Raw genomic sequence first — 115,343 nt, 5'->3', positions numbered from 1 at the left:
TCCCTGCTTTTTCACATAATCCGTGAGGATGGATTTCTGTGTCGCAATGCTCGCACTCTCGTTATCCGTACCATCGTCTTTAGATAAGCGGCAATAAATGCCGACTAAATAGATTTTCTTTTCTTCTTTGATTCCTGCCATACTGTAAAACCTCCGTATCTGTCCTATCTGTTTTCATGTCCCATTGCGTACATTCTAAGCGGACAGCCCCTCATTGTCGAAGGTGTCGCCCTCGGCAATCTTCTTCCGAATATCCTCGGAGATAATCGGGACAAACGCTTCTGTAACGGTCTGTGTGCCGACATATTCACGGCTGATTATCATCTGCACTGGTGCTTTTGGCACGATACGCTTTCTCTTTTTATCTGCTTTCTTATCCTCGCCCATACTTAAATCTTCCTTTCCAGACAGGGCAGGGAAGAGTTTGGAAATGTCCCCGCCCTGCCAATCAGATACCATTAATCCTCGCTGTTTAATTCTTTCTGTAATGCTTTAAGGAGTGCCGCCGCTTCATCAGCGTTCAGCGTGATTCCCTTGCCGCACTTTTCACGGTTCGGGGAAAAGCTGCGGATGTCATACTTCGGCTCTTTCCCATTCCATGAAATGAGATTGATTTCCTTTGTGTAGCCACTGTCGCCCGTAGACAATACTGCGATTTCCTTTACGATTTCATACTGGATTTCTCTCATTCTCCATACCTCAACTCTCTGTATTTACTTCCCGAAAAAAGAAGATTAGCGGCTGTCACGGTTGCGTTTCCTCTGCAACTCACGCTCCAAAAGTTTGATGATGGTTTCCTCCATCTGCTTCGGCGTTGTGTTCTTCGGAAAGTATTTTTTCAGCTTGCTTGTGTTGATTTTCAAGGTTTCTTTCTGGTTGCCCTTTTCCTCCGTCATAATCGCAAATATCGTATCCATGTCAAGCCGCCCGCTCTGGCTTAACTGTTTCATCCGCTGTGCCTGTGAGAGTGAGGGCGTTGCTTCTTCGCTCTCCATCGTGGCAAAGAGGTTTTCCTGCTCGTCTTTCTTCAAGAAGGACAGTTCCACCGCAGGCGTGAGGGCGATTTTCCCCTCGTCCACCATCTGCAAAATCGGCGGTATCAGTTCCGTCAGGCGGATAAAACGCTGCACGGTCATCCTGCCCACGCCGAAGCCCTGTGCCACCTTGTCGTCCGTCCGCAACTTCGTCACAACTTGTGACGAGGTTAAGTCTGTGCGGAAACCCTGCCGCTTCATGGCTTCGGATTTCATCTTGTAAGCAAACGCCCGCTCCGATGGCAGGATATTCTCACGCTGCAAATTGCTGTCTACAAGGGTGATGATGGCTCGGTCACGGTCTAAGGGCAGGACAAACGCAGGCACGGTATTTATCCCTGCAAGTTCAGAAGCACGGACACGCCGCTGTCCTGCAATCACTTCATAACCGTCCCCGTCCTCTTTCGGGCGTGTGATTATCGGCGTGACAATGCCAAATTCCTTGATGCTTTCCGCTAACTCTGACAGTGTTTCATCTTCTGCCACATGAAACGGATTGTCGGGGAACGGGTACAAGTCTTTGGTCTTTAACACCTTAAAATCCTGTTTCTTCATTCACATATCTACCTTTCTTTCGCTCTGCTTCTATGATTTTTCTGCAATTCTTCCAACACTTCGGGCGGTATTTTTGACAGCAGCCGCCCCATCTGCTCGTTGGTTCTCTGCAATTCAAATATCTTCTGATTCGCTTTCTGCACCTTTAGTTCCTGCTCGTACTTTTCATCACGCATACGCCCCGCATAGTCTGATTCCTGCCCAATTCTCTCTTTCAAACTGTCGATATACGCCTGCTGTTTCCCGATTTCCTTAGAGAATTTCTCCACGTCTGGCAGCCATGCAGAGAGTAAATCTAACGCTTTATCCCTTTTCTTCCCTGCGTTAAAGGCGTTGATGTCGGATAGGGCAGACACGATTTCTTCATACTGTTTATCAAGCCTGCCGCCTAATTTATAGAGCCATGTGGGGACGTGTTTCCGCTTGGTTTCCATTGAGGACTGCCCCCGTTCAAGCTGATTCCACCGTGAGGACATCCGCTCATGGTAGGCGGTCTGCCACTCGGATAATGATTTCTGGTTGCCTAAGATAGCTTTCGCTGACAGCTTATTGTCTGGCGTAATCGGCACAAAGCAGAGGTGCATATGGGGCGTTCTCTCGTCCATATGGACGACAGCGGAGAGGATATTCTGCTTTCCAACACGCTCCGAAATGAAGTCAAGAGCCGTCTGGAAATACGCTTTTTGTTCTTCGGGCGGTAACTGGTTCATAAATTCTGGTGAAGCTGTGATGAGCGTTTCCACCATCATCACGCTGTCTTTCCTTGTCCTGCACCCCGCTTCGGCTACCATGCGGTTAATCTCTTTCTTGTAGGTGTACTTTGGTGGTGCTATGAGATGGTAATTGTTTTTAGAGCGTTCCATATCTATATCTGGGTTGCTTTTGTAGGCTTCTTTCTTCCGCTCGTTGTGGCGTTCACAAGCCGCAACGCCGCCCGCTTTTCGTTTCTGGAAACGCAGGATTGCATAAGGCATAGGCGGATTCCTCCTTTCTTTCGGCGGGTGACCGTCCTTTGGGGTGACAGCGGTGACGGTGGTGACAGCAGTTTTGGGATACCCCCTGCCGACTGCCGCAACTGTCACCCTCACCCCCTGCATGACGGTCATGTCGATGATGACGGTGTTTTTGGGATACCCCCCTCGCAAGAGCCGTCACCGTCATGCCGCCATTCTTTTATCCGAAGCCGTAAGGCGTAGGATAGCAGGGCACAGCCCTGCCTTAAGGGAGTCCAGAGGGAACGTCTGGCACACGACTTTGCAGGGCAAAGTGTAGTGTGTTACACCCTGTAAACGCAGTCGGAAAAATCGGAATGATTTTTCTGACCGCAGGGGTGGTTTTACACGACCGAAAAGGGCGAGTAAATCTCACGCCTGCATTTTGCGTTTACGGGGTGTTCTCCCGTAGGGATGACAGCGGCAGGGTATCCTAAAATCACTGTCACCACCGTCACTGCTGTCACCCGCAGGGCAGAGCCGCCAGCTTTACATGGCTTTAAGCGTCAATGACAGTAACAGGGGGGTATCCTAATATCGCTGTCACCACCATCACCGCTGTCACCCGCCCTCCTTGCAAGGGCAATCCGCCTGCCGTCTTTCCTGCGGCTGTACTGGTAGCAGATACGGTTCTCGCTTAAAAATGTGGTGCGGTATTCATTCAGCCATTTCGTAATCACCGTGGGTATGGTTTCCGTTTCCCCCATAGCGGCTAACAGTTCCGTTGCCGTGCCTATCCATTCTTCCTTATCCCTCATAAAATCCACCAACCGAAAAAGGACATCTGGTATCGTTTCTTTCGCAAGCTGCTCCTGCGTTTTCCGCTCCACAAGCTCCCAACGGCAATCACGGAAACGCAGCGTGTATTCCTGATAAGGCGTGTCCCTGCCCGTCACATACAGCTTGGCGGTGTCAGACGCACGTTTCTCCTTTTCCAGAACAAAGGTAGCGTCCGCACTCCCCGTTAATCCTGTCGTCCCAGACACCTTGTTGAACACGTCGCTGTCATTCTGCTTTCGGATGTGGTGTACGACAATGACCGCCAGAGAGTGCCTGTCGGCAAAGTCTTTGATGAGGGAGATGTCCCCATAGTCGCTTGCATAGGCATTGTCTTTTGAAGCTGTACGGACTTTCTGCAAGGTATCAATGACAATGAGCCTGCTGTCTGGGTAATCTTTCAGATAATCTTCAAGCTGCACGATAAGACCGTCTGACAGCTTGCAGCTTGCCACGGCAAAGTGGAGCCGCCCGCTTGCTTCGTCCGTCAAACGAAATAACCTGTCCTGTATGCGGCAGAACGTGTCCTCAAGGCAGAGGTAAAGCACATCGCCCTCCATTGTCGGCATATCCCATAAAGGGATTCCCTGCGACACGCATAAGCATAGCTTCAGCATGAGCCAGCTTTTGCCTATCTTCTGTGAGCCGCAGAACAGCGATAAGCCTGTCGGGATAAGGCTGTCCACCACAAAGGATGGTTTCTCAAGCGGTTCATAAAGGAGCGTTTCGGCGTTGACTGTCTGTAACTTCTGCATGGCTTTCCTCCTTTCGGGCGGTGTCTTTGTTTTCGTTGCACATAGGCGTTGACCTCCTTAAAAATAGATTTACTCCCACGGAAAAAAGTGAGAGTATGTAATGCCGCCAATCCCACACAAATAAAAAACAGATTTCTTTTTCGGGCGGTGTCGGTCACGGTTGGAGATATTTCTTCAATTTCCGCCTTTACTTTCTCCTTTGCAATCGCAACAGATTTCTGTATTGCCGAAGCGGTGCAATGCTCCATAGCGGCGATTTGGTAAAAATTGAACTCATACTCGTAGTAGAGCAGGAAACGCCGCCTTTGTATCTCTGGAAGGCTCCCAACCGCCTTATAGAGCGTTTCATTCCGTTCTTCCTCAACCATGCGTTCATCAAGGCTCTTAGGCACACGCAACGCCCGTCTGTAAAGGGTTTCGTCCCATACCTCGTTAAACTCCCTGTGCCGCTCGTCCCATTAGAAAAGATTCCTGTTCCTGCGCTCCATCTGCCGAAACTCCATAAAGAACTGTTCCGACACTTCCAACTCGTGGGATTTGCCCTGCCCGTCCTTAAAGCTGATAAAATACCTTGTGCCGCTTTCCGTGGATTCCTCCCGAAGCGTGTATGCCTTAACCCTGTATGCCATCCTGTTGTCCTCCTGCAAAAAATGAGTGAGGGGATTTCCATCCCTCACCCAGTAGCCCGCAGGATGGCAGGCTGTTTTAGAAGCTATAAAATTTTCCGCAGCTTCTTCCGCAGATGGTCTAACCTCGCATAGATGGCACCAGTCGTCAAATGCACAAGCGGGGCAATCTCCTTTGTGGAATACCCCTGCATTTTCAGCAGGACGATTTTCAAGGTACGCCCGTCCACCGTGACTAATACTTGATAGAGATTTTCGCTCTCAATCTCTTCCAGTAACTCCGCAACCGTACCCACTTCCGCCTGCCGCTCCCTGCCTGCCATGTCCTCAAGATATTCCGCAACGTCATTCGTCCATCGGTAAAACCGCCTGTTGGAATTGAAGTCTGCCCTGTCCGCCATGCGTATCTGCTCAATGGTCGCTTCATCAACGCCGCACTCACGCAGCAGCTTTTCCTCCGCTTCTTTCCAGATACGCCATTTCCTGTCCTCCCGTCCGTGGTTGTATGCCATTCTTACTTCCTCCAATCAGAATTGATTGAGAGGGCAGAGAAAAGCCCCCTCATCTTCCCAAAGGAAAAAACAAGGGGGCTGAACGCCTTAAATTTTAATTTTCTATTATCTTTCTTAGTTTTATTAGGATTCTGGCTTTGCGTTTGTTTACAACGCTCTGGGTTATGCCCAACCTCGCCCCGACTTCACGCTCGGAAAGTCCGTCAAAAAAGATTGCCTGTATCAGCTCCTGTTCACTATCCGACAGCAAAGGCAGGGCGGCTTTCAGCCTGTCCACCATGACCGCATTGACAACGGTTTCTGCAATGTCCACCGCTTCATCAGTGATAAAGTCCAGAGGATTCCCCTCGCTGTCCGTAAATCCGTCGAGAGATAGCAGTCTATTCTTTGTATCTAATTTTTGCAGATAACGCCACCGTTCCTTGTCACGGTAGAAGTCTGTGTATTGCTCCCTCACGACTTCAAGCAGACAGCCTTGAATGGGGATAAACAGCTTGTCCATATAGGTCTGGTCGGATTCCCTGCAACGGCAGAACTCCGTGTAGGATAATTCCACATAGCCGCCACTTTCTCTGATATATACCTTTCTTGGTGCATATTTCACCATAAATACCTCCCATCTGAATTTTTGAAATGTAAAAAATCCAGATGGAGAGGCGGAGAACGACACCGCATATCAGAAACAGCCCTACGGCACTTTCCAACAAAAATCGACAAAAGAAAAACCGCAAAGGCTCTGTGACCTTTACGGTTATAGGAAATAGTAATTCTATTGTATGGAGATTGTACTTCTACTTTCAAGGTGAGAAGTACCGTTGCACTGGCAGAAATTTTTTTAACTGGTTTCCTGCCGTTCTCTGATATGCTATGTATTGATAAATTTTGCTTCGTATGAGCAGATAGATAACTGCCCGAAAAAAGGACATAAAAAAATCCCTCCAAATTTAAAAACAAATTCAGAGGGTAATTTAGGGTATAACAAAATAACCCACCCGAATATCGTTTTTTTTATTTGGTGAGTTTGTTCTTTCAAATACGAAACAAAAAGAGCCGATGATTCGTGAATTGTTCCACAATTTCATCGGCTCTGCGTCTTAAGCGTCTGGCTCTTTGATGACAGTTATCTTCAAGTTGTCAACTTTAATCAATCTTTCTTGTCTGCATTTTGGACAATAAAGGGGATAATTCTCCAAAACAGTGTCCTTCCTAATTTTATTACGGGTTTTGCTCCCACAAACAGGACACAATATCCATTCGCATTTCATCATAATTAGTCTCTAATCCTTTCAAATCTCATTTTATATGACTTTTGCAAGCTGTTAAGCTAACTTGTGGAACATATGCCGAACCTTATCTATACGGCTATTCGGGCGGCGGGGTTGGCAAATAAATTTACCAATAGCTGGCTGGTATCCTTTTAACTCTGTCAAGCAGACTCCCTGCCCATTTGTGAAATAAGTTAAATCGTTCCTGTATTCTTGAATACATCTAGCAGGGATTTCTCCTTTCAGAATGACCTCGTCATTCTTTATCTGAGTACTTACAATATCTGCACAATACCTTGGAGCATCATGATACGCCCGTGAGAGATATTCCTGCGGTGCATAAATTTCAAAGTGGAGATATGGCTCTAATAGTTCTGTCCCTGCTTTTTTTAAAGCCTGCTCCAATACGATAGGGGAAAGCAGCCGAAAGTCTGCGGGGGTACTTACAGGACTATAATACAATCCATATTCAAAACAGATTTTACAGTCTGTCACTTTCCATCCATACAGCCCCTGCTCGCAGCCATAAAGAACCCCCTCCATAACCGCATTTTGGAACGATTGATTTAAATATCCAAGTGAAACTCTGCTTTCATACTGCACTCCGCTTCCAATAGGGAGCGGCTCTATGGACAACCCGACAGAAGCCCAGAAAGGATTTGGCGGGACTTCTATGTGGATGGTATATTCTGCTTTTCTAAGCGGTCTTTCCATATATATAACAGTAGGCTCTTTTATTTCTGCCTCCACATGATATTTTTCCTCAAGGATGGCACAAATGACTTCCATCTGCACATTCCCCAAAAAAGAAAGTATAATCTCATGCGTTGTAGTATCCACATAATATTTTAAAAGAGGGTCGCCATCTGAAATTTCTGTAAGTGCCCCAAGCAATATTTCCCGCTGTTCAGATTTCTTTACTGCAATCGTTGTTTGGAGCATAGGGAGAGGATTTTCAATAAATTTTCTCTGCGGCAACAGTATTTCGTTCCCCAAAATACTGTTTAGCTGCAAAACATCATTTGGTAAAATTACAATATCACCAGAGCAGGCTGTATCGGATGAATATAATTCACCGTTTGTCGGAACACACATCTCTGTGATTTTTATTTTCTCTTTTTCAGATATTCTAATAACATCCCTCAAATGCAATGTTCCGCTATATATACGCACATAAACAAAACGCCGCCTTTTCTCTGAATATTCAATCTTAAAAACCTGCCCGCATAGTTCAGATTGACCTTCAGGCGTTGATGAATAAAATTTACTGGCAATTACTTCTATAAGCTGCCGAATCCCCAGATTGTTTTTAGCGCTTCCGTGATAAACTGGAAATAACGTTCCGTTTTGGAATCTCCTGTTTTCTTCCTGTTCCAGTTCTGACATTTTAAACGGTTTCCCTGACATATATTTCTCTAATAGTTCATCGTTTCCCATAATTACCGCATCCCACTGTTCCATATCGTCATTGTCCGTTACATTTATATGGGGATGCTGCCCAACCTTTTGCTTCACTATAATTTCCGAAGAAAGCTTTGCTTTCATTTCCCGATATACCATTGGCAAATCAATCCCCTCTTGGTCAATTTTATTGATGAAAAAAATTGTCGGAATCTTCATTATCTGTAGTGCATGAAACAGTATACGGGTCTGTGCCTGTATGCCATCCTTTGCAGAAACTAATAATACTGCTCCGTCTAATACGGATAAAGAACGGTATACTTCCGCCAAAAAATCCATATGGCCTGGCGTATCTATAATGTTGACTTTTACATCCTCCCACTGAAAAGATGTCACTGCTGTCTGGATAGTGATTCCCCTTTGACGCTCCAAATTCATTGTATCTGTCCTTGTTGTGCCTTCATCTACGCTCCCTAGTTCTGCAATTGCACCACTGGTATACAATAAACTTTCCGTTAATGTTGTCTTTCCTGCGTCAACGTGAGCCAGAATGCCTAAGTTAATTATTTTCATGTGATTTTCCTCCTATCAACACCCAAAAAAGGGCATAAAAATACCCAGTGATAAATACTCCTATCACTGGGTAAATAACTCCAATAGCCCCAAAACACTTATATGTTTTCGGGCATATAAAATTACATGATAAAAGTATTCTTAAACTGGGTACAAAAAACTAAGCCCCATATTAAAAGTGAAACGGGACTGCTACTTTTTGTTCCCACTATCAAATTGACAGTTTATTTAAGAATACCTTGCCGCATATTTATTAACTCCTTGTATAATACTGAATCTAATTATATTCCTTAACCCTTTATTTGTCAAGCTGACAAACTAAAGCAGAAAAAGCGGCAGGATTTCCCCCTGCCACTAATCATCTGTTTATGCAAAAATAATTTCCTTTTCCACAATCTCCCTCGCACAAGCCCTTATGTTATTGAGGCATCCTGTCCATTCTAAGGCGTTTTCTGCCTTTAGCTGTTCCGTTATGCCCTGTGCCTGTTTCATACCCTCTATGAGCCTTTCAAAGCGTTCCTGTGCCTGTCTGTTGATGTCGGCAAGGTAGGCGTTTAGCCTGCCGCTTGTAAGAAGATTGGTGTATGTAACTTTACGGTACTGTTTTAGATAATCTAAATGCCGTTGCCCCCAGATGCCTATTGCCTGTTCTTCTTCGGCGGGTACAGTTAAGCACGGTATCAAATAATCCCCTTGCCTTTCGTATTTGCCGCCCAGTTCCTCAAATAATGATTTTGCCATTGTCTGTTACCTCCACATTCTTTTTTATTTTGAATGTCCGCAAAATCCGTCCTACATCGGATGGACGCCACGGTACATCAAGATGGTGCAACGCAATCAAACGATCCTGCACGTTTGTTCCAGCACCCATTTTAGAAGTAGATCCGATCAGAAAACGAACCTGTCCGCTACGGACTTTAGCAAATAATTCAGCTTTTTTCTGATCTGTATTGGCGTCATGAATAAATGCAATCTCATCTTCCGGCACACCCTTTTTCATAAGGAGAGACTTTAACTCATCATATACGCTAAAAGATTCATCCCTATTTTTCCTTGGCGTAGATAAATCACAAAAAATAAGCTGTGTAGATCTTTCTGAAGTGGTTTCTTCCCAGATATGATAAGATTTTTCGGCACACACTGCAACTTTTGAATTTTCATTCGCAGGTAGCATTTCGTTTATCAGACGCTGATCGAGAGCAAGTTTCCGGCCGTCGTTTGTTATCCTCAACATGTTGTCTTGATAAGGTGACACAAGCTGGTTTCTGACTGCTTCAGCGCGATTAGCAAGCGATGCAACCATTTCTTTCTGGTATTCGCTTGGTTTCAGAACTACATTTTCGTATTGAGCCTCCGGAACAGGAAGATTCAGCATATCTGCAGTTTTAATGTCGGCCGCTTCTTTGAATACTGAAATTAGCTCAGGAAGATTGAAAAAGCGAGAAAACCTTCTTTTTGTACGGTAACCAACCCCCTCTGGAGCTAACTCAATCGCTGTTTGTGTTTCACCAAATGATGCTGCCCAGGAATCAAATTGTGTCATTCCCAATCTTTTCAGTGTGCCGTACTGCAGATAACGCATATTTGTATACAGCTCTGTCATACTGTTGGAAATCGGCGTTCCGGTAGCAAAGGTGATACCTTTGCCGCCGGTTAGTTCATCCATATATTGGCATTTTGCAAACATGTCTGAGGACTTCTGGGCTTCTGTCTGCGGGATACCTGCCACATTGCGCATTTTAGTATACAAAAACAGATTCTTATAGTTATGGCTTTCGTCCACAAACAGCCTGTCTATACCGAGTTCTTCAAAATTTACAACTTGATCTTTCCTGGTTTGGTCATAAAGCTTGGCAAGACGCGTTTCCAGACTCTTTTTGGTCTTTTCCATCTGTTTAATGGTAAATCGTTCGCCACTCTCTGCTTTTATTTCCTTGAGTCCTTTTTCGATCTCATCAATCTGTTGTATAATTGTATTTTTCTGTCGCTCGTCGGAAAGCGGTATTTTTTCAAATTGGCTATGCCCGATAATAACTGCATCATAATCTCCGGTAGCAATCCTGGAACAGAATTTTTGCCGGTTTGCCGGTTCAAAATCTTTTTTCCGGGCCGCAAGGATGTTTGCCCCCGGATATAACCGCAGGAAATCAGAAGCCCATTGTTCTACGAGGTGATTTGGAACAACAAATAATGATTTCTGGCATAAACCGAGTCTTTTGCTCTCCATCGCTGCAGCAATCATTTCAAATGTCTTTCCAGCACCAACACACTGGGCAAGTAATGTATTGTTGCCGTATAAAATATGGGCTATTGCATTTTTCTGGTGCGGCTTTAATTCAATATCTGGCGTCATGCCAGGAAATGTCAAATGAGAGCCTTCATATTCCCGTGGACGAACAGAATTGAATAATTCGTTATACGTTTCTACAATCTTCTGTCTTCGTTCCGGATCACGGAATATCCAGTCTTTAAACGCTTCTTTTATGTTTTCCTGCTTTTGACTTGCAATAGTCGTTTCTTCCTTATTCAGTACCCTCCTTTCATCAAAGGTATCATAAATTTTTATGTCTTTCAAATTTAAGGTATCTTCCAGCAACTTATACGCAGTTACTCTTGTGGTTCCAAATGTGGTATTTGCAAAAGAGCGGGAAGTTTCAGCATTTTTTCCGGCAATGTTCCATGTACTTGTTATATTCGAAAAACTTGTTTTTACAGCACCAGGATCTAATAGATAATGTGGTGTTTGAAAGACTTCCCCCATGAAGTCATCTATATACTTCGGATCAATCCATGTGGCACCAATCCTGATCTCTATCTCTGAGGCATCGAGATTTTGGGGCTGTATCTGTTTAAGTGCCTGCACATTAATGCTAAACTCAGGTTTTGTTTCTGCGTAAGATGTTGCAATTTTGAGTTTTTCCCGGACATTACCGCTTAAATATTCATCTGCAGTCTCCCATTTTCCGGTGATTGGGTCTTCAAATATGACACCGCGAAGTTCTTCCACAATTTCTTTGGTATCTTTTCCGGAAAGTTCACTCATATACGGAAGATCAACAACAGCCTTTTCTGAAAGAGATACGGTCAATGCTTCACTGGCTGTGTCAACGCTTGTAACAACTTTCTCCTGCTTAATTGTACGCTTTTGGAATATAGCAGCCTTTTCCTTGAAATTTCCTTCTTCATCAAGGTTTTCTAATGAGCAAATCAGAGAATAACTGGAATCCTGATCAAATGCGATTCTGTTTGCACGCGAATTCAGTATACCGAATTTTGCTGTATATCCATCATACAACGCACTCAGTTCTTCCTGCTTTTGTTTAATGTCTGCATCGGAATACTCATTCAGCTGCAAATTAATTAACGCACGAGTACAATCCCGAATGCCGATCATTCCCTTGATCCGCTCTTTTGCTGTGGCCGAAACGTCAACAGGACGCATAACGGAATTTTCCCGGTAATAAATTTCCTTTCCAACAACCGTAAAGCTATAATTTTTGACGTTTGGATCTGCAGAAAGTAGCTCTTCTAAGTCCTCCGTAAGAATCTCTTCCGGATCAATCGTATCAAATTCTCCATTGATATTTTGCAGAGACTCCTGTAATTGTTCTTCAAACGGTTGCGAATCATCTGCTGTGCAGGTACTTTCCATTCCATAAGGACCGGACACCATTTCCATTTTTCCAACAATTTGTTCTGGATGTTCAACAAAATAATTGTTCATGGTAATGTCTGATCCATCTTTTCCAAGATAGACCCAATCCGGATCAGAAACGATCATATGATCCCGTTTTTTCAAAAACAAAATATCGGATGTTACTTCTGTTCCTGCATTCGCTTTAAAGGCTGTATTTGGAAGCCTGACAGCACCAAGTAACTCGGCCCGTTGTGCCAGATATTTCCGCACTTCCGGATTGGATTTGTCCAGTGTTCCTTTGCTTGTGATAAAGGCAACAATACCACCGGGACGTACTTTATCCAGTGTTTTTGCAAAGAAGTAATCATGGATCAGGAAATTGTTCCGATCGTATTTCTTATCTACCACCTTGTATTGTCCAAACGGAACATTTCCAATGGCAAGATCAAAAAAGTTATCTGGATATGTAGTTTTTTCAAAACCACATATCTGTATGTTAGCATGTGGATACAGCTGTTTGGCAATCCGTCCGGAAATACTGTCCAGTTCAACTCCATATAAGTTGCTTTCTTTCATGGAGTCCGGCATCATGCCCAAAAAGTTTCCAACTCCCATTGCCGGTTCCAGAACGTTTCCTTTGGAAAAACCCATTCGTTCCAAAGCACTGTAAATTTGCCGGATAATCACTGGACTGGTATAATGTGCGTTTAAAGTGCTTTCCCTGGCCATACGGTATTCATCCGGCGATAATGCAGCCTTTAATTGCTGATATTCTTCAGACCAGTTTGGTTTGCTTTCGTCAAAGGCATCCGCCAGTCCACCCCATCCAATATATTGACTGAGAACCTGCTGTTCTTCTGCTGTAGCGTATCTGTTTTCCGATTCGATCCGGTTAAGCAGCACAATGGCAGCAAGATTCCTTCTGAATTTCTCTTTTGGAGATCCTTCCCCCAAATGGTCATCACTGATCTGAAAATTGGAAGCTGCACTTTTATCCGGTGCAGCTTTACTTTCTTCTTGTTTTTCTTCGGTATCTGGCGTCGTTTCGTCTGGAATAGAATTTTCAATGTCTCTTCCATCTGCAGCAAGTTCATCGGCCCATGCCATGGCATCTTCCAAATATTCAAAAGTTTCCAATGGCGGATAACCTTCTGCATCATAAATGGAATATACGGCATTTCCTTTGTTGATCCACAAAAAGACATCCGAAAAAAGCCTTGCGCTCCATTTTGTTGGATTTCCAAACGCATCATCTGCCTCATGTACCACCTGCCAGGATAACCGTTGCAGTTCTTCCCCATCAAGTTTGGCACCAACTTCCGCTTCATGTCGATCAATGTCTTCTTCAGCAAGAATGTCGATATAATAGTCCTCTACTTCAACTTTATCTGGCTTATGGTCAAATTCAAAGACTCGATTTTTACACTGAACATAATAAAAGTCCGGATCATCAACACAATTTCCGATCAGATATTTAACGTTTCCAGATTCCCACTGGTCAATCAGAATGCAGAGATGGCCATCCAGTGTAAGCTGTTCCTGTACTACCTGTTCTTTTTCATGCTGCAGGTTTCTGACTTGGTTTGTAAATCCATCCAAAATAGTTGGATGGGTGTTTAAGATCAGTGTATTGCTCCATTCTCCTTCTGTAAGGATGGAACTCGCCCATTCTTTGTTTCTTAGAGAAAACCGACCTTCCTTCCATGCCTGCACAATGGTATTGGCCAAAACAAATTGTACACAGTCTATGCCGTATTTTTCTACAATTTCAGATACCGTATTTTGTGGAACGGAAAATCCATTGTATTTTTCGGCAATCTGTTTTTCGATCTCCTGTTTGCACTCTAACCGGATTCCGTTATTCAGCCGGGTAATTTCGGCTTCTTTTGCCTTTTTTTCCTGTTCTTTTTTATAATTCTTATACTCTTCTTTTTCCTGTGGTGAAAAGTATTTGTCTGCATAAATCAGCTCGCAGATTCTTTCTTCTACGACATTCCAATTTAAAAGGACTTTTGTATATGGATTTAAAAGGCTTCCTTTCTCCAGGAGAATACCTTTCGCATCATGTTCACTGTTGGAACTACTATTGCCAGGTAACGCACCGGATTGGCCACCAATCCCATATTCTTTTTTCAGAAAGTCTGCATTTTCTTTCTGGTTATGCAGGTCCATGAAATATTCGTAGATTCGAAATTTTCCATCTGCAAAACCACTTCCAATGCAAAGGGCATAGTCGATTTCGTCCTGTGTGATGAAATCTTCCTGTCTGACATCTACCGTATCATGAAGTGGAAAATGAATTCTCTCCCTGTCAAGATCCGCGATTTCGGATAATAGATATCCTGGAGATTTCACAGTTTTCGGCTTTAATTCTCCATAGGAAATCCGTGCATCGACATCTTCCAAAAAGCTTTCCAGCTGTTCTCTTCCTTCATGCGTAGAAAGAAGAGTTTCTATTTTTTCTATACTGTTAAGTTCTTCCGGTACATCATCTATCCAATCACGGAGAAAATAGCCGATCTGATAAGATACCCTCTCCATCTCTGTTTTGTCTACGAGTGCTGCCTCGTTCGCATCCATATACAAGCCATACGTAATCATGGCGTGAATGTACTTTTCGATTTGATCCCAGCTTAATGTTGTAACTACAGATTCCGCTGCCTGCATACCATAACCAGCAGTCATTCCGTTTTCATCAAACCATACAGATATTGGATGACCGTGTAATTCAAAACCTTTGCCGACCTGACTATATTCTTTTTTCAGGAAAGCAATTATTTCATCGGTACTTTTTCCTTCGGTATATTTGGCGTAAATCCGTTTCCGGCTATCTTTTTGCCCGCCACCACTTCGGATGATTACTTCAAGATCGGTTTCCGGCAAATAGAAAGCAGCGGGCATAGTATATTTTTTACTTGCTTCCGCTGCTGTAATTGATCCTCTCTGTTCCTCTGCTGATGGAAACAGACTTAATTGTGTGTATGATTCCTCTGGTTTTACAAAATTGGTCGGCTGTAAATCAGTTCTTTCAGTACGACTTCCTCCGCCCGGCTCTGGATGCTGTTCATCTTCTTCACCCAAAGCATCTGATCCTGTGCTTTGAGCTGTTCGTTTACTCCTTCTTTCTCCGCCATCTGGGATGTCAGGACTTCCATCCTCTCTCTTGCCTGTTCCTGAATCTCGAGAAGATGTGCTTTCAGCGTTCCTTCCAGAAACATTGCTGTTCTCGCCCCATCGTATCTCTCCCTCAGAAATTTGTCCCTCAGAAGTCCGTATTTCGTTACCATTCCCTCCGGTTCCGGATTTGCTTTCAGTTTCGGAATCAGATAATCTCCCATCTGTTCGTATTCCAGGTCCATTTTGTTTTCCTCCTTCAATATTATCTTTATCTTTGGAATTACCCTCTTGCAAACTTTCACGCTTTAAAGCATTATATCGCGGTTGTGGTGCATTTGCAAGTTCTTTTTTGGAGATTTCTTTTTCCTGTTCTTTCTCGCGAATTTTATCATAAATGCGTACTGTTTTTCCGATTTCTGCAAGAACACCTCTGGCAGAATCATTAATTTTTGTTCCTAATACTGACAATGTTTTAATAGAAACAAACTGATTGATATAATCAAATGAAAATTCATGATCGGAAATTTCTATTTCACAGGCCGATAAAATTGTAAAAGAAACACTTTCCGATATAAGTTTTTTTAAGCAAAGAGCAAAGTCCTGTTCGCTCAGTTTATCAAATCCTATCCTATCCTGTAAATCCGGATAATCAATTTGAAGTTCTGTATAGGCATCCGCCGCGAGCTGATCTGAAATTTCAATAATTCTTTCTTCAAAGGGTTTTGTGCTGTCTGTACTGCCATATATTTGTTCGAGCCTATGCAGTACATCACTTTTATGTTCTTCCCGCAGTTTCCACGCCTTCGGATAACGTCCATTTGGCTTTACAGCATGAACATTCGAAACATCAAATACATATTTAAGCTTATGACCGTATGTTGCAGTATCATCCGGAAGTGCAATTCCTGAAGATCCTTTATTTACCCAGCAGTTCATACGTTTATTCCATATCTCGATGGAAGCACACGCTGTTGCATCCGGATTCTGTGCATAAATCAGAAGCTGTTCTTTAAACGGATATTTATAAATCCGTGCAGCGGAGGTCAGGAACTTCATCCAGGATTCCCGGTTCTTTGAAACCCTTTTAGCTGTTTTTTCTGCAAGATTCACTATGTATTCATATTTATCCATCTTATCTTCCTTCTACTATTGTGGCCGACAATATAATTGCGGCGAAAGATTTGATTGTGACATTGCCTGTTTACATACCCCTCTGGATTCATCTGCAGCATGAACCATTTCACCATTTCCAAGATATATGGCAACATGGGATATATTCCTGTATTTTCCGTTGGCCGAATAAGAATAAAAGATCAAGTCTCCCGGCTGCAGTTCACTATAGCTGACAGTCATTCCTTTGTTTACCAGGCATTCTGCTTCGCTTGCTGCATCCATTCCATTCAGATAAGTAATACCAGCTGCAGCATAACTCCGGTAAACCAGGGAAGAACAATCATACCATCCCGGATCATCTCTTCTGCTTTGGGAATAACCACTTCCTACAGCATTCAGAGCTGCCTGCACGGCAGCATTTCCGGACTCTCCGGCACCTATGCTTTTTTTCCAGGACCAGTCAATCCCACCGGCACCATTTTCGGATGGTGCATAAATGTCAAGCGTCCCATCAAGCTGCGCCAGGCAATCCGCTTTCTCATAGCTCCACCTGGATACGTTCGGTCTGCGGGCGATCATGGCATCATATGCCCTTTCAATAATTTCCCGGTCCGTTGATGCAGATGTTGTTCCATCAAAATATCTTTTCAGGCTTACAACATATTTTCCATCTCTGTTGCCAAAAGAAAGAACGCAGCCTTTCAAAGCATCAGACGCGTTTGTAAAATCAAAACCATAATATTCTGTCAGTGATGTAAGAAGTGGCTGCAGTGTTTGTGTATAGACGTATTCGCACTGGGCTGCCTCAAATGCAATCTTATGTTCTATGCAGATCGAATGCCATGCCCCGTAAAATCCGGCGTTATTTTTTAGTTCTGTGGTCATGCCAAGATATGGTTCAAACGGACCATATGTAGTTGGATCTTTTTCATAGCACCACCGAACAAACGGCCCAAGCTCATAACGATTGTCGAACTGAAATTCACCACATGCATTTCCGCCATCGCCACCAACCTGATCCGGGTTTCCGCCGGATTCATATTTTGCCGCCAGATAACAGGCTCCATCATAAGCGGAAGAAGCACTTTGACGTTCAGCCTTTACCCCAAGAAACAGAAGACTCAAAAGAAGAAAAAGCGAAATAATAGGAAGCAGCAATAAAACATTGGATGCTATAATTTTAATGATGCCTGCGGATATTTTCGCCGTATTAATGACTCCATGCCGAAGTAGCATCCGCTGTTGATAATCAGCCCTTTTTTTTATCTCTTCTTCGTTCCCGGATAACCGGAGGGATTGAACGGTTGTATGGAAGTTCTTTGTTCTCCGAAACCATTTTAAGGATGCTCTAATTTTTCCCTCTTTACGAGAACTTTTTTCATCCTTTTTTCTTTTGCGGTCATTAGAATCTTTTTCATTCTTTCCTGACTTTTCTGTATCACTTTCTTTCCGATTTTTCTTTTTGGCTTTCCGTTTTTTACTTCCGGAATCATCCTCTGAGTCCTCTTCCTCAGCATGATCCATTTCTTTATTCCATTCCTCTACCGCCTGGGACGGTTTTATTTCCTGCCTATCTTTATCTTCTGCCGGATTTTTTTCAGATGTTTTTTCTGTATGTTCCTTATTTTTTATTTCCTTCTTCTGATTGGACGTTTTCTCCTCATCTTCACCAAGAGTTTCCTTTTTCTCTTCTGTTGAAGATTCTTCTGAAATTTCACTATCTTCCGAAGTATTTTTACTCGTGATTTTTTCTTTTTTTCGATTCTTTTTTAATTTTGTCAGATATATAAGTGTTTTTGATTTTTTTAAATCATTCTGGGAATCCGGCTCATCATCTTCAACCTCTTTTTCTACATTCGCTGCTGTCATACCATGCAGCATGGATGCAGTATTCAAACTTTGATGCTGCTGTCTGAAAGTTTTACTCTGGTTGGATGATAATTCTTCCCCTTTAGAATCTTGTACTGTGGATGATTGTATCCTGCCAATCGTATATTTCCGGCTGAAATCCTTCTTTTTTTCTCTCTCATCCGTATTACTTTCTTCCTCTTCTTGTTGAAAAAGTGTCGGTTTTCCAGACAACGGATTTCCGTTTCGCTTCTCCTCTATTCCAATGCCCTGTGTGTTTTCTGTATCTTGCCGCCGCAGATATTTCCACATGGCCAGACGCATACTTTGTCGTTTTTCTTCTTTTATGTCATTATTTTCCGACATTTCCAGCTGTTCAGTATTCGGGATGGAAGCTCTCATCTTGGCTGCAGCATATTTTTTACCGTGATTTTCCTGAATCCGATTCTCTGATGCAGCCTCAATATTATCTTCCCGTTCTGAACCTGTACTTTTTAAAATAAAATGGGTTGTTTGTTGCTTCTCTTCTGCATGGGAACGTCCCGCTTCTGTTTGCACATATTTCTGTGTTGCCAGTCGTATACTTTTCAACTGCTGTTCCCGGGCAACTTGTCTGTCCGGTTTTTCTGGTATTTTATACGTCTCTGAAACAGGTGCATGGAACTGTGCAGCTTTCGCCTCATATTTTTCACTGGAGCCATTATATACAGGCTGTTCCGGTACATAATTTGATTCATTCTTATACCACAGGATTTCCGGTTGTACAGCAGCCTGTTCCGTATGTCCAGTGTTTTCCGGCAAGATACTTTGTGTATTTACTTGATTTTCCGGCTGCAAATATTTCTGCGTCGCCAGACGCATATTTTGCAGCTGTTGTTCCCGCGTAATATGGTTTCCTGTTATTTCCTGCGTTTCAGAGTGGCTCATAACAGATCGTATCTCTGACGCAGTATAGATTGCAGAAGTAGCACTGTGTACCGTCTTTTCCACAGATCCTGTTTTAACTTCCCGCTGTTTTGCCTGCCATGCAACTTCCGTGTGCTTGTCTTTTGGTGTCATGCGTTATCCTTCCTTTAGTTTTCCGGCATACGGTAACAACCTTGGATCTTTTCGATATATCCTTTTTTCACAAGAGATTCCAGTATCTCTTCTGCCTGTTTATTGGAAACACCGCATAAAATTCCGGCACCATAGCAATCCAGCCATTCATCACATTCGTCAGCTTCTTGTACTTTATGGTACATGAACAGCTCTTCTTCACTGATTGGCTCTTCTACTTCGCCATTTAAAAGCTCAACAGACTCTTTGTCTGGATCAGTGTCAAATGTTGACACCGAGTCTCTGTTTTCATCCGTGTCAATCTTTGACACGGATTCCAGATCATCTTCATGTTCATCTTGATCCGCTTCCTGGCTGTAAAATACGTTCCGATTTTCGGCAGCGGCTTCATGGAAGTTTGTACTGTAGAAATGATACAGCGGATTGTCCCGGCTAATCGTCGAATCACACTGCAAAATATGCCCGCCCCAGACAATCAAACTCTGGCCCGGTGTCGGATCAGAAAGCGCTTCAAACTCTTTCTGTGATAACTCCATAATCTGCAGCAATTCGTTCCGATCATCACCGGCTTGGTCAAGCAGCACCTTGAAATCGGAGTTTGATACAATTTCCATAATTTTCCGGTTGGCCGTTGCTGCTGAAACGTTCTGCAGACAGATCGTACAGATACCACCAAGTTTACGGTACGTCAGATACGCCTTTTCCAGCTCATTACAACTTGTCTCATGGCGGCAGACATATTGAGCCTCGTCAACGATAAAATGCGTTGCCCTTTGCTGTTCAACGTTGTAGGAAAAACGCTGCGTTAAAACATGCATGATTGTTATCATCAGCGGTTCCCACATCAATTCAGGGATATTTTTCATTCCAAATGCAACAAACCGGCTGCTGGTAGACAGTGTACTTTGTCCTTCCAATGTCAAAAAGCTATGCTTTGTATAAGCCTCCAGTGATCCATACAAATCACGCGCTTCCGGTTCCCGCTGTTTCTGGAAAATTGCTTCCAAATCAGAAAGCACCGGGGATATCGGTTTCTTTTTTGAAAACGTATTCTGATATAATTCCTCAACGCACCGGTAAATCAACGATTTATGGATACCGTTTGGACGTATACCGGTCATGATACTGTACAGAAATGCTTCCATATACTGCAGCTGGGAAAGGATATATTCTTCACGGCCCTTTGCATTCTTTTGCAGCAAAGATTCCGGAATCTCAAGAGGGTTCAGGCGCAGATCCGGATCAGAAAGATCAAAATACTGACCGCGGAATCTCTGGGTGATTCCCTTCATCTCATTCTGCGGATCAATCAGGAAAATATCATCTGTACTGTTAATCAATGTTTGTCCGATTTCCGTAATTTTCAGCAGCATGGACTTTCCAGAACCAGTGTGGCCAAAAATAACACCATTACTGTTTTTCAATGTCTTTCGGTTTCCAATGATCGGATTTCTGGTTTTTTTATTTATACCATACCATGTTCCGCCAGGCTGGATCAGATCCCAGGAATAGAATGGCTGGAATGCCAGATAAGAACTTGTCAGGACGGAACGCATATTATTTACACGCCTCGCTCCGATCGGAAGCAACGTATTCAGTGCCTGAATTTGCTGATCGTAGTAAGGAACAATCTGTATAGAATGTTTCCGGCAGCGGCGTCTGACTTCTGCCGTGTTTGCATCCAGTTCCTCTTTATTTGCTCCACGCACTGCCAACAGGATTCCTACATAGAAGCCATTTTCATCATCTTCCTCGATCTGATCCATATATTTTTTCAGATTGGCCTGCTTCTTTTTCTTTGCATAGGACGGCTCACTATAGAAGTTACCCATACTTGCATTGGCCTGTACTTCCTGCCCGATCGCATTTTCATTGTAGAAATTCGTGTTGCTGATTTTTCCACGTAACACTTCCCGTGGGATATATGCCGTATCTATGGTAAGGCAGGTATAAAACGGAAAATCTGTCAGTTCAAAAATCAACTTTTCTTCATTCAATCTGGTTGGCAGAACCGCAGCAAAAAGAATCCGCATACACTCTTCATCAAATTCCATGTAGCTTTTGTGATTCCGCACAGAATGTGGAAGGATTGAATTGCGAAAATCTCTTCCGGCCTGTACCATATCCTGAAACGGGAGAATAAAACTTTCCTCTCCATCATCTGTGAAAAAGTAATTTCTGATTTTCTGAAACCGCTGCACAGCGTTTAAAGGAACCAATTCCGAACCCATTGCATAAAAGATTGGAAGTGCTGTATGCTCGAATGTATCAAACCATCCTTCCGCTTCTTCTATTGACCGGCAATTTGCACTCACAGTCAAATAACGCTGTTTTCGAACGTTTTCCTGTCCCTTTTCAAGAGATTTTTTAATCATTTCGTTATTGTAGCGGGCCAGCTCTGGATACTCACTTTTATTTTCATCCTGCAACAGAGATTTCTGGAAATTTGTTACGTCCCGTGGTTCACACTGTATTGTGATCTTGAAATCTGTGTCCATGGAATTTAGAAATTTCCGTAGCTGAAACAGGATGCCGTCTTTTTGCTGCTTGTCCTGATCCACATAGTTTAAGTCTGAAAAAGAATACACACGATCAAATTTTCTCCGCTTTTTCCCTGCCCCGTTATTCGGTTCTATTTCAAATATTCCATTTTCGTGTACACCTGCAATATCCAGCATTTGTTGAATACTGGCCGGTGTCTGGTAAACTGGCTGTGTACATTTTTTATATCGGATAAATTCCTCATTCGAAAAAAATCCCATTCTGTTCCATCCTTTCCAAGTATATAAAAAAGTCGGGATTTTTCCCGATCATTATTTTTCTTTTTTCAAATAATTTTTTCTTGCCTGGTTATATTCGTCACTTTTCCAAACAAGTTTGGCTGTGGACTTTCTGTATTTTCTTGCCCGGTAAAACTCTATTGCAGAAAGCCCGCTACGTGACTTCCATACCTGACTGAAAATGATAGCCGCAGCAACAGCAATTCCAATCAAAAATGATATATATAAGTTCCATTCAAGTATAAAATACAACAAGATACTGATAATACCACAGGAGACAACAGAAACGGCCATCACACCTAACTCTCTTGCTGTAAGTCCTTTCCAGATGCTATCCTTATATGCACCAAAATCTTCATTCATGTTTACCATAAGCTATGTCCTTCCTACTATTAAAATCCAAATGCTCTTCGAACCATCGCATCCGTACCAGATACTGATCCCGTTATAATAAGGATACCAAGAATAGCTTGAAGTCCTTCCCATCCTTGTGATCCCAACATTCCGCCCAATATATCTTCTGATGCAGTAGGGAACAGCCCACCGGCATTTATTAAAATTGTTCCAAGTCGCATCATTAGCATGATTCCTGTCATTTCAAACAATGCACAAAGAAATGTACGGACCCAGCTTGATCCGGTATGTCCAATTTCATGTGGGCCTGCATAAGTGGAAAGTGCAAGTGGTGCAACAGCCATATAAAAAAACAATTTAAGGAAAACCCTATAAACCGTCCATAATGTAATAACTGCGCCACCCAGGCAGATAAACAAAAACACAAGGCCAAACAGATTTCCAAAAATAAGTCCGGATCCACTCATTTCCCAGTCATCCCCTACTCTTATAACCAGTGAAGCGGCATCTTCCGGAACAATAATACCAAAAAATGCTTGTTCAATTTCAATCAAAAAAACGAGTATATTCGTGAGATTTAAAAAAACAGCATCCACAAGTGCCAGCTTGATAAAAAACTGGATGCTTGCTTCCATGGTCATTCCGTGTTTAATATCCGTTGTTTCTTTGAAAAAATTAACCATAAAGAAAACACTTACAAGTGTCGCACCTAGAATCTGTAGTGCCAGGAAAATCCGGTATCCTTCATCCCAAAGTTCACCATCTGCCAAACTTTGTGGACTCGTTTGCAGCATATCAAACGCATATGCAATTAATGAATTCCAAACATTGCACCCAAGGGAAAAGAAACCACTTCCCGAAAAAACCGTTTTGAAAAAATCTAATATCTCATTTATCATATTTTCTCCATAAGAAAAAGGAGGATATTCCCTCCCTTTTCATTATCCCTTCAGAGCAGTTGTAATTACCGGAGCAACCAGCATAACTAACGCACCGCCAATCCCTTTTAAAGATCTTGTAATAGCACCTCCGCCTTCCTGTGCCTGCATGGAAGCTCCAAATTCAAATGCGTGCCATAATAAAATAACACCACCCACAGATTGTACCACAGCGCTGATCAGATTCCATAAAATTTCAAATTTCGCATTTATTGCGGTCGTTGCATCTGCAAAAACCATTGGCGCACCTACTCCCTGCAGGAACATCAAAAACGCAAAGCAAGCCGTATATTCCGTGACTTTTTTCAGTTTCTTTTTTACTTCGATTGGCTTTTTCATATCTTTTACCTCTTTTTGATCTAAAAATAGCCCGCACCAAATTTTGGTGCAGGCCTTATTTTCGTTTGTTCTTTCGTGTCAACCCTTCACACGACATTTTTTAATCGTCATCATCATCATGTTTGTGAAATCTTCCAATTAAAAATGCAATAACACATCCTACCATCGCTATAATCGGGATAATATACTGAATCGGCATTCTCTATTTTCCTCCTTTTTCTTCCTGTTTCAGAACCGGAAACTGGGGCAATCCAGTACACAATTCCAGTCCATTAAATTCTTGTTTTTCAATTATCTGCTGATAATCTACTGTCACAGTGACGAAATATACTTTTTGATTGTTGGCATCCCGGCCTTCCTCTGTATGAAGATGTCCCTGGACAAACACTGTCGTTCCTTTTTTTATTCTCTGAAATGTTATCATTGCCCGTTCTCCAAAGGCGACACAGTACATGTAATCGGAATAAGAACTTTTCGGTCGCTGCACGGCCAAGATGTACCGGCATGTTGGAACTGATCTCCCTCTCCTGTCTTTTTCATAGGAAAATTGTGGGACGCAGGTGCAAACACCCTGGATTTTAATCTGATTCATGTTTGCCCTCCTTATACCAGATTGCCAGTTGTATTTTCTTGACGGTAAGGCAGCCTCCGGTATCGCAGAACTTCCATCCGCAGTAAATCATCCCGCAGGGTTTCTGCATCCATGCCCTCAAATAAAATGTCAAGGGTTGTCTCAAAATCCCGGTAACGGCTGCGCTGGCTGTACGTAAGTGCCTTTTCAATCCTTTCCAGAATCGGACCATTTTCATAAAGTTCCTGCAATTCTAAAAGGGATTGCTGCAGTGTGTCTTTTCGCCGGAAATGTTCTATCATCCGGCTTTTAAATTCTGCCACATCAGCCGGGTTTAACACTTCCCGTTCCGTGTCAATGTTTGACACGGGAACTTCTTCTTTATCATTCGGAAGTTCTTCCGGCGCATTTTCCGTTTTTTCCTCTTCTATGACAGGTATATTCTTTTTTCGTTTTAAATCTGGAACATTTAAAACATTTTTCAGCTTTTTGGTATCAACCCCAAGCTTTTTTCCCAACGGCTCTTCTTGAGTTTCTTCCTTTTTCTGTTTTCGCTCTTGTATTAAACTGATTACAGCTGTTGCTGCAAAACCAAACGCTGCGATCGCAAGCACCGCGGTCATCAAGTAATATGGATTTCCCAAAAATGACTTTATACTTTCCATGGCCGATCTCCTTTACTTGAAATTCCGTGATGCATCTACCGCAAGTTCTACCAGCTCCTCTGCCGAAATTCTTCTGTCATACCATCCGGTCAGAACTGCCGCTTTTTCGTATTCATCATAAGATGCCTTATATTCCGGCATTTCTGCGTTCATCTGGTAGATGACTTCTTTTAAGTTCTTGGTTTCGCGGCGTGGAACACTGATTTCATAGCATGGAAGGGAATCAAAGCGGAAATGATAATTCTTTTCGCCACATACCGCATCTACAATAATTCCATCCGTATTATGGCGGGTTGTCACATTTTCGAACTCTGGCAGTGTCAGCAAGTAATTCTGCAGTTCTTCTGCACTTAAATCGTGGCTTTCCGGCTGATTACTGTTTTCTTCCAGCTGTCTCTGTAATTCTTCCTTGTCTTTTGCCTGATCATCCAGATCTCTCTGCAAAGATTTTACCTGCTTATTTAGTTCAATGACTTTTCCTTGGAGTTCTCCATTCCGTTTTCGCAACTTTTCTTCTACTTCCGGATCAGTGCTGCTATCCTCTGCTTTTAACTGCAGGTTCGCAAGTTCAGCTTCCTTTGCATCAAAATCTTTCTGTAATTTTTCCATCTGTTCCGTTTTGGAATCACGTTCTTTTTCTGCCATGGAAAGACGGCTCTGCAATGTTTCAATTTTCGCCTGCAGTTCTGTTTCCTTATCCGTTGGAAGTGACATATCCGGATACAGTTTTAAATTTTCCTGCATCATCTTGAGGTTATCCCTCTCTGCCTGCAGCTCAATACTTAAGTTCTGTGCCTGCAGCTTTTCCATTTGCAGTTCCTGCCGTTTCTTAATCAGCTCATTTTCCTGTTCCTGCTTTGCTTTCGCCAGGGATTCTTTTGTTTCCTGTTCCCAGTTTTTTAAAGCAGTTTCCTGTTTTTCCATGTCCTCTACTTTAGCTGCAAGAGCATCCTGGATCTGGTCCAGTTCTTTTTCCCGGTTATCCAGATCTGTTGCTTTCTGTTCCTGGCTATTTTTCTGCTTTTCCAATGCATTTGCAAGAGACTGCAGCTGCTTGGAACGGTCATCGAACAGCTTTTCACGTTTTTTATATTGCTCTTCTCGTTCCTGATACAGCTGATTCATTTTTTCGGCCATACTTAATGTATTTTCATCCATGACGTATCCTTTCTTCGGGCGCTTAGCCCAATATCTTTCTTACTCTTTTTTCGTATTGCAGTAAGAAACATCAATACACTCCAACTGCCGATAAAAAAAACGGCAAAAAAACAGATATGATTCCTATCTGCCGTATCCACCGGATCAGCCTTTAAAATCATACCTTCTGTATCTGTGTCAATGTTTGACACCTGTTTTGTGGTTTCCATATCGGTGTCAACGTTTGACACCGCTTGTGGCTTTTCCGTACTCGTGTCAACGTTTGACACCGCTTGTGGCTTTTCCGTACTCGTGTCAACGTTTGACACCGCTTTGGGATTTTCCGTATCCGTGTCAACGTTTGACACCGCCTGGTGGTTTTCCGTACCCGTGTCAATGTTTGACACCGTTTTGCTGCTTTTCTGTCCCGTGTCAATGTTTGACACGGATTTTTCAGCCCGTTTTCCATTCCATAAGGAAACTCCGGTTCCGCAGAGCAGCAGGCAAGCCAAAATCATACAAATTCTGGCTCTTACTTTTGCTTTAAGACGCTTCCTTTTCCGCATTCGCGACCTCTTTCTGGGCAACCGTAACGGCGTGTATAACCAATCTGTAAGGATTGGAGCCATCACCTACGCAGGTGGATAAAGTAAAAACTTTCTCCTTTCCGGTCGGGGCAATATTACAGTCATATTCCGCATTCTGTACGGTTTCTGCAATCCATTGTTTCCATTCCTCGCTGTCACCTTTATATCCCAGTGTAAAAACATCACTGTCATACCGGGTGCTGTATACGCTGTATATCGCACAGGTATAAGTAGTTTCCGGTGTATAAACATATACATAAGGATAAGTGTTCCGGAAGTCCTTATCATGGTACTTTTTCAGGCTTCCAAACATTTTCCCGGATGCCATGTTATGCCCATATAAAATAATGTGGCTTTCTTCGAAATCTGTTCCGGCAGTTGCAAAAATGGAACCAAGAATATTGCTTTCTCCTGTTACGGTATGGTTCAGGTAATAACTGTTGTCCTCTCCTAAAGCAACCGGATAATCAATGGGTGTTCCGGGAACTGTGATCCATGCCAAAATCTCAGGATTGATCTGCTGTAAATTCTGAAAATCAACTATTCTTTCCATATTCGGATCTGTTTCCTCTTCCGGCTCATCTGTAGTTGATTCTGTGTTTTCTTCATCTGTTGTATCCGGATTTTGGATATAGCCACTGATAAGGTTCTGCTGTTCCCGGTCGGTTTGTGCTTCCTGCAAAATCCGTGGAAGATAAGACGCACCCAGCAGACATAAAATTGCCAGCAGGACACACCCAGCAGCTTTTCGCATTTTCACACCTCCCTGTTCTTTAATGAAATACCCGTGTCAAACATTGACACGGGTATAAATCCGGTTTTGCTGGTTACTTTAACGGAATGATGTTCTTAACAGAAGTATCATGCGTTGTAGTTCCCCAGTCATCTTTCTGGTTTTCAAATGTGATGGATGTACCGGTTGGTTTCGCCTTTAAATTTGCATGTACGGAGAAAATTTTATCCGGAGCAACGCCCTTCGCCGGTTCCTGTAATTTTGAAATCTTTACATTCTCTGTTCCGGTAACGTTCACCAGATGATACCGCAGCACATCCTGTTCTGTTACTGTGTAGTCTTCTCCTACCGGGATTTTGTTCCAGGTGACAGAAAGTTCTACATATCCCTGTCCATCGGTATGTGAATTTACGTAATTTTCCGTGAACTCTACATAATTCTGGAAGGTACGGTCTTTTCCATTAATATCTTTTCCTTTTACGGTGAAGATAAAGGTTGGGTTTCCATGCGCCCAGGTAATATCGCTTGCTTTAATTTTCTTTACTATGGTAAGGTCTGCATAGCGCATATCCTTCATGGTGATAGTCTGCGTATCTGCTTTGCTTTCCAGCGTAAAGGTAATTGGATCAGCAAGTTTATAATGATCCGGGGCCTGATCCTCACGTAAAGTATACTGACCCGGTTTCAGTTTTTCGATCCGGTGCGGTGTGCTTCCGGATGTCCAGCTTTCTACCAGACGGCCATTGCTATCCAGAAGAGAAAGTTTCGCTCCGGAAATGTTCTCTCCGGTACCGGAATCTACTTTTGCAAGATCCAGTTTTGTATAATCATTTTCTACCGTGATTGTCAGGTTTGACTGCCCATTGACTTTTCCGTCGGATACTGTGAAATCTTTCACTGCATTATCCAGTACGTATCCATCTTTGGTTGCCGTTTCCTGGTAATGCCAGGTTCCATCCTTCACACCATCAATCGTGATCCGTCCATTGCTATCTGTTTTCTGCGTTTTATCATAGCTCTTGTCATCATTCCAGATATGGAACGTAACACCTTCCATGACTGTGCCATCGTTTTTGCTTACTTTCTGCAGAACAAGCGCATTTTTCTGGTTCTGTACAGCTACATTGACGCTGGTATGGCTATCATCCAGGGTAACTGCATGTTCTGTAGTATCCAGGACGTATCCATCCGGGGCTGTTATTTCTTTGACAATGTACTGACCAAGTTCCAGCTGTTTGCTGGCTGCTGATCCATTGCCATCTGTAGTTACGGTATCAACTACCGTATTGGCAGCAACCAGGGTTGTGCCTCCGGCTGTCTTAATATCCTTTGCAGCTTTGATTTCAAATACCGCACCGGAAAGTTTTTTATTGTTCTCACCGGTTTTTGTGATCGTGATCTGACCGGTTTTTCTGGCATTTGTAACATCCAGAGTTAAGGTGACAACACCTTCTTTTTCTGCCGTAAACTCTTGTTCCCAAGTTCCGGTATATCCTGCAGGATTTTTTGTTTCCACTACTTTGAAACTACGATTCTCTGTATCCGTTTCTTTAAGATTCAGTGCCATATATTCTTTATACTGATCGTTCCATGTTGCCTTTGTGTATGTAACCCATTGGCCACCTTGCATCTTATAAACAGTGAACTCTGCACCTTTCAAAGCTTCTGCAGTTGTTGCATCTTTCTTTTTGATAACAAGATCTACATTTCTAGTCTGTCCCATAACCATTTCCGAGGTGTAGCCAAACTCAGAAGTATTCCATACGTGCCAATCTGTTGCCTCGGTCCGGCTTGATCCTTTCCATCCATTAAATATGGCATCCCCACCAGTAAATGTAAAATCTTTTGGATATGATTGCACTGTGGTAAGTCCCTTACCTGGACCGTCCACATTTTGTATGGTTCCTCCATTATAAAAGACCATAGTCTGAGAATCGCCTTCATATGTGTAAGTAACCCATCCTTCCGGGTTATCCGGTGAAGTACCATCATCTGCATTTGAACCCTTTTTTGCTGACCAGATTGCATCCGTTCTTGCATCATAGATTAGACGATCATCAGCTTCCTTCGTGACATAAATGCCATCGACTTTTCCATCAATATAAAATCCCTGGGAATAGTCCAGATCAGATAAAGTGAAATGTCCCTTAACCTTAAGTGGATTTCCATTTTCATCGTAATATGAAAATCTTACCTTAATCCATTTCAAGCCTTTAATATCAATGACAGGAGTTGCACCGCCTTTTGTATTGTCTACAGAAACAACAACATTGTCTACATCTTCATATCCCGGATACCCGCTGATATCAGTATTCTGCCAGTCCAAAAACCAGATTCGCATGGTAACTGGTAAGCCATTGGCATTACCCACATTGGTGTACTCTGCATACATCTTTCCTTTTAAGTTCTCATATGGAACAAAGGAACGTATATTTGACCACCTCGATGTATCAGCCAGTTTCCACCACGAAGAGCATGCTTTCGCATATCTTTCTGCATTTTGGCAAAAATAGTTATCCCATGATCCACTTCTATCACTGCATCCAAATGTAATTTTTGTTTCTGATCCAATGACTGGTGTAAAGTTATAAGACCCATCAATAACAGAATCTTTGTTTACAATTTTTCCAATACCAGAATTAACTACAGATGGTAACCCATCCATGCCTGTGCTGACAGCAAAAACATTTTCCGGGAAAGAAATTCCAGTTACCATCAAGGCTGCCATAAGCAGCCCTGACAGTGCCTTTTTCCATCGTTTCACAGTTTTTTCCTCCTCTCTTTCTTCTCTTTACGGGACAGTTTCACGGTTCCAAGAGCCGTTACCGCCGCAATTCCAAGAGGAACAAAAACGTATGGATCTGCAAGACCGGTTTTTGGTGCCGTAGTCTGCGAAATGGCAGGGGACGGTTCGTTTTTGCCCGGTTCTTCAGCACCCTGTACACGGAAAATCCAGTTTACCATGCTTTCCCGTTTTGCATATGCATTTTTCAGTTCTGCCGGTAACTGCAGCGTAAACTGTACCCGCGAATTTTTCCCTGTTTCCAGTGTTCCAAGACTGATTTCCTGATTCAGGGATGCAGCCTGCAAATCACCGTTATACAGGGTTTTTCCGTTTTGCGTGATCGTCAATTTAAACTGTTTTAAAAGGTCAAGTTCTTCATCCGTTAAATTTCCAGGCGTTTCCGTATGGAAGAAAAATTCGGCACTGGTTGCTGTCGTATTGGAAAGCTGAAAACTATCACTGATCGTATCGCCAGGCATTGCCGTCTGTAAATTTCTAAAGAAATCTTCCGGCGCAGCCACCAGCTTTCTGGCAGCCCCTTCATAAGTGACGGACATAGCGGTATACTGTTTTGTCACTTCTGTGATGCTGTTATCCGTCTCATGTACGCACTGTTCAATTTCCGTATCGCCCCATGGGGATTCCGAATTAAAATCCGGTGTAAAGTTTGCTGCCTGCACCGCTTCTGCGGTCACAGTAAGTCCAAGAACCCTGTCCTGTGCTTTTGATGTCCACGCTGCAGGAATCGTTACGTTCTGGAAAAAGTCTGCGGATTCTCCGTTTTTCAACGGCTGCGTATAGTAATAATACTCACCCTGTTTTACCCATTCATCGGAAATTCCATCCAGTTCTTCATCACTCAGAACATACTCCGCAGGCGTTTCCTTATCCTGATCCACCGAAGGTGTTTCTGTAGGTTCAGGCGTTATTTCCGGTTTTTCTGGCTCTTCCGGTGCTGGTGTTACTTCCGTTTCGGCATTTTCTGTCGTTTCCTGTGCTGTCTCTTCTGTTGCTTCCGGCGTTTCATTCGGGTCTGCATCCGTTTTGGAATCTTCCTCTGGCTTTTCCGTGTCAACGTTTGACACGGAATCCGATGCCTCTCCGGAATAAGTGGTTTTCACCCGGATGTAGCAGGTTTCCGCATAATTCGTGATACGAGGAATCTTTGAAATGCTCTGGGATGGAAGCACAATTCCATCTGCAGGTCCTTCGTAAACTTTTTCCGTATCACCATCTTTTTCGTATTCCTGGATTCCAATGTTTACATCACCGGTGCTGATGTGGTTTGTAACGGTAACGCTGTCCTGATAGTAAGCATATGATCCACTGATGGTACTTACTGCCGTGACCAGAATTCCGGCTGCTATTGCAATTTTCCTTTTCATTACTGGCCACCTCCTCCAAACCGTTTCCATGCTTCCTGATAAGAAGTGTATTCTTTCTGACCATCTGTTGTCTGAACGGATTCCTCATAGACTGTTACTTCCAGGTTATCCTGCTCATATTCATCTGCAACAGTAACCCCTGTAAACAGATAAGTTGTTGTTCCTCCAACCGGAACAGCTTTTTTGTAGTAATAATAGCCATCATTTCCCTTAGCCCAGTTTGTGGTATCAAGTCCCGTAAACTCTTTCACAGGCTCACTGCATGTGATATATGCCCGGACATAACAAGGTACATCTCCTGTATTTTTTGCCCTGACTTTTTTTACTACTGATCCGCTGGATGGAACCGGTGTCGGTGTCGGAAAATCCTCATCCGGAATAATGGTGTTATTTCCAGTCCTGATAATGTTTACTACTTCATCATGGTCCGTCTGGTAAGCAGAAGATCCCGATATTGCGGTGGCTGCTGCAAGAAAACCGCAGCAGCACATTCCGGCAATTGACAGCATTCGTTTTTTCTTTTTTTTCATGCTGTTTTCCCTTCTTTTTCAGAACAGTCCGGATGGCTTTCCGGACTGTTATTTAAAGTATTCTTATGATAAAGTGTTGTTTCCATCCTGTTCCGGCTCAACCTGAACATCATCTGGGGTATTTGTTTTGTTTTCATCCGATGTTGCATTTCCGTTTCCATCAACGGTTGTAACCCCATTATTTCCGCTTTCGTCAGACTGCGGAGTCGTGATCTGTCCTGCCTGGCCCTGGTTCTGCAGTTCATATTTTTTCCATGCGGAAGCTGCTTTCTGTGGAATCGTGGTTCCTTCTCCGGTGTTGAGTTCCTGGATTGCATAGTAATGTACCGGCACATTCAGATCTTTTCCATCCAGCTGTCCCTCTACAATATTGGCAGCTGTCAGGCTTGTAAAGATCGGATCTGTTGTTTTTCCCGGTGCAAGTATTTCGTTATAGCTGTAGGTGTAAACCATATTATCTCCTACACGCTTGTTGTACATCAGAGTCCATTTCTTAGAAACATTGTTCATGGAGAACAGCTCTGTATCTTTTGCAACGCCTCCATTCAAACGGTTACCTGCAGCATTAACAGTAATCACCTTTGCAATCGGGATAGAAACATCCAGATATACATAAGCATCATTTTTTCCAACATTTTCGATCTGCGGGTCTTTTTTGATCACCTGGGTCGGAACGATATTGTTGGTTTTTCCATCATTATCCGGTGTGTAGTTCGGCTCATGGCCAACGATGTCTACTTTACCTACAGAAAATTTGTTGGTTACAGAATCATGATCTGTCAGATATGCCATGGATGATCCAACGGCCAGTGCGCCGCATAGTGCTGCTGCTGTAAAAAATGCTGCTACTTTTTTCTTTGTCATAATCGTAATTCTCCTTTTTTTCTTTTTGTTTTTTTTACCTGTTCCCGTTCCTTTGGTTCAGGTCTTTTCTCCGGAAAACAGAAAACCAGAAGCATGAACAGCGCCAGAAAACCTACGGTAAGAAACATGTGATTTTTCGCCCACATAAATCCGTATCCAAGATGTGGAATGCAGAACAGGTATGTTCCACGTATATTTTCTGCCGGAATGGTTCCGGAATCCGGATCTGTGTTTGCATCCCCTTTTGTCTGGTATCCCTCTTCTGTTTTTGACAGAATCCGGTGAGTCACCAGATCCCCGTGCCTCTCAAACGTAGCAATATTTCCTGGACGTACATCCCTCTTCGATGAATCCACAACTGCCACTGATCCTGTGGGAATCACAGGTTCCATAGAACCTGACAGAATCACATAACCCCTTAAATCACGGCACTGATAACAGGTAATACCAAGCACCATACAAACCAGAATCCATAGGAATGCGTGTATTACTTTTGTTTTCATTTTTCCTCTCTCTCCTTTTTTACTTTTTGTTGCCACTTCTTCCGGGCAACGGCGTCACCCCCTAAAAATGGGCATAAAAAATGCACCAGCCCATGAAAACCATGTTCTGATGCATGAAAGCCCATATTCCTTTTTTTCGTGTCAATCATTGACACGAGCAATTGAAAGATTTTTTTGTCCTACCTGCTGTCCCTTCTGTTTTCCTTCTTTTGCAAGTATAACATAGCATACCTTTTGATGACGTGCAAGGGTACATTTTTTCAGAAAAGGGTACATTTCTTTGAAAAAGGGTACATTTTCATCTAAAAAGGGTACATTTTCTCGAAAAATTTTATAAAAAAATTAGCGAATCTGAAATATCGTTTCAAAAACGCTGCCTTGGCTTCTTATTTTCTACAGATCATATGTATTAATGCCTATGGCAATCATAGCTCCACACACTACAATCCTGTTTATTATTTTTTTCGTAGTATTCATTTTTTCACCTTTCTTTCGAAAAAGGGATGCGCAAAGTTCTGCGCATCCCCCATGCTGCTTGACTTTTTCCGTCTGGCAGCTTATAATCAAATCAGAAGCAATCAAGGATATACCAGTGTCGGTGGTTGCCTTTCTGAAATAATCTAAATTATTACAAAGAGCAACAAGAGACATAGGCTATCCCCTATTTGCGGTAGGGAATAGCCTTCTTTCTACTTGCGATGGTTATCTATGTGGGACAATGCCTCTAAGACAACCAATAAAAGCGTCAACACTTCCATTGTATTCATTGGCATTACCCCCTTTCTGTTTCCAGAAAAGACAACCACCTGACTATCCCTATCACGTTCTGACCTGATTAGATTCAGTATAACATACCATCGACTATTTTACTACCTCTTCGACATACAAATCCCCTCTCGTAATTCGTCTACGAGAGGGGATTCTTTTTTTATCGGATAAAGTAGTTTGTGATCAAATTATAATCGTTCTCTGTCATACCAAGGACTTCGCCCATTCCCATATCTTGATTCTCCCAAGTAGCTGGAAAGTCAAGATCCTGATTTGCAAATGAGAATACAGCTGAGAAATTCACAATTTTTCTTCCGTTATACTCCTGCGGTTGTCCATACATTACAGCGATTGCTCCATATGCATTATAATCATCCATCTGGTTTGCTTTATGACCTGGAGAGGACATCCAAAGGTTGAAGATCTGGCGGGCAAGATCATCGGAATCTGTATATGACAGACCACCGCCGCAGCCGTTCTGTCTGCCACCATGCAGGGCCAGATTATCAGAAGTTCCGTATCCTAGCTGTGTGATTGATCTCATGATGTGGTATCCGGCAGCGGCAACGCTTCTCGGATAACAATGTTTTTCATCCCAAATCATAGCTGCATGTCCTTCTTTGACACGTTCTTCATTTACCAGGTCGAAAATCTTTCTGGAAACTTCCTGATCGTAGACGGTCATTCCAAGAGCCTCTTCGTTGGTGTATGGGATATTAATTTTTACTTCTACGTATCTTCCAACAACACCTCCGTCTGGCTTAGATCCCATTGCATCAGCTGAGATAATAACTTTTCGCATACCATTTTTTTTATGAACGGTTACAAGTCCATTTTCATCTACGCTTGCTACTTCTGGATCATCCGAAGTCCATTTTACCGCTTTGTTGGTTGCATTTTCCGGATATACGGTTGCGGCCAGCTGCAGTGTCTGTCCAACTTCAGTTAATTCCAGATTACTGTTCGGTGTAATTGTTACGCTTGTTGCATAAACGGTTTCTGCTGGTGTCTCTGTTGGCTTCGGTGTCTCTGTCGGCTTTGGCGTTTCCGTCGGTTTTGGTGTCTCCGTTGGTTTTGGTGTCTCCGTTGGTTTTGGTGTCTCCGTTGGTTTTGGTGTCTCCGTTGGTTTTGGCGTTTCTGTCGGTTTCGGTGTTTCTGTCGGTTTTGCTGCTGGTTTTGTTGTAAGCGCACCGTCTTTTCCGTAGTAATTTCCGTTTACCGTCTGATCCGTTACCATCTTACAGTCTGATCGGAAATAATATGTCTTTCCGGAAATTTTCATCTGCATATCCTTGCAGGCTCCGCCCCAGCTCCGGATATAGTATTTTGCTCCGTTTTCTTCTTTCCAGCATCCGGAAAGCATAACTCCGTTTCCGTCCACAAAATACAGGTTATCTTTGTATGTAAAGCTTGTGTTCACTGCCATGGTGCTGTCTGCCTGGAACCAGTACCATTTTCCTCCGGTTTTCAGCCACTCATTCTGATAGGCTGCACCGTTATCATGCAGGTAATATTTTTTTCCGTTCCAGGTCTGCCAGCAGTTTTTATAAGCTCCGCCCCAGCTGCAGAAGAAATAGGTTTTTCCCCCGTCCGTGAAAGATTCATTTGCTTTCATGGTTCCGTCTGCGTTCAGATAGTAACGGTTATTGTCCCAGGTCTGCCAACCCGTTGCAATTTTTCCATCTTTTGCCAGTTTCCACTGTCCATCCATCACGATCCACTGCATGTTGGTTACTTCTGCAGCACTATTGAAGGTATACGAACGTCCATTGATTTTTGCAGACCGGCTCTTATAAGCTCCTCCCCAGCTGCAGAGATAACGGATTTTTCCGGTATCATCCAGTTTCCACTCATTGGAGCGCATACTTCCATCACTATTCATGTAGTATTTATTTCCATCCCAGGTCTGCCAGCCGGTTGCAATTTTTCCGTCTTTCACCAGATACCATTTTCCGCCTTTTACAACCCACTGGGAACCCTGTACCTTACTGTCTGCACCGAAAGTATAACTTCTGCCGTTGATTCTTGCCTTGCAGTTCAGGTAAGCTCCACCCCAGCTGCGGAAGTAGTAAACCGATCCATCCGTATCAATCATCCACTCATTTGCTTTCATGGTTCCGTCTGCATTCAGATAATATTTTTTTCCGTCCCAGGTCTGCCAGCCGGTCTGTTTTACACCGTCTTTGTAAAAATACCAGATTCCGGACTCCTGTGTCCATCCGGTTTTTCCAGCTGCCTGTACTGTCTGGGCAGAAACTACTGGGAACATATTTGTTGCGGCCGGTGTGCCTACTGCCAGGCTCAGGCCAAGAAGTACCATTGCGATTCTTTTTCTCATATTTTTTTCCTCCGTCCGTGTCAAACATTGACACCGATTTTTCTGTTTGAATTCCGTGTCAATGTTTGACACGGGATTCCTTGTTTTATTATTTCACTTTTTATTCTGGAATTTCTTCCAGAAGTTCCCCGGTATAATCTTCCCGTTTTCCAAGTTTTACGGCATCGTCCAGTTCGGACTGTTCCATGCATACACTTCCGATCGGGTGGATTCCTGGATCACAAAGAACCAGATACAGGTTTCCCTGGTAATCTTCCGCTACATCACCATCCTGCCGGTAGCCAATAAACTCATGCTCAATCGGTATTTCTTCCGGATGCTCCAGATAGAATGGATCAAGCTCTCCCCAGTCCAGTGTGGAAAAATTGAAGTCCGGAAAACGTTCTGCTATTACTTTTTCTGCATTTTTTCGAAGCTCTTTCATGTCCATATGGTTTCTCCCCCTTTTTTATTTCTTTGGATCATATTATCATATTACCTTTCCAATTCCGTAATTACAAGAGTCTTTTGCTATTTTTCATATTGCATTTTTATTACATTCTAATCACCCCTCTGTTTTATTTGCATTTGTTGTTATTGTAATATGGCTTCCGCTGCTGAATGCGGCTTCCATAGATGCCTTTAATGCGTTCAGGATTTCATCTGCACTTTTTGTTCCCCCGTAGAAGCCCGTATTGGCCGTTTCCTGCGATTTTTCTGCATCGTACCGTAAAATGATCGTAAGTCCTGTTCCAGCCGTTGCAGCGTCCGAAAACGAGCTTGAAAGGGTTGTCTTGGATGTACAGGAAACGGTAAGTGTTCCACTCAGGAACTTACAGCCGGAAAACAGGTTCCCGCTATCCGTACAGGAAGATGGGATTTCACCGGTTATGGATTCCAGTGCGGTACATCCGAAAAAACTGCTGTTCATTTTCTGTGCAGACGATGGGATATGTACTTCTTTCAGGTTGACGCAGCCATTGCAGATATTCGAAAGTTCTTTCGCACTGTCCGGAATCTGGACAGATGCCAGAGCCATACAGCCGTAATACATGGAATCCATGTTCTCCAACTGCATACAGGCTGTTGTATCGGCTCCATCGATCAGTGCCGTATCACCGTAAAATGCTTTTTTTGCCTGTTTTATATTTCCTGGAAGTTCCATGGCCTTTTCCAGTGCGATACACCCTTCTGCGCAGGATGTAATATCTTCCAGCCGGACCGCACCAGACATATCCGGCATACTGGTCATCGCCGTAGCATTCTTGAATGTTTCCACCATGCTTCTCACTGTATCCGGGATGCGGCACAATGTTTCCAGGTATTCGTCATTTCCTGTAAACCAGTAGTCCATGCTTTCCACTTCTGCCTCCGGATCAATCCAGGTCAGCCGTTTAACAGAATATTTCTTCCATGGCGCAGAATCTGATTTGAAATTCCGGACGCTTCCTTTTCCGGATATTTCTAGATCCCCGTTGGAATACAGGATAGCCTCCACATCATCTGGATTTTCTCTGCCGATTTTATACCTAACACTTTCATCACGGTCAATAAGCACTGTTATCTCTGCCTTGATATCCGGATATGCCTTGGAGGAAACCTCTACGGTAACACTGTGGCCATGTGCCGGCACTTTAGCCGATGACACGCTGTATGTATCTGCATCCAGAAGCTGTTTCTTTTTCCCGGATATTCCGTATACGCGGAAATTTTTTTCTGAAATCCTACTTCCGGCAGCATGGCGAGTGTTCTTACAGCATTTGAAAAGCTGTAAGAACACTCGCTTTTTATACAGCGAGTTCACAGGGGGCGTAGTTGACGACTACGCCTTTTCTTGTATTTACGGACACTTCCGGGATCGGCAGGGGCAGCACCGTTGGAATCTCAATCGTTCCGACGCAGTTATAGTGGATGCGAAGCCGCTGCTCCCATACGCCGTCGATCTTCTCCGCATTGAACACTTCGATCTTCTCAATCAGTTCGTTCAGCATCCTAGGCGCCAGTTTTCTCGCTCTGGTGTACTTGCGGACAAGACCGATAAACATATCCGTTGTCATGGAACGGCTGCTCTGCTTCTCTATTTCGGAGCGGAGCTTTTTTATTTTCTCCGATAGTTCCTTTTGCTCGTCCTCATACCGCCGGGACATTTTTGCGAAGCGGTCATCGGAGAGCTTGCCGGAAACATTGTCCTCATAGATGCGCTCAAAAAGGCCGTCCAATTCTTCATCACGGGCAAGGAGCGTTCTTAGCTCTTTTTCCTTCAGCTTGCGGTCTGTCTGTTCCGCCTGCTGGGAATGACCGATCACAGCTTTTACAAATTCGTTCTCATAGAGGCTGGCGAATTTCGTTAAGCGCCGTATCTCTCCCAGCACTACTTCCTCCAGGAAGTCTACGCGGACATAATGGGTAGAGGTGCAGGTGCCGCGATTGCCCTTGTAGTTGGAGCAGTTGAAATACTTGATCTCCGGATTGCCCTGATTGAAGTGAAAGTGAAGGTTACTGCCGCAATCGGCGCAGACCAACAGGCCGGAAAACATATTGTGTTCTCCATTGTTGGTGCGGCGCTTACGGATTTTGCCCCGCTTCTGCTGCACCTGCTCATACACAGCACGCTCGATGATCGCCTCATGGACGTCCTGGAACACCACCCAATTCTCACGGTCATTGTCGATTCGCTTCTTATTCTTGTAGGATTTGGAATAAGTTTTGAAATTGAGAATGTCACCACAGTATTCCTGCAGGGAGAGAATTTTGGTTATTGTGGAGCTGTTCCACTTGGTAGGCGGCTGCTGTTTGCCCTTGCCGGGGCGTTTGATGCCCTTCGTGAGCCAGTAGGCCCGCGGGGTCAGGACATCGTCCTTTTCAAGCTGGGCGGCAATCTGCTCTGTTCCGAACCCCTCCAAAGTCATGCTGTAAACGCGGCGCACAACCTGGGCTGCCTCGTCATCCACGATCCAATGCTTCGGATCATTCGGGTCCTTGATGTAACCATAGGGAGGCTGGCCCATCGGCTCACCGGCATTGCCCTTGATCTTATTGCTGATGCGCCGCTTTTTGCTGATATCGCGGGCATACCACTCGTTGAACAGGTTGCGGATCGGGGCAAGCTCATTTTCGCCCTCTGCCGTGTCGATGTTATCCGAAACGGCCACCAGGCGGATATCATGGTTCGGGAAAAATTCTTCCGTCAGCCGTCCGACCTCAATGTAGTTGCGCCCCAGGCGCGAGAGGTCTTTGACAAAGACAGCGGCGGCTTTTCCCTGTTCCAACTGGCGGATCATTTCCACGAAGCCGGGGCGATCCATCGTCACGCCGGAAATGCCGTCATCCAGGAAATGAAGCAGATTTGTGTAGCCTTTTTCCTTTGCGACTTTGGCAAGCAGCTTCTTTTGATTGCCGATGCTGTAGCTTTCGCCTTCAAGATTATCGTCACGGGAAAGTCTTTCATAGAGAAAGGCGGTCACGTCACGGGATTTTTTGTTATTCGACTGTTTCATAAGTCCTCCTTCCGTCAAGGCAGTCGAATAGCAAATATACTTGTACGAACACATTATACCGCCATTTGCTGCCTCTGTCAGCCGGGTTTGAAAGCTATTTACAGCTTTTCACTCTCGGACTTCATCAGGCGAAGGAGAACGCTGCCCAGGGTATCCGGGCTTTCTTCTTTGAAAACCGGCTCAACAACGAACGACCGATTGCCAATGTGATAGGTCGTTTTTGCATCCAGAGGATTTTTCTCTGGCCTGCTGGTCTTGCCGGGATTTGTAGCTTTATCTTGCATGATAAAATCCCCTTTCATAAAGCATAAAGATAGCAATGAAAGAGGCAAAACGGACGGCTGTTGGCACAGCTCCACGGGAGTCTAACCCCGGCCCATGCTGATGGGTGCGGCGCACAATGCTTTGTGGGCGTTCAATGCGCGAGTATCTTTGACCCTGCCCGTGTGTCATCGCCCGCAAGGTGCCACGCTTGCTTTGCGGTATGGTGCTGTTCGCTCGCCCGTTACAGTGGTCCCGTCCTGCGGACTTGAAACGAGGTCATGGCGCACCGACCGTATGGCTCGGCACAAACAGGAATGTATCCGTTTGCCTTATACTGCGGCGCTGGCCTCCCAACGGGCTTTCTTTGTCAAGGTGCGGAACACACCATGCGGAAAGGGGAACGCACGGCGGTCATCTGGATCAGGTCAGGTCAAAATCCAGAATCGCAATAATCAGCTTCGTTTCCAGCCTGCGGCTCAGATCATCGTCCACCTGAGAATGAGGACAGCCCTGAGGATCATAGCTTGTCCTTGTGGAAAGCGCCGCTATGTAGCCGGAGTAGTGGCCGATCACACGGTTTACCGCGTCAGGGTCGCCCTGGACAGCGGCGGTAATGACCGGATAAGGAAGAAGATTATTCCGGGAAGCTGCGGTGTCACGCATCCGTATCACCTCCCATCAGCTCTTTCAGCAGCCGATAGGATTTCAGCCTGCGGTTGTTGATCGTCCTGCGGGCCAGGTTCATACGCTCCGCGATCTCACGGTCCGCCATTTCCAGGAACCAGTACATCAGAAGGATATCCCGGTTGTCCTGAGGCAAGGCGTTCAGCGCATCGGCCAGCAGATCGTTTTCGATCAGGATCACATCACCGCCAAGAATGAAGGTGTTGTACTCCCAGGGATAACGGTCATAGGCCGCAAGCTGCTCCATTGCGTCCTCCGGCAGTTCGCTGAAAGGGATGCTGTGCTTCTTCCTGCGGCTGATCTCTCGATAGCCATTGCAGGCCTCGCACTTCAAGACCTTTTTGCAAAAGCTGTCAAAGGCGTGCTGCTTGTGTTCGGCGTGGCGATCAGGTTTCATGTTCTCACCTCCCTTCGTGCCGGGAGGCAGTTCTTTTCTTCCCCTTTCGCCCACTACTCGTTCTGCGGAAGGCTGTTTTGGCCAGCTCTGCCGGGAAAAATCAAAAATATTTTTTCTGCCGCTCATTTGTGCGCTCCTTTCGTTCTGATCGGGTTGGTGGCCGGATCAGACGAGAGGCGGAGCGCGAGGACGATAAAAGCATCCCCGATAACGACAAAAAGCGCCTGTCTGCAAAACGCAGACAGGCGCAGAAGAATTATAAAATCTATTTACATGATTTCTGTGTTCATACTCATAGCCGGAATAGTCCGATGGAGGGGCTACGCTTTTTTTAGCTGGTGCAAATCATGGACGCTGCGAAAAAGCAAAAAGGACACGGCAATACCTCCTCGGACACCGCCGTATCCTTAAAAAAGGGCGACTTTACCACACCCCCCCGTTGATCCAATTTTTCAAAAGGAAAACCGCGGCTTGAAATGCAATATTTCAAAACCGCCGTTCTGCGCCGCAAGGCCGAACAAAACGGTCTTGTTGTGTATGCCAGCGCAGCTATTATCAAAAGAAAAGAGCCGATAAACCGTGTGCCTGTTGGCTACGGGTTATCGGCTCTGCGTCTATGCGTCTGGCTCTTTGATAACTGTTATTTTGAATTGTGTAATATTGATTAGAGTGACTTGCCTGCACTTCGGACAAAACAAAGGAAAATTCTTCAATTCTGTATCGTCTCGGATTTGTACCCTCGTTTTGTTTCTACAAATCGGGCAGCGTATAAATTCTGTTTGCATAGGGCGAAGTACCCTTCTCTTTGCTTTTATTTCAGCTTTCTCTCATAGTGATCTGGCTTTCAGCTTGTGTAGACTTCTATTGCCGCCGCCATAAAAGCTGCCGTCCCGACACCATACTGGTCGATGTGCTGCGTGAAGCGCTCATCACCCACATACATCTGACCCAGGCAGGAAAGGATCTCCTTTGTGCAGTTGTAGTAGTTGTCCGTAATGTAAGCCTGCCACTTTTTCACAAGCTCCTGCACTTCTACGCTGTCTGGCGGGAGTGAGCGATTCTTGCCAAACTCATTCAAAATCGCCGCGCCTTCGCCATCCAGCATCTTTTGTTGAACAGTATTATAGCTGGCCGACTTCTTTTCATACTCAGCATAGGCAACGGTGTTTCCCCAACGCTGCTTGACCTCTGCCGCATATTGCTGTTTTGCCTCTTCTATCTTTGTTGTATCAAACTGTTTGAAACTCATGTCGCGTTCTCCCTTCAATGTCTTATCTACAAGAGCGATCAGCCTGTCCAGTCTGTCCCGCTTTTGCACCAGAAGTGCTTTCTGATTTTGCAAAGCAGTCCCTTTTTCATAAGCTGGATTCTGCATGATTCCCCGGATTTCCTCCAGCGAAAAGTCAAGCTCCCGGAAAAACAAAATTTGCTGTAAAACCTCCAAATCAGCATCGTTGTAAACCCGGTAGCCGCTGCTTGTGACTTCACTTGGCGGAAGTAAGCCGATTTCATCATAGTAATGTAAGGTACGAACGGTAACACCCGTCAGTTTTGCCACGTCGCTGACTTTCATTTCCAGAAATCCTCCGATTGCTTCAAAATTTCTTCTGTCGGCGTAATGGTCGCCTCGTAAATAGATGCTCCGGTTTTTTTCAGATAATGGCCGATCAGCGCATACCCGCAGGCATATCCGCCGCAGTATGGCATACCAATGGGCTGACCACCGCGCAGGGACATGATCTCATCCCCGTAAAGATACGAAGAAAGCGTCTGAAAATCATGTGCCTCAAGGTTTTCCCGAACAAGTGGTTTGATGGTTTTCCGCAGCACCTCCGGTGTCGTTTCGCTGACCCATTTGCCGACTTTATCCTCACCAAACATTTTAGCAGCAAATGTTTCTGCCAGTCCCTCCGATACGATCATGTCAGCCAGCGTAATATGATTGCTCCATTGTATAAACTGCCAGCGGACATTGTGATTTGTTTCATGTGCCAACGCCACAGGGAGCAGACCGAGCGACCGCTCATTCGGCACAATAGAGCCGATGATATAACCGGGAATCCCTCCATCGCCGCAGTAATCTCCTGTCATCGCTGTCATGGGACTTTGCGGGTCGCTCAGCATGACCGTAAACACATACTCCTGCTTCGGGAGTTGAATGCCGTGCTGCTCAAAGTCAAGAAGCGTATTACGGATGCTGGCCTCACAGCTTGCCCAAAAAGTATCGCTGCTGATTTTTTCAATTTCTGCCTGGCGTTCCTCCGTGATCTGTACCGGGGCATAGAAGCCGCTCATTGTGGCGGCAGAAACCACATCATAGCCACCCTCTTGCGCTGCCGTCAGAGGAATCCCAACACACGCCCACTTAAATTCAAAGGGCTTCATCAGTTGATTCCGATAAATATTTTCCTTTTTGTCGGGAAGTGCAGTCATCATATCTCGATAAATCCGGTCAGACCGGATCGCTGTTATTTTCATGGTAAAGCCTCCAATTTGTTTCTCATGTCCGAACATAGCCTTATCATACGCTATGACGTAACGTGAGAGTCAAGAGGTAAAATAATTTTTTGGGGATAGAACAAGGCTGAATCAATTTGGCGTTTTTATTATATATAGCCAGTTGAATTGTTACAAGAAACGGAATATGAATTATTCGAGTCAATACAATGAATAAATAAGGCATATTCTGCAAGATAGTGGAACTGTAGAATGTAATAGGGTGATTGAATTATGCCTAAAAGAGCCAAGAAAGAAAAACGTCCTATTGCAAAAATCGACTTCAAGCCGTATGGTTTGGAAATCAAAGCCAGTCGCACAAAGCAGAAAGAATCTAGGAATAAGGCGGCCGATGCGCTGTTTATCTCGCCGCGCTATCTTGCCAACATCGAAAACAAAGGTCAGCATCCCAGCGTACAGGTATTTTTAGAGCTGGTGTCCCGCTATCATATCTCTGTCGATCAGATCCTTTACGGCAACGAAGCCGCAGATAAGTCTACGGAGCGGCGGCAGTTTGAAATACTGTTGGACGAGCTGACGGATGCAGAAATCAAAATCCTTACAGCGACGGCACAGGCAATATTGGATGCGAGAGCGGACAGCGAGGGAGAAAATTGAATACGGTGTAAGGAACGCTATGAACAGGTAGTTCATGGCGTTTTTCTTTTGCAAAAATCCGCAGATGTGGCCAAAAGACACTTCTCCGATTGTAGTATTGGTAGCGGAAGAAATACGGGGTACGAAGTAGATAGCAAGCACAGCAAGCGAGTACCCGCTTGCGAATTTTGAGATTTTCAGGTCCCTTGCCCGAAAATTCAAAATGCTTGTTGGGATAGTCCCAAACCCTTATAAAGAACGGAGGCGGCGCATGGCAAACCGAAAGCGGAATATCCAAATGAAATTCTATGTTACGGAGGATGAAAAACGGCTCATAGACGAAAAAATGAGCCAGTTACCCACACGCAGATATGGCGCCTACCTCCGCAAGATGGCGATTGATGGGTATATCATCTATACGGACACCGCAGATATCAAGGCGTTCACAAAAGAGCTTTCCGCCATCGGTCGGAATGTCAACCAGATTGCCAAACGGATCAACGCCGGAGGTCCTGCGTATCAGGCCGATATGGAAGAGATACGGGAAAGGCTGGACGAGATATGGCAGTTACAAAGACACATCCTATCAAGTCAACGCTGAAAGCGGCCATTGACTATATCTGCAACCCGGAGAAAACAGACGGGAAGCTCCTGGTATCCGCCTATGGCTGCGCCGCCGAAACTGCGGATATCGAATTTTCCTGGACCCGCCGCCACGCCATCGACAAGGGAACGAACCTGGGCCGCCACCTAATCCAAGCCTTTCAGCCTGGGGAGGTCACGCCAGAGCAGGCCCATGAGATCGGCATGGAGCTTGCAAAAGAAATCCTGGGTGGCAAGTATGAATTTGTGCTTACCACCCATATAGACAAGGATCATGTTCATAACCATCTGATTTTTAATGCGGTCAGCTTTGTGGATCACAAGCACTATCATTCCAACAAGCGGAGTTATCACTATATCCGCCGCACCTCCGATCGGCTTTGCAAGGAACAAGGCTTGTCTGTCATCATTCCCGGACAGGACAAGGGCAAGAGCTATATTGAACATCAGGCCACGCAGAACGGCATCAGTTATAAGGCGAAGCTAAAAGCGGCCATTGACCGGCTCCTACCAGCCTGTTCCGATTTAGAAGAATTGCTCCGCCGCCTGCAGAGAGAAGGTTATGAGATCAAGCGGGGCAAGTATATCTCAGCCAGAGCGCCGGATCAGGAACGGTTCACCCGTCTGAAAACCCTAGGTGTGGACTACACCGAAGAAGCCCTTGCTGCCCGGATCGTCGGATGTTCCAGACCTTCCCGCCAGCCGAAGCAGCGGAGCGGAAAGATCAGCCTGCTCATTGATATCCAGAACAACATCAAGGCACAGCAGAGCGCAGGATATCGCCGATGGGCGACCATCGAAAATCTGAAACGCATTGCGGATACCTCCAACTTTTTGACGGAGCATGGTATCGGCAGCTATGAGGAATTGTTGGATCGGTGCGAGGCAGCGACCGTCTCTGTTGCCCGGCTTAAAGCGAATCTTCGGGATGCCGGGGCGAAGATCGACGAACTGGCCTTGAAGATGAAGCACGTCGGCACCTACCGCCAGCTCAAACCGATCTATGACCGCTATAAGGCGTCCAGAGATAAGGAAAAGTTTCTGCGGGGACATGAGCGCGAGATCATTCTTTTTGAAGCCGCCGCCAGAGAGTGCCAGCGGCTGGGTGCGGTCCCGCTGCCTGCCACGGAGCGGATGCAGGCTGAAATGGACGAGCTCAACGCAAAGAAGGCCACGCTGAAAGCTGAATTGCAGAAAGCCCAACGGGAAGAACGGGACTATGCTGCTATACGCCGGAATGTGGAGGATTTTCTTTCCCCGCCGCAGCCGGAGCGGGAGCGAAAAAAGAATGTGGAACTGGAATAAATCCGTTTTCTGCGTTTTATCCTGGGCTTTTGTCAGAACATCAAATATAATAGCGATATAGACATATCAAAGGAGGCGAGCCTATGACGAGAGGCGAAGCAATAAAGGATTTCTTTTACAAGACGATCCTGCCCGTGGCGGCCGCCGCGCTGTTGTACTGCATCTTTCGGTCCGCTTGTGTGAAAAACGGCGAACTGGACTACCTATGGTTATGGATACTCTGCGGGCTACCGTTCGGCATCTGGCGGCTGCGCCTCTGGATCATACCGGGCGGCGGTTCCCTGGGCGGCGGTATCGCGCTGTTCGTGCTGAATTTCATTCTGGCCGGGATTATCGGAGGTTTTGTTCTGGCCTGGCGGCTGATCGTGGCGGCGTGGTATGTGCCGCTGACGGTGTGGAGATTGATAGGCAAGAGTAAATAACATATCTTCCGATTCAATTTGATTTGTATAAAACGGTGATTTTCCCTTGAGTAGTAGTTGCACAAATGGTATAATTAACAAAAATACTCCTGCGAATCTATCTACGAGGGAAGGGTTGCATATGTCATTGGGTGATCTTATTTCCAGTTGCCACAAGGAAATTGCTGGATCACGCACAAAAAATCGCTTAACTATCCAAATAAGCTATGCAATCCAGTTAATCATGGATTTTTACTCCACAGATTTTCTTGTAATGATGGATTACATAGAGGACGTCTCTGTCATTAGTGACCCTGATAATCCTTCAGCCATTCATTTGTATCAGATTAAGACTAAGTCTACGGACAGACAGTATCTTTTGTCTGCTGTAATTAAAGATGAATGGTTTCAAAAACTGTATCGCAATGCACTAAAGTATAGCGACTATGTTGATAGTGCATCATTAGTGTGCAATACAGATATAGTCGTATCCGGCACCGAGGTATTCCCTAATGAAAGGACAGGATTAGACGATAAATCGATTGAAGAAAACATCAAGAAGATTCGCAAAGCTATTGCTAAAGACCAGAATGTAAACGAAGCAGACATTGATTTGTCAAAATTTTTCTTTGTTCGTTCTTTACTCTCAACGAAAAACCACAAAGCAGAAGTTGAACACGAATTTCAGGATTTCTTACTTGGGCAGGATGCTAATTTACAAGTTGCGACAGCAAAATCAATTTTTACAGTTTTATACGACGAACTCGATAAGCGATTTAACGAGGAAATAAATGAAGATTGTACAGATGTACAAGAAATTATGAGCAAGAAAGGGCTTGACGGCAGAACCATTAAAGAAATCATATCCTGCGGATTGGCAATTCAAATTCCGGCCCCAGAGAAGCTATTCTCAGACTTCAATGTTGCATCCATATCAGCACGTCGCCGATATAGCTCAAAGTATCAACAGATTAAGATGGATATGTATTCCAACATTTCCGTATTCGTGGCACTTAAAAAAACATTGTTAGAATTTATAGAATCCGAAAATCAAAATGGTATAGATGATATGGTAGGATTATTTAATGCTGTTTATGCTAAAGCCAGTGATTGTGATTTTGTTCCAACCTGCTACCAAGATGAGCACTACCTAAAAACGCTCATAATGATCTTGATATATAAGTATTGCTATGGAGGTGTGGGTACATGAATTTGGTGGTATCTTCCATCACAATGGTTGACCTTACAAATAAGGAAGCTAAGCGAATTTCCTTTTCGCCTAAAAAGAACTTACTTACTAGTACACGCAACCACTTAGGCAAATCCGTAATAATGAAATCCATATATTATACACTCGGCGCAGAAGTGTATTATCCAAGCCCAATTAAGAGGCTAAATTTACTTACCTACATTGATTTTTCACTTGATGCACATCTATATCGAGTTGCACGGCTCAAGAACACTTTCGTATTATACTGTGACGGAGTGTTTGACGGATGCTACCAATCAGTCGGAGACTTTGAAGAAAGGCTTTGCGAGATATTTGACCTAGAGATAGATCTTGTATCTAAGGACCGCGATGGAACAATAATAAAGTGCCCTCCGGCATTTTATTATATGCCCTATTATGTGGATCAAGAGAATGGCTGGGCAGTGAACTCTTCTTCGTTTGACAAAATGGCTCAGTTTGATTTACCACAAAGAAAGAACAGTTATTTTTTCCACTTGGGTGTCCTGGATAATAGCTACGTTGAAATATCAAAGCGCCACAAGACGAACAAAAAACGGATTGATGAACTTGCAAAGGAAATTGATAAGTATCGAACGGTAATAGAAACACTGCAAGCTGGACTCAATGCGATTCAAATGTCCTTTGATACAGCCTCCTTGGAGCGGGCCATATCTTCCAGGCAACAAGAGATAAAGAGAATACTTGAAGAATTAACTCAAACGCGATCCGCCTTACTAAAGGCTGAAGATGACTTGATTCAGCTAACGCATGAAAAGGAGCTACTCTCCAAGTATATTAAGAAAAAAGTCCCGAACGAGGATTTTGTATGTGGAGAAACGATTGAATGCCCTCGCTGCGGCATGGTGTTTGAACAGGTTCTGACGCAAAGACTTGAAAAAATTTATTTACGCGAATCGCTGCTGGAGGACTATACGGTAGCTGCCGAGGGGCAGAAACGCTTAGAAAAGCAGATTATAAAATTAAAAAGAAAATTTGAGGCTAAACAGCAGGGACTAAAAGATTTTGAAAAGGAGCTGGCAGCCGATAGAGAATCTTATAATACTTATGTTAAATCAAAGGCTACAAACCAGCTTCTAAAAGAATACTGGGATCAAATTAGTTACAATTCCTCGGAAATTGACCGGCTACGTAAAGATAGCGCAGAAATCAATCAGCGATTATCAGCTTACACGCAGGAGAAAGAGCAAGCCAACACAGTATATCAGGGAAATCTAACGCGCCTGCTTGCTGGACTTGATATTCCTTCGGATCAAGTCGAGACAGAAAGTGAACCTGGTACACATCTTAGTGCAAGCGGAGCATATGGTCCTCGGTGCAAAATTGCACAAATGCTCGCATTTGTCGAAACACAACATTCGACAGCTCCTGATTTGATAACATTCCCGATGGTCATTGATTCCCCGAATGTTTTGGAGCAGGATGACGAGCATTTGGAATCTATTATCCGTACTTTGCTCACATGGGACAAAACCAGTAACCAGATTATAGTTGCGTCTATCCAAGGAAGAAATATGGCTTCGACTATTGATGATGTAAAAATTATTACATTAGATAACCCTCAAAATCATTTGTTTGATTCAGCCGAATATGCAGAGTATGAAGCAGAGATAGCTGAGATTTTTACGCAGTTCTAAGCAAAAAGAAAAAGCGGGAGTACAGCCGATCGGACGAACCGAAAAGCTGTACTCCCGTTTTGCGTGATAGAAAGTGTTTGAAATCGAGCCTTTTTCTCCGTGTGCCAGCAATCAGGCCATCACATGAGAAATCATAAAGGCTCCCTTTGAAAATGCGGATATAGAGAATTATTCTGCGGTTTTCGCACCCTTATCCTCACAGATTTTAGACCGTTTGGAGCTGTAATGCGGGCAAACCATCAGGCACACTCGGAAACTCTGCTTGCAGTCGAGGGCGCATTTCCTGCAGGTGCGGTTATATTGCCGCCTGCCGTTCTCGCCCAGGAAGAACGCCCATTCCAGCCGCCATTTCTTGCTTCGGCTCATAGGCAGTCATGCTCCGGCGCATCACGACCGGGCTTCTTGCCCTCCGGGGGCTTGTGCTCGGCACACTCCCGTTTTGCGTCCTCCAACCGCTCACGGATGGAAGGCTTCTCCGGCGTTGTCCGATCTGCGTACTCCTGGGCTTTTTCCAATTCTTCGCCGCGTCTGCCGTTGTTGATAACGCCATCGATCATGCCGTAGTCATCCTCCAGCGTCATTTCCGCCGTGCGGAGAGGATTGTCCTTTTCCGGCTGTTCCGCTGCCACGGCAAAGGCCCGTGTGCTGTTTCCCATGATAAGATACTTCCCATCATCGGAAATATGGTGGACACCGTAACCGGCCGCCTCCATCTGTTCCCGGCTCATAGCCGTCACCTGAAAGCTGCCCCTCGGTGTCTGCACACGTTCGCCAGTTTCAAAACGGTCTGGCAGATAAGTGAGGTCTTGCTTCTCTGCCGGGACAGGGAGAACAACGATATTGCCATTGATCTGCATAAATCGTTCCGGCGTTTTGAACTGTTCCGTGTATTTCTGAATCAGTTCCGGGGACAGGGAGGCGAAATCTTCCTCACCAAGTCCAACCACCAGGAAAGTCCCTGCTACGATATCATAAATTTCTCCATTTTCATCCCGCAGCCCACGGTTCAAATCAAGCCCTATGAGCTTTCCTTCATCATTGCAAACCAGCGCCACCGGGTCAGAATAGGGATAAGTTGCGCCAATGTCTCCGCCAACCTCCGCCTGCAGGGAATGAAGATCGGGGTCGATCTCCTTCACATAGGGTCCCTTCATAGGCTCCACTACAAGCACAGTCATCTTTTCCGAGGCAACCTTCTCCGCAGCGGACAGCATTTCATCCGCATGGGACTTCTCCGGGTCATCCAAAGCGGCCTTGACTTCCGCCGGATCAAAATCAAGAAATTCCTCATAGCCCGTGGCATCCTTGAACTTTTCAATCTCCGAAGGAAGATGGTCCTCCTGCGTTTGCCCCAGCGCCGCCAGCTTTTCATCCAGAGCGGAAATGCGCCCTGCCATCAGGTTTTCGTAGAGTTCCTCCTTGGCAGCCTGTGCCTCCGGGTGTTCCGCCGCATACTGCGGATCACGCTGCCGGAAAAACTCGTCCATGTCAAAGGCGATATCCATAGCCCATTCAGATTTTTCTTCTTCGGGAAGATCGTCCTGAAAGGTCATCACCCGGTACTCGTCGGGGATACTGCCGCGCTCACCGTCGTAATACTCATGAAAACTGTCACCCGTATCACGCACATAGCCCTGATCCGTGAAGGTGCCGTTTTCCTCCAACGCAACGTCCCGGCCGTAGGCCTCATAGTCGATGTAATTCTGCAAATGCTCTGGCACCTGCATAACGTCCAGTTCTTCGATGTAATAGCGGCCCAGATCGTCATAGTCATGGATATCGGGGTAAACCTCATAGCAATCCAGATTCTCGGTGAGGTTGATGATCTCCTGCAGGCTGCCGCAATGGTCGCCCATTTCCATACCGGCCTGAAACTGTGCGTATTCGCTTTCGCTCATTTCATCCAGCTTCGATGCCAGATAATTCAGCTCGTCCAGATTTTCATATTCACCCAGCTTACTGTAAAGACCGTCCACATAGCAGTCATAGTCCGTGATGAACCATTCCTCATAGGGCTGGCCGAAGTCATCCTTCTGGCCGATCCCGATCCGCTTAAACACTTCTTTCAGTTCCTCGGCGGTGGTGGGAAATTTCACCCACTCGCCCACAAGCTCGCCCTCATTGTACTTCCCAAGATTGGTGATAAAGGCGGCAAAGGGATAATCCTTGTCGTGATCGTAATATGGCATATCAGCACCTCCTTACAGCTCCAGCGCAGATTTTTCCTTATGGGGCTGCGCCTTGCTTTTCTCTGCACATTCCTTCTTGCCCTGTTCCAGCCGTTCCCGGATGGAGGGCTTTTTCTCCGGCTCCGCAGGGTGTTCATGCACCCACTCGTCGCCGGAAAGAGAAATATATCCGTGTTCCGTAAAATGGCCCTGTTCCTCCTGCATGGCGTACTTGCCAAACGGAACAGGGGCGATCGCTTTCAGAAGTTCCGGGGGTAACGGCGTATCCATGTGCTGTGCCAGATACCGCCAGCCCAGATCGTTCAAATCGTGGATGTTGGGCTCAAATACGAAATAGTCGATGTTGTCCGTAAACTCCTTAAACTGCTCCGGCGTTGTCAGCTTGAAGGGCGATGCCTGCACCGCCGCCAGCAGTTCCCGATCCTCCGGGGAGAGGGCAGCTACCGTCGCCCTCACTTCGGGTAAATGTTCCAAAGTCTTATTTTCTGCCATCAGCACCAACCTTTCTTTTCGGAAATTCCAGCTTGAAGTTGATGTACTTGCCGCCTGTGTCATCCAGGATCACCGCAGCGTCATAAGCAGCCTGTTTCTTTTCAGACCACATTCCTTTGACATTTGTACGCCCCTTTTTCAGAAGGTCCGTTGCCATTTTCTTTGTCAGCTCCTTCTTGCGGCTCGTCCAGAAGCGGTCATTCTTCCAGAGAACGAAACCGCAGGACCGATCCGAACACGCAAAGTTCTTCTTGCCCTCATAGACCGGCTGCCCGCAGCGGGGACAGGTGCCGATCACTTCCTTCTCCGGGGCAAACAGCTTTTTGCCGTCCTCGGAAATGCAGGAATAGGTGGACACGATCTCCTGAACCATCGTGCGGATACCATCCATGAAGGTATCCGGGTCAGCGCTGCCCTTTGCGATCTCCGTCAATTTCTGTTCCCATTCCGCCGTCAGCATGGGAGAGGTCAGCGGCTCCGGCAGGACTGTGACAAGGTTGATACCGGCTTTCGTGGGGATCAAACTCTTGCCCTTGCGCTCCACAAATCCGGCTGACACCAGCTTTTCGATGATAGCCGCCCTGGTGGCCGGCGTTCCCAAGCCTTTTCGCTCGGCGTCCTCCGGCGTATCGTCTTTGCCCGCGTTCTCCATAGCGGACAGGAGGGTATCTTCGGTGTAGGGCTTCGGAGGCTGGGTGAAATGCTCGGTAACAGCAACCTCCGCGCCGTCAAAAGTCTGCCCTTCGGTGAAGTCTGGGATCGTGCCGCCGTCCCCATCCACAGGCTTTTCTTTCAGGGATGCACGGAAAATGCGGTCGATCTCCCGCCAGCCTTCGGAGAGGATGCGCTTGCCCTTTGCGGTGAAGGAATAGCCGCCGCAGTCGAAAGTTACCGTGACTGCCTCATACACATACGGCTCCGCTGATGCACACAGCAGCTTGCAGCAGACCAAGAGAAACAAATTGCGCTCGCCCAGGGGCAGCCCCTTGATATCTGCCTTTTCAATCTCCATCGTGGGGATAATGGCGTGGTGGTCGGATACATCCTTATCGGAGATCATGGTCTCCACCAGCGGGAAGAAATTGCTGATCCCGTCAAAGGGCGGCACGTTCGCCGCCAGATGGATGACGCAGGAGGCTGTTTCCGCCATGTCGGAAGTCAGATACCGGCTGTCCGTGCGGGGATAGGTCAGCAGCTTCTTTTCGTAGAGGCTCTGTGCGTAATCTAAGGTCTGCTTTGCCGTGTATCCGAACAGGCGGTTTGCCTCCCTCTGCAAGGTGGTGAGATCATAGAGCTTCGGCGGCTGTTCCTTCTTTTGCTCCTTCGTGACGAAAGTACAGGTGACGGTCACACCCTTGCACATAGCCGCTGCCTGTTCCGCCTCTGCCGGATCGGTGAACTTCTCTGACACCGCTTCGGCTCCGTCCAGCGTCAGGCGCAGCAGATGATATTTTTCCTTGTGAAACAGTGTGATCTTTGCGTCACGATCCGCCAGCATTGCCAGTGTGGGTGTCTGCACACGGCCCACATTCAAGGTGCGGTGATAGAGAACGGAGAAAAGGCGCGTGGCATTGATCCCCACCAGCCAGTCCGCTTTCTGGCGGCAGAGTGCGGATTGATACAGGGCTTCATAATCAGCACCGGGGCGCAGATCAGAAAAGCCCTCCCGGATAGCGCTGTCCTCCATCGAGGAAATCCAGAGACGGAGGACCGGCTTGCGGCAGCCGGTCATTTCATACACCAGACGGAAGATTAGCTCCCCTTCACGCCCGGCATCACAGGCATTGACAATGGTATCCACGTCGGGTCGGTCCATCAGGGCGCAGAGATTTTCAAAAGCGTCCTCCTTGCCTGGTGCCAGCACATAGCGGAACGGCTCCGGCAGAATGGGAAGATCGTCATAGCGCCATTTCTTGAAATGTTCGTCATAGCCGCCCGCATCCATCGGGGATACCAGGTGCCCCACGCACCAGGATACGAGAAGGCCGTTGCCCTCATAAAAGCCATCGGCCCTGGATGAAGCACCCAGGGCCGATGCGATAGATTTTGCCACACTCGGTTTTTCTGCGATAATCAGTTTCAATATAGAATCCTCCTGACATTGATTTTCTACACAGCCTCCTTTATACTTAAAATATGAAAATAATAAAAGGAGGCATTTCCCATGAATGAAAAAGTCACAAGATTTCCTATCACCTACTCCGAGCGGAGAAAGAACATGGTCGGTCCACTCTGTGTTGAATGCCAAGTATCCGGGCGTTACCTTCGTTTCCATGAAAAATCTGATATTGTGCAGGCAGGTGAATTTATTACGGTAGATGTAATGGCTATGCAGATGGATGAAGATAAGCCTTCTAAGAAAATATGTGAGTTAATCATTACAAGAGAAGACCTTATGAATGCGTTGAAGCATATTTCTCCCAACGATTAAAGGCTTATTCTAATCATTCACATTGTCCTCCGTATCCTCATTGACCATTTCTTCATCCTCAAAATCGTAATCTTCGGGATCGGCGCTGACCTTCACGCCCTGCTTCGGCTTGATGAATTTCACATAGGCAAAGGCCCCGCCGCCTGCCAGCGCCAGCAGCAGGACGATGACCAGCAGACCGCCGCTGCTCTTTTTCTCCGGCTGCTCCGGTTCAGGCTCCGGCTCTGCCACAAGTTCCTTTCCGCTGCACTCGGAGAGGTTATTCTTGCAGACAGGGCAATTCGTGTTCACCGCGCCAGCCACACACTTTTCCTTGCAGTTGCAGACGGCAGGCGTCTCCGCTGCGGGCGCATCGTCGCCCATGAGCGTCAGAAGGTCGGCTTCATCCACCTGGTTCAGAAAATGCACGGTTTCCTCGCCCTCGTCGTCACGGTCGATAATGAGATAGAACACGTTGCCGTTTCTCGTTTCCACCGTGATAAACTGCTTGCCGCTCCGGGCGCTGCTGCCGATATCGTCAATCAGCGACAGATTCCCGTCCGGCGTCAGAGCGGTGCCTCCGCTGCCGCCCATAAGCTGCTCAAACAACTCGCCTAATTTATCGGGATCAATGGACAGAGATAGGCCGCCGTCAGCTTCGCCGCCCGTATCGCTGAGTGTCATATAGCCGGAATAGACGTAGCCGATCTTCTCCGGCAGCCGGATCATGTACCAGTCGCCGTCCGTGCCGACGACCTCCACAACCGTCCCATTCGGGAGCTGCGTAAAGGCGTAGTTATCCAGCCCAGCGCCCGTGCGAACATTCAGCTTACCTCCATTCGTGGTGACGGTGCCGGTCTTACCGGATTTCTCCGTGCTGCCCAGCACAGAGCCAAACAGCGCGGAGATCAGTTTGGAGAGATCGTCTCCGGTGATATCCGCACTGTCAGTCGGTTCCGTTTGTGCCTCGGAGGTGGTGGCTGCCTCCCCATCACTTGCAAAAGCGACCGTGGAAAAGGCCGTCATGCAGAGCATAACGGCCAGCAGCACCGCCAATGTGCGGATCATGTGCTTATTCCTCATCGTCGGCACCCTCCATCGTATCGGGATCAGCGGCGGCCTCCTTTTCCATCATCCCTTCCGGCAGGGAGATCATGCCGCTGGCGTAGGCCCGCAGGAAAGCGGTCAGCTCCTTGTTGTCCATGTGGACAGCCTTCACCATGCGGACGATCTCCAGATTTTCTTCCTCCGCAAGCTGCGCCTCCAGCGCACGAAGGCGCTTCTGCTGATCCGTGATCTTCTCCCGGACCTTCTCAATGTCACGACGGATCTTCTCAGTAGTTGCCATAGTCAAATAAACTCCTTTCCAAATCGTTCTCTCCATGAATAGTTACGCCCAAGCCCCTGAACAGTTTTCAGGTTGGCCCGTGCGTTATCCTCCAATGCCAGCGCACGCCGGAACAAATCCGGGTAATGCTCCCGCAGGTCGATGATCTCCTCCGCCCGCATACTGGGGCAGAAAAAACAGGAGGATTTTCCCGGCTGCGGCAGGCCAGCCGCCTCGATTGCCCGGATACATGCCTCCCGGTCCCAGCCCCATTCCATCAGGGGATACCATTTGCTGTACTTCGGGTCTGCCAGATCACGCAGAAGGACCTTATCGCTTCGGTAGTGTTCGTCAGCGTCATAGCCGATGAACTTGACCACCTTTTTCCCGCTGGCCCAGACATCACGGCACGGAGGATAATTGTTGCAGAACTTTTCCTGCGGTCCAATCTTGTGTTTCAGAGAACACCGCTTGAAGCCGTAGGCGATAGAGGGCAGCGTACCGCTTTTCAGACATTCATCCTCCAAAGTCAGCCGTCTGCCGTCCTTCGTGGTCTTATAGACCCGTGTGATCTCCGGCATACCGTGATCCTTCAGCCAGCGATCCATGATATCCAGATAGGCGTAGGTATGGGGATGCTCGCCGCCCGTATCCGCAAACAGGATCAGGTCAACGGGGATACGGTGCTGATGCAGTCCAACAAGAAGGGCGGTGCTGTTCGCACCGCCGCCATAGGAAACAATATTGATATGCTCACCTCCATCAATCATACGGCGGTCTGCCGTAGGCGTAAAAGTGCTGCTGCCAGTAGCTTGTATTGAGCCTTGCGTACTGGATCGGGTCGCCGCAGTGCAGAAACATGGGGTTGCGCGTATCGTCCAGCCCCACATAGAAGCCAACGTGGGAGATACCCGCAGTATCGTAGGTTCCAATAAAAAACACCAGGTCGCCCGGCTGCGGATCGGATACCCGTGTAGAAATGTTGTAAAGGCCCTGCGCACCCAGCCGCCCAGTATTGCAAAGGCCGCTGTTGGTCAGAACATAGCTGACAAAGCCGCTGCAATCAAAAGAGGTGGAAGGGCTGCTGCCGCCCCAGACGTAGGGATATCCCAAGTATTTTTCCGCCTCCGTAATAAGCGCCGCAAAGCGTTCATCAGACAGGTATTCCGCAGGGATTTCATAGTCCTCCGGCGGGTTCGTGATATACTTACCCACATACCCGGAGGACGGGAACAGGTCAGAGCGGTTTCCCAGCGTGGACATATACACGGCGTACATGGAGAGCGTTTCGGTATCCATGATGTAAACGGGAACGTGGCTCAAATCGAAGTTTTCAAGCTCCACTGTGCAGATGTAATACGTGTACGGAACGTCCACTTCATATTCGTTGCCCTCGCTGTCTGTTCTCGTCTCGGTGCGATATCGGGTCTCCGTGGTGACCGTCTCGGTAAGGATATATTGCTTGTCAAACAGCATTTGAAGATCGTCCTGTACCTGGTCAATGGTGAACTGGCCCTCATGGAGCGCCGACAGAATGGACAGCAGCACATAGGAATCGTGCTTGATTTCGTCCAGATCAAAATGGTACTCGTCATAGTCGTGGGTCTGCTCATAGGTGTCCAGATACTCCCGCAATTCATCCTCCATCGCGCAGTAGGCGGCCTCTGCCGCCAGCAGGTCAGAATCCTCAGAGAGATAGGAGGACGCGACAATGTTGGACACGCCTCCGCCGAAGATGGAGGAACAGGATTGCAGCAGCCCCAGCAGCATGACCAGCAGCAGGCCGATCCCACCCACAAGCAGAAATGCTCTTTTGTGTTTGGAAACAAACTCTCCGGCCTTCTTCGCCGCATCCGCGCTTTTCTTTGCGCCCTTCGCTGCCGTCTGCGCCGCTGCCGCCGCGTCCCCGGCGCTATGCGCCGCTCGGTATGCGGTGGCATACTGCTTTTGCAGCTTCTTTTTCTGCCACATCCGGGAAATGAGGTTGCTGGTCGCAAGCTGCGGATTCTCCCGCAGTGCCTTTTGATACAGCGCATCCGCATTGGCCTGGACCGCCGCCTGCTCTGCGCTGGATACCTCCCGCCAGGGTTTCAGCTTGCGGTCTGCCTGCCAGTTTTGGAGTTTGCGGTTTCCGTAGCGGACAGCCTTTTCCATGCCGCGCTCCGTCAGGTGCCCCGCCTCCACGCCGACATTTTCCTGTTCCACCTCATGCACCTTCGCATGGGCGGCGTGGCCGATCTCCTGTAACGGCCGCGCCAGCGGATTCACCGGCTGATGGAGCGAGGGCTGCTTTTCGGGGACGGCGGTCCGTGCCGCGTCCAGCTTGTCTGTCGCCTTGTCGGATTTGCGGATCGCCTTTTGCAGCTCCGGCGCGGCGCGTTCCTCCTCGGTGAATTGCAAACGGGAGGATGGGCGGCTATTTGCCGCCGTACCCTCCCGGTAGGCTTTGCGGCGGTTCCGCCGCTTTTTCTTCTGAGACTTCCGGACGCGCCGGTCGTCCAGATGGTGGAGGGCAGTCCTCGCCAGCGCCGTGGAATCGCCGGAGGGGGAATAGTCCTGCTCCGGCGCACGGTCTGAAACATGGCTCGTCTCGCCTGTGACCATGTTGACGGAAATGGCTCCGTCACGGGTCATCTTCTGCGTTTCCTTCTCAGCGGCTTTCCACTCCTTCATGTTTCACCACCTGCCTTTCCGTAGGGGCAAATGCTGGCGCACTCGCCCGTCTCGATCATAGAGATATATTTGAAAATGGGGTATGCCTGCGGCGGGCAGACCGCGTTGCCCAGGGTTTTCAGCCGGAGGGCGCGGTCCGCGGTGTTTTCTGTGATACGGGGGACTCCCTCCGGTTCGGTGGCCCAGAGGATACGTCCGTCCATTTCCGGGGGAAGCCCATGAGCCATTCCACCCAATCCGGATTCAGCGCCGCCGTCTCGGATAGTGGCCGCTCCTGCCGGATCACCTGCGCCGACAGGTTGGCAGACGGGGCGCTGTTCCGAAACGCCGCCGGTTTCAGCGTGGAGCGGTAGCCCTCCGACGCTGCCGGGGTCAGATAGAACACCGCCGCCGACAGGCTCAGGCTCCAGATGGCCCCGTTCCGGTTCACCTTGCGAAAGATCCCGTTGTCGGAGAGGTACACATCCAGGTTGGCCGCGTCCCTGCAGGTGTTCTTGTCTGAGGCAAGGGGCGTGGGAAACATCAGCCGCGACGATAAAAGTTCGCTGGCGCTCATGCCATGCGCCGACGCCGCAAGCCGGAAATACGAATGGGAGAACAGCGTATCCCGCTTTTGCCAGGTCAAAGATCGTTTTGTCGAGCCCCATATTGATGAAGCCAGCAACATTTTCCCCAAGCACCCAACGGGGCCGCAGCTCGGTAATAACGCGGCACATTTCCGGCCACAGGTAGCGTTCATCCGCAAAGCCCTTTCGCTGCCCAGCGGTGGAGAAGGGCTGGCAGGGAAAGCCGCCGGAGAGTACGGTAACTGTTTCAAGTCCTGTTTTTTCAAAAAACGCCTCCTTCGTAAAAGTAGTGATATCCCGGAATTTCGGTACCTCTGGCCAGTGCTTTTTCAGAACGGAATAGGGGTAGTCCGCCCACTCGCATTGACAGACGGTGCGGAAGCCCGCCGCCTCTGCCGCCAGATCAAGCCCGCCGATGCCGGAAAACAGGCTCACATGGGTCAGTTGATTTGCTATTTTGTATTCACCTCCTGATTTTGGGCATAGAAAAACCTCGCTTCGGTTGAAGCGAGGTTTTTCTATGCTATTTACAAGATATATCCAAGTCTTCGCTCCTGAGAAACGATTCCAGACTCTGCCCCATTTAATAGTATGCGATTTATATTGCGTAAGTCTCTATTGTGAACTGTTCGGAATAGTACATCATCGATGCCAGCGTTTGACCTTTTTCCTAAAAAAATCAAATACCTTGGTGTTAACGGAAAGTAAATGCCATTATGGTTGGTTGCCTCTACCAGCAATTTGTGATACACAACAGGGTTGTCTGATGTAATAAATGTTCCTTCGTTTTTGTTCGCAACTCTATACACTACTATGCCAAGGTTGGACAGGGCTGTGCTTAAGAATGTGTCCACAAACCCGTTTTCGCTATATAGCCCTCGGTAAATCTCGGTTAGCCAACAACCACGCATAAAAATATCCGCCATAGTAGCATCACCACATGAGGAAAAGGCTGGTGCTAAAATATCATTCTTTAACCAAGAAAAAATTCCCAACAAATCAAATGATGGATTCCTGCACATCATCAGCGCTAACATATTTAGCATATCTACAATGGTTTGTGTCTTTTGCAGATGCAATTCAATTTGCCCAGTGCCGTCAACATCAGGAAATGATAACAAAAACCGTTTAAGGATATCGCCCCACTGTGCTTCAACATACGAACTAAATCTATCTTCAAGGCAATAGCTTCGGATTCCCCTAATCTCATTGATAATGCTCTTTTTGGATGCAGTCGTACCATCCAGATGATAAAAGTCCCAGTTTTCTAAGTACGGCAAATATCTAAAAATAGCATTTCGGTTTGTGAGCAAATTGCCTTTATAGTATGCTTTCGCCCTTCGTTGCGACAAAATAGTTTTTATTTTCTCAGCAAACTCAATTCGTATTTCACGACAACTTTGAAGAATGAAATCATAACGGAAATCAACAGTATAGGTGTGATTTGAAGATAGTATGCTTTCCTTATTACGACCATCACCGAGAGACAGGTCTGCTTTATCGTAATAATATACTCCCGTAAATGCTTTCTGCGGCTCTTTTTTGGAATATACCGTAGTTTCCCACGATTTAATATATACGCGGGGAACATAATGCTGATTTTTAGTTGCCATTTGACCACCTCCTCAAAAGAGTATATCATTTTTTGCACAGAAAACATAGATAGGAATGAAACTACCTACCAGACAACTATGCCTCTACCATTGCCCCGACCAGGCTGTGATGCAAAATCTACATGGGTCAGCTCAGTCATAGTCGTCCTCGCAGGAATGATCTTCGCAGTGGGCGCAGCCGATGCCGTCCTCCGCCGCTTCCTCCGGGTCATAGGGCGTCAGATGCGCGCGCCGCAGCGTTGCCTCCAGAATGTCATAGCAGGTGACGACCTGATCCTCCGCAAAGCCCCACCTGCGGTACATCCTGCGGATCGCCGGATGCTCGCCGGAGAGATTCTTTTGCAGCCGTGCAAGCTGCCGCTCCGTTTTCACATCCAGAACACGATTGCGGAGGAAGCCGTACTGCGCCAGCAAGTCAAAAAAATCGCCCACCAGCATACGGAAGGAGCTGCCGGAAATGATGTAGGCGGGATCATTGCTGGCAGCGGCACGCTGCTTTTCCCTGACTTTTGCTTCATGCTCTTTCAGCACGGCGGTCAGCGGCGTGAGCTCTGCCGCTTTCAACTCGGAGAGATCGGATCGGTCGCCAAACACCAGATAACGGCCGGGAATGAGCCAGTCGTCAAATTTTTCCTCCGCGATCTCACCATAATGCTTTGACGTCTCGACCAGGTTTGCCATGTCCTCCGCGTCCTTCACCTTCCCGGCGAGAAATGCGAGCTGATGCAGCAGGCCATAAAGATGTACCTCGTCACGGATATGCTTTTCGTAGGTTTCACTGTCGATCACATATTTCATATCTTGTCCCATCCTTTCCTTATCCGGTTTTCTCGTTGTGAGCAACCTCGCTGGGCTTGGTCGTAAGCAGTCTATACAGCTCTGTATCCTTCGGGAACTCGTCCCGGAAGGGCAGAATCACATTCTGGAAGAACAGAAGGCCGCTGCCGGGGTCCGCGTTGGTCACAAAGGCAAGCTGCTCTGCGGAGATGTTCAGCCGCTCCGTCATCAGCTTGCGGTCGCCTGCGGAGAGGTTCAGCAGATAGATAAAATCGCTGTTTTCCAGAATGTTTTCGATCTCCGGCGAGGAAAGCAGATCCTTCGGGTTCTGTGTCGCCCCAGTCGGGACGCCGCCCCACTTTCTGAAACGCTTCCAGACCTCAGCGCTGTATGCTGCCGTCTGTTCCTCCTTCAAGAGCAGATGAAATTCGTCCACGAAATACCAGGTGGCCCGTCCAATGGAGCGGTTCACCGTGACGGTGTTCCACACCGCATCCTGGACAATGAGCATCCCCGGCTTTTTCAGATTCTTGCCGAGGCCCTTGATATCGAAGCAGACAAGGCGGTTTCGGATATCCACGGTGGTGCGGTGGTTGAAGAAGTTGAGAGAGCCGTTTACATACAGGTCAAGTGCTTGCGCCACACGCTCTGCCTCCGGGATGCTCTGCGCCATGAGCGCGTCCAGCAGATTGCCCAGCACGGGCATATTCTCCGGTCGCGGGTCCGCGAAGTACGGCTGATAGATCATCTGCACGGCCCGGTCAATGACGGTTTTCTCGATAGCCTCCAGCCCTGTCTTGCTGCCCATGATAAGCTCACAGAAAGACAGCACGAAATCACTTTTCAGCGCCAGCGGGTTTTCTTCCTCGCTGTAATTGAGGTTGATATCCAGCGGATTTACATAGTCGCGGCTGTTGGGCGAGAGCCGGATCACCTGGCCGCCCAGCCGGTTCACCAGCGGAGAATATTCATCCTCCGGGTCACAGATGATGACGTTATCCTTTGTGGTCAGCATGACATAGGTGATCTCCCGTTTGCAGCTCATGGATTTGCCGCTGCCCGGCGTGCCGAACACAAGACCGTTGGGGCAACGGGACTGCTTGCGGTCCAGCAGGATCATGTTGTTGGAGAGGGCGTTGAGGCCGTAATACATGGCACCCCCGCCCATAAAGAGCTCCTGCGTGACGAAGGGGACAAATACCGCCAGCGCCGAAGTGGTGAGGCTCCGTTCGATCTTGATACGGTTGAGGCCCAGCGGCAGCGAAGACATGAGCCCGTCCTCCTGCTGGAAGTCCAGCCGGGTCAGGATGCAGTTGTGGGTCTGGGCGACGCTGGCCGACTGGGAAACGGCGATCTCCAGCTTCTGCTTCGTGGGCGCCAGATGCAGCATGAGGAAGGTCATATTGAACATTCGCTCGTTGCGGCTCTGTAAATCCTGCAAGAGATTTTTCGCCGCGCCGCCGTAGGTGGAGAGGTCAGAGGGGAGGATATCCAGATCGTAGCCGCTGCGTGCGGCCTTCTTCTGCTCCTGGATCTTCATGGCGTCCAGATCGGTGATCTTGCGCTTGACCATCTTGATGGCCTCATTCTGGTTGATGCCGCGGACGTGCATGGTGATAAGAAGGTTTCCCTCCACATCCATGAAGTCCGTGAGGATACGGTCCTGGATCTCCGGGGCCAATATCTGCAAGAAGGACACCGCGCCGTACATTTCGCCCATGCGGAAGCGCCGCGTCTCCCCAAACTCGAAGGACGAAGGCGCGATAAAGTCCTTGACGGAAAGGCCGCTTGCCGGGAGCCAGTCCCATTCAAAGGCAAAGGGCTCCCCTCTGGGATGGAGAAGGCCGTGCAGCAGCGCCAGCCGCTCCTTGCCGTCCAGCACCTTTGCCGCCGCGCCCATGACCTTGAAGCGGTTCAGGGTGTCCGCCTCGATGCGGGAAAACCTTGCCCGCGCCGCCTGGATGCTCTCCGCCTCGATGGTCAGCGTGACATACTTGCTTTTCACATAGCCGTTGCTGCCGCGCTCATACTGTGTTTGCAGGATGCCGGAGGCCTCGGCGCGGATCCCGTCCAGGTCGTCCCCCTGGGCCGCCATGCGGAACAGGTCCCCGCCGCCGGCCTTGTGGCTGCTGCTCAGGGTCATTTGCACGCCGATGGATGGATCATAGCCGTTATAGAAGTCGCAGAGGCGTTCAAAGATATCCCGCTGATCGTCCGGTCCCGCCAGACGGTAGCTGACATCGGCGTAGGCGATGGTTTTGGAAAAATGCCGGTCGTCCAGACGGCACAGGCCGTCCGGGTGCATATTGCGGAAGGGGAGGCTTGCCTGTACGGTGTGATTCTTGCCGTCCCCCTTGGCCTGCCGGATGACGGCCTCGATCTGCTTTCGCTCCTGCCGGGTGAGCCTGCGCCGGCCCTTGCCTCTTTTCCCCGCGCCGGAGGCGATCCGCCCCACCGTCCGCTCCAGCTCCGCCTGCTTTTCCAAAGCGGAATAGGCGTTGTTTGTCTGATAGACACGCTTTTTCGGACGGGTAAATTTACACTGGATCAGATTGCCCAGTAGCGCCTCCGGGGTCTGCCCGTTCTTCTCATACAGGGCAAACAGGAAAAAGGGCAGCATCACAAGGATCATGCACAGCGCCGCCGGCGTCGTGCCCATGCTGCCCTTGCTCAAAAAGAAAAGCGGCACTCCCGCAAGCGCCGCCGATCCGAAACACACAAGCTGCCGCTTCGTCAAGCTGAACAGCATCTTGCTTTTGATTTTTGTCAGGTCCTTCGGGACCGTTACGTATGCCAAAATTGATACCTCCTTTAATGCGCCCCGAACAGGCTTTTTGCAAGGCTGCCGGTCTTGAACAGGGTGTAGCACAGCAGTACCGTGTAGCCCATGCACTCCCAGATCGCCACGGTGATATCATCCCCCACAGCGATATTTTGGACCAGCACCGCGTAGATGCCAACGCAGACCATGATAAGAAATGCCTGAAAGCCCAGCGCCAGCAAGGACTTCAAGTAGTTCTGCCCCGTATGGCCCCATTCCCGGTTGACCATCGTGGCAAATGGGATCGGCCCCACGGATACGGTCAAATACACCTCGATCATTCTTCCGTAGATCACAAGGAAAATGGCAATGGTGAGGATATGCGAACAGAGGCCCACAAAGACGCTCTGAAACCACAGACCCAGCAAAGAACCGATGCTCCAGTCCGCCAGCGTTGTTTCCAGATCACCCACGACGCCGGAAATGTCGATCCCAGCATCGGAGATGATGACGCCTGCGCTCTGATCGACCACGCTCTGCGCCACGTCGAACACCGCCATAACGATATTCCAGGTGTTCGTGACGATCAGCACCGCGCAGAAGGTCTTGAAAATCCACTTCCAGAAAAGCCAGGTGTCAAAATCATGGAGATTATTTTTCTCGACGATCAACTGGATCAGCTCATAGCACATGACGAAGGTGAGGATGATGCCTGCAATGGGGACAATGACCGTTTCGGACAGGCTGCGGATCATGTTGAAGATACCGCCGTTCCAGCCGGAGGGCGTCATGCCGACCTCGCCTGCGATCTCGGCCACCTTCGTATTCACGGTATCAAAGGTCCCGGAAAGGTTTGAGATGATGCCATCGATCAGCACCTCCTTGAACCATTCCTGGATCGTGTCGATTATCACGGGAGATCACCTCCTTGGAGGCGGCTCCCGCCGTGAAACGGGAGCTGCCTCTGAGATTTTGATAGGGCTCAGCCCAGCAGACCGGACAGCAGGGGGATCAGGGTCACGCCGATCAGCGCCACGCCGCCGCCTGCGACGAGCTGCTTGACACCCTGGCTTTTGGCCGCAGGGTTGTCCTGGCCGTAACCTTCCAGAAGGTTGATGCCGCCCCACACGCACAGGCCGCCGCCCAGGGCGATCACGAGAGTCTGCAATACGTCAATAGCACTGTTGAAGAAATCCATAGATCATTTTTCCTTTCGTTTTGTAGAATTGTTGTTGTCGGGTTCCAGATCAGATGCGTTCAATTCGTACATATCGAAAGGCTCGTCCGGCTTCACAATGGCCGGTCTGCGTTTCATGTACCGTTCTACGTCAAAGACGTTCTTCTTGTCGGCGTCGGACAGGTATTGGTATCGGGGATGCTTCGTGATATCAAACTTGTCGCTGAAAAACGGGCGCACGCCCCGAAGCTGCAAAATACACTTGCCGCCGTCCATGACTGCAATTTCGTCCTGGGTCATCAACTCCTTTCCTAATTTCTGATAACTGAGGCCGTGGGAGGTCTGCGCGCCCCGATTTTCGGACTGGCTCAGGCTGTCGATGGTCTCCTTGCCCAGCAACTCCGAAATCTCTTTCAGCGTGGACTTCTCCTTGCCTCCCAAAAACAAGGTGACGTCGCAGTTGCCGACAATGGTATCTGCTGCGTCCTTGTAGATGGTCTTTAACTGGCTTTGCGACTGCAAAATAATAGAAGCCGATATCTCACGGCTTCGGATGGTGGCGATCAGCTTGTCAAAGTTTGGTATCTGGCCGATATTGGCAAATTCGTCCAGAAGGCACCGCACATGAACAGGCAGCCGCCCGTTATAGAGATCGTCCGCCTTGTCGCAGAGTAGGTTGAAAAGCTGGCTTTGCAGCATGGCGATGACGAAATTGAAGGTGGTATCGGTATCGCTCATAATGAGGAACAGCGCCGTTTTCCGGTCGCCCATCGTGTCCAGCTCTAATTCGTCCTCCGTCATAATGTCCCGCAGCTCCTTGATATCGAAGGGGGCGAGGCGGGCACCGCAGCTCACCAAAATGCTTTTGAGAGTTTTGCCCGCCGCCATTTTGAATTTGACATATTGCTTGACGGCGAAGTGCTCCGGCTGCTTTTTTGCCAGATCGTCAAAGAGAATATCCACGGGGCTTTTATAAGTCTCGTCGTCCTCTCTGGCTTCGCAGGCGTTCAGCAGGTCCAGAAGCGTGATGAAGTTCCGTTCCTCCAGCTCCGCCTCATACCAGATGTAGCCGATGAGGGCGCAGTATAACAGCCGCTCGGCTTTGACCCAAAAATCTTCGGAGGATTTTTCACCGTCGCCCTTCGTGTTGGCAATGATGATATTGACCAGCTTCAAGATATCTTTCTCCGAGCGCACATAGGCCAGCGGGTTATATTTCATGCTCTTGGAAAAGTTGATGGTGTTCAGGACTTTGATACGGTAGGGTTCATAGATGATCCTGCCGTGCCGGTCCCGCACCGGCTTTCCGTTCTCGTCCAGCTTCGGCGCGCCGTGCAGGAGCATTTTCCCCGTTTCCTTCAAAAGCTGCCCTTTGGGATCGGTGATGACATAGGAGCTGTGCATCTGCATGATAGACGGTTTGACAAAAAACCGCGTCTTGCCGCTGCCGGAGCCGCCGATGACGAGAATATTTTTGTTTCTCGCATACTTTGGCTGCTTCGGTCGGCTGGTCATGGTGAGGCTTTCTGTCCTGGTCAGAGGGATGTTCCAATCGGGAACGGGGTCGATGTACGGGCGTATATCGTCGGCGCTGCCCCAGCGGGCAGAGCCGTATTCGATACCCTTGCGGTACTTCTTCGCGTTCTTGCTCTTGACATACACCGCCAGCCGGACGAGGATCGCGCCGAAGATGCCGACGCAGATATCCAGCACATGAAGGCTGGGCGCAGAGCTGGCGAAGGCGGTCTGAAAGCCCTGCCCGATATGCAGCAGCTTTTCCGAGACGTCAAGCCCCGGCGCCAGCCGCACCGCCTGGCAGAGCTTATCAAAGAGGTACACAAAGAACAGATACGGCAGGTTTGGCAGAAGATATTTTTTGAGTTTGTCCTTCATCGCTCCACGCTCCGTTCTCTGGTCTTGACCTTTTCGCCGCGCTCCTGCTCCTTGTGCTGCGTTTTGGACTGCTCCTGCGCCTTTTCCAGCTTGCGCCGGATGGAAGGGGCTTTCTCGCGGCTCAGGTTTTTAGCGGAAAACTCCCGGAAGGCCGCTGTAATCACATCGGCGTCCCGGCCCTTGAAGAACACCAGGTAACGGGTATGCTCGCCGGAAGTGTCCTTCTTCAACGCAAAATCCAGGCCGTACTTCTTCGCCGTGGAAGAAAAGGCCCGGATATTCTGGTCTGTGATCTCGATATTGGACACGCCGGTGTTGTGCTTCATAAGCTGCCGGAGCGTCTGCTTGCCGTGCCGGAGTGGGGGATCATTCTTGTGCTTTTCCATATCCGCCAGCACCTTCTTCATGGCCTGCTGCAAGAGCTGGGCGGTCATTTTACCGGTCTCCACACAAAGCGCAAGGGTTTTCTGCGTGATTTCTTCCTGCAAGGCGTTCACCTCCGATCTCCGCTGCCGTACAGGTCATGGCTGACAAGGGATGTATAGTAGCTGTCCATCGTGACTGGGGCGTTATACAGCGCGGCCAGCAGATATTTCTTGATATTGCGGACATAGGTGGTGTTCTCCCGCATCCGGTCAAGGACATACTCGATGTGCGAGGCGTTCAGCTTCAGGAACCGTGACCGGACGACCTCCGCAGGGTAGTCGTCCCCGGCCACGCGGATCATCTCCCGGTTGGAGCAGACGGTATCTACCATGAGCTCCACCAGCTCGTCCAGCCGGTCTTTATCCAACTGCACGTTCTGCGAAAGAACGTCATATTCGATGTTCTCCAAGATCAATGCCCGATAGCTTTCCCGCTTTCGCATCCCGTCCTGCCCGCTCCGCTTCCTGGGGACTGGGGGACTTGATAGGATAGGACTTGATTCTTGCGTAATTGATAAATCTGTCTTTGATGGATAGTTACTTGATTCTTCTTTATTTAATTGGGCGGGGTTCTCCTGAATTGGAGCGTCCAACATTGGATTTGCCTGTACGGGATTTTCCCGTATAGGTTTTTCCTGTGTAGGTGATGGCGTTTCAGGCTGTTCCAGAATGGTGTATTCGATAGGGCCGAGCTGCCCGTTTGCGCTGCGGACACGCGAACGGATCAGATAGCCATGCGCCTCCAGCTCCCGGATACCGCCGCTGATGCTGTCAATGCCATCCTTGCAGATACGGGCAAGGCCCTTCATGGTGTAGTCCCAATTCTCCGGCAGGGACAGCATGAGAGATAAAAGCCCTTTCGCTTTCAGCGACAGCGACATATCCCGCAGATGGTAGTTGGACATGACCGTGTAATCTCTGGTCTTTTCGATACGGAATACAGCCATCTTCGCACCTCCTTCCTCTGAAAATGAAAAGTGTTGATTTTTGGCGTTTTGTCTGCCTGTATGCCTCCGCTACCTCCCGTATGGGAAAACACCCGCGCCCTGTTCTGAACGCAAGCCACAGCGAAAGAAACAGCAGATTTTCCACCCTAATCACGACACTTGAATTTGGGTATAGAAAAAGGGCGGCTGTCTTAAAAACAGTCGCCCGAAAAGGGGGATATATACAAGTTATTTGCTACTCGTCCGCCTTGAAAACCGTTGATATTACTGGCTTTTTCAAAAAGTTCTGTATCACCACTCGCACCATAGCTTTTCTCTGCAGCTTCCACCTTGATCGTTTCCGGTTTTTCCGGTGCAGCTTCTTTTCGAAATTTTGGCAGTACCAAAAATACGACTCCAACAAGAATCAGCAAAATAACAGCAATCAACGCTATGATCCACAAGCTGCTTTTCTTTTTCTGCCTTTTTTCGCTGGCTGTTTTTTTGATACGGCCATTTTTACTCTTTTTTCTTTTCCGTATTGTGCAGGCACTTCAGGATATAACAGATGTGATCTTTATCCAGCTTCAGGAACATGCTTTTTACAATCGGAACAGGACGTTCCTTTCCTCCAATCCGAATTGTTCCTGCATCCGGCGGCAGCATTAGGGTTTCTACAATCAGATCGATCAGTTCATCCACTTCCTGCTTGTTATAGATCGGCGGGTAGTTCTCGTAATCAATATTTTTCCGAATCAGTTCCCGGTAGGCAGATATCCGATCCATCATATCCATCCCATCTCTTTTTGTTCCCCGCTTTATATTATGATGTTAGGGTCAAAACCATAAATAACTTTGTCCTCTATTTCTATAGCACCTTGAAAAATTCATATTTTGTAGTATAATACCGGATTTCTTCGGATATACGCTGGTATTCCCTTCCTTGATTTTATACAAGTACCGGATTTTGAGCGTAATGTCCTAAACCCTTCACATAGTTGAAGAGTTTTCTGAAATTCAATGCTGCTATCTTGGAACCGAAAAAGAACTTGCCCCGCTGTTTCCCACGAGGTATCTTTTCCAAGTGGTAATTCTTGCGTATATTCGATGGAACAGTTTCCACTCCATTACGCAGCCTTGTATAATTTTTGAATTCTTTGCTATTCATGTTCCGTTGGATTTTCGCACGTTCATGCGCTGCTTTGGATGTTACTATTTTTGCAACCTTCTTAAAGATCTTCGGCTTGCATTGATCCTGCTACGGACAGTTGGCACACTGCTCATGCAGAGAGGAAACGGCACACTGATTGCTTGGTTTCATATAAGAACAGCTTTTCGGTGCATGGCCGGCTGGACATCGGAGGACTTTTGTTCCCTCTTCGTTGAATTCAAAATCAGCAAGGATATCCGGAGCCGGTTTCTCCGTCAGACTTGTGGTAATCAGTTCTACGTTTTTATGAGCTGCAAGTTGTGTGTTTTCTGTTCCACTATATGCTCCATCCGTGACTATAACAGTCCGTTCTTCCTGGTTATCCATCTGCGCAAGGTGCTCCTGGATAAACTGACTGTCACTATGGTTGTTTTGCTCATACTGGTACTCTGTTACAACAGAACCATTGGCTCCAACGGATTCTTCAAGATTAGCAGCATATCCTCGATGCTCTTTTCCTGCTTTATTCCGGAATGTCGCTTCAGGGTCAGAAGGATTCTGCAGCATGGTTGATTTCATGCCGCCGTCTTCTTTCGTGCGGAGTCTTCGGTTTTCATTTTCAACAATGGTCTGTTCTGACAGGCATCTGACAAACAGATCATACTCTGTTGAATCATTGTAATCAGACTCACACAGAGCAAGAAGTTTATCCGCATCCGTTAAGAGTTGCTTCATGCGCTCATCTGCATCGGTACTGCGCTGACGATAAATCACTCTGTTAAAATCGTTAGGATCGATATAATGTTTTAAATCGTCAGACAGAACGGAACCATTGATTTTATTCACATACATCGCCAGCTTTACAATGCAGGTGTATATCAGTTCCATTCGGCTGAGCCTGCGGACGTTGGATTCGATCATCACGGAATCCATACGTCTGACTTTACCGCTGATTCCCATCAGTTTTGCAATGGAAGCACTTAAATCTTTCACACAATCATGGTAAAGATCCTTGTTGTGAAGTGTTTCATAATCATAGCGCCTCTTGCGGAAACGGCTTAAGGTCTTGTCACTCAAAGGCTGTTCTTCAAAACTTGTTGTGTGCAGTGCGTACTGAATTCGAAAATCCAGCATAAGATTTTCGACCATCTCGTCATCGGAATAATCAAAAAGCTCTTTGATAATGAGCGCACCAACAATCACGTTGACCGGAGTATTCGGTCTGGATGCCTTATCGCTGTATAAGGCAGAAAAACGCTTTTCATCAATGGCAGGAAATATTTCATCGGCAAAGACTTTTGCCCAGGATTTTTCCAATGCTTTTTGTTCTCTGGCAGTTAATCCAGAAAAACTATCTGTAAATGACATTTGCTGGTAAGTATTTTCTTTGAATGACATAGAGATTGCCTTCTTTCCTACTAAGATATCTCTATTATACAGCAAGTAAACCATTTAGGCTTGTATTTACTACAAAATATATGAACTTTTCAAGGTACTATAGAGGGGCTTTTGACCCCAACATCATAGTTTTAAAATAATATAAAGCAAACGGATAAAAATATTTTCTCCGTCATAAACTTCAAAAAGAGAGGGAAAAACTTATGATTTTTTATTTTACCGGAACTGGTAATTCGCTTTGGGCTGCAAAAGAAATTGGAAAAGAGCTGAATCAGCCTGTTGAGAATATTATAAAACAGAAAACAGAAAGCAATTTTTTCTGCAAAGACGATATAATCGGTTTTGTCTTTCCTACCTACATGAGCGATCTGCCATGGATTGTAAAAGAATTTTTATTGAAGTTAACGGTCAATCCTGACTGCTATACTTTTGTCGTCATGACTTCTAACAATGGAAAAAGCGGAAATTCTTTTGTCAGCCTAAGTCAGGCACTTTCCCGCAGCGGTGCAAACCTGTCGGCTGTCTTTGATCTGCAGATGCCAGGCAACTGTTTAATCAGCTCAGAGCAGGAAAATCTGGAACGACTGAAAAAAGCACCGGAACGGTTAAAATCTATCATATCTTTTATAAAAGAACGAAAAACAAACTTTACATCTGACGGAAGTCTGCCAAAAGAAGATTTTGTTACTGCATCGTATTTTTATGGAGGACATTCTTGTGCAGCCTGTTATGCCTGTCTTCACTGGTGTCCCAAGAATGCTACCCTGCTTAAAGTTCCATTTTTGAAACATCGTCCGCAGTATCATCATCCAGATGTAACGCTGGCGGAAATCAAAGAATAAGTCTGTAAACGGCGCCCCGGTCCTGCATTCAGATGATCTGCAGGGCCGGGGCGCTTTGCAATTTATGTGCGTGTAAGATGTTGGCTTTTTATTTTCGCTCCGTCTCGCATACGATGATATGTTTGCTCTTCTCATACCCGGGAACTTTCCGGTCCGTGATAAAAATCGGTTTTTCGAAGTCTGCGAAGGTGACGGAGCTGATGCTGTTAAATTTGCTTGCGTCGCAGAGGACGTAGCACTGGCGGCACTGTTCCATGGCGGTCTTTTTGGTGACGGCCTCGTTGACGTCCGGGGTTGTGCAGCCGCTTCTTCGGGTTACGCCATTTGTTCCGAAAAAGCCTTTGGTGAAATGATACTCCTGGATCGTGCGGATTGCCTGGTTTCCGACGACGGCTTCTGTGGAGCTTTTGAGCTCGCCGCCTACCAGAATGACCTTAAACCCACGTGATGCCAGCCGCTGTGCGTGGGCAACGGCGTTTGTCACGAAAACGGCGGAGGTTGCCCGGATGAAATCGATCATATGCGCCGTTGTCGTTCCCGCGTCGAGAAAGACGAAATCGTCCGGCTCGATGAGGGATGCCGCATATTCTGCGATTTTCCGTTTGGCATCGCAGTTCAGCTCATTTTTCTGTGCAACGGTGTACTCGTGTGCCGTCACCTTCTGGCCGGCTTCCACGGCGCCGCCGAATACCTTTTCCAGCTTGCCCTCCTTGTCGAGCGCTGTGATATCGCGGCGTACCGTGGACTCCGATGTATCGAGAAGATCCCGGACTTCCGTCACGGTGATGCTTCCCTTTTCTTTTAACAGTTTCAAAATTATCTCATGTCTCTGCTGTGTTAACATTTCTTTCCTGCCTTATATTCTGCCACGTTTGTTTCCAGAATGATCTTGCGGAGCGGAAGGATGCTTCCCGGAGAAACGGAAAGTTCATCTACGCCCATCGCAAGGAACTCTTTTGTCAGCTCCTGGTCAGCGCCGAGTTCGCCGCAGATACCGGCCCAGATGCCGGCTTTGTGTGCATTCTCCACAACCATCTGAATCATGCGCAGGATCGCCGGGTGATGCGGATCAAAGAACGGATCCAGCTTTGTGTTCTGGCGGTCGATCGCGAGGGTGTACTGACTGAGGTCGTTCGTTCCGATACTGAAGAAATCAACCTCTTTTGCCAGCTCATCGCTGATGATGGCAGCCGCCGGGGTCTCGATCATGATACCCTGCTCTGGATTTCCGTACTCAATGCCCTGCTCAGCGAGAGAAGCTTTTACTTCCTCCACAATCGCTTTGATCTGGCTAACCTCGCCGACACTTGTGATCATTGGATACATAATGGCAATTTTTCCATATGCGCTTGCGCGGAACAGCGCGCGAAGCTGTGTCTTGAAGATCTCCGGCCGCGTCAGGCAGATGCGGATCGCACGGCAGCCAAGTGCCGGATTCTCCTCTTTTTCCATCTCGAAATAATCGCACTGTTTATCGGCACCGATATCGAGGGTACGGATGATGACGCGTTTTCCCGCCATCGTCTCTGCTGCCTGTTTGTAGATACGGAACTGCTCCTCCTCTGTTGGATAGTGATCCTGCTCAAGATAGATAAACTCGCTTCGGAACAGGCCGATGCCGCCCGCGTCGTTCTGCATGACAGCCGCAAGGTCTTTGATGTTTCCAATATTAGCATACAGCAGAATTTTCTGTCCGTCCAGTGTAATATTTTCTTTTCCCTTTAAGGTGAGGAGCAGTTTTTTCTTTTCCTCCTCCTCGGTGCGACGCTTCTGCATGGCAGCAAGAGTCTCCTTGTCCGGATCAACATAGATGGTTCCATCGGATCCGTCCACGATGCCGAGCTTTCCGTCTACGCTCTCATCCAGCGGAAGCGGTGTTCCGACCAGTGCCGGAATCGCCATGGTTCTTGCAAGGATAGCGGTGTGGGAATTTAAAGAACCGTGTACGGTAACAAAAGAAAGAACTTTGTCCTTATCCATCTGTACCGTCTCAGACGGCGCAAGGTCATCTGCCACGATGATCGCCGGTTCGTCGTTTAAGGATGCGTCGGTGTCGTCTCCGTTTAAGATGGAGATCAGACGCTCGGAAATATCCTTTACGTCTGCCGCGCGCTCTCTCATGTAATCATCGTCCATGGCAGAAAACATCTGCGCAAAGTTGTCGCCTGTCGTTGCAACGGCATACTCAGCGTTGACGCCCTGGCTCTTGATAATATTCTCGACGGACTCGTTGTAGCCGTCGTCCTCCATCATCATCTGATGTACCTCGAAGATCGCTGCATTGGCCTCGCCAACCTCTTTGCATGCTTTTTCATACAGAACGCCAAGCTGTGCGATTCCTTTTGCCTTTGCTTCCTCAAACCGTGCCATCTCCGCATCCGGATTTTCTACTTTCACACGTTTTACCTGACGCTCATTCTTTTTGTATACGCGGATCTTTCCGATCGCAATGCCGGAAAATACGCTTTTTCCCTGATAAATCTGCATAAGTTTTCTCCACCTTTGTTCTCGATATCCGAATTTTCTGTCCAGACAGCCGGAGCGTGTTTAAAAAAGATTTCTTAGTTTCAGAAAGTTTTTCAAACACGCTCCTGCCGATTACTATATTGTAATTCTCCAGAGCCCCATCTCAATTCCGCTTACGCTCCATTTCGATGTGGCTTCTCGCCATATGGAATTCCAGAAAAAAGCACTCATTCATGCAAGCATGATTCGCACTTTTTTCTTCCATTCCGCATGGCTCTGTAGAATTACAAGTTCTCTTTCATGAAATTGCTGATTGCTTCGTATGCAGCATCTTCATCTGCTCCATCGAAGGTCAGGGTAACTTCTTCGCCCTGTTTTACAGCCAGTCCCATGATGCCGAAGATGGCTTTGCAGTTCATGGCTTTTCCGTCTTTTGCGATCTTGATATCACAGGAAAATTCTTTGACTGCTTTTACCAGCATTCCTGCCGGACGAGCGTGGATTCCTTCTGGATCTGTTACAACATACTTAAATTCTTTCATGATTTTTTCCTCCCATAGGATCTTTGATATTTTTATTTTACTTTGTTTTCTGCCTTTTTTCTACTCTTTTATGCAACTTTTTTCTTTAAAACTCCAAGCAGAACTGCGGATACCACTGTTCCGATGACAACTGCCACCAGATAAAGCAGCGCATTTCCCATAACCGGTACAACGAAGATGCCGCCGTGCGGTGCCATTAAGGTACAGCCAAATGCCATGGAGAGCGCACCTGCGAGGCCAGAGCCGATGATGCAGGCCGGAAGAACGTGGATCGGGTCTGCTGCTGCGAATGGAATCGCACCCTCGGTGATGAAGGCGAGTCCCATGATGAAGTTGGTCGGACCGGATTCTCTTTCTTCTTTTGTAAATTTATCTTTGAACAGCAGGGTTGCAAGTGCAATCGCACACGGAGGAACCATACCGCCGATCATAACGGATGCCATAATGTCGTAGTTTCCTGCTGCGATGGCTGCTGTTCCGAATACGTAAGCTGCTTTGTTGAACGGGCCGCCCATGTCGATGGCCATCATGCCGCCGAGGATCATGCCAAGGATCAGCTTGCTGGATCCGCCCATGGAAGCAAGACCATTGTTCAGTACCGTGTTGACGGTTCCCATGATCGGCTCTACAATGAAGAGCATCAGAAGTCCCATCGCAAGGATGCCGACTACCGGGTAAATCAGAACCGGCGCAATCTTTTCGAGTGCTTCCGGAAGTTTCTCACATGCTTTGCGGAGGCCAAGGATAATGTAGCCTGCTGCAAAACCGGCAACGAGTGCTCCAAGGAAACCGGAGGTTCCGCTCGATGCCATCATACCGCCGACAAAACCAAGGGCAAGTGCCGGCCGGTCGCCGATTGCCATGGCGATGTAGCCTGCAAGAACCGGGAGCATGAAGCCGAATGCCACGCCGCCGATCTGTTTGAACATCGCTGCAGCCGGGGTAATCGTACCGAAGTTTGATCTGGCTGCGGCATCAAGGGAGTTCATATCAACAAGAAGTCCGTCGATCAGGAATGCGATTGCGATCAGAATACCGCCGCCGACAACGAACGGAAGCATATGGGAAACACCATTCATCAGCTGGGTGTACAGCTGGTGGCCGATACCGCCGCTGTTCTTCTTCGTGCTTGCTGCGGCTGTCTGCGCATTGCCGCTCTTGTAAACCGGTGCGTTTCCGGACATCGCAAGCTCGATCAGCTCATCTGCTTTGCTGATACCGTCGGATACCTGGCGCTGAATGACTTTCTTTCCGTCGAAACGATCCATCGGAACCTGTGCGTCGGCTGCAACGATGATGCAGTCCGCATCGGCGATTTCCTGTGCAGTCAGCACGTTTTTCGCTCCGCCGGAGCCTCGTGTCTCGACTTTTACGAAGCATCCTTTTGCTTTCGCTGCTTTCTCGATTCCCTCGGCTGCCATGTAAGTGTGGGCAATACCGGTCGGGCAGGAAGTAACGGCGAGAATCTTCACCTGATTTTCTTTTGCTTCCACCGGCTCTGCAAGACGCTCATCTACGCTCTTTTTCTCTTCATCGGCGCGGTCGATAATGGCAAGGAACTCTTCCGGTGTCCTTGCGTTTCGAAGGCTCTTGGTGAACTCTTCATCCATCAGCATCATGGAAAGTTTACTTAAGACATCGAGGTGAACGTTGTCTTTCGTGTTCGGCGCTGCGATGAGGAACAGCAGGGTGACCGGCTCTCCATCGAGAGAATCAAAATCAACGCCGTTCGGGATAACCATGGCTGCAAGGCCCGGTTTGTTTACTGCATCACATTTTCCGTGCGGAATCGCAATTCCCTCTCCGATTCCTGTGGTGCTCTCTTCTTCTCTTGCGTAAACCTGTGCGCGGTACGCATCTTCGTCTGTGATCTTTCCGCTTTTGACCATCAGCGCTACGGCTGCGTCAAGCGTTTCCTGTTTGCTTTTCGGTGCGGCATCCAGCGCAATACTGCGGATGTCCAGCAAATCTGTGATTCTCATGAGACGTCCTCCCTTTTATTTTGTAATCTGTTCGTAGACAGATGCAATTTCCTCCCGGGTTGCAAGGTTTTCAGAAAAAGCACTTGCACTTCCCGCTGCGATTCCCATATGGAACGCATGGAGGTAATCTTCTTTTTCCATGTAGCCTGCCATGAATCCGGCTACCATCGAATCGCCTGCGCCGACGCCGTTGATGAGCTTTCCTTTCGGGGCCGGAGCTTCAAAGACCTCACCGGATGCGGCAACGAGAACGGCTCCTTCGCCTGCCATGGAAACCAGAACGTTCTGTGCGCCCTTTTCCTGCAGCTGTTTTGCATACGGAACAACTGACTCTCTTGTCTTTAATTCCACACTGAAAATCTCACCGAGCTCGTGATTGTTCGGTTTGATGAGGAACGGGTGGTACGGCAGAACCTTCATCAGCAGATCACGGGTCGCGTCTACGACGATGCGGACGCCCTTGCCGTCGAGCATTTCCATAATTTTCTGATAGGCATCATCTGCCATGGATGACGGGATGCTGCCTGCGAGGAAGAGAACGTCGCCCTCGCCGAGTGCGGAAAGCTGTTTCATCAGCTCTTCCACTTTTTTCTCCGGGATTTCGGGTCCCTGTCCGTTGATCTCAGTTCCGTCAATGCTCTTTAATTTGACGTTGATGCGGGAATATCCTTCTTCCAGCCAGATGCAGCCGTTTTTAATTCCCATCTGGTCGAGACGGCCGGCGATTTCTTTTCCGGTAAAGCCTGCCAAAAATCCGAGCGCTGTGCTCTCAATTCCAAGGTTTCCAAGTACGGTCGATACGTTGATTCCTTTTCCGCCCGGAAGCATCAGCTCGGAGCTTGTGCGGTTGGTAAGGCCGAGCTTGAAGTCTTCCACCGATACAATGTAGTCCAGAGACGGATTGAATGTCACTGTGTAAATCATATTTCCCTCCTGCTTTATTTTGATCGTGTTTGCTTTGATGAGCTTATTATATCGTCATATTCGCTCAAAATCAATCATTAATATTTCATGAATTTTACCTTCTCTTTTTGTCGCATTTGCATAAGTTTAGAGTTTTATGACGGATTCCCCCGTTTTATCGCCCTGTTTTGACCGAGTTTGACTGATCGTCATCTTTTCTTCCTTGTCACGCATCGATCACTTTATTCTCTCCATTTCGGTCATTTTTTATCAGACACTTTCTTTCTGTTCTCATTTTTGTACTTTACTTTTTCCGGATTTGGTACTAAAGTGAAAAGAAATCAAAAAAAGAATTTCCAGAAGAGGTGATTTTATTTGAAACGATACTATATTCTTCACTATTTTGATCCCGCCAATGTGGGCAGTTTTCTGCTTGTCTCACTGCTCGGCCTGATTCTGGTGCTTGCCCTTGTGCTTCTGATTGCAAAATTGCAGATTCAGCGGCAGCTAAAAGAGGAGACAGAGGAAAAAGCGAAAAAAATACGCCGGAAGAAACACCAGCGCAGGCAGTATCAGGTTGTGGAAAGCTTTTATGAGCTGGTTTTCTCCGGCACTTCGATTCTTCTCTTCCTCTCCCTCTATTACATTATCGATGAGCGTCTGCCGCAGATTTCGATGTACTGGGAGAAATATCAGGATGTAGTGCTTCTTGTCTTTATCGTGCTCTCCGTCTTTCTGACGAGCTGGCTCGATGTGGTTCTGGTAAAGCTCACGCACCTTGACCCGGAGCAGAAGGCGTCGGTGCGGCTGATTTCGGTCTTCTATATTGTACTGATTCTTCTGTACATCCGCTTTATCTACGAGGACACGAATTATGACGGGCTGATTCTCTATTTCCTGACGCTGACGGTCGGCCGCTTCCTGTATTTCGACTTTACGGTCAAGAGTTTTCTTGAAACGATGCGGGGCGTGTTGGAAAATCTACCGCTTCTTGTCATCATGAGCGCCTACTCCGGTTTCGTGTGCTGGTATGGGTTCCATGTCGGCTTTCTGCTGAAATCAAATGGTGTCATTTTGAGCACCTTTCTTGCCCATCTGTTTATGGACTGCTCGATCTTTCTGCTCCACAAAACAGGAATTTTAAAGCATGTGATACGAAAAATTTAAAACCGGCATTTTTTTACCAACCATATATCAAAAGCTCTGCAGATCAGAATTTTGCATTTTCTGTTCTGCAGAGCTTTTCTTATTTAACGTTCTTTTTTACATGCCAAACAGCAGTGCAAAGCCATGTACGACAAAAGCTGCCAGCCAGGCGATCACACACTGGGAAACGACAACACCGGCTGCCCATCTGCCGCCAAGCTCCCGCTTGATGGAAGCGACTGCCGCCACACACGGCGTATAGAGGAGGCAGAAAACCAGAAGGCTTAATGCGGAAACCGGTGTCAGGATTTCGGTCAGCTGCGCGGTCGTGCCGAACAGTACGGAAAGTGTCGAGACGACACTCTCCTTTGCCATAAATCCGGTTAGAAGGGCGGTCGATACTCTCCAGTCTCCAAATCCAAGCGGCCGAAAAACCGGGGCGAGACGGCCGGAGACAACGGCGAGAATGCTGTCCTTGGAGTCCTCCACGACATTGAGATGCGTTCCAAAGGTCTGTAAAAACCAGATCACAATCGTGGCAACAAAAATGACGGTGAATGCCCGTTGCAGGAAGTCTTTTGCCTTATCCCACAAAAGCTGTCCGACATTTTTTGCCCCCGGCATGCGGTAGTTTGGAAGCTCCATGACAAACGGAACGGCTTCCCCCTGGAATAAAGTTCCCTGCATCAGCATCGCCATCAGGACAGCCATGAAGATACCACCGAAATACAGAAGAACCATCACAAGGGCACTGTATTTCGGGAAGAATGCGGCGGTAAAGAACGCGTAAATCGGAAGTTTTGCCGAACAGCTCATAAACGGAGTTAATAGGATCGTCATTTTCCGGTCACGCTCGGAAGGCAGGGTGCGGCTCGCCATGACGCCCGGCACGGTACAGCCAAAACCGACCAGCATCGGCACGATACTGCGGCCGGAGAGGCCGATTTTCCGGAGCAGCTTATCCATCACAAATGCCACGCGCGCCATATAGCCGCTGTCTTCCAGAATGGACAGGAAGAAAAACAGGGTGACGATGATCGGAAGGAAGCTTAAGACACTTCCGACGCCGTTAAAAATACCGTCAATCACAAGGGAATGAAGCACCGGATTGACGCCCCATGCTGTCATGGCGCTGTCCACGAGCTCGGTCAGTTTTCCGATCAGAACCTCCAGCACACTCTGCAGCGATGCTCCGATCACATGGAAGGTCAGGAAAAAGACAGCCGCCATAATCCCGGCAAAACATGGCAGAGCCGTATATTTTCCGGTCAGCACACGGTCAATTTTTGTGCTCCGCACATGCTCGCGGCTCTCTTTTGGTTTTACCACGGTCTCACGGCAGACTTTTTCAATAAAATTAAAACGCATATCCGCAATCGCCGCCGCGCGGTCCAGGCCACGCTCCGTCTCCATCTGACAGACGATATGCTCGAGCATCTCTTTCTCGTTTTCATCGAGGGCCAGCTGCTCCAGGATCAGCGCATCGCCCTCTGCCAGCTTGCTCGCCGCAAACCGCACCGGAATATCCGCCCTTGCGGCGTGATCCTCGATCAGATGCATGATCGCATGCAACGCACGGTGGACGGCACCGCCGTGGTCATTCGCCTCACAGAAGTCCTTTCTGCCCGGTTTTTCCTGGTATTTGGCCACATGGACAGCATGGGCAACCAGTTCATCGATTCCCTCGTTTTTTGCAGCGGAAATCGGGATAACCGGGATGCCAAGTCTCTCTTCCATCTGGTTCACGAGCACAGAACCGCCGTTTTCGCGTACCTCATCCATCATGTTGAGGGCCAGTACCATCGGAACGTCGAGTTCCATCAGCTGCATCGTCAGATACAGGTTTCGTTCGATATTTGTCGCATCTACAATATTGATGATGCCGCGCGGATGCTCGTTCAGAACGAAATTCCGGGTGACGATCTCTTCGCTTGAATACGGCGACATCGAATAAATGCCGGGAAGATCGGTGACCAGCGTGTTTTTCTGGCCGCGGATTTCACCGTCCTTCCGGTCTACGGTCACGCCGGGGAAGTTTCCGACGTGCTGGTTGGATCCCGTTAATTGGTTGAACAGGGTGGTCTTGCCGCAGTTCTGGTTTCCGGCCAGCGCAAAGGACAACAGCTCTCCTTCCGGCAGCGGATGCTCCTCTGCCTTATTGTGGTACTTTCCGCCCTCTCCAAAGCCGGGATGCGGAATTGCTTTCGCATCCGGCTGCTCTTTTTCTTTTACAGCGTCCCGCATCTCATCAATGGCAATCCGTCCGGCATCGGCGAGGCGGAGTGTCAGTTCATAGCTGTGAATCCGCACTTCCACAGGGTCTCCCATCGGTGCATACTTTACCATCGTCACTTCCGCCCCCGGAATGATTCCCATATCTAGGAAGTGCTGCCGCAGCGCGCCCTCTCCTCCTACCGTGCGGACGGTCGCTGTTTTGCCGATCGGCAGTTCTTTCAGTGTCATATATTTCACTCCTTATTGATTCTCATTATCAATAGTAAGTATATGACACAATTCGACTGCGGTCAAGCAATTGCCATTATTTCTCTTTTTGTTTTTCTTCGAGCTTCTTCTGTACACTCGGAAACAGCTCCAGATCCGTGTGTGGGATTGCCTGGGCCGCTTTCATCATAGAGATGAAAGCGGCGACCTGGCCGAACTGGATGTAGACCATCTCGTCCAGAATGCGGTCAATATCGTCGATGCAGGTCCGATCCAGCAGGATTTTTTCTGCTCCCGCAAGCGACGTATTTCCGGCGCAGATCAGGCGGCTGCGGTCCATATCCGGGTACATGCCGATCGTGATGGCGGATTCCTTTGAAACGTGCTTTCCAAATGCACCAGCCGCGTAAAACCGGTCAATTTCTTCCATGGAAATGCCGGATTCACGCATCATGTACTCAACCATCGTGTAGGCCGCTGACTTTGTACGAAGGAATTCGGCGATATCACTCTGATAGAAGCACAGCCCTTCACTATATTCAACGCACCACTCTCCCGTCTCCGGGTCTTCCTTGATCTTTTCGGACCGCTCCGGCTGCAGGGTACCGAACAGGTTGATCCAGCCATTTAGGAATAATTCCGCGAGCAGATCGATAATGCCGGAACCGCAGATGCCCTTTGGCTTACCCTCTCCGATTACATGGCACTGGATTTTCCCGTCTTCTATTTTTACCGCATCAACAGCGCCTTCTGCAGCTCGCATGCCGGTTTTGACCACGCCGCCCTCGAGCGCCGGACCGGCAGCGCCTGCGCCGCAGAGCAGAAATTCCCGGTTTCCGACGACAAGCTCGCCGTTCGTTCCGATATCAAAAAAAACGCTGATCGTTTCTTTTTTATAGAGTTCCGTTGCGATCATACCGCTTAATATATCACCGCCCAGGTAATTGGATTTTCCCGGCACGCAGTAGACACATCCCTTCATGGGAAATCCCATCTCTTTCGCCGGAAGGAATCCGACGCGGTCTGCGCGCACGGCGTACGGGGATGAAAAGACGCAGAACGGATCCAGTCCCAGCAGGAAATGGATCATCGTTGTGTTGCCGGATACGACCATTGAGAGAACATCCGACGGCGCAATTCCTGTCTTTTGGCGAAGTTTTTCAAAGAGCAGTGTAAATGTCTCCATCGTACACGCACGGATGTCCTGCAGTACCTCCGGTTTATCCTTACAGGCAAAGATTCTCGTCAGAATATCGGTTCCATAGGCAGTCTGGCGGTTGTATTCGCTCTCCTCGGCAAGCACAGTACCGTCGCTGCAGTTTACCAGGCGCACAACGACGGTCGTACTTCCAAGATCAGCGGCATAGCCGTAATGCTCTGCTGCTGTATCGCCCGCTTCCAGATCAACCGCCTGCCAGATGCTTCCATTCCATGCGAGGCAAACCGTTATGTTATAGTCTGCCTCATCGCAGATGGGATACAGTTTCTGCAGCGCTGGAAGGGTAAATGATGCGGTGATTCCTTTCTCTTTTAATGCATCCAGTATCCGCATCTGGCTGGAGCGGGCGTCCTCCTCCGTCGGCGGGACCAACTCCAGATACTGTTTCTGTGTTATTCCTCTATTCATTCTTACTTCCTCATTTCCTGATCATTTTTCTGTTTCTTATTGTAGCACTTTTCTCTTTTCCAGAGAACTTATTTTTTTCACATTTTTACTACATTTCCATCACAGATTCCCATTATACTGCAAAGCATAGAAACAAAAAAGGAAGCAAACAAAACCGGAAGCCGATTCCGGAACACAGTTTAAAATACAGATACCAGAAAGGAAGTATTTATTATGATGGACTACAGAAACAACTACAATAACGAAAACGAAACCAATAATGAGAACATGATGGCAGCAGAGCAGAACAACTTCAACGGAAAAAAACCTTCTTCCAAAAATAAAAAAGCTGCTAAGCTTGCAAAGAAAATCGGAGCCATCGCCTTAAGCGCAGTTCTGTTCGGCGGTGTTGCCGGCGGTACCTTCCAGGCAGTCAACCACTTTGCCGGAAGCACGACAGCCACTGCAACAACAACCACTGCACAGCAGACGACTTCCAACAGCAGCCTCTTAAAAGCCGCTGCCACATCCTCAAGCTCCACTTCCACCGGAACGATGGATGTTTCCACGATTGCGAAAAACGCAATGCCGTCGATCGTCTCCATCACAAACCAGTCCGTACAGGAAGTACAGAACTACTTCAGCATGTTCGGTTACGGTGCCCAGACTCCGCAGACCGAGGAGACCACAAGCTGCGGTTCCGGTATCATCATCGGAAAGAATGACACCGAGCTTCTGATCGTCACCAATAACCATGTAGTAGAAGATGCCGATACTCTTTCTGTTAGTTTTGTAAACAATCAGGTCTGCAAGGCAAATATCAAAGGTACCGATGCCGATAACGATCTTGCCGTCATCGCCGTTCCGCTCTCCGAGATCCCGGATGACACGATGAGCAGCATCGCTGTTGCCACGATGGGCGATTCTGATTCCGTTGAGGTCGGCGAGCAGGTCGTTGCGATCGGCAACGCACTCGGCTACGGCCAGTCCGTTACGACCGGTATCATCAGTGCTGCAAACCGTGTGATCGACAGCGATTCCTCTTCTGACGGAAGCTCCGATGGAACAACGGCAGATACTTCTTCCACTGATACAACCGGAAAGACCTACTTACAGACCGATGCAGCCATCAACCCTGGCAACAGCGGCGGCGCTCTTCTGAACATGAACGGAGAGGTCATCGGTATCAACTCCGCAAAACTTGCTTCTACAGAGGTAGAGGGCATGGGCTATGCAATCCCGGTCTCCCGTGTTTCCGATATCATTGAAAATCTGATGAATGAGCAGACCAGAACAAAGGTTGCCGCAGAAGATCAGGGAACGATCGGCATCAAATGCCTCGATGTCAGCAGCCAGATCCAGCAGGCATACAATATGCCGGCCGGCATCTATATCTCCGAAGTAACCTCCGGCGGTGCCGCTGAAAATGCAGGTCTGAAATCCGGATACGTTCTGACCAGCTTTGACGGACATTCCATCACCTCCACCAGCGAGCTGAAATCCCTGCTGCAGTATTACTCTGCCGGCGAAACCGTTGAGGTGGAAGTACAGGTTCCAGACAACGGATCCTATGAGACAAAGACCTTCTCCCTGACCCTCGGAACGAGCACCAGCTCTTCAGATGATCAGCAGAGCGATTCCCAGCAGAATGCGGGTTCATCCCGCTCTGCAGAGGGTGGAAATACCCTGACCTCCGCTACTCCTTCGATCTGACTGCCCGCTCTCCCGTGAAAGAAATCCATAAATAAAAAACATCATAAGCATGAAAGAAAGGCCCCGAAACATAACTCCAATGTTTCGGGGCCTTTCTCCTATTCTCTTAATCCATTTCTTATTTTTCTGCTCCTGCAACTGCCTCGCGGGCTGCTTTCTCTTCCGGATCTTCATCCAGAATGGAGAATGCAATATTGGTTGCATGGTCCGCGACACGCTCGAGTCCGGATACAAGATCGGAGAAGATCATGCCGGCTTCCGGCGTACATTCGTTGCGGGTCAGACGCTCTACATGCTTCTGCTGCAGATCCCGCTCCTCCTGATCAATGGAATTTTCAATATCAATGATCTCCTGCAGGTGCTGCAGATCATTCTTTGCAAACATTTCGATCGACTCATCGAGAATTTTTAATACCATATCCAGCATCTCGGAAAGATCCAGTTCGCCCTGTTTGCTGAAGGTCACATTGTCATTCGTCATCTGCACAGCAGAATCTGCGACATTCTCGGCATGATCACCAATCCGCTCGATATCATTGACCACATGGAACAGCGCACCGATGCGCATAACGTCTGATGTCGGCAGCGATGCCTGATTTAAGTGAACCAGATAGTTCGTAATCTCTTTGTTCAGGAAATTAATATTTTCCTCGACACGGTAGACCTCGTCGATTTCTTTCTGATCGCGGGTCACCAGCGTATTCATCGCGCGAATCAGGTTGGTCTCTGCCATCTGTGCCATACGCTCCATCTCACGGACAGCCTGCAGAACTGCAGTCGTCGGGGACATCGCATGTTTCGAGCTGATGTAGGCAAGCTCGAACTTTTTGTCTTCCTCGTCATTTCCGCGGATGATAAAGTACGTTGCCTTCACCAGAAGCGGGGTAAACGGCAGCATCAGGAGTACCTGGCATACCTTGATGATCGAGTTTGCATTTGCGATCATACGGCCTGCTTCGTTTCCGGAAATACCCATAAAGAAGTCAACTACCTGTTTTCCAAACAGCAGGAAAATAATGGAGCAGACAATCGTTCCGGAGATGTTGAACAGCAGGTGGACACATGCCGCACGTTTTGCATCTTTTTTGCAGCCGAAGCTGGCAAGAATCGCAGACATAGTACATCCGATGTTGCATCCAAGCATCATAAACAGGCAGATCGGAAGTCCCATCAAGCCCTCTCTTGCAAGAAGCATGATGATTCCGACCGTTGCAGAGTTACTCTGCAGAATCGCGGTAGCCACCCAGCCGACTAAAAACGCAAGAAACGGATTGGTCAGGGAACCGAGGGCGTTGACGACTGCCGGGATCTCTTTTGCTTCGTTCAGGGCTCCTGAGATACCGGAGATACCCATAAACAGAATACCAAATCCCAAGATAACCTCGCCGAGACGGCTGATCGTCAGATTGTTCTTTACGAACATAACCATCAGAACACCGATGATGACAAACAGCGGCGCGATATCCGCAAGGTCAAACGCAATCAGCTGTCCGGTAACTGTCGTACCGATGTTTGCTCCGAGGATAATTCCAGGAGCCTGTGCCAGTTTCATCAGACCGGAGTTTACGAAGCTGACCACCATAACGGTTGTAGCGTTGGAGGACTGAATCAGCGCGGTAAAGAAAATACCGACCAGAAGACCGATCACACGGTTCTTCGTAAATACCTCCAGAATGCTTCTCATCTTGGATCCGGCAACCTTCTGCAGTCCTTCACTCATCAGCTTCATTCCATATAAGAAGAAGCCCAGACCGCCCATCAAAGACACTATTACACTCATATTCTTTTTTCTTCCTTGTCTTTTTCTGATGTCTTTTCAAAATCCCTGTCAAAGTATTTTCGTGTTTTGGTCTCAATATTTTACATTTACTTAACGCAGATTTTACAAGACACCTTTTTTATCATAAAAGAAATCATGACATTTGTCTATAGAAAAATTAAAAATTTCGACAAGAAATTTTCAGATTCTTTTCGTTTCTTTCTTGCATTCTACTTGATAATATTGTAACATTTAGGATGTTTCCATATTATGAGGCGACATTTCCGCCTACAAAATTCAAAAGGAGAGAAAACTATGGAAAAGTTTAGCAAGCTGATGGAAAACACATTCAAGCTGCGGGAAAATGGAACAACGGTCAAAACCGAGATCATCGCCGGTGTCACCACGTTCATGACGATGGCGTACATTCTTGCCGTCAACCCGAACATCCTTTCCTCCACCGGCATGGACCACGGCGCTGTCTTTACAGCAACGGCTCTGGCAGCCTTCCTTGGCACCCTGCTCATGGCACTTTTTGCCAATTATCCATTCGCTCTGGCACCTGGAATGGGCCTCAACGCCTATTTCGCCTACACCGTTGTTCTCGGATACGGATATAGCTGGCAGACAGCCCTGACCGCCGTTTTTGCAGAAGGTATCATCTTTATTGTACTTTCTCTGACCAACGTCCGTGAGGCGATCTTCAACTCCATTCCGGTCAGCCTGAAATCTGCAGTCAGCGTCGGCATCGGTCTGTTCATCGCATTCATCGGACTTCAGAATGCAAAAATTGTACTGCCGAACTCTTCAACCGTGGCAGGCCTCTATTCCCTGTCTTCCTACAATGCCAACCTGCAGTCTGCAGCCACATTAAACGGAACGGAGTATGTGGCAGGAACGTTTAACGATGTCGGAATCACCGTTCTGCTCGCAGTCATCGGTGTTATCCTCACCGCTGTTCTTGTCGTACGCAATGTAAAAGGAAACATCCTCTGGGGAATTCTTGCAACCTGGATCCTCGGCATGATCTGCCAGGCATGCGGTCTCTACGTTCCGAACCCGGCAAACGGCTTCTACAGCCTGTTCCCGGATTTTTCCAACGGACTTTCCATTCCAAGCCTTGCCCCGATTTTCGGAAAACTGGATTTCTCCATTCTGAAAACAGGCGAGTTCTTCGTGATCATGTTTGCATTCCTGTTTGTCGATATGTTTGATACCATCGGAACTCTGATCGGTGTATCTTCCAAGGCAAACATGCTCGACAAAAACGGAAAACTTCCGCGCATCAAGGGCGCGCTGATGGCAGATGCTGTTGCTACCTGCGCAGGTGCTGTTCTTGGTACTTCTACCACAACGACTTTCGTTGAGAGTGCTTCCGGCGTTTCCGAAGGCGGCCGTACCGGTCTTACCGCTGTTACCACTGCAATCCTCTTCGGCCTCGCTCTGTTCCTCTCCCCGATCTTCCTTGCCATCCCGTCCTTTGCAACGGCTCCGGCACTGATCGTGGTAGGCTTCTACATGCTGACCAACGTAGTCAACATTGATTTCAGCGATCTTTCCGAGGCGATTCCGTGCTACATCTGCATCGGAGCAATGCCATTCTTCTACAGCATTTCCGAAGGTATTGCCATGGGAGTTATCTCCTACGTTGCAATCCAGATCCTGAGCGGAAAAGCAAAAGAAAAAAAGATCAGCGTGATCATGTACATCCTGGCTGTTCTGTTTATCTTAAAATACCTTCTTCTGTAATGGCTTTTTAACGATACAGAACTGCATAAAAAGGCTCCTGTCCTACAGATTTTATTCTGTGAAACAGGAGCTCTTTTTATGCTCTGAATCAAAAATTTTTATTCCGCCAGGGTCCGGTAAAAGCAGGTGCGGTTTCCGGTGTGGCACGCTGCGCCGACCTGTTCTACTTTGGCAAGGATTGTATCGTTGTCGCAGTCGATCAGAAGCTGTTTTACATACTGCACATGGCCGGAGCTCAGTCCCTTCGTCCAGAGCTCATTGCGGCTTCTGCTCCAGTACGTCATTTTTCCAAGGCGCAGTGTCGTCTCAAACGCTTCTTCATTCACGTAGGCGAGCATCAACACTTCGTCATTTTCCGCATCCTGTACAACAACCGGAACCATGCCGTCGCTGTTTGTCTTAAAATCCGCCCAGGTAAAATCACATTTTAATGCTTGTTTCATCTCTTGTTCTCCTCTTTTTCTGCTCTTACAGGCTGCCCTTGGTCGAGAGCACGCCGGCAATTCTCGGATCGAAGGAAGTTGCCTCATCGAGTGCCTTCGCAAATGCTTTGAACATCGCCTCGATGATGTGGTGGTTATTTCCGCCGTCAAGCACTTTGATATGCAGATTCATCTGCGCCGCATAGGAAACGGCGTAGAAGAATTCTTTTACCATCTCGGTCTCCATCTCTCCTACTTTCTCCCGTGTAAATTCTGCCTGGAAAGAGAGATACGGTCTGCCGCAGAGGTCAATGGCCGAGAGCACCAGTGTCTCGTCCATCGGAAGGATTCTGTCGCCGTAGCGGCGGATGCCCTGTTTGTCGCCGACTGCCTCGCGGATTGCAGTTCCGAGCACGATACCGGTGTCCTCGATCGTGTGGTGGCCGTCTACATCAAGGTCTCCGTCTACAGAAACGGAAAGGTCGAAAAGACCGTGGCGGGCAAAGCCGTCGAGCATATGGTCAAAAAAGCCGATGCCGGTGTGGATGTCGCTCTTTCCCGTTCCATCCAGATTTAATGTCATGCGGATCTTTGTTTCTTTTGTCACGCGTTCTACGCTGGCTGTTCTGTTCTCCACTTACTCTTCCCCCTCAAAACGGACGGCAATCGAATTGGCGTGTGCCGTCAAGCTCTCTGATTTTGCAAAGCTCTCAATATCCTCGTGGATCTCGGAAAGGGCTTCTCTGGAATAATAGATGATGCTGGATTTCTTCACGAAATCGTCTACGGACAGCGGGGAGAAGAATTTTGCAGTTCCGTTCGTCGGCAGGATATGGTTCGGGCCGGCAAAATAGTCACCAAGAGGCTCGCTGGAGTTCTCGCCGAGGAAAATAGCACCGGCGTTATGTACCTTCATCATATCCTCAAACGGGTTCTTCGTCACGATCTCGAGGTGCTCCGGTGCGATGGCATCTACGGTGTCAATCGCTTCCTGATGCGAATCGGTGACAAGGATGTAGCCGAAGTTGTCCAGTGATTTGGAGATGATGTCGCTTCTGGAGAGGACTTTTAAGAAACCGTCTACCTCTTCACTTACCTTCTCTGCCAGTTCCTGGGAGGTGGTAATGAGGATCGCACTTGCAAGCTCATCATGCTCAGCCTGGCTTAAGAGATCGGCTGCCACGAACCGCGGATTTGCAGTCTCATCAGCAAGGACAAGAATCTCACTTGGGCCTGCGATGGAGTCGATGCTGACATTTCCGTATACGGCTTTCTTTGCAAGGGCAACGTAGATGTTTCCAGGTCCTACGATTTTATCGACTTTCGGAATGCTCTCGGTTCCGTAAGCAAGGGCTGCAATTGCCTGTGCACCGCCGATTTTAAAGACGCGGTCCGCACCGGCTTCTTTTGCTGCCGCAAGGACAACCGGGTTGACTTTTCCGTCTCTGCCGCACGGCGTTGTCATGCAGATTTCTTTGACTCCTGCCACTTTTGCCGGAAGAATGTTCATCAGAACGGAGGACGGATACGCTGCCTTTCCTCCCGGAACGTATACGCCGACACGGTTCAGGGCGGTCAGCTTCTGGCCAAGCATCGTTCCGTTCTCGGTGGAGGTGAACCAGCTGTTCTGTTTCTGTTTTTCGTGGAATTCACGGATATTTTTCATGGATCTGCGGATAACACCGATCAGCTCTGGATCTACGATGTTGTACGCCTCATCAATCTCTTCCTGTGTTACTTCTACGGTAGAAGCATCGAGTACCGCGTGGTCGAATTTCTCGGTATATTCGAAAACGGCTGCGTCTTTTCTTGTTTTTACATTCTCAATGATCTCCCGCACGGAAGCCTCGTACGTTCCGTACTGTGTCGGGCTTCGTTTCAGCATATTCTCCAGAATATTTTCTGTGGTCTCTTTTGTCAGTTTTACGATTCTCATACCAGTGCTCCTTTCAGATCCTGAATTAATTTGGTAATTCTCTCATTTTCCATCCGCATGCTCACCTGGTTGACAACCATGCGCGCAGACAGCGGGCAGACCTCCTCGAGAACGGTCAGGCCGTTTTCCCGTAAAGTGCTTCCTGTCTCTACAATATCCACAATCACTTCGGAAAGTCCGACAATCGGTGCCAGCTCGATCGAGCCGTTCAGCTTGATCATCTCAACGGTCTGGTGCTTGCGGTTGTAGAAGTAATCCTTGGCAATGTTTGGGTACTTCGTTGCCACACGGATCTGCTGGTTGTGCTGCAGCAGCTCACGCGCGGATTCCGGTCCGCAGACACACATGCGGCACTTGCCGTAGCCAAGGTCCAATACCTCGTAGAGGCGTCTTCCTTCCTCCAGAATCGTGTCCTTTCCGACGATTCCGATATCCGCTGCGCCGTACTCCACATAGGTCGGCACATCCGGACCTTTGGCGAGGAAGAAACGGAGCTTATGCTCTTCGTCCGTGAAAATCAGCTTTCTCGTATCTTTATTTTTCATTTCATCGCAGGTGATGCCGACTTTTTCCAGCAGCTCCAGCGTCTGGTACGCCAGGCGTCCTTTTGTCAGTGCAATGGTCAAATATCTCATCTTTTTCGTACCCTTCCTCTCCTACAGCTCCACCGGCTGTACTTCTCCTGTCGACAAATCGATAGCAAGCACCGAATCGCTCTTCTGAATATAGACAATGCCGCCGAACTGGTTCTTTCTGCCGTATTCTTCATAATCTGCAAGAACCTTGTCCCTTGCAAAGCAGACCAGCGCGACATCCATGCCCTTGCTTCTGTGCTCGTTAGCAAGTTTTACGGCCAGCGGCTGAAGAAAATCCGGGTAGAGTAGCATCGTTTTCGTATTGGCAATCGGAAGAGAAATTTTCTGGCGCTCCAGTGCATTCATCAGAGATTCCATGACAGTACAGAATCCGATCGCCGGCGCTTTCTTTCCGAAGTGCTGCAGCAGTGCATCGTAGCGGCCGCCTTTTACGATCGGCTCGCCGGTGCCGTAGGTGTAGGCCTGGAAAATAATACCGGTGTAGTAATGGAATTTGCTTAAAAGGCCGAGATCGAAGAAGACGTATTTTTCATAGCCGTAATCTTTAACGATCTCATAGATCGTAGCCAGACGATCGAGTGCCTCTCTTGCCGCCGGATTTCTTGTAAGGCCTTTTGCCTTTTCGAGAATCTCTGCATTTCCGAACAGTTGCGGAACATCACGGAGTGCTTCAAACAGATCACTTCGAAGGTTCTGTTTTGCCAGCAGCTCCTCGGCGCCAAAATGATTTTTAATGGAAATCAGTTCTTTTAATTCGTTCAGAACATCCTCGGCGAGCGCAGCTTCCTCGGCGAGCGCCTGGAAGAAACCTACGTGGCCGATGCTGATCTGGAAATCGGTAAGACCGGCATCCAGCATAACTTTTACGGTCATCGCAATGATCTCTGCGTCTGCCATTGCGGAATCATCGTTTAAGAGCTCGACGCCCATCTGGGTGGACTCTTTTAAGCGGCCCTGATAGCTGCTGCTGTTGACGAAGCTGCTTCCTCTGTAGCAAAGGCGGATCGGCATCGTCTCTTCCATGAAATACATGGAGGCTGCGCGTGCAATCGACGGGGTAAAGTCCGGACGGAGCACAAGGGTGTTGCCGTCGCGGTCAAAGAATTTGTAGAGCTCGCGGGACGGTGTTGTTCCCACTTCTCTTCCGAATACATCAAAAAACTCGAACGTCGGTGTTTCAATATCCTGATATCCAAACGCATGAAATACCTGCTCAATCTGATTCTCCATGTATAATTTTTTCGTACATTCCTGATTGTAGACATCCCGGACGCCTTCCGGGGTATGAATTAATCGATCCATGTTTTGTTGTCCTCACTTTTTCGCTTTAGTCCACTACCATATTACCATATTGAATTTAAAACTATGGTTAGTATATCGGAAAACATTTTCCCTGTCAACTCAAAATTTTAATCCGCTTTCGAATCCCGTATCTCCAGATCCTTCTGGATTCCGTTCAGGTACGGGACGAGAACGCTGCTTCCCGTTCTGGGAAGGAAGAATGACGTTTCAAGCTCGGTGTAGGAAAAATGCTTCTTTCCGCCGTTCTGTCCGCGGTCCCAGAAGGTTTTCATCGTCTCATACCGCAGGTAATAATATTCGTCCCGCGCCGTAAAATACAGCAGCAGGAAGGAAATCCCCCCCTGCTGCTCGAAATCTTTCATAAACGTGACCTGGTGCTCGTGGATGTTTGCGAGCGGAAAGGAATCCGTTTTGCACTCTTTGGCATCGAAGCAGACGGGAATGCCCTGTACAGCGCCGATGTAATCAACGGTACTCTTCTTTTCAAAATAAGCCAGCGTGATGTGTCTGCTCTCCTTATCTATTTTGATCGGGGTGATCGGCGTCGGCACCTTCTGGATCAGTGCCAGATGCTTGTCACGGTACTGCTCGTTTGTGCGGTTGATCATTTCCTCCAACGTTGATCCGCGGAGTCCCCTCGATGTCCATGCCATAATTCCTGTCCTCGTCTTCGTTCTGTTCTTATTCAATCAGAGAAATTTTGTTCAGCGGCCAGTAGCGCAGAAAGGCCTTGCCGATGATCTTGTCTTTCTCTACGTACGGATTCAGCCAGTAGCGGGAATCCTTTGATACGTTCCGGTTGTCGCCGAGCATAAAGTAGCAGCCCTCCGGCACCTCATACGGTCCGAAATCGCCGACCGGTGTTTCCGGGCAGAAATCATCGCACAGCGGCTCGGTGGAATCGTTGATATACACCTTTCCGTCGCGGATCGTAACCGTCTCTCCCGGCAGTCCGATGACGCGCTTGATAAACTTCTGCTTCTCGTCGTCCGGATAATAGAAAATAACGATGTCATACCGCTGCGGATCGCTCTTTACATAAGCAAGGCGGTTACCGAAGATCTGGTCTCCGGTCATAATCGTGTTTTCCATGGAAGGAGATGGGATTCTTGCGTTGATGACAATGACCTGCTCCACAAAAACAACGACTGCCACGACAATGGCGATCATTTTTACATATTCCCAGATTTCCCGTCCGATGCTCGTCTCCTCCGTTTTTCTTGGTTTTGTTTCTTTCTTTTCGTTGTCTTTTCGGCTCATAATCCTTCTCCCGTCAAATGTTCTCCCTGTAAAATCCGGCGCACGGATGATGGCAGGGGCGCTGTAAAGGTTTTTCCGGACAGATCCGATAAGGTGCCCGTAAGCTCTGGAAATACCGCCTTCCACGAATGGAGAAGTTGGTATTTCAGTCCGTATTTTTCCCGGAAGCGGCGGTTAAACTCCGCATCCCCGTATTTCGTATCTCCCGCAAGCGGATGACCGATGCTCGCGAGATGGCTGCGGATCTGATGGCTCTTTCCGGTCACCAGCTCAACCTCCAGCAGCGTACAGCCTCTTCCGGCACAGAGCGGCCGGTATGCGGTTTCTATGTAAACAGCATCTCCCTGCTGCTCTCTCTGAATCGAAACACGGTTTGTCCTCTCATTTTTTGTGAGGTATCCGCGGATCCGCTCTGTCTCTGTCACGGTTCCTTTTACAACCGTCAGATAGTATTTTCCAACAGCCCGCTCTGCGATCAGTTCTGAAAGCTGCTGCGTCGCCGCAACGGTTTTTCCGGCAAGAATCAGACCGCTGGTATTCCGGTCCAGACGATTGCAGAGTCCGGCGCGGAACATGGTCTCCTCCCCGGCATTTTTTTCCGAAAGATAGGCGCCGAGCGCTTCGGTAAGGCTCACATCCGTCTCTTTCGCCTTCTGTGAGAGGACACCTGCCGTCTTGTTCAGGAAAATTACTTTTTCGTCTTCATAGACGATATCCAGCTTCGGATACTTTACCTGTTTTCCAGCCGCCGGTTTTTCCGGTGTTTTCCGAAATTTTTCGATGGTCTCTTCCGCCAGATACATCCGGATCGTATCGCCTGTTTTCAGCTTTTCACTGCCGTCCGCCTTTTTCTGGTTCAGCACAATGTTTTTCTTTCGCAGCATTTTATAGAAGAAACTCTTTGGCGCCTCCTCCATATATTTGGACAGATATTTGATGAGCTGCTGCGCGCAGTCTTTTTCTGTCACGGTCAGTTCTCTCATAGCAATGGTCTCCTACAGTGCCAGCGCCAGCATCGTGTGTTTCACCAGTTCCGTGCGGGACAGATCCGGGTACCGCTCATCCGGTTTGAAGTTTTCACTGGCGCTCTTTTCCAGCTCATCGTAGTTGCGGTTCAGGGAATCGAGGCGCTCCAGAAATGCTTTTTCCCGATCAAAAATCTTCACATGGCATTTGTAGCCGTTGGCACGGATGATCTTGTTCAGATACGTAGTGCAGTCCTCGATCTGTTTCTGGTCTTTGGCGCGCGTGGTGTAGCAGGCGATCTCCTCACCGCAGAACGCCGCTGCTTCGATCATCAGACTCGATTTTTCCTGTGTGATATACATTTCATATCCCATCAGCAGTTTTCCTTTTTTTGCCTCAATGGCATCGTACACTGCTTTGTCCACTGGCTTTTGCATAACCATCATGATAAAACCGACGGCGGCGCGGCAGCCCGGCAGACAGCCTACTACGGCGACAACCGTAAAAATGTTGCTCTTGTTTCCGTCTGCAAGCACAAGCCCGACAATAAAAACGATGGCCGGAAGGACGAACAGTCCCAGTATCACAAGCAGTCTTTTTTTCTTTTCCCGGCGGATATAGCCGTAATCCCCTTTTCTGATCTTCATTCTTCTGTCATTTCCCTTCTTCGATAAGATCCCCGCTCATCTTCTGCGTGTTTATTTCTTTTTGTGCACGTTGCGGAGCGTCTTTTTCGGCCGTCCGCCTGTTTTGGCTTTTCCCTGTCCGGAACGGTCATTCGCCGTCTTCTGGCCAAAGCCTTTTCCGTTGGACCCTTTTCCTCTTGACGGTTTTCCTGCCTCCCCGGCCATCTTTCTCGGCCGTACGAGACATTTCGGTCCGAATCCGATCAGATCCTCCCGGTGTGTCCGGCGCAGTGCCTCGCAGACGAGCTCATAGTTCTCCGGATTCCGGTACTGAATCAGCGCACGCTGCATCGCCTTCTCATGCGGCGATTTCGGCACGTAAACCGGATCCATCGTCCGCGGGTCAAGACCGGTATAGTACATACAGGTGGAAAGTGTGGAAGGCGTCGGATAGAAGTCCTGTGCCTGCTCCGGGATAAATCCCATATCGCGGATGTACTCGGCAAGCTCCACCGCATCCTCCAAGTCACACCCCGGATGGGACGACATAAAATACGGAAGTGCGTACTGCTGCTTCCCCGTCTTTTTGTTGCACGCATCGAAGCGGCGGATAAATTCCTGATATACTTCGTGGCGCGGTTTTCCCATATAGGAAAGCACACGGTTCGAAACGTGCTCCGGCGCAACGCGGAGCTGACCGCTGACGTGATCCTTTACCAGCTCGGAAAGGAACGTCTGGTCTTTATCGGCCAGGACATAGTCAAAACGGATGCCGGAGCGGATAAAGACTTTCTTCACGCCCGGAATGTCTTTTAATTCCCGCAGCAGCTTCACATAATCTCTGTGATCTGCCACCATATTTTTACACGGCTCCGGGAAGAGACAGTTCCGGTTCGGGCAGGCGCCTTTGGTGAGCTGCTTTTTGCATGCCGGACCGCGGAAATCCGCCGTCGGGCCGCCGACATCGTGAATATAGCCTTTAAATTCTTTTTCCTGAACCATCTGCCGCGCTTCCGCCAGAATGGATTCGTGGCTTCTCGTCTGCACAACGCGTCCCTCGTGGAACGTCAGCGCGCAGAAACTGCAGGACCCAAAGCAGCCGCGGTTGCTCGTCAGACTGTATTTGATTTCCCCAAGCGCCGGCACACCGCCGTCTTTTTCATAGCTTGGGTGATAGGCGCGCATGTATGGAAGCGCATAGACATCATCCATCTCCTGCTCTGTCAAAGGACGGGAAGGCGGATTCTGTACAATGTAGCCCTGGCCCTCATACGGCTCTGCCATCGGCTTCGCATTGATGGCATCGGTATTTTTATACTGAATCGCAAAGCTCTCCGCATACGTCCGCTTGCTCTCCCGCACCTCCTCGAATGACGGCAGCACCACCGGGTCAATCAGGTGATCCAGCGTTTTGCTCCGATAAACGGTTCCCGGAATAAAGGTGACATCATGAACGTCAATGCCAGCCGCAAGTGCATCTGCAATCGCTACGATCGAAAGTTCTCCCATTCCGTACGAAATCAGATCCGCACCGGAATCGAGAAGGACGGAGCGGCGCACCTGGTCAGACCAGTAATCGTAATGCGAAAGGCGCCGGAGCGATGCCTCGATGCCGCCGAGGATCATCGGTGTATGTTTATACGTTCTCCGGATCAGATTGCCGTACACGGTAACCGCGCGGTCCGGCCGTTTTCCCATGACACCGCCCGGCGTAAAGGCATCTGTTTTTCGGTGCTTTTTCGCCACGGTATAATGGTTGACCATGGAATCCATATTTCCGGAAGAGACAAGAAAGCCAAGACGCGGTTCACCGAAAATCGAAATGCTGTTCTCGTCCTTCCAGTCCGGCTGTGAGATGATGCCGACGGAATAGCCGTTCGCCTCGAGCACACGGCTGATGATTGCCGGTCCGAACGAGGAATGGTCCACGTAGGCATCTCCGATGACATAGACAAAGTCAAACTGTTCGATTCCCCGTTCCTTCATCTCTTCTCTTGTAATTGGTAAAAAAGGCATGCTTTACTTTCCTTTCTGTGTTTCGGCGTCCGCTATGCCAAGCGCCGCTTTTTCTTCCTGCGTCAGGAGACGGGCACTGCCCTTTGGCAGCGCCGGATCAAGTTCCAGGCTCCCCATCGACAGCCGTTTCAAATAGACGACCGTTTTTCCGACCTTCTCAAACATGCGCTTGATCTGGTGGAAGCGGCCCTCACAGATGGTAATGCGGATCCGGCTTTCAAAAATGCCAGGCTCTTTTTCTATCGTTTCCAGAATGGTAAGCTCGGCCGGAAGTGTCGGTTTGTCGTCCCCAATGTCGAGTCCTTCGGCAAATGCCTGCCGATCTTCTTCTTTCACTTTTCCGTCAATCACGGCCTCATACACTTTCGAGACATGCGATTTCGGAGAGAGCAGCCGGTGGGAAAGGGCTCCGTCGTTCGTAATCAGCAGCAGCCCTTCGGTGTCCTTGTCGAGCCGTCCGACCGGAAAGAGGTCTTTTCTTGCCGCATCACTTAAAAGATCGAGTACGGTCCGGTCACGGCGGTCCTCCGTCGCAGAGACGACACCCGCCGGTTTGTGGAGCATCCAGTATTCCATTTTCACATAGGAAATGCTGTTTCCGTCCACAGTCACCTGCGCTTCATCCGGGTCGACTTTCAGTTCCGGGGCTTTTGCCGTAATTCCGTCTACGGCCACCCGTCCCTTCCGGATCAGGGCCTTTACTTCCTGGCGTGTTCCCACACCCATGTCCGCCAGATATTTATCGAGTCGTAATTTACTCATACCATCCGCCATCCTGCATAATATTTATTCTTTAACGTTCCGTTGTTTATTTTTCCCCAGCCAAGTGGGAAATCATCCAGGCACACAAGCACCCAGCCCTTTTTCCCCTGACACTCTTCCTCGGAAAACGAGAGTGTCTCACCCTTTAAGTAGCGCATGACACGGTCATCTCCCTTGGGAATGGTCAAACACGAAACGTATTCTTCTTTTTTCAGATACGCCGCCAGCGCCTGGGACGGCTCGAGGCGGTTTTTCTTTACGGTGCCAAGCGAAAGTCCGGTCCGCAGATAGCGCAGACCCTTTGCCGCACAGACACCTTCCGGCAGAAAATAGAGCTGGTCTTTCACAAGGGCAAACGAACCATTCTTCCAGTCCATGCGCACGCCAGCAAGAAACTCTTCCGCCTCTTTCGGCAGCTTCTTTGTCGTTTCCAAAAGGCGGGAAGGCTGCCGTTTCCGGCTCTCTCCCTGCTTTTTCAGGAGCGCCACGAAATGGCCTTCTCCCTCCATCCGCTGCGGGAAAATATGAACGCACCGGGAAAGATCGCGGCCATTCACGGATACTCCCGGCGCAAACCCTTCGTAACCCGGGGTAATTTCCTGCACTTCCATATCCGGATGCGCATCCAGCAGCCCTGCGATGACCTCTTCGTTCTCCTTTACAGAAAACGTACAGGTAGAGTACAGCAGCTCTCCGCCCTCTGCAAGCATCTGATACGCCTGCTCGATCAGTTTTTTCTGGATCGGCACATAATGCTCCGGCCCATTTTCACTGTAGTAGCGCAGCATTGAGCTCTCTTTTCGGAACATGCCCTCCCCAGAGCACGGCGCGTCAAGAAGGATCTTGTCAAAAAAGGCCGGATACAAGGTTACTAATTTTTCCGGATCCTCGCTCGTCACGAGAAGACGTCCCACTCCCTGGATTTCCAGGTTGCGCAGCAGCGCCTTCGCCCGCGAATTGCTGATATCGTTTGCCAGCAGCATGCCGCCCTCACCGATCCGGCTTCCCAGCTCCGTTGCCTTTCCGCCCGGTGCCGCACAGAGATCGAGCACACGGTCATCCGGCTCAATTGGAAGGCGGGATGCCGGTGTCATCGCACTCGGCTCCTGCAGATAATACAGGCCCGCATAGTAATCGGCATCCTTTGCCGGATTGCAGCTCTCTTCATCGTAATAAAATCCATTGGGGATCCACGGAACCTTCTTAAGCGGAATATCGGTCCGCCTAAGAAACTCTTCTGTCGAAATTTTTCCGTTGTTTACCCGCAGTCCTCTATGTACCGCCTCGTCAAATGTCTTGCGGTATGCCTCATATTCTTCCTCACCGAGCAGCTGTTTCATCTCCTGCTCAAAGGCTTCCGGCAGTGTGATCATATCCGTTTATCCCCTTTTGTTCTAAAGTTCGTCTGTAATTGCCTGTGCGCGGTATCCCTCTGCAATCAGATCCAGTTCTTTGTGGAACCGTTTTAACTCCTGCAGATCGTTCTGCGCATAGATGTGATAAAACTCATCCTGAATTTTTTCTACTTCGCGTTTGTTCGTCACCTTGTAAAGATTCTCGATATTATTCAGGATATCCGTGATCAGATTCCGCTGTATCTGGGAGGAATTCTGTGCATCCATAATCTCACTCCGCACAGAGGACATCTCATTATCCAGCACAATAATCGCCTTTGCAGCTGCACTTAAGCGCTCCCGGATGTGATCCGGAATGTTTGCCTTATATTTGTACTGCAGCGAGTGCTCAATCGTCGCCCAGAAATCCATCGCCATCGTGCGGATCTGGATTTCCACCTGGATGCGCTTCGGGCCGTTCATCGTCTCCACGGTATAGTAAACAATGAGGTGATAGCTCCGGTAACCGCTGTCCTTCATGTGGCGGATGTAGTCTTTCTCGCTCTTAATCTCAATATCCGACCGCTTCTGGATCAGGTCGGCAACCTTTTCGATATCTTCAACGAACTGGCAGATGATGCGGATGCCCGCGATATCCTCCACCTGCTCCTCCATCTCTTCGGGCACAATGCCCTTTCTCTGCATTTTTTCCAGAATACTGGAAACACTCTTCACACGGCCGCTCACGCTCTCGATCGGTGAGTACAGCCCTTTTCCGTGGTGCTCCTTGATCAGATGCCGGAATTTCACCTGTAATTCCTTGACAGCCAGCTCGTATGGTTCCAGAATCTCATGCCATAACAGTATATCCATGTCCCCTAATCTCCTTTTTTGCTCCTGCTTTCAGCCATTTTTCTTATCGGATGGTAAACGCTTTGGAAATTCAATCCCCACCCTGTTACTTTATGCCTGTCTTTTCTGTTTTATGACTGTTTTTCAGAAACTTTTTTGAAATAGACACGGGCAGTTTTTTATGCCTGCCGTTTCGAAAGCTGCTCCAGAACGCGGCACAGGTACTGATACGTTCTCTCCACGGAGGAAATCGAAAGCCGCTCCTCGGTCGTGTGGATTGCTTTCATGTTCGGGCCGAAAGATACACAGTCAAGACCGGAAAGCTTTTCATAGAACAGACCGCATTCCAGTCCGGCATGAATCGCTTCCACTGCCGGTTTCTGTCCATACATGGCTTCATATTCCACCACCATCAGATCGCGGAGGGCAGAATCCTCTTTATACTCCCATGCCGGGTACGCGCCCTCTACGTGGAACTCACCGCCCAGGAAACCGATCAGATACTCCAGCTTGTCGGAAAGGGCTTCTTTTGCACTTCCCACGGAGCTCCGCACACTCGCACACGCATGCAGGTGATCCGGCTCTAATTTCAGAATACCGAGGTTCAGGGATGTTTCCACCAGTCCCGGGATCTGGCCGCTCATCTTCTGTACCCCGTTCGGAAGATTCATCAGGAAAAAGACGGTTTTCTGCAGGCTGACCGGATGAAGCGCCGGTGCAGCGCCCTCGCCTGTTTTCTCTACCGTAACGGTAATACCGTCATCTGTTCCGCTGTACTCTCTGCAAAGATTTTCGGTGAAGCGTAATGCTTCCTCTTTTAAGATCTCTTTCTCTCCGCCGTCGATGGCAAGAAGCATGCGGGTTGTCCGCGGAATGGCGTTGTCTTTTAAACCGCCCTCCAGCTCGATCAGGGCATAATCCATCTTTCCTGCCAGTTCGTACAGGAAACGGCCCGCCAGAATGTTGGAGTTGGCACGGTTTTTGTGGATTTCCGTACCGGAATGGCCACCGGCAAGACCGGAAATCGTCACTTCCATCTGCTCACCCATCACTTCGCTTCTGCGCACCGGCAGATCCATCATGGCTGTCATACCGCCTGCGCACGATACGGTGAGAATGCCTTCCTCTTCAGAATCCATATTTAACAGTGTTCTTCCCTTTAACTCATTCCCGTTTAATGCTGCTGCGCCGAGCAGTCCGATCTCTTCATCCGTCGTAATCAGTGCCTCGATGGCCGGAAGCTGCAGATCATCCGATTCCAGCACAGCCAGCATATAGGCAACGGCAATTCCGTCGTCTCCGCCAAGCGTCGTGTCCCTGGCATAAATCTCATCGCCGTCGATGTGAAGCTCAAGGCCGTCCTTCGTAAAATCGTGGCTGCTGCCCGGCTTCTTCTCGCAGACCATATCGCAGTGGCCCTGCAGAATCACGGTCGGAGCCAATTCACATCCCTTCGATGCCGGGCGGCGGATGACCACGTTGTTGGACGCATCCTGATACCAGGATAATTCATGGTCCCTTGCAAACTGAACCAGATAGTCGCTCACTTCTTTTGTGTTTCCGGAGCCGTGCGGAATGCGGCAGAGCTCTTCAAAATAATAAAATACCCGTTCCGGTTTTAATCCTGCTAATACGCTCATTTTTTCTTCTCCCATCTTCTTTTTTTCAAAGCTTCATCATACTCTATTTTAGAAAGCGGGAGGAGGTTCGAACGTCATGAAAAAATCACTTTTATTTCTCTCTTCCCTGCTTCTTTTTTTCTGTCTTCTTATCTTTCCCGCGCGGACTTTTTTCTATGCCTGCGAGGGTGTCAATCTCTGGTTTCATACCATTCTTCCGTCACTTCTGCCGTTTCTGATTCTGACATCTCTTCTTCTGGAAACAGGAGCCGCGCGGCGGATCTCTGCCCGTGCAGAAGTTTTTTTTCAAACGGTTTTCGGTCTTTCCCCGGCTGGGTTTTATGCACTTTTTCTCGGTCTTTTCTGCGGTTTTCCCATGGGAGCGCGCATCACTGCCCAGCTCTATGAGGCAGAAGAAATTGACCGGAACGAAGCGTGCTATCTTTTAACCTTCTGCAGCAGTCCGAGTCCTGCTTTTCTGTCTTCCTATGTTATCTTAACTGCGTTTTCCGGACAGATCCATCCCGGGTTCGTCTTCGGCGTGCTCTACGGTTCCAATTTTCTAACTGGTTTTCTGTTCCGGCTTGTTTTCCGCCGCTTCCGCCTGCACCGGCACACCGCCCATCGGACACATTCCGTGGAAAAAAAAGAGATGTCAAAACAGACTTCCAAAGGAAACCTGCTGGACACCTCTATCATGAACGGATTTGAAATCATTACACAGCTTGGCGGATACATCATCCTGTTTTCCATTCTGTCCGGACTTCTGATGGATCTGCATCCGTTTGGTTCCGCCTCGCCCCTGCTCTGCGGCGTGCTGGAAATCACGACGGGAATCGCACAGCTTGCCGCGTCCTCTCTTCCTTACGCCGGAAAAGTCTCTGCTATCCTTACCTGCGCCGCCTTCGGCGGTCTCTCTGTCGCTGCCCAGACAAACTGTATGATCCATAACAGCGGTCTGCCCCTCTGGCCTTATCTTGCCGGGAAGCTCTGCTGTGCTGCTTTCGCAGGAACGCTTGGTTTATTCCTCTTCGCTTTCCTCTTCTGATGCCGGATCATATTCCGGTACGACAACTTCTTCCTCTGGCTGCTCTTCTTCCGGAGCACCCTGCGGGGAGAGCTCACTTCTGTTCTGAACAACGGTATTGTAGCAGCTTGTCAGGGATTCTACAAAGCTGTTGTATTTCTCTCCTGCATCGTTTAATGCAGTCGTCATAATATTGCTTAAGTTGGCAAGCATATCATCGGTATATCCGATGGCACCGAGACGGATGCTGTTGGCATCGTTGGTTGCAGCATCCAGGATTTCCTGTGCCTGCTGGTTTGCATTGTTGACGGTCTCATTTGCCTGTGCGTATGCTGACTGCATCACTTCACTCTGCTCTACCATCTCTCTTGCCTTTGCCTGTGCCTCTGCAATGATGGCATCTGCCTTGTTCTGTGCATCTGCCAGAATCGCATCTTTGTTGCTGATGATCTTCTGGTACCGTTTGATCTCGTCCGGTGTTTTCAGACGGAGCTCACGGAGAAGCTCTTCTAATTCTTCTTTATTTACAACGATTTTGGTGGTAGACAGCGGCTGATATTTACAGCTCTCTACATACTCCTCAATTTCTTCGATGATCTGTTCAATTCTGCTGCTCATTTTAATTCTCCTTATCTTTTATCCTGCGGCATTCCTTCTGAATTTCGGGCGGCATACTTTGCGCGGATTTCTTTTTCCACAAAATCCGGAACAAATTTGTGAATGTCGCCGCCAAAAGCAGCTACTTCTTTTACTACCGTGGAGCTGAGGTACGCATACTCCAGCGAGGTAATCAGAAACGTGGTATCTACTTCCGGTTCCAGAACGCGGTTCGTCTGTGCCATCTGCAGTTCATATTCAAAGTCTGTGATCGCGCGGAGTCCGCGGACGATCGTATGCGCCTGGCATTCCTTCGCAAAATCAACAGCGAGCCCGCTGAAAGAACGGACTTCGACATTTGGAATGTCCTGGGTCGCTTTCTTTAGTATATTAACACGTTCTTCCACAGAAAACAACGGAGATTTTGAGGAATTATGTAAAACTCCCACGATTACGCGGTCAAAAAGCTTGGATGCACGCAAGATAACATCCAGATGACCATACGTTACAGGGTCAAAAGTTCCCGGGTATACGGCTGTCTTCATGATTCTTTTACTCCTTCGTGTTTGCTTTTCGGGGTAAGGAATACATGGACATTTGTCTTATAGATTTTTTTCTTCAGAATTTCGTATCCGGCATCCTCCGCCCAGTCGAAATCAGTATTCAGCGATGCTTCTACAATAATTAAGGTATCCTCACCGATAAAAGAGGCGTCGCGGAACGCATACAGCACGTCCTTTTCCAGTCCCTTATCGTATGGCGGGTCCATAAAAATGCAGTCAAAAGGCTCCTGTCCCTGAAGCGACTGCAGAGCTGCATGCGCTTCCATGGGCAGGAGCACTGCCTGCTGTTCCAGCTTCGTAAATTTTAAATTCTGCCGGATACAGTCTGCTGCAGCTTTGTTCTGCTCTACGAACCACGCGCGCTCGGCGCCGCGGCTCAACGCCTCGATTCCGATCGCCCCGCTTCCGGCGAACAGATCGAGAAAACGCGCATCCGGCAGATACGGCTGAAGCATATTAAATAAGGTTTCTTTGATCCGGTCCGTCGTCGGCCGGGTCTGTCTGCCGGGAACCGTCTTTAATGGAAGACTCCGGCATTTTCCTGCTATTACTCTCATGTTGGTCTTATTTTCGTCCTTACTGTTTTTGTTTGATGGATCAGTCGGCTTTCAACTGCTCTCTCCAGTCCAGATCTCCTCTTGCAAGTCCCAAAATCAGAGACTCCGCGGTTCCGATATTTGTTGCAATCGGGATATTGTACTGGTCGCAGGTACGGATAATTTTGTAGACATCCGGCTCTTTCGGATTGATCATCGTCGGATTGTAAAAGAAAATTACCATATCCATATCGCCGCGTTCAATCATCTCGGTAAACTGTTTGTCTCCGCCTACGCTTCCAGGCAGAAACTTGTGTACATGAAGGTTCGTCACCTCTTCAATCCGCCGTCCGGTGGTTCCGGTGGCGTACACCTCATGTTTCATGAGGATTCCCTTGTATGCAATACAGAAATCCTCGATCAGACTCTTCTTGCTGTTGTGTGCTATGATTCCAATATTCATTACTGCAAACCGCCCCTTCTCCTGTTTTTACTACCATGTACAGCAATTATAACAAATTTATTTTCAATACGCAATTCTTTTTGTGAATTTTTTACACAGTTTTTATATTTTTTTCTGACGTTCCATTTTTCCTTCTTCTTTTACTTTCTCCGCTTTTCCGGAAAAAATACAGAATCTGGAAGTTTATTTTTGTTTTCTTTCCACATACTATGACCGTAGCAGAACAGATGAAAAACACATCCGGATCTGCTTCACAGCAGCTTTTAACAAGCACAAAGATAAAGGAGGGAATGAACATGGCGAATCGTTCATCGAATACCGCAGCAGTACCAGAAGCAAAAGGCGCTCTGGACAAATTCAAATTTGAGGTGGCAAGCGAACTCGGCGTGCCGCTCAGTGATGGCTACAACGGTAACCTGACTTCCAAACAGAATGGTTCTGTCGGAGGTTATATGGTCAAAAAGATGATTGAGCAGCAGGAACGCCAGATGTCCGGCGGTTCTTCTGGCCAGTACTAATCATCCCGGTATAACATCCTGATGCCGGAACAGGCATCAAAAAGCGTGAGCTCTTTTCTTTTCGGAAAAGCTCACGCTTTTTTCTTGCTCCTGCAGAGCTGGTACATAATACTTACAGATCAATGCTTCCGGTTACATCATCATTGATTACGTAGTAAGCAGTAAATTCCTCCGGTTTTACATAAACCTTCAGGCTCTTTAATTCCTCTGCTTTCTTGCCATATCCTTCGATCCAGATCTGCTGGATTCTCTCGTACAGATCTTTCTCCTTGATTTCTCTTCCGCCGAACTGCAGAATCATCTCCTGCTCCGCTTCTTTCTTTGCTGCTTTTGCAGGTGCTTTTTTCTCTGCCGGCTTTTTCGCTGCTGCTGGTTTTTTCGGTGCAGCCGCTTTCTTTGTCGTTGTTTTCTTTGCTGTTGTGCGGGTTGTTTTTGCAGCTTTTGCTGCCGGTTTTTCTTCTGCTTTTGCAGGTGCTTCCTCTGCTACTGCAGTTTCCTTTACAACTTCTTTTGCAACTTCTTTTACAGCTTCTTTCTCTGCTGCGGTTGTTTTTTCTGCTGCTTTGGTCTCTACTTTTACTGTCTCGTTCTCTGCTGTCTTAGCCTGGGCAGCTGGTTTTTTCTTTACCATATCTGTTTCCTCCCATTTGGACCGGCCCTGTATATTTTGGAAGAGCCATCCTGCGAACTATTATTCAGGCGAACGCTTGACACTCACGGTCCGCACATTTTTTGATTCCTTGTTTATGATACATGAATTTTTTTGGCATTTCAAGTAATATCTGATTTCGCACGAATTTTCCACGAAATTGTACAGTCATTTTCCATACTATCCAATCAGGCTGTTACTTTTATCCGATTTTGCATTTTAAAGCCGGATTTTTTTTGTAATTTTTCACAATCCAATGTCGTGGTTTTCCAGATCAAGATACGATTTCATTACCTTTTTCAGCAGTTCATGCTCCGGTTTTTCAAAATAAGGATCGTCGGCAAGCAGTTCTGAAGCCGCCTCACTCGCTTTCTGCAGGATATCGGCATCCCGGAAAATATCTGCCATCTGGAATTCCATATCCCCGCTCTGGCGCGTTCCCAGCAGATCGCCGCTGCCGCGCAGTTTCAAATCTTCCGAAGCAATATAAAACCCGTCGTTCGAATGGTTCAGGATTTCCAGACGTTTGGCGGTCTCCTGATCTTTGTTTCCGCGGATGAAAATACAGTAGGACTGATGCTCTCCTCTTCCAACACGTCCGCGGAGCTGATGGAGCTGTGCAAGGCCGAACCGTTCGGCATTTTCCACCATCATCACCGTCGCATTCGGCACGTTGACACCGACCTCCACGACTGTCGTCGAGACGAGTACCTGGATTTCTCCGCTGGCGAACCGCTCCATGATCTCGTTTTTCTGCGCCGCCTTCATCTGTCCGTGCAGCATCTCTACTGTGATGCCCGGCAGCTCTTTTTTCAGGAGCTGTGTATAGTCGGTGACGTTTTCCGCTTCCAGACCCTCGCTCTCCTCCACCATCGGGCAGATCACATACGCCTGACGGCCCAGTTCGACCTGACGCGTGATAAAGCGGTAAGCTTTTGGACGGTAAGACGTATCCACCACACAGTTTTTGATCGGCAGACGCTTCGCCGGAAGTTCATCAATCACAGAAATCGAAAGATCTCCGTACAGAATGATAGCCAGGGTTCTTGGAATCGGCGTTGCACTCATAACGAGAACATTCGGCGGTTCCCCTTTTTCAGCAAGTGCCGTTCTCTGCCGGACACCGAAGCGGTGCTGTTCGTCTGTGATGACAAGCGCCAGATTTTTGTACTGTACCTTTTCCTGAATCAGTGCATGTGTGCCGATCACCATTTTGCAGCTTCCGTCTTCCAGACTGGCATAGATTTCCCGGCGTTCTTTTGCTTTCGTGGATCCAGTCAGAAGGCGGGGATTGTATCCCGTCAGATTGTTTTCTTTCAACAGAGTGCAGAGCGATTCATAATGCTGCCGCGCCAGAACCTCCGTCGGAACCATCAGCGCCGATTGGTAGCCGTTCTCAGCTGTCATAATCATTGCAAGGAATGCCAGAATCGTCTTTCCGCTTCCGACATCTCCCTGTACCAGCCGCGCCATGCGGGTATGGCCTTTTAAGTCCCGCTCCAGTTCGCCCCACACGCGCATCTGTGCATTCGTGAGACGGTACGGCATATTTTCGATGACTTCCTCCGTCTTCCAGACGGCGCGGATCGGGAACACATTGGTAATTCCCTCCGTCTGCTCTTTTAACTGCCGCAGGGACAGGATGAAGAGAAAAAACTCTTCGAACACAATTCTGCGCCGCGCCGTTTCCAGATGCTCCTGGTCTTTTGGAAAATGAACCTCATGGAGGGCATAATTGATTTCACAGAGTTCATACCGGGCACGGATTTTTTCCGGCAGATAGTCCTGCGCAGGTGCGCATCGTTCCAGCACCTGTGCAACGGCCTTGCTCACCATCTTGTTCGTGAGACCGGCTGTCAGCCCATAAACCGGCTGAAGACTTGCCAGAAGCTCATGGTATGCGGCAGGAGTGAAGATTTCCGGCTGCTCCATCACGAGACGGCCTGATTTTTCCTGTATCTTTCCGCGGAAGATAAAAACACTGCCTTTCTTCAGCGTGCTCCGCAGAAACGGCATATTAAACCAGGTAAGCTGCAGCCGCACCGGCTCCTCGTAGAGTTCCAGGACAACGACGCTCTTTCTCTGGTTTCCTTTTACCGACGGACTGTGGACAATTCTTCCGTATACCGCATTCTTTTCCTCTTGTCTGCATTCGCGAAGGGGAACCGGCTCTGCATAGCAGTCATAATCTCTTGGATAATAATGCAGAAGCTGCTGCAAATTGTAGATTCCTACTTTTGCAAACAGCTTCTCCGTTTTTTCACCGATCCCCTTCAGTGTTGTCAGGGGTTCCGTATTCATATTTTTCTTTCCTTACTCTTATTCAACCGAAACGACACAGTAGTAAATCGGCTGTCCGCCATAGTTTACTTCCACATCGCAGTCCGGATATGCCTGCTCGATTTTTTCGCCAAGGCTTTCGGCATCTTCCTCACTCATATCTTCACCGTAGTAGATGCTGATCAGCTCGCTGTCCTCATCGACCATGGCGCGGATGGTTTCTTCTGCAACGGTAAGAATATCCTGTCCGACAGCGAGAAGTCCATGATCGCCAAGTCCCATGATGTCGCCCTGATGGATCTCTTTCTCATCGATGTGGGTATCACGTACTGCGTACGTTACCTGACCGGTTTTTACCATCTGGATGCCCTCTGTCATGGCCTCCTCGTTCTCTTCTGCAGATTTCTCCGGCACATAGCTGATCATGGCTGTGATGCCCTGCGGAACGGTTTTGGTCGGAACAACGATGATATTTTTGTCCTCAGTCATGGCTTTTGCCTGATTTGCTGCGAGGATGATATTTTTGTTGTTCGGCAGAATAAAGATATTCTTTGCATTGACCTTCTCAATTGCAGTCAGCATATCCTCGGTGCTCGGGTTCATGGTCTGACCGCCCTCGATCAGGTAATCAACACCGAGTCCCTGGAAGATCTCTTTGATTCCCTCTCCGATGGACACGGCGATGAATCCGTTCTCCTTCGGCGGCTGTTTTGCTGCTTCTTTTCTCTTCTTATCTTCCTCTGCCTGCTGTGCTGCGATCTTTTCTGCGTTCTTGATCAGGCGCTCCTGATGCTCCTCACGCATGTTGTCGATCTTCATTCTGGTCAGCTGTCCGTACGTCAGCGCCTTGGAAATTGCTTTTCCAGGATCGTTGGTATGTACGTGTACCTTAACCAGCTCGTCGTCTGCAACGAGAACGATCGAATCTCCGATTCCATTCAGGAAATCTTTGAATGCATAAACCTCTTCATCCGGAAGCGGGTTTTCCAGCATAATGATAAACTCGGTGCAGTAGCCGAATTTGATTTCTTTTTCTGTCTCTTTGGACGGTCTGACAAATTCTGTCTTTGCTTCCGGCATCTCGAAATTCAGATCAATCTCTTTCCCGAGGAACGCGTCATATGCGCCCTGCAGTACGGTTAAGAGACCCTGTCCGCCGGAATCCACAACGCCTGCCTCTTTTAATACCGGAAGCATCTCTGGTGTCTGGGAGAGCACGTACTCTGCATGCGCGAGAACGTCCTCGATGAATGCGTTCAGATCTTCGCTTTCCGGTGCAAGCTCTGCTGCTTTCTCTGCTGCTCCCTTTGCCACGGTCAGGATGGTACCTTCTTTTGGCTTCATAACGGCTTTGTATGCAGTCTCGACTGCTTTTTCCATTGCCTCTGCAAGAATCTCTGCATTCAGCTCTTGATAGTCGCGGATCTTCTTGGTAAAGCCACGAAGGAGCTGGGAAAGAATAACGCCAGAGTTACCTCTGGCACCGCGCAGAGAACCGGAAGAGATTGCCTTGGAAAGGTTGTACATGTTCACTTCTGTGAGCGAGTTTACTTCCTTGACTGCGGACATGATCGTCAGCGTCATGTTGGTACCTGTGTCGCCGTCCGGTACCGGGAACACGTTCAGCTCATTGATCCACTCTTTCTTTACTTCCAGATTTTTTGCACCAGCCAGAAACATTTTTGCCAGTAAGCCGGCATCAATTGTATTTGTAGCCACTTTCTTCATTTCCTCCTATTACCATCAGTCGATGACGCGAACGCCTTCAACCAGGATGTTGATTTTTTCAATTTCCATTCCGGTGAACTCTTCCACCTTGTATTTCACATTATTGATCAGGTTATCTGTTACGGCAGAAATACTGACTCCGTAAGAAACAATCACGTGGAAATCCAGGGAAATTTTATTTTCCGAAATCGATACATTGATTCCGTGTGTCAGACTCTCTTTTTTCAGAAGTTTGACCAGTCCATCTTTCATGTTTACCGCTGCCATTCCGACAATGCCGAAGCACTCCACAGCAACGCTGCCCGCATACAGGGCGATTACATCCGGATTGATTACGATTTCTCCCAAGCCTGTATTCATACGACCTTTCATGCCTTGTATCCTCCAATTCCATCATACTATTCAAAACACATGGAGACAGGAATAACTGACTCCACTCTACGATACATTATAACCGCTTTTCCGCAAAAAAGAAAGTTTAAAATGAAAAACCTTCAAAATTCATATAATTTTTTCATTTTTTACTTGCAAAACCGGTATAGATCTGTTAGAATGACTTATGTTGTGAGTCTAAAATGCGTTTTGACTCAAGTACGTATGTCAAGGAGGTGCAATCATGGCAAAGTGTGCAATTTGTGAGAAGGGTGCTCATTTCGGAAACAACGTAAGTCATTCACATAGAAGAAGCAATAAAATGTGGAAATCTAACGTAAAATCTGTCAAAGTTAAAGTTGACGGTGTACCGCAGAAAATGTACGTATGTACTTCCTGCTTAAGATCCGGAAAAGTAGAGCGTGCATAAGTTGAATGGTTAAAAGGCCTTTCCAGTCCGGGAAGGCTTTTTTGCTGTTTAAAAATAGAATTAAGATTTTAAAAAAAGTTCTGGGAAGAGCAAACAGGACATAAGTTTTCGCTTATGCCCTGTTGTGCTCTATTTTTTATATTTTAAAAGGGAGAAAAAAATAGCGTGGTCTCTTAAGCTGAACCTGCCAACGATCCATATGCTTAGCAAAAGAAAAAGAGCATCCTACCGAAACTTTCATTCTGGTAAGACGCCCTCGTCTTGATCTATGATATTAGTATAGTTGGCTGATTCATTTAAGATGGACTTATTATAGCGCAGCTTTCTTCATTTTGCAAGTATTTCTCTGTACAAATCAGCCAGTTCATTTCCGATCTTTTTGTGCATCTTTCACTATTCCCCTGTATTGCAGAACAGATGATATCCCACGCACAGCAGCAGAGCGGCCGCAAGAACCGTAAGAAATGAGCTGCGGATCATCAGGCTGATGAGAAGCCCGACCCCCATCCAAAACAGCAGAAAACCTAAAATTCTGCACAAACGAGCTTACTCCTTATCCGCCTCTTGGTTTATTATATGCTCTACTTTCTCTGCGGTATACCCGTCCTCTTCCTTTTTGCCGGTAAAGCGGCTGATCAGATCCGGAGCCATGTCAATGATTTTGGTCACAGCATCCTGGTTTTTGATGTTGACCAGACGCGTTCCGTTTTTGCTGATGACAAGAACGGCGCTCGGAGAAATTTTTCCGCCCATACCGCCTCCTGCATTGTTCTTTGCATTTTCTGCGAATGCACCCGCTCCCACGCCGAAGGAAACGTCTACCAGCGGCAGAAGAATCGTATCCTCAATGTGGATCGCCTCACCTACGACCGTCTTTGTTGTGATAAAACTGTCCATTCCGCGGAACAGTGCTTCTACGGTATTCTGAAATGTGTTGTCCTTTTCTGCCATCTTTTAGGCCTCCTTGTGTTTGAAATGTCGTATGGTTTTCCGAAGATTCTGATCCCGGAATAATCGAAGTGCAATGCCGGCTGCTGTCACAGCCTGAAAACTTCCTTTCATCCGGACATCGCCCTGGAGAATTTCCTGTTCGAAATCCGGCTGGATGGAAAGGTCTTTCGGCAGTTTTCCATAAATCATACCCAGAATGCCGAGTGTCTCTCCGGTCAGTGCCGGATCGTTAAATCCGAACCGGACTGTGCCGGTTACTTTTTTCGGTGCTGCTTTCTTCAGGAAATAAAGCACTTCTTTCTTTGCATGGAGCAGCGCCTCACGGAACATCTTCGAACGGAAGAATTTTTTCACACTCTCCCACTTTCTTTTTAACCGTCTGCCTGCCTGGATTTTCTGCTCCAGTTTTTCAAGCAGACGGAACGGAAGTTCCAACAGCCGGAAAGCTGTCTGCAGCAGACGGCTGGCAAGATTCAGCAGTTTTTCCGGAAGATATTCGATCCTTCCGAAAAACCGTTCCAGAATGCTTTTTTTCGGCGCATCCGGTTCCTGCTCTTGCTCTGGCTGCTCCTTCTGTGCTGTCACCTTCTGCTGCTTTTCTTTCTGGTCCGGTGCTTTCTGCTCTGCTGTTTTTTCTGCTTCCGGCGCATTTTCTGTCTCATTTTCCTCCGTCCGGGGCACGGACGCTTCTCCCCGGCGGATCTTTTTCAGCCGCCGTTTCCATGTTTCCAGTGATGCCCCGAAAAGCAGAATCTGCGCCTCCGGCTTCTGTTCCTCATACGAGGCCGTCAGCGCGACAGCTCCGAAAAGCCACGATACTCTTCCGCTCGCTTTTACGCAGGCAAATCCCTCTTCTTCTTTCAGAACCTGCGCCCGGTAGCAAAAAGGAAGAAACAGGACGGTGCAGACGATAAGAAGCACGAGAAACAGTAAAACAAGGAGTAAAATCCCCAGTGCCTTCAAAATCATGAATAGTATATGTATCATTCACATCCCTCAATCCGGTTCAGCAGCCATTCCCGGATTTTTACTTCTCCGGTTTCCCGATAAGTTTCCAATGCGATCGCCTCCACAAGCTCAAAAGCTTCCTCGCGCGACACGGCAAGTCCGACAATCATCGGACAGTTTCTCCGCACGGCCGGCTGTAAAAGCAGATCCGCCGGAATTACATCCAGATTGTTCTGCTGATTGGAAGGCAGTGTGAGGAGCCAGACTCCCGGAACTGCTTTTTTGTTCTCAATCCGGCGCATCCATTTTTTCTGTTTCTTTTTTGCAGTATCCCCGACGTACAGATTTTTATACCAGTTTACCATATTTTCCCTGAGCCTGTGGCTGAACCTTCCATAAATTTGCTCTCTTCAGTTCCAGATACTCCTGATAGGCCTTTTCCAGAATCTGCCGTTCATTGGAAAACTTCAGCAGATGATATGCTTCGTGATACTTGTAATAGCCCGAATCCACAAAGTATTCTTCTCTCTGTGGACGGCTGTAGTAGCCGGATGAGACCATCAGATACCAGTGCACCTCTTTTTCCACGGTGTCCTCCGGAATGCTGAAGCTGTACTGGCTTTTTCCCACGTACTTGATGATGGTGCCGTGTACGCCGGACTCCTCATATACCTCGCGGACAGCAGTCTGTTCATGGGTTTCTCCCGGCTCAACGGTTCCTTTCGGCAGAACCCAGCCTTCATATTTGTTGCGGTAGCTTTTGTAAAGCGTCAATATTTTTCCACGGTAGATTACGATACCTCCGCAGCTTACTGCTTCGATCATACGTTTTAAGCTCCTTCTGGCTTTTTCCATTCCCTGACAGCTCTTTTCTTCCCGCTTGCCGCCAGATCTTCTGTTAAAAAGTATACCTCTTTTCCCGCCCCCGCGCAACCTTAAAACCGCATCCTTTTTCTAACATTTTTCTAAAAATTCAGAAAACGCGCTCGAACCCATCCTTTCCGGTTCGAACGCGTTTTTTTCATCGTTTACTGCTGTGCATAATATGCTTCAATTACCTGTCTTGCAATCGGTACAGCGACTTCACTCGAATATCCGCCGTTTTCTGCCACAACAGCAATGACAATATCAGGATCATCCGCATTGGAGAATCCGACAAACCAGGAATGCGGTGTCTCTCCGTCGCTTCCGTGTTCTGCGGTTCCTGTTTTACCGGCGATATTGTACGGCAGATCCGAAAGTGAAACTGCAGTTCCGCTCTGGACAACGCCTTTCATCAGCTCTGTCAGCGTATTGGCTTCGCTCTCGGACATTACCGTGCCAAGAGACTCTTTGTAAAAGGTTTTGACTGCCTGTCCGTCCGCAGACACAATGTTGTCCACATAACGCGGTTTGATCATTTCTCCGTCATTTGCAACCGCGGAGGCGATCAGTGCCATCTCCATCGGTGTTACCAGCGTATCGCCCTGGCCAATGGAGGTCTGCATCACAAGAGCATCCGCCGTTGTCGAATCAAGGTCGAAAGAACTTTTGCTGGTCGGAAGCTCCAGATCCAGACGGCTGTTCAGATACAGGGAATCCGCCAGCGAGCGGAAGGCATCTTTATCCAGCCCAAGGCCAATCTGTGCAAAGGCAGAGTTGCACGAATGTGCAAACGCACCTGCAAAATCTTCCGGTCCATGCACTTCACCGCCGGAGCAGTGAATCGTATAGTTTCCTGCTGTCAGCTCACCGTCACAGTCGAACGAAAAACCGTCCAGTGTGCCGTTCTGACGGAGATACGCAAGCGAAGTAACAATCTTGAACGTAGATCCCGGCGGATATCTTCCCTGCAGACCGCGGTTCAGAAACACGCCGCTCTCATCGTCTGCGTTCAGTGCCTCCCAGTCCTCATCAATCGTATTAGGATTAAAAACCGGATTGCTCACATTGGCAAGTACACGGCCCGTTTTTGCCTCCAGCACGACAACTGCACCGCGGTATCCGTCCAGTGCATCGGCCGCGGCCTGCTGG

106 protein-coding genes and 4 pseudogenes (2 of these 110 cut by a window edge) are annotated in these 115,343 nt (G+C 48.0%); 15 read left to right on the top strand and 95 right to left on the bottom strand.

Features of this window, described 5'->3' with window-relative positions; genetic code table 11:
- From DXD92_RS08980 to DXD92_RS08795, 35 genes and pseudogenes are all read right to left on the bottom strand, one after another.
- A protein-coding gene (locus DXD92_RS08980; RefSeq protein ID WP_001820670.1) for a recombinase family protein crosses the window boundary here: on the bottom strand, window positions 1-141 show its beginning. 1,716 nt of this gene lie to the left of the window's left edge; the window shows 141 of its 1,857 coding nt (coding positions 1-141); the start codon lies at window positions 139-141; the stop codon falls past the left edge of the window.
- A gap of 54 nt (window positions 142-195) precedes the next feature.
- Complete coding sequence (locus DXD92_RS08975) at window positions 196-387, bottom strand: hypothetical protein (protein WP_001820669.1); 192 nt, start codon at window positions 385-387, stop codon at window positions 196-198.
- Between the two features lie 71 nt (window positions 388-458).
- Complete coding sequence (locus tag DXD92_RS08970) at window positions 459-689, bottom strand: YdbC family protein (protein WP_001206986.1); 231 nt, start codon at window positions 687-689, stop codon at window positions 459-461.
- A 45-nt stretch (window positions 690-734) separates the two neighbouring features.
- Window positions 735-1,589: a ParB/RepB/Spo0J family partition protein gene (locus tag DXD92_RS08965; RefSeq protein WP_000743700.1), complete on the bottom strand. Its 855-nt coding sequence runs from the start codon at window positions 1,587-1,589 to the stop codon at window positions 735-737.
- An 8-nt stretch (window positions 1,590-1,597) separates the two neighbouring features.
- A complete protein-coding gene (mobV, locus tag DXD92_RS08960) occupies window positions 1,598-2,563 on the bottom strand; it encodes a MobV family relaxase (RefSeq protein WP_001820668.1) in 966 nt (321 codons plus the stop codon).
- Window positions 2,564-3,080: 517 nt separating this feature from the next.
- Window positions 3,081-4,113, bottom strand: a pseudogene (locus DXD92_RS08955) (AAA family ATPase).
- Between the two features lie 154 nt (window positions 4,114-4,267).
- Window positions 4,268-4,742: pseudogene (locus DXD92_RS08950) on the bottom strand (RNA polymerase sigma factor).
- Between the two features lie 83 nt (window positions 4,743-4,825).
- Window positions 4,826-5,251: a sigma-70 family RNA polymerase sigma factor gene (locus DXD92_RS08945; protein WP_000323895.1), complete on the bottom strand. Its 426-nt coding sequence runs from the start codon at window positions 5,249-5,251 to the stop codon at window positions 4,826-4,828.
- A gap of 94 nt (window positions 5,252-5,345) precedes the next feature.
- Window positions 5,346-5,855: a sigma-70 family RNA polymerase sigma factor gene (locus DXD92_RS08940; protein WP_105116765.1), complete on the bottom strand. Its 510-nt coding sequence runs from the start codon at window positions 5,853-5,855 to the stop codon at window positions 5,346-5,348.
- A 490-nt stretch (window positions 5,856-6,345) separates the two neighbouring features.
- Window positions 6,346-6,516, bottom strand: coding sequence for a cysteine-rich KTR domain-containing protein (locus tag DXD92_RS08925; RefSeq protein ID WP_004614788.1), 171 nt, complete (start codon window positions 6,514-6,516; stop codon window positions 6,346-6,348).
- A 54-nt stretch (window positions 6,517-6,570) separates the two neighbouring features.
- Complete coding sequence (gene tet(O) / locus DXD92_RS08920; protein ID WP_000691758.1) at window positions 6,571-8,490, bottom strand: tetracycline resistance ribosomal protection protein Tet(O); 1,920 nt, start codon at window positions 8,488-8,490, stop codon at window positions 6,571-6,573.
- A gap of 366 nt (window positions 8,491-8,856) precedes the next feature.
- Window positions 8,857-9,231 carry a TnpV protein gene (locus DXD92_RS08915; RefSeq protein ID WP_001129922.1) on the bottom strand — a complete coding sequence of 125 codons (375 nt, stop codon included), beginning with the start codon at window positions 9,229-9,231 and terminating at the stop codon, window positions 8,857-8,859.
- Window positions 9,212-16,375 carry a DUF3849 domain-containing protein gene (locus tag DXD92_RS08910; protein WP_118640431.1) on the bottom strand — a complete coding sequence of 2,388 codons (7,164 nt, stop codon included), beginning with the start codon at window positions 16,373-16,375 and terminating at the stop codon, window positions 9,212-9,214. The genes DXD92_RS08915 and DXD92_RS08910 overlap by 20 nt, the downstream gene beginning before the upstream one ends.
- A gap of 15 nt (window positions 16,376-16,390) precedes the next feature.
- Window positions 16,391-19,264 (bottom strand): C40 family peptidase, encoded by a 2,874-nt coding sequence (locus tag DXD92_RS08905; RefSeq protein WP_118640430.1) that lies wholly within the window; start codon window positions 19,262-19,264, stop codon window positions 16,391-16,393.
- A 14-nt stretch (window positions 19,265-19,278) separates the two neighbouring features.
- Entirely contained in the window at window positions 19,279-22,026 is a 2,748-nt protein-coding gene (locus DXD92_RS08900) for a VirB4-like conjugal transfer ATPase, CD1110 family (protein ID WP_118594781.1), read from the bottom strand.
- A 51-nt stretch (window positions 22,027-22,077) separates the two neighbouring features.
- The gene (locus DXD92_RS08895; RefSeq protein ID WP_118640429.1) at window positions 22,078-22,416 is read right to left on the bottom strand and encodes a PrgI family protein; all 339 of its coding nucleotides are present in this window, start codon (window positions 22,414-22,416) and stop codon (window positions 22,078-22,080) included.
- A 20-nt stretch (window positions 22,417-22,436) separates the two neighbouring features.
- Window positions 22,437-23,297, bottom strand: coding sequence for a hypothetical protein (locus DXD92_RS08890; RefSeq protein ID WP_118640428.1), 861 nt, complete (start codon window positions 23,295-23,297; stop codon window positions 22,437-22,439).
- Between the two features lie 42 nt (window positions 23,298-23,339).
- Window positions 23,340-23,675 carry a hypothetical protein gene (locus DXD92_RS08885; RefSeq protein ID WP_118594779.1) on the bottom strand — a complete coding sequence of 112 codons (336 nt, stop codon included), beginning with the start codon at window positions 23,673-23,675 and terminating at the stop codon, window positions 23,340-23,342.
- A gap of 202 nt (window positions 23,676-23,877) precedes the next feature.
- Window positions 23,878-24,267, bottom strand: a complete 390-nt coding sequence (locus DXD92_RS08880; protein ID WP_118594778.1) for a single-stranded DNA-binding protein — start codon at window positions 24,265-24,267, stop codon at window positions 23,878-23,880.
- A gap of 11 nt (window positions 24,268-24,278) precedes the next feature.
- Entirely contained in the window at window positions 24,279-24,911 is a 633-nt protein-coding gene (locus DXD92_RS08875) for a hypothetical protein (RefSeq protein WP_118640427.1), read from the bottom strand.
- Window positions 24,912-24,923: 12 nt separating this feature from the next.
- Entirely contained in the window at window positions 24,924-26,069 is a 1,146-nt protein-coding gene (locus tag DXD92_RS08870; protein ID WP_022461025.1) for a hypothetical protein, read from the bottom strand.
- Entirely contained in the window at window positions 26,051-26,455 is a 405-nt protein-coding gene (locus DXD92_RS08865; protein ID WP_147342488.1) for a hypothetical protein, read from the bottom strand. The genes DXD92_RS08870 and DXD92_RS08865 overlap by 19 nt, the downstream gene beginning before the upstream one ends.
- 136 nt (window positions 26,456-26,591) lie before the next feature.
- Window positions 26,592-27,389, bottom strand: coding sequence for a class B sortase (gene srtB, locus DXD92_RS08860; RefSeq protein WP_118640426.1), 798 nt, complete (start codon window positions 27,387-27,389; stop codon window positions 26,592-26,594).
- A gap of 73 nt (window positions 27,390-27,462) precedes the next feature.
- Window positions 27,463-30,132 (bottom strand): SpaA isopeptide-forming pilin-related protein, encoded by a 2,670-nt coding sequence (locus DXD92_RS08855; protein ID WP_118640425.1) that lies wholly within the window; start codon window positions 30,130-30,132, stop codon window positions 27,463-27,465.
- The gene (locus DXD92_RS08850; RefSeq protein ID WP_118640424.1) at window positions 30,129-31,538 is read right to left on the bottom strand and encodes a hypothetical protein; all 1,410 of its coding nucleotides are present in this window, start codon (window positions 31,536-31,538) and stop codon (window positions 30,129-30,131) included. The genes DXD92_RS08855 and DXD92_RS08850 overlap by 4 nt, the downstream gene beginning before the upstream one ends.
- Window positions 31,538-32,068 (bottom strand): hypothetical protein, encoded by a 531-nt coding sequence (locus tag DXD92_RS08845; RefSeq protein WP_118594773.1) that lies wholly within the window; start codon window positions 32,066-32,068, stop codon window positions 31,538-31,540. Before DXD92_RS08845 ends, DXD92_RS08850 begins: the two co-directional genes overlap by 1 nt.
- Before the next feature lie 63 nt (window positions 32,069-32,131).
- Window positions 32,132-32,932, bottom strand: a complete 801-nt coding sequence (locus DXD92_RS08840; RefSeq protein WP_118594772.1) for a TasA family protein — start codon at window positions 32,930-32,932, stop codon at window positions 32,132-32,134.
- Entirely contained in the window at window positions 32,929-33,435 is a 507-nt protein-coding gene (locus DXD92_RS08835; RefSeq protein ID WP_118594771.1) for a signal peptidase I, read from the bottom strand. Before DXD92_RS08835 ends, DXD92_RS08840 begins: the two co-directional genes overlap by 4 nt.
- A gap of 928 nt (window positions 33,436-34,363) precedes the next feature.
- Window positions 34,364-36,541: an Ig-like domain-containing protein gene (locus tag DXD92_RS08825; RefSeq protein WP_118594769.1), complete on the bottom strand. Its 2,178-nt coding sequence runs from the start codon at window positions 36,539-36,541 to the stop codon at window positions 34,364-34,366.
- Between the two features lie 100 nt (window positions 36,542-36,641).
- Complete coding sequence (locus tag DXD92_RS08820; protein ID WP_118594768.1) at window positions 36,642-36,971, bottom strand: hypothetical protein; 330 nt, start codon at window positions 36,969-36,971, stop codon at window positions 36,642-36,644.
- A 114-nt stretch (window positions 36,972-37,085) separates the two neighbouring features.
- Window positions 37,086-38,168, bottom strand: coding sequence for a leucine-rich repeat protein (locus DXD92_RS08815; RefSeq protein WP_147399298.1), 1,083 nt, complete (start codon window positions 38,166-38,168; stop codon window positions 37,086-37,088).
- Between the two features lie 139 nt (window positions 38,169-38,307).
- Complete coding sequence (locus DXD92_RS08810; RefSeq protein WP_118640422.1) at window positions 38,308-40,017, bottom strand: recombinase family protein; 1,710 nt, start codon at window positions 40,015-40,017, stop codon at window positions 38,308-38,310.
- Between the two features lie 98 nt (window positions 40,018-40,115).
- On the bottom strand, window positions 40,116-40,301 hold the full coding sequence (locus tag DXD92_RS08805; RefSeq protein WP_113992624.1) for a hypothetical protein: 186 nt from the start codon (window positions 40,299-40,301) through the stop codon (window positions 40,116-40,118).
- A 400-nt stretch (window positions 40,302-40,701) separates the two neighbouring features.
- Window positions 40,702-40,944, bottom strand: coding sequence for a helix-turn-helix domain-containing protein (locus DXD92_RS08800; RefSeq protein ID WP_118640421.1), 243 nt, complete (start codon window positions 40,942-40,944; stop codon window positions 40,702-40,704).
- The gene (locus DXD92_RS08795) at window positions 40,937-41,488 is read right to left on the bottom strand and encodes a sigma factor-like helix-turn-helix DNA-binding protein (RefSeq protein WP_118640420.1); all 552 of its coding nucleotides are present in this window, start codon (window positions 41,486-41,488) and stop codon (window positions 40,937-40,939) included. The genes DXD92_RS08800 and DXD92_RS08795 overlap by 8 nt, the downstream gene beginning before the upstream one ends.
- Before the next feature lie 350 nt (window positions 41,489-41,838).
- Here DXD92_RS08795 and DXD92_RS18720 point away from each other — a divergent pair, with 350 nt between their 5' ends.
- On the top strand, window positions 41,839-42,030 hold the full coding sequence (locus DXD92_RS18720; protein ID WP_199696575.1) for a hypothetical protein: 192 nt from the start codon (window positions 41,839-41,841) through the stop codon (window positions 42,028-42,030).
- Here DXD92_RS18720 and DXD92_RS08790 read toward each other — a convergent pair.
- From DXD92_RS08790 to DXD92_RS08780, 3 genes are read right to left on the bottom strand one after another with little or no spacing between them, the layout of a single operon-like run.
- Window positions 41,977-42,147: a cysteine-rich KTR domain-containing protein gene (locus tag DXD92_RS08790; protein WP_118640419.1), complete on the bottom strand. Its 171-nt coding sequence runs from the start codon at window positions 42,145-42,147 to the stop codon at window positions 41,977-41,979. The genes DXD92_RS18720 and DXD92_RS08790 overlap by 54 nt on opposite strands.
- 59 nt (window positions 42,148-42,206) lie before the next feature.
- On the bottom strand, window positions 42,207-42,935 hold the full coding sequence (locus DXD92_RS08785; protein ID WP_118640418.1) for a MerR family transcriptional regulator: 729 nt from the start codon (window positions 42,933-42,935) through the stop codon (window positions 42,207-42,209).
- Window positions 42,932-43,840, bottom strand: a complete 909-nt coding sequence (locus tag DXD92_RS08780; RefSeq protein WP_118640417.1) for a DUF2268 domain-containing protein — start codon at window positions 43,838-43,840, stop codon at window positions 42,932-42,934. The genes DXD92_RS08785 and DXD92_RS08780 overlap by 4 nt, the downstream gene beginning before the upstream one ends.
- Window positions 43,841-44,092: 252 nt before the next feature.
- Between DXD92_RS08780 and DXD92_RS08775 the strand changes: the two genes are divergently transcribed.
- The 6 genes from DXD92_RS08775 (at window position 44,093) to DXD92_RS08750 (ending at window position 49,650) form a co-directional block, all read left to right on the top strand.
- Window positions 44,093-44,476 (top strand): helix-turn-helix transcriptional regulator, encoded by a 384-nt coding sequence (locus tag DXD92_RS08775; protein WP_118640416.1) that lies wholly within the window; start codon window positions 44,093-44,095, stop codon window positions 44,474-44,476.
- Between the two features lie 250 nt (window positions 44,477-44,726).
- Window positions 44,727-45,056, top strand: a complete 330-nt coding sequence (locus DXD92_RS08770) for a plasmid mobilization protein (protein ID WP_118640415.1) — start codon at window positions 44,727-44,729, stop codon at window positions 45,054-45,056.
- A complete protein-coding gene (locus tag DXD92_RS08765; RefSeq protein ID WP_118640414.1) occupies window positions 45,017-46,363 on the top strand; it encodes a relaxase/mobilization nuclease domain-containing protein in 1,347 nt (448 codons plus the stop codon). Before DXD92_RS08770 ends, DXD92_RS08765 begins: the two co-directional genes overlap by 40 nt.
- 83 nt (window positions 46,364-46,446) lie before the next feature.
- Window positions 46,447-46,785 carry a DUF6050 family protein gene (locus DXD92_RS08760; protein ID WP_118640413.1) on the top strand — a complete coding sequence of 113 codons (339 nt, stop codon included), beginning with the start codon at window positions 46,447-46,449 and terminating at the stop codon, window positions 46,783-46,785.
- 121 nt (window positions 46,786-46,906) lie between these two features.
- Window positions 46,907-47,974 carry a dsDNA nuclease domain-containing protein gene (locus tag DXD92_RS08755; RefSeq protein ID WP_118640412.1) on the top strand — a complete coding sequence of 356 codons (1,068 nt, stop codon included), beginning with the start codon at window positions 46,907-46,909 and terminating at the stop codon, window positions 47,972-47,974.
- Window positions 47,971-49,650 carry a hypothetical protein gene (locus DXD92_RS08750; RefSeq protein WP_118640411.1) on the top strand — a complete coding sequence of 560 codons (1,680 nt, stop codon included), beginning with the start codon at window positions 47,971-47,973 and terminating at the stop codon, window positions 49,648-49,650. The genes DXD92_RS08755 and DXD92_RS08750 overlap by 4 nt, the downstream gene beginning before the upstream one ends.
- A gap of 168 nt (window positions 49,651-49,818) precedes the next feature.
- On the opposite strand, the gene DXD92_RS08745 is transcribed toward DXD92_RS08750, so the two are convergent.
- The 4 genes from DXD92_RS08745 to DXD92_RS08730 are packed head-to-tail and all read right to left on the bottom strand — an operon-like array spanning window position 49,819 to window position 54,414.
- Window positions 49,819-50,016, bottom strand: coding sequence for a hypothetical protein (locus DXD92_RS08745; protein WP_118640410.1), 198 nt, complete (start codon window positions 50,014-50,016; stop codon window positions 49,819-49,821).
- Window positions 50,013-51,839 carry an antirestriction protein ArdA gene (locus DXD92_RS08740; RefSeq protein ID WP_118640409.1) on the bottom strand — a complete coding sequence of 609 codons (1,827 nt, stop codon included), beginning with the start codon at window positions 51,837-51,839 and terminating at the stop codon, window positions 50,013-50,015. Before DXD92_RS08740 ends, DXD92_RS08745 begins: the two co-directional genes overlap by 4 nt.
- Window positions 51,840-51,851: 12 nt before the next feature.
- Window positions 51,852-52,331: a hypothetical protein gene (locus tag DXD92_RS08735; RefSeq protein ID WP_118640408.1), complete on the bottom strand. Its 480-nt coding sequence runs from the start codon at window positions 52,329-52,331 to the stop codon at window positions 51,852-51,854.
- Window positions 52,318-54,414: a type IA DNA topoisomerase gene (locus DXD92_RS08730; protein WP_199696574.1), complete on the bottom strand. Its 2,097-nt coding sequence runs from the start codon at window positions 54,412-54,414 to the stop codon at window positions 52,318-52,320. The genes DXD92_RS08735 and DXD92_RS08730 overlap by 14 nt, the downstream gene beginning before the upstream one ends.
- An 81-nt stretch (window positions 54,415-54,495) precedes the next feature.
- Between DXD92_RS08730 and DXD92_RS18365 the strand changes: the two genes are divergently transcribed.
- Complete coding sequence (locus DXD92_RS18365; RefSeq protein ID WP_113993265.1) at window positions 54,496-54,762, top strand: hypothetical protein; 267 nt, start codon at window positions 54,496-54,498, stop codon at window positions 54,760-54,762.
- A gap of 9 nt (window positions 54,763-54,771) precedes the next feature.
- Here the strand turns inward: DXD92_RS18365 and DXD92_RS19500 are convergent, their stop codons facing one another.
- The 17 genes and pseudogenes from DXD92_RS19500 to DXD92_RS08650 all read right to left on the bottom strand — a co-directional run bounded on the left by DXD92_RS19500 (window position 54,772) and on the right by DXD92_RS08650 (window position 71,427).
- Window positions 54,772-55,809, bottom strand: a complete 1,038-nt coding sequence (locus tag DXD92_RS19500) for a CD1107 family mobile element protein (protein WP_243104871.1) — start codon at window positions 55,807-55,809, stop codon at window positions 54,772-54,774.
- A gap of 4 nt (window positions 55,810-55,813) precedes the next feature.
- Complete coding sequence (locus DXD92_RS08720; protein ID WP_118640406.1) at window positions 55,814-56,089, bottom strand: DUF4315 family protein; 276 nt, start codon at window positions 56,087-56,089, stop codon at window positions 55,814-55,816.
- A gap of 2 nt (window positions 56,090-56,091) precedes the next feature.
- A complete protein-coding gene (locus DXD92_RS08715) occupies window positions 56,092-56,838 on the bottom strand; it encodes a phosphoadenosine phosphosulfate reductase (RefSeq protein ID WP_330427579.1) in 747 nt (248 codons plus the stop codon).
- On the bottom strand, window positions 56,831-58,741 hold the full coding sequence (locus tag DXD92_RS08710) for a C40 family peptidase (RefSeq protein ID WP_118640405.1): 1,911 nt from the start codon (window positions 58,739-58,741) through the stop codon (window positions 56,831-56,833). Before DXD92_RS08710 ends, DXD92_RS08715 begins: the two co-directional genes overlap by 8 nt.
- Entirely contained in the window at window positions 58,738-59,751 is a 1,014-nt protein-coding gene (locus DXD92_RS08705; protein ID WP_243104873.1) for a DNA cytosine methyltransferase, read from the bottom strand. Before DXD92_RS08705 ends, DXD92_RS08710 begins: the two co-directional genes overlap by 4 nt.
- Before the next feature lie 83 nt (window positions 59,752-59,834).
- Window positions 59,835-60,920 (bottom strand): DUF4238 domain-containing protein, encoded by a 1,086-nt coding sequence (locus DXD92_RS08700; RefSeq protein ID WP_118640403.1) that lies wholly within the window; start codon window positions 60,918-60,920, stop codon window positions 59,835-59,837.
- Window positions 60,921-61,052: 132 nt separating this feature from the next.
- The gene (locus DXD92_RS08695; protein ID WP_147399296.1) at window positions 61,053-61,730 is read right to left on the bottom strand and encodes a hypothetical protein; all 678 of its coding nucleotides are present in this window, start codon (window positions 61,728-61,730) and stop codon (window positions 61,053-61,055) included.
- Between the two features lie 7 nt (window positions 61,731-61,737).
- Window positions 61,738-64,494, bottom strand: coding sequence for a VirB4-like conjugal transfer ATPase, CD1110 family (locus tag DXD92_RS08690; RefSeq protein WP_118640401.1), 2,757 nt, complete (start codon window positions 64,492-64,494; stop codon window positions 61,738-61,740).
- Window positions 64,495-64,508: 14 nt separating this feature from the next.
- Window positions 64,509-65,372 carry a VirB6/TrbL-like conjugal transfer protein, CD1112 family gene (locus DXD92_RS08685; RefSeq protein ID WP_113992836.1) on the bottom strand — a complete coding sequence of 288 codons (864 nt, stop codon included), beginning with the start codon at window positions 65,370-65,372 and terminating at the stop codon, window positions 64,509-64,511.
- Between the two features lie 68 nt (window positions 65,373-65,440).
- Window positions 65,441-65,656: a Maff2 family mobile element protein gene (locus tag DXD92_RS08680; RefSeq protein ID WP_097800461.1), complete on the bottom strand. Its 216-nt coding sequence runs from the start codon at window positions 65,654-65,656 to the stop codon at window positions 65,441-65,443.
- A 3-nt stretch (window positions 65,657-65,659) separates the two neighbouring features.
- Window positions 65,660-67,528, bottom strand: coding sequence for a VirD4-like conjugal transfer protein, CD1115 family (locus DXD92_RS08675; protein WP_118640400.1), 1,869 nt, complete (start codon window positions 67,526-67,528; stop codon window positions 65,660-65,662).
- On the bottom strand, window positions 67,525-68,016 hold the full coding sequence (locus DXD92_RS08670) for a PcfB family protein (RefSeq protein WP_118640399.1): 492 nt from the start codon (window positions 68,014-68,016) through the stop codon (window positions 67,525-67,527). The genes DXD92_RS08675 and DXD92_RS08670 overlap by 4 nt, the downstream gene beginning before the upstream one ends.
- A 5-nt stretch (window positions 68,017-68,021) precedes the next feature.
- Window positions 68,022-68,900: a DUF6017 domain-containing protein gene (locus tag DXD92_RS08665; RefSeq protein ID WP_118640398.1), complete on the bottom strand. Its 879-nt coding sequence runs from the start codon at window positions 68,898-68,900 to the stop codon at window positions 68,022-68,024.
- A 191-nt stretch (window positions 68,901-69,091) separates the two neighbouring features.
- Complete coding sequence (locus tag DXD92_RS08660; RefSeq protein WP_118640397.1) at window positions 69,092-69,343, bottom strand: hypothetical protein; 252 nt, start codon at window positions 69,341-69,343, stop codon at window positions 69,092-69,094.
- Between the two features lie 55 nt (window positions 69,344-69,398).
- Entirely contained in the window at window positions 69,399-69,701 is a 303-nt protein-coding gene (locus DXD92_RS08655; RefSeq protein ID WP_305764419.1) for a DUF6017 domain-containing protein, read from the bottom strand.
- Window positions 69,702-69,828: 127 nt separating this feature from the next.
- Window positions 69,829-70,122 (bottom strand): annotated as a pseudogene (locus DXD92_RS19495) (transposase); the annotation flags it as partial.
- 15 nt (window positions 70,123-70,137) lie between these two features.
- A complete protein-coding gene (locus tag DXD92_RS08650) occupies window positions 70,138-71,427 on the bottom strand; it encodes a transposase (RefSeq protein WP_243037963.1) in 1,290 nt (429 codons plus the stop codon).
- A gap of 203 nt (window positions 71,428-71,630) precedes the next feature.
- Between DXD92_RS08650 and DXD92_RS08645 the strand changes: the two genes are divergently transcribed.
- A complete protein-coding gene (locus DXD92_RS08645; RefSeq protein ID WP_118594765.1) occupies window positions 71,631-72,269 on the top strand; it encodes an EFR1 family ferrodoxin in 639 nt (212 codons plus the stop codon).
- 88 nt (window positions 72,270-72,357) lie between these two features.
- On the opposite strand, the gene DXD92_RS08640 is transcribed toward DXD92_RS08645, so the two are convergent.
- From DXD92_RS08640 to pfkB, 5 genes are all read right to left on the bottom strand, one after another.
- Entirely contained in the window at window positions 72,358-73,113 is a 756-nt protein-coding gene (locus DXD92_RS08640) for a DeoR/GlpR family DNA-binding transcription regulator (RefSeq protein ID WP_118594764.1), read from the bottom strand.
- Window positions 73,107-74,756, bottom strand: a complete 1,650-nt coding sequence (gene ptsP, locus DXD92_RS08635) for a phosphoenolpyruvate--protein phosphotransferase (RefSeq protein ID WP_118594763.1) — start codon at window positions 74,754-74,756, stop codon at window positions 73,107-73,109. Before ptsP ends, DXD92_RS08640 begins: the two co-directional genes overlap by 7 nt.
- 263 nt (window positions 74,757-75,019) lie before the next feature.
- Entirely contained in the window at window positions 75,020-75,277 is a 258-nt protein-coding gene (locus DXD92_RS08630) for an HPr family phosphocarrier protein (RefSeq protein WP_022463097.1), read from the bottom strand.
- Between the two features lie 68 nt (window positions 75,278-75,345).
- Complete coding sequence (locus DXD92_RS08625) at window positions 75,346-77,259, bottom strand: PTS fructose transporter subunit IIABC (RefSeq protein ID WP_055226349.1); 1,914 nt, start codon at window positions 77,257-77,259, stop codon at window positions 75,346-75,348.
- A gap of 15 nt (window positions 77,260-77,274) precedes the next feature.
- Window positions 77,275-78,183 carry a 1-phosphofructokinase gene (gene pfkB / locus DXD92_RS08620; protein WP_117804080.1) on the bottom strand — a complete coding sequence of 303 codons (909 nt, stop codon included), beginning with the start codon at window positions 78,181-78,183 and terminating at the stop codon, window positions 77,275-77,277.
- Between the two features lie 354 nt (window positions 78,184-78,537).
- Between pfkB and DXD92_RS08615 the strand changes: the two genes are divergently transcribed.
- Complete coding sequence (locus DXD92_RS08615; RefSeq protein WP_022463094.1) at window positions 78,538-79,329, top strand: hypothetical protein; 792 nt, start codon at window positions 78,538-78,540, stop codon at window positions 79,327-79,329.
- 96 nt (window positions 79,330-79,425) lie between these two features.
- Here DXD92_RS08615 and feoB read toward each other — a convergent pair whose 3' ends face one another.
- Together feoB and DXD92_RS08605 are read right to left on the bottom strand one after the other, a co-directional pair.
- Window positions 79,426-81,771, bottom strand: a complete 2,346-nt coding sequence (feoB, locus tag DXD92_RS08610; protein WP_055265179.1) for a ferrous iron transport protein B — start codon at window positions 81,769-81,771, stop codon at window positions 79,426-79,428.
- A gap of 76 nt (window positions 81,772-81,847) precedes the next feature.
- Window positions 81,848-83,377 (bottom strand): ASKHA domain-containing protein, encoded by a 1,530-nt coding sequence (locus DXD92_RS08605; protein WP_118640396.1) that lies wholly within the window; start codon window positions 83,375-83,377, stop codon window positions 81,848-81,850.
- Window positions 83,378-83,590: 213 nt separating this feature from the next.
- On the opposite strand from DXD92_RS08605, the gene DXD92_RS08600 reads away from it, so the two are divergent.
- Entirely contained in the window at window positions 83,591-85,069 is a 1,479-nt protein-coding gene (locus tag DXD92_RS08600) for a S1C family serine protease (RefSeq protein WP_118640395.1), read from the top strand.
- Between the two features lie 118 nt (window positions 85,070-85,187).
- On the opposite strand, the gene DXD92_RS08595 is transcribed toward DXD92_RS08600, so the two are convergent.
- Complete coding sequence (locus DXD92_RS08595) at window positions 85,188-86,849, bottom strand: Na/Pi cotransporter family protein (RefSeq protein WP_055265183.1); 1,662 nt, start codon at window positions 86,847-86,849, stop codon at window positions 85,188-85,190.
- Between the two features lie 312 nt (window positions 86,850-87,161).
- Between DXD92_RS08595 and DXD92_RS08590 the strand changes: the two genes are divergently transcribed.
- Window positions 87,162-88,577: an NCS2 family permease gene (locus DXD92_RS08590; RefSeq protein ID WP_118640438.1), complete on the top strand. Its 1,416-nt coding sequence runs from the start codon at window positions 87,162-87,164 to the stop codon at window positions 88,575-88,577.
- 101 nt (window positions 88,578-88,678) lie between these two features.
- Here DXD92_RS08590 and hisI read toward each other — a convergent pair.
- The 14 genes and pseudogenes from hisI to DXD92_RS08520 all read right to left on the bottom strand — a co-directional run.
- Window positions 88,679-88,990, bottom strand: a pseudogene (gene hisI / locus DXD92_RS08585) (phosphoribosyl-AMP cyclohydrolase); the annotation flags it as partial.
- 55 nt (window positions 88,991-89,045) lie between these two features.
- Entirely contained in the window at window positions 89,046-89,582 is a 537-nt protein-coding gene (hisB, locus tag DXD92_RS08580) for an imidazoleglycerol-phosphate dehydratase HisB (RefSeq protein ID WP_243033775.1), read from the bottom strand.
- 54 nt (window positions 89,583-89,636) lie between these two features.
- Window positions 89,637-90,935, bottom strand: coding sequence for a histidinol dehydrogenase (gene hisD / locus DXD92_RS08575; RefSeq protein ID WP_118640392.1), 1,299 nt, complete (start codon window positions 90,933-90,935; stop codon window positions 89,637-89,639).
- Window positions 90,932-91,570 carry an ATP phosphoribosyltransferase gene (gene hisG, locus DXD92_RS08570; protein WP_022461875.1) on the bottom strand — a complete coding sequence of 213 codons (639 nt, stop codon included), beginning with the start codon at window positions 91,568-91,570 and terminating at the stop codon, window positions 90,932-90,934. Before hisG ends, hisD begins: the two co-directional genes overlap by 4 nt.
- Window positions 91,571-91,591: 21 nt before the next feature.
- Entirely contained in the window at window positions 91,592-92,833 is a 1,242-nt protein-coding gene (gene hisZ, locus DXD92_RS08565; RefSeq protein ID WP_117508989.1) for an ATP phosphoribosyltransferase regulatory subunit, read from the bottom strand.
- A 107-nt stretch (window positions 92,834-92,940) separates the two neighbouring features.
- Window positions 92,941-93,489 (bottom strand): Holliday junction resolvase RecU, encoded by a 549-nt coding sequence (locus DXD92_RS08560; protein WP_117509155.1) that lies wholly within the window; start codon window positions 93,487-93,489, stop codon window positions 92,941-92,943.
- A 25-nt stretch (window positions 93,490-93,514) separates the two neighbouring features.
- On the bottom strand, window positions 93,515-94,093 hold the full coding sequence (gene lepB / locus DXD92_RS08555; protein ID WP_117812915.1) for a signal peptidase I: 579 nt from the start codon (window positions 94,091-94,093) through the stop codon (window positions 93,515-93,517).
- A complete protein-coding gene (locus tag DXD92_RS08550) occupies window positions 94,090-95,076 on the bottom strand; it encodes an RluA family pseudouridine synthase (RefSeq protein WP_118640391.1) in 987 nt (328 codons plus the stop codon). The genes lepB and DXD92_RS08550 overlap by 4 nt, the downstream gene beginning before the upstream one ends.
- 12 nt (window positions 95,077-95,088) lie before the next feature.
- A complete protein-coding gene (locus DXD92_RS08545) occupies window positions 95,089-95,706 on the bottom strand; it encodes a DUF4191 family protein (protein WP_118640390.1) in 618 nt (205 codons plus the stop codon).
- A gap of 51 nt (window positions 95,707-95,757) precedes the next feature.
- On the bottom strand, window positions 95,758-97,701 hold the full coding sequence (locus DXD92_RS08540; protein WP_055226360.1) for a YgiQ family radical SAM protein: 1,944 nt from the start codon (window positions 97,699-97,701) through the stop codon (window positions 95,758-95,760).
- Window positions 97,702-97,704: 3 nt separating this feature from the next.
- Window positions 97,705-98,463, bottom strand: coding sequence for a pseudouridine synthase (locus tag DXD92_RS08535; RefSeq protein ID WP_055226362.1), 759 nt, complete (start codon window positions 98,461-98,463; stop codon window positions 97,705-97,707).
- The gene (locus DXD92_RS08530) at window positions 98,460-99,833 is read right to left on the bottom strand and encodes an RsmB/NOP family class I SAM-dependent RNA methyltransferase (protein ID WP_118640437.1); all 1,374 of its coding nucleotides are present in this window, start codon (window positions 99,831-99,833) and stop codon (window positions 98,460-98,462) included. The genes DXD92_RS08535 and DXD92_RS08530 overlap by 4 nt, the downstream gene beginning before the upstream one ends.
- A gap of 24 nt (window positions 99,834-99,857) precedes the next feature.
- Window positions 99,858-100,670, bottom strand: a complete 813-nt coding sequence (locus DXD92_RS08525; RefSeq protein ID WP_055218019.1) for a GTP pyrophosphokinase — start codon at window positions 100,668-100,670, stop codon at window positions 99,858-99,860.
- Between the two features lie 158 nt (window positions 100,671-100,828).
- Window positions 100,829-102,289 carry an aminoacyl-histidine dipeptidase gene (locus DXD92_RS08520; RefSeq protein WP_117804078.1) on the bottom strand — a complete coding sequence of 487 codons (1,461 nt, stop codon included), beginning with the start codon at window positions 102,287-102,289 and terminating at the stop codon, window positions 100,829-100,831.
- A 76-nt stretch (window positions 102,290-102,365) separates the two neighbouring features.
- On the opposite strand from DXD92_RS08520, the gene DXD92_RS08515 reads away from it, so the two are divergent.
- The gene (locus tag DXD92_RS08515) at window positions 102,366-103,316 is read left to right on the top strand and encodes a nucleoside recognition domain-containing protein (RefSeq protein WP_055265191.1); all 951 of its coding nucleotides are present in this window, start codon (window positions 102,366-102,368) and stop codon (window positions 103,314-103,316) included.
- Here DXD92_RS08515 and DXD92_RS08510 read toward each other — a convergent pair.
- The 4 genes from DXD92_RS08510 to DXD92_RS08495 are packed head-to-tail and all read right to left on the bottom strand — an operon-like array spanning window position 103,290 to window position 105,454.
- Window positions 103,290-103,913, bottom strand: a complete 624-nt coding sequence (locus DXD92_RS08510; protein ID WP_055265193.1) for a hypothetical protein — start codon at window positions 103,911-103,913, stop codon at window positions 103,290-103,292. The two genes, DXD92_RS08515 and DXD92_RS08510, sit on opposite strands and share 27 nt — an antisense overlap.
- 11 nt (window positions 103,914-103,924) lie before the next feature.
- A complete protein-coding gene (gene coaD, locus DXD92_RS08505; protein ID WP_055265195.1) occupies window positions 103,925-104,437 on the bottom strand; it encodes a pantetheine-phosphate adenylyltransferase in 513 nt (170 codons plus the stop codon).
- The gene (gene rsmD, locus DXD92_RS08500; protein ID WP_022461889.1) at window positions 104,434-105,012 is read right to left on the bottom strand and encodes a 16S rRNA (guanine(966)-N(2))-methyltransferase RsmD; all 579 of its coding nucleotides are present in this window, start codon (window positions 105,010-105,012) and stop codon (window positions 104,434-104,436) included. Before rsmD ends, coaD begins: the two co-directional genes overlap by 4 nt.
- Before the next feature lie 40 nt (window positions 105,013-105,052).
- Entirely contained in the window at window positions 105,053-105,454 is a 402-nt protein-coding gene (locus tag DXD92_RS08495; protein ID WP_022461890.1) for a methylglyoxal synthase, read from the bottom strand.
- Between the two features lie 296 nt (window positions 105,455-105,750).
- On the opposite strand from DXD92_RS08495, the gene DXD92_RS08485 reads away from it, so the two are divergent.
- Complete coding sequence (locus DXD92_RS08485; RefSeq protein WP_022461891.1) at window positions 105,751-105,972, top strand: alpha/beta-type small acid-soluble spore protein; 222 nt, start codon at window positions 105,751-105,753, stop codon at window positions 105,970-105,972.
- Between the two features lie 112 nt (window positions 105,973-106,084).
- Here DXD92_RS08485 and DXD92_RS18525 read toward each other — a convergent pair whose 3' ends face one another.
- The 4 genes from DXD92_RS18525 to DXD92_RS08460 all read right to left on the bottom strand — a co-directional run bounded on the left by DXD92_RS18525 (window position 106,085) and on the right by DXD92_RS08460 (window position 111,001).
- The gene (locus tag DXD92_RS18525; RefSeq protein ID WP_158565811.1) at window positions 106,085-106,603 is read right to left on the bottom strand and encodes a DUF6465 family protein; all 519 of its coding nucleotides are present in this window, start codon (window positions 106,601-106,603) and stop codon (window positions 106,085-106,087) included.
- Between the two features lie 264 nt (window positions 106,604-106,867).
- A complete protein-coding gene (gene recG, locus DXD92_RS08470) occupies window positions 106,868-108,922 on the bottom strand; it encodes an ATP-dependent DNA helicase RecG (protein WP_117804075.1) in 2,055 nt (684 codons plus the stop codon).
- 18 nt (window positions 108,923-108,940) lie between these two features.
- Window positions 108,941-110,620, bottom strand: coding sequence for a DAK2 domain-containing protein (locus DXD92_RS08465; protein ID WP_022461894.1), 1,680 nt, complete (start codon window positions 110,618-110,620; stop codon window positions 108,941-108,943).
- Window positions 110,621-110,644: 24 nt separating this feature from the next.
- Window positions 110,645-111,001 carry an Asp23/Gls24 family envelope stress response protein gene (locus DXD92_RS08460; protein ID WP_022461895.1) on the bottom strand — a complete coding sequence of 119 codons (357 nt, stop codon included), beginning with the start codon at window positions 110,999-111,001 and terminating at the stop codon, window positions 110,645-110,647.
- A 244-nt stretch (window positions 111,002-111,245) separates the two neighbouring features.
- Here DXD92_RS08460 and rpmB point away from each other — a divergent pair, with 244 nt between their 5' ends.
- The gene (rpmB, locus tag DXD92_RS08455) at window positions 111,246-111,431 is read left to right on the top strand and encodes a 50S ribosomal protein L28 (RefSeq protein WP_022461896.1); all 186 of its coding nucleotides are present in this window, start codon (window positions 111,246-111,248) and stop codon (window positions 111,429-111,431) included.
- A 393-nt stretch (window positions 111,432-111,824) separates the two neighbouring features.
- Here the strand turns inward: rpmB and DXD92_RS18715 are convergent, their stop codons facing one another.
- The 6 genes from DXD92_RS18715 to DXD92_RS08430 form a co-directional block, all read right to left on the bottom strand.
- On the bottom strand, window positions 111,825-111,971 hold the full coding sequence (locus DXD92_RS18715) for a hypothetical protein (RefSeq protein ID WP_167622772.1): 147 nt from the start codon (window positions 111,969-111,971) through the stop codon (window positions 111,825-111,827).
- A gap of 6 nt (window positions 111,972-111,977) precedes the next feature.
- On the bottom strand, window positions 111,978-112,382 hold the full coding sequence (locus DXD92_RS08450; protein WP_117760321.1) for a GerW family sporulation protein: 405 nt from the start codon (window positions 112,380-112,382) through the stop codon (window positions 111,978-111,980).
- 3 nt (window positions 112,383-112,385) lie between these two features.
- Complete coding sequence (locus DXD92_RS08445; protein WP_117801030.1) at window positions 112,386-113,369, bottom strand: DUF2953 domain-containing protein; 984 nt, start codon at window positions 113,367-113,369, stop codon at window positions 112,386-112,388.
- Window positions 113,366-113,695: a hypothetical protein gene (locus DXD92_RS08440; protein WP_022461899.1), complete on the bottom strand. Its 330-nt coding sequence runs from the start codon at window positions 113,693-113,695 to the stop codon at window positions 113,366-113,368. The genes DXD92_RS08445 and DXD92_RS08440 overlap by 4 nt, the downstream gene beginning before the upstream one ends.
- Complete coding sequence (locus tag DXD92_RS08435) at window positions 113,679-114,155, bottom strand: NUDIX hydrolase (protein ID WP_117508996.1); 477 nt, start codon at window positions 114,153-114,155, stop codon at window positions 113,679-113,681. Before DXD92_RS08435 ends, DXD92_RS08440 begins: the two co-directional genes overlap by 17 nt.
- 203 nt (window positions 114,156-114,358) lie before the next feature.
- Window positions 114,359-115,343 carry the 3' portion of a peptidoglycan D,D-transpeptidase FtsI family protein gene (locus DXD92_RS08430; RefSeq protein WP_179964624.1) on the bottom strand. Its footprint extends 374 nt past the window's final position, so the window shows 985 of its 1,359 coding nt (coding positions 375-1,359); its start codon lies off the right edge, out of view; its stop codon occupies window positions 114,359-114,361.

This window comes from Blautia sp. TM10-2 (assembly GCF_003480845.1).
GTDB lineage: Bacteria > Bacillota > Clostridia > Lachnospirales > Lachnospiraceae > Fusicatenibacter > Fusicatenibacter saccharivorans.
The sequence above is the reverse complement of the archived record's forward strand: the minus strand, read 5'-3'. Positions and strand labels throughout refer to the sequence as shown.

What these genes read in the sequence shown, in the direction of transcription:
- DXD92_RS08675 (WP_118640400.1), bottom strand. Translation starts at nt 67,528, where the DNA reads ATGAAGGACAAACTCAAAAAATATCTTCTGCCAAACCTGCCGTATCTG.
- DXD92_RS18365 (WP_113993265.1), top strand. Translation starts at nt 54,496, where the DNA reads ATGAATGAAAAAGTCACAAGATTTCCTATCACCTACTCCGAGCGGAGA.
- DXD92_RS08545 (WP_118640390.1), bottom strand. Translation starts at nt 95,706, where the DNA reads ATGAAGATCAGAAAAGGGGATTACGGCTATATCCGCCGGGAAAAGAAA.
- pfkB (WP_117804080.1), bottom strand. Translation starts at nt 78,183, where the DNA reads ATGATTTACACAGTGACATTCAATCCGTCTCTGGACTACATTGTATCG.
- DXD92_RS08680 (WP_097800461.1), bottom strand. Translation starts at nt 65,656, where the DNA reads ATGGATTTCTTCAACAGTGCTATTGACGTATTGCAGACTCTCGTGATC.
- DXD92_RS08755 (WP_118640412.1), top strand. Translation starts at nt 46,907, where the DNA reads ATGTCATTGGGTGATCTTATTTCCAGTTGCCACAAGGAAATTGCTGGA.
- DXD92_RS08645 (WP_118594765.1), top strand. Translation starts at nt 71,631, where the DNA reads ATGATTTTTTATTTTACCGGAACTGGTAATTCGCTTTGGGCTGCAAAA.
- DXD92_RS08765 (WP_118640414.1), top strand. Translation starts at nt 45,017, where the DNA reads ATGGCAGTTACAAAGACACATCCTATCAAGTCAACGCTGAAAGCGGCC.
- DXD92_RS08915 (WP_001129922.1), bottom strand. Translation starts at nt 9,231, where the DNA reads ATGGCAAAATCATTATTTGAGGAACTGGGCGGCAAATACGAAAGGCAA.
- DXD92_RS08665 (WP_118640398.1), bottom strand. Translation starts at nt 68,900, where the DNA reads ATGGCTGTATTCCGTATCGAAAAGACCAGAGATTACACGGTCATGTCC.
- DXD92_RS08740 (WP_118640409.1), bottom strand. Translation starts at nt 51,839, where the DNA reads ATGCCATATTACGATCACGACAAGGATTATCCCTTTGCCGCCTTTATC.
- DXD92_RS18525 (WP_158565811.1), bottom strand. Translation starts at nt 106,603, where the DNA reads ATGGTAAAGAAAAAACCAGCTGCCCAGGCTAAGACAGCAGAGAACGAG.
- DXD92_RS08735 (WP_118640408.1), bottom strand. Translation starts at nt 52,331, where the DNA reads ATGGCAGAAAATAAGACTTTGGAACATTTACCCGAAGTGAGGGCGACG.
- DXD92_RS08440 (WP_022461899.1), bottom strand. Translation starts at nt 113,695, where the DNA reads ATGGTAAACTGGTATAAAAATCTGTACGTCGGGGATACTGCAAAAAAG.
- hisD (WP_118640392.1), bottom strand. Translation starts at nt 90,935, where the DNA reads ATGAGAATCGTAAAACTGACAAAAGAGACCACAGAAAATATTCTGGAG.
- DXD92_RS08970 (WP_001206986.1), bottom strand. Translation starts at nt 689, where the DNA reads ATGAGAGAAATCCAGTATGAAATCGTAAAGGAAATCGCAGTATTGTCT.
- DXD92_RS08850 (WP_118640424.1), bottom strand. Translation starts at nt 31,538, where the DNA reads ATGAAAAGGAAAATTGCAATAGCAGCCGGAATTCTGGTCACGGCAGTA.
- DXD92_RS08900 (WP_118594781.1), bottom strand. Translation starts at nt 22,026, where the DNA reads ATGGGATTTTTTTCGAATGAGGAATTTATCCGATATAAAAAATGTACA.
- DXD92_RS08975 (WP_001820669.1), bottom strand. Translation starts at nt 387, where the DNA reads ATGGGCGAGGATAAGAAAGCAGATAAAAAGAGAAAGCGTATCGTGCCA.
- DXD92_RS08485 (WP_022461891.1), top strand. Translation starts at nt 105,751, where the DNA reads ATGGCGAATCGTTCATCGAATACCGCAGCAGTACCAGAAGCAAAAGGC.
- DXD92_RS08800 (WP_118640421.1), bottom strand. Translation starts at nt 40,944, where the DNA reads ATGCGTGACACCGCAGCTTCCCGGAATAATCTTCTTCCTTATCCGGTC.
- DXD92_RS08640 (WP_118594764.1), bottom strand. Translation starts at nt 73,113, where the DNA reads ATGTTAACACAGCAGAGACATGAGATAATTTTGAAACTGTTAAAAGAA.
- DXD92_RS08720 (WP_118640406.1), bottom strand. Translation starts at nt 56,089, where the DNA reads ATGGCAACTACTGAGAAGATCCGTCGTGACATTGAGAAGGTCCGGGAG.
- DXD92_RS08825 (WP_118594769.1), bottom strand. Translation starts at nt 36,541, where the DNA reads ATGAGAAAAAGAATCGCAATGGTACTTCTTGGCCTGAGCCTGGCAGTA.
- rsmD (WP_022461889.1), bottom strand. Translation starts at nt 105,012, where the DNA reads ATGAGAGTAATAGCAGGAAAATGCCGGAGTCTTCCATTAAAGACGGTT.
- DXD92_RS08525 (WP_055218019.1), bottom strand. Translation starts at nt 100,670, where the DNA reads ATGGATATACTGTTATGGCATGAGATTCTGGAACCATACGAGCTGGCT.
- DXD92_RS08715 (WP_330427579.1), bottom strand. Translation starts at nt 56,838, where the DNA reads ATGATTGATGGAGGTGAGCATATCAATATTGTTTCCTATGGCGGCGGT.
- DXD92_RS18720 (WP_199696575.1), top strand. Translation starts at nt 41,839, where the DNA reads ATGCAATATTTCAAAACCGCCGTTCTGCGCCGCAAGGCCGAACAAAAC.
- DXD92_RS08535 (WP_055226362.1), bottom strand. Translation starts at nt 98,463, where the DNA reads ATGAGTAAATTACGACTCGATAAATATCTGGCGGACATGGGTGTGGGA.
- ptsP (WP_118594763.1), bottom strand. Translation starts at nt 74,756, where the DNA reads ATGCAGATTTATCAGGGAAAAAGCGTATTTTCCGGCATTGCGATCGGA.
- DXD92_RS08910 (WP_118640431.1), bottom strand. Translation starts at nt 16,375, where the DNA reads ATGGATAAATATGAATACATAGTGAATCTTGCAGAAAAAACAGCTAAA.
- DXD92_RS08880 (WP_118594778.1), bottom strand. Translation starts at nt 24,267, where the DNA reads ATGAATCAGATTAAAATCCAGGGTGTTTGCACCTGCGTCCCACAATTT.
- DXD92_RS08780 (WP_118640417.1), bottom strand. Translation starts at nt 43,840, where the DNA reads ATGAAAATAACAGCGATCCGGTCTGACCGGATTTATCGAGATATGATG.
- DXD92_RS08905 (WP_118640430.1), bottom strand. Translation starts at nt 19,264, where the DNA reads ATGACACCAAAAGACAAGCACACGGAAGTTGCATGGCAGGCAAAACAG.
- DXD92_RS08550 (WP_118640391.1), bottom strand. Translation starts at nt 95,076, where the DNA reads ATGAGAGAACTGACCGTGACAGAAAAAGACTGCGCGCAGCAGCTCATC.
- DXD92_RS08700 (WP_118640403.1), bottom strand. Translation starts at nt 60,920, where the DNA reads ATGGCAACTAAAAATCAGCATTATGTTCCCCGCGTATATATTAAATCG.
- hisZ (WP_117508989.1), bottom strand. Translation starts at nt 92,833, where the DNA reads ATGGATCGATTAATTCATACCCCGGAAGGCGTCCGGGATGTCTACAAT.
- hisB (WP_243033775.1), bottom strand. Translation starts at nt 89,582, where the DNA reads ATGACATTAAATCTGGATGGAACGGGAAAGAGCGACATCCACACCGGC.
- DXD92_RS08540 (WP_055226360.1), bottom strand. Translation starts at nt 97,701, where the DNA reads ATGCCTTTTTTACCAATTACAAGAGAAGAGATGAAGGAACGGGGAATC.
- srtB (WP_118640426.1), bottom strand. Translation starts at nt 27,389, where the DNA reads ATGCGAAAAGCTGCTGGGTGTGTCCTGCTGGCAATTTTATGTCTGCTG.
- DXD92_RS08820 (WP_118594768.1), bottom strand. Translation starts at nt 36,971, where the DNA reads ATGGACATGAAAGAGCTTCGAAAAAATGCAGAAAAAGTAATAGCAGAA.
- DXD92_RS08895 (WP_118640429.1), bottom strand. Translation starts at nt 22,416, where the DNA reads ATGGTAAACATGAATGAAGATTTTGGTGCATATAAGGATAGCATCTGG.
- DXD92_RS08600 (WP_118640395.1), top strand. Translation starts at nt 83,591, where the DNA reads ATGATGGACTACAGAAACAACTACAATAACGAAAACGAAACCAATAAT.
- recG (WP_117804075.1), bottom strand. Translation starts at nt 108,922, where the DNA reads ATGAATACGGAACCCCTGACAACACTGAAGGGGATCGGTGAAAAAACG.
- DXD92_RS08870 (WP_022461025.1), bottom strand. Translation starts at nt 26,069, where the DNA reads ATGGATGAAAATACATTAAGTATGGCCGAAAAAATGAATCAGCTGTAT.
- DXD92_RS08890 (WP_118640428.1), bottom strand. Translation starts at nt 23,297, where the DNA reads ATGATAAATGAGATATTAGATTTTTTCAAAACGGTTTTTTCGGGAAGT.
- DXD92_RS08790 (WP_118640419.1), bottom strand. Translation starts at nt 42,147, where the DNA reads ATGCAAACAGAATTTATACGCTGCCCGATTTGTAGAAACAAAACGAGG.
- DXD92_RS08605 (WP_118640396.1), bottom strand. Translation starts at nt 83,377, where the DNA reads ATGAATAGAGGAATAACACAGAAACAGTATCTGGAGTTGGTCCCGCCG.
- DXD92_RS08520 (WP_117804078.1), bottom strand. Translation starts at nt 102,289, where the DNA reads ATGAGCGTATTAGCAGGATTAAAACCGGAACGGGTATTTTATTATTTT.
- DXD92_RS08835 (WP_118594771.1), bottom strand. Translation starts at nt 33,435, where the DNA reads ATGAAAACAAAAGTAATACACGCATTCCTATGGATTCTGGTTTGTATG.
- DXD92_RS08450 (WP_117760321.1), bottom strand. Translation starts at nt 112,382, where the DNA reads ATGGCAGAAAAGGACAACACATTTCAGAATACCGTAGAAGCACTGTTC.
- feoB (WP_055265179.1), bottom strand. Translation starts at nt 81,771, where the DNA reads ATGACACTGAAAGAACTGCCGATCGGCAAAACAGCGACCGTCCGCACG.
- DXD92_RS08695 (WP_147399296.1), bottom strand. Translation starts at nt 61,730, where the DNA reads ATGGGACAAGATATGAAATATGTGATCGACAGTGAAACCTACGAAAAG.
- DXD92_RS08785 (WP_118640418.1), bottom strand. Translation starts at nt 42,935, where the DNA reads ATGAAAGTCAGCGACGTGGCAAAACTGACGGGTGTTACCGTTCGTACC.
- DXD92_RS19500 (WP_243104871.1), bottom strand. Translation starts at nt 55,809, where the DNA reads ATGATCCGCACATTGGCGGTGCTGCTGGCCGTTATGCTCTGCATGACG.
- DXD92_RS08770 (WP_118640415.1), top strand. Translation starts at nt 44,727, where the DNA reads ATGGCAAACCGAAAGCGGAATATCCAAATGAAATTCTATGTTACGGAG.
- DXD92_RS08445 (WP_117801030.1), bottom strand. Translation starts at nt 113,369, where the DNA reads ATGATACATATACTATTCATGATTTTGAAGGCACTGGGGATTTTACTC.
- DXD92_RS08510 (WP_055265193.1), bottom strand. Translation starts at nt 103,913, where the DNA reads ATGAGCAGCAGAATTGAACAGATCATCGAAGAAATTGAGGAGTATGTA.
- DXD92_RS08625 (WP_055226349.1), bottom strand. Translation starts at nt 77,259, where the DNA reads ATGAGAATCACAGATTTGCTGGACATCCGCAGTATTGCGCTGGATGCC.
- DXD92_RS08945 (WP_000323895.1), bottom strand. Translation starts at nt 5,251, where the DNA reads ATGGCATACAACCACGGACGGGAGGACAGGAAATGGCGTATCTGGAAA.
- DXD92_RS08750 (WP_118640411.1), top strand. Translation starts at nt 47,971, where the DNA reads ATGAATTTGGTGGTATCTTCCATCACAATGGTTGACCTTACAAATAAG.
- DXD92_RS08460 (WP_022461895.1), bottom strand. Translation starts at nt 111,001, where the DNA reads ATGAAAGGTCGTATGAATACAGGCTTGGGAGAAATCGTAATCAATCCG.
- DXD92_RS08805 (WP_113992624.1), bottom strand. Translation starts at nt 40,301, where the DNA reads ATGCAAGATAAAGCTACAAATCCCGGCAAGACCAGCAGGCCAGAGAAA.
- DXD92_RS08650 (WP_243037963.1), bottom strand. Translation starts at nt 71,427, where the DNA reads ATGTCATTCAAAGAAAATACTTACCAGCAAATGTCATTTACAGATAGT.
- mobV (WP_001820668.1), bottom strand. Translation starts at nt 2,563, where the DNA reads ATGCCTTATGCAATCCTGCGTTTCCAGAAACGAAAAGCGGGCGGCGTT.
- DXD92_RS08965 (WP_000743700.1), bottom strand. Translation starts at nt 1,589, where the DNA reads ATGAAGAAACAGGATTTTAAGGTGTTAAAGACCAAAGACTTGTACCCG.
- DXD92_RS08630 (WP_022463097.1), bottom strand. Translation starts at nt 75,277, where the DNA reads ATGAAAGAATTTAAGTATGTTGTAACAGATCCAGAAGGAATCCACGCT.
- lepB (WP_117812915.1), bottom strand. Translation starts at nt 94,093, where the DNA reads ATGAGCCGAAAAGACAACGAAAAGAAAGAAACAAAACCAAGAAAAACG.
- DXD92_RS08925 (WP_004614788.1), bottom strand. Translation starts at nt 6,516, where the DNA reads ATGAAATGCGAATGGATATTGTGTCCTGTTTGTGGGAGCAAAACCCGT.
- rpmB (WP_022461896.1), top strand. Translation starts at nt 111,246, where the DNA reads ATGGCAAAGTGTGCAATTTGTGAGAAGGGTGCTCATTTCGGAAACAAC.
- DXD92_RS08875 (WP_118640427.1), bottom strand. Translation starts at nt 24,911, where the DNA reads ATGGAAAGTATAAAGTCATTTTTGGGAAATCCATATTACTTGATGACC.
- DXD92_RS08515 (WP_055265191.1), top strand. Translation starts at nt 102,366, where the DNA reads ATGAAAAAATCACTTTTATTTCTCTCTTCCCTGCTTCTTTTTTTCTGT.
- DXD92_RS08595 (WP_055265183.1), bottom strand. Translation starts at nt 86,849, where the DNA reads ATGAGTGTAATAGTGTCTTTGATGGGCGGTCTGGGCTTCTTCTTATAT.
- DXD92_RS08845 (WP_118594773.1), bottom strand. Translation starts at nt 32,068, where the DNA reads ATGAAAAAAAAGAAAAAACGAATGCTGTCAATTGCCGGAATGTGCTGC.
- hisG (WP_022461875.1), bottom strand. Translation starts at nt 91,570, where the DNA reads ATGAGATATTTGACCATTGCACTGACAAAAGGACGCCTGGCGTACCAG.
- DXD92_RS08495 (WP_022461890.1), bottom strand. Translation starts at nt 105,454, where the DNA reads ATGAATATTGGAATCATAGCACACAACAGCAAGAAGAGTCTGATCGAG.
- DXD92_RS08840 (WP_118594772.1), bottom strand. Translation starts at nt 32,932, where the DNA reads ATGACAAAGAAAAAAGTAGCAGCATTTTTTACAGCAGCAGCACTATGC.
- DXD92_RS08745 (WP_118640410.1), bottom strand. Translation starts at nt 50,016, where the DNA reads ATGAGCCGAAGCAAGAAATGGCGGCTGGAATGGGCGTTCTTCCTGGGC.
- DXD92_RS08795 (WP_118640420.1), bottom strand. Translation starts at nt 41,488, where the DNA reads ATGAGCGGCAGAAAAAATATTTTTGATTTTTCCCGGCAGAGCTGGCCA.
- DXD92_RS08775 (WP_118640416.1), top strand. Translation starts at nt 44,093, where the DNA reads ATGCCTAAAAGAGCCAAGAAAGAAAAACGTCCTATTGCAAAAATCGAC.
- DXD92_RS08760 (WP_118640413.1), top strand. Translation starts at nt 46,447, where the DNA reads ATGACGAGAGGCGAAGCAATAAAGGATTTCTTTTACAAGACGATCCTG.
- DXD92_RS08810 (WP_118640422.1), bottom strand. Translation starts at nt 40,017, where the DNA reads ATGAAACAGTCGAATAACAAAAAATCCCGTGACGTGACCGCCTTTCTC.
- coaD (WP_055265195.1), bottom strand. Translation starts at nt 104,437, where the DNA reads ATGAAGACAGCCGTATACCCGGGAACTTTTGACCCTGTAACGTATGGT.
- DXD92_RS08435 (WP_117508996.1), bottom strand. Translation starts at nt 114,155, where the DNA reads ATGATCGAAGCAGTAAGCTGCGGAGGTATCGTAATCTACCGTGGAAAA.
- DXD92_RS08710 (WP_118640405.1), bottom strand. Translation starts at nt 58,741, where the DNA reads ATGAAGGAGTGGAAAGCCGCTGAGAAGGAAACGCAGAAGATGACCCGT.
- DXD92_RS08885 (WP_118594779.1), bottom strand. Translation starts at nt 23,675, where the DNA reads ATGAAAAAGCCAATCGAAGTAAAAAAGAAACTGAAAAAAGTCACGGAA.